Source organism: Streptomyces sp. GL_141, from assembly GCF_057834385.1.
Map to the genome: position 1 here is coordinate 1703007 of NZ_CM174402.1, position 115343 is coordinate 1818349.

97 protein-coding genes, 1 tRNA gene, 1 pseudogene and 1 riboswitch (2 of these 100 cut by a window edge) are annotated in these 115343 nt (G+C 73.0%); of the genes and pseudogenes, 54 read left to right on the forward strand and 45 right to left on the reverse strand.

The annotated features are described in order from the left end of the window. Positions 1-127: the start of a VMAP-C domain-containing protein gene (locus AC3IX6_RS07255; protein ID WP_489369415.1), read on the reverse strand. It extends 2078 nt beyond the left edge of the window; 127 of the gene's 2205 nt are visible here — the first part of the coding sequence; its start codon is at positions 125-127; its stop codon lies beyond the left edge, outside the window. Next, positions 124-1395: a hypothetical protein gene (locus tag AC3IX6_RS07260; protein ID WP_489369416.1), complete on the reverse strand. Its 1272-nt coding sequence runs from the start codon at positions 1393-1395 to the stop codon at positions 124-126. Before AC3IX6_RS07260 ends, AC3IX6_RS07255 begins: the two co-directional genes overlap by 4 nt. A 230-nt stretch (positions 1396-1625) precedes the next feature. On the opposite strand from AC3IX6_RS07260, the gene AC3IX6_RS07265 reads away from it, so the two are divergent. After that, complete coding sequence (locus tag AC3IX6_RS07265) at positions 1626-3953, forward strand: immune inhibitor A domain-containing protein (RefSeq protein WP_489369417.1); 2328 nt, start codon at positions 1626-1628, stop codon at positions 3951-3953. A gap of 117 nt (positions 3954-4070) precedes the next feature. On the opposite strand, the gene AC3IX6_RS07270 is transcribed toward AC3IX6_RS07265, so the two are convergent. The 4 genes from AC3IX6_RS07270 to AC3IX6_RS07285 form a co-directional block, all read right to left on the reverse strand. Further along, the gene (locus AC3IX6_RS07270) at positions 4071-5603 is read right to left on the reverse strand and encodes an FAD-dependent oxidoreductase (protein WP_489369418.1); all 1533 of its coding nucleotides are present in this window, start codon (positions 5601-5603) and stop codon (positions 4071-4073) included. 107 nt (positions 5604-5710) lie between these two features. After that, positions 5711-7312, reverse strand: coding sequence for an esterase/lipase family protein (locus AC3IX6_RS07275; protein WP_489369419.1), 1602 nt, complete (start codon positions 7310-7312; stop codon positions 5711-5713). 72 nt (positions 7313-7384) lie between these two features. After that, entirely contained in the window at positions 7385-8344 is a 960-nt protein-coding gene (locus AC3IX6_RS07280; RefSeq protein WP_489369420.1) for an oxidoreductase, read from the reverse strand. Between the two features lie 161 nt (positions 8345-8505). Next, positions 8506-8952 carry a hypothetical protein gene (locus AC3IX6_RS07285; RefSeq protein ID WP_489369421.1) on the reverse strand — a complete coding sequence of 149 codons (447 nt, stop codon included), beginning with the start codon at positions 8950-8952 and terminating at the stop codon, positions 8506-8508. A gap of 88 nt (positions 8953-9040) precedes the next feature. Between AC3IX6_RS07285 and AC3IX6_RS07290 the strand changes: the two genes are divergently transcribed. The 5 genes from AC3IX6_RS07290 (at position 9041) to AC3IX6_RS07310 (ending at position 13307) form a co-directional block, all read left to right on the forward strand. Next, positions 9041-9865: a hypothetical protein gene (locus tag AC3IX6_RS07290; protein WP_489369422.1), complete on the forward strand. Its 825-nt coding sequence runs from the start codon at positions 9041-9043 to the stop codon at positions 9863-9865. Between the two features lie 107 nt (positions 9866-9972). Next, on the forward strand, positions 9973-11289 hold the full coding sequence (cbiE, locus tag AC3IX6_RS07295) for a precorrin-6y C5,15-methyltransferase (decarboxylating) subunit CbiE (protein ID WP_489369423.1): 1317 nt from the start codon (positions 9973-9975) through the stop codon (positions 11287-11289). Next, positions 11286-12035, forward strand: a complete 750-nt coding sequence (cobM, locus tag AC3IX6_RS07300) for a precorrin-4 C(11)-methyltransferase (protein WP_489369424.1) — start codon at positions 11286-11288, stop codon at positions 12033-12035. The genes cbiE and cobM overlap by 4 nt, the downstream gene beginning before the upstream one ends. Next, positions 12025-12834, forward strand: a complete 810-nt coding sequence (locus tag AC3IX6_RS07305) for a cobalt-precorrin-6A reductase (RefSeq protein WP_489369425.1) — start codon at positions 12025-12027, stop codon at positions 12832-12834. The genes cobM and AC3IX6_RS07305 overlap by 11 nt, the downstream gene beginning before the upstream one ends. 116 nt (positions 12835-12950) lie before the next feature. Further along, a complete protein-coding gene (locus AC3IX6_RS07310; RefSeq protein ID WP_489369426.1) occupies positions 12951-13307 on the forward strand; it encodes a hypothetical protein in 357 nt (118 codons plus the stop codon). Positions 13308-13386: 79 nt separating this feature from the next. Here AC3IX6_RS07310 and AC3IX6_RS07315 read toward each other — a convergent pair whose 3' ends face one another. Genes AC3IX6_RS07315 through AC3IX6_RS07325 form a run of 3 tightly spaced genes read right to left on the reverse strand, consistent with a single transcriptional unit; the run spans position 13387 to position 16903 of the window. Beyond that, positions 13387-14874 (reverse strand): precorrin-2 C(20)-methyltransferase, encoded by a 1488-nt coding sequence (locus AC3IX6_RS07315; protein ID WP_489369427.1) that lies wholly within the window; start codon positions 14872-14874, stop codon positions 13387-13389. Beyond that, the gene (locus tag AC3IX6_RS07320; RefSeq protein WP_243338785.1) at positions 14871-15518 is read right to left on the reverse strand and encodes a precorrin-8X methylmutase; all 648 of its coding nucleotides are present in this window, start codon (positions 15516-15518) and stop codon (positions 14871-14873) included. The genes AC3IX6_RS07315 and AC3IX6_RS07320 overlap by 4 nt, the downstream gene beginning before the upstream one ends. Continuing rightward, positions 15515-16903, reverse strand: coding sequence for a cobalamin biosynthesis protein CobG (locus tag AC3IX6_RS07325; RefSeq protein WP_489369428.1), 1389 nt, complete (start codon positions 16901-16903; stop codon positions 15515-15517). Before AC3IX6_RS07325 ends, AC3IX6_RS07320 begins: the two co-directional genes overlap by 4 nt. Before the next feature lie 347 nt (positions 16904-17250). Beyond that, positions 17251-17354: riboswitch (cobalamin riboswitch) on the forward strand. A 53-nt stretch (positions 17355-17407) separates the two neighbouring features. Here AC3IX6_RS07325 and cobN point away from each other — a divergent pair. Beyond that, positions 17408-21025, forward strand: a complete 3618-nt coding sequence (gene cobN / locus AC3IX6_RS07330; RefSeq protein WP_489369429.1) for a cobaltochelatase subunit CobN — start codon at positions 17408-17410, stop codon at positions 21023-21025. Between the two features lie 30 nt (positions 21026-21055). Continuing rightward, on the forward strand, positions 21056-21529 hold the full coding sequence (locus AC3IX6_RS07335; protein ID WP_489369430.1) for a hemerythrin domain-containing protein: 474 nt from the start codon (positions 21056-21058) through the stop codon (positions 21527-21529). A gap of 18 nt (positions 21530-21547) precedes the next feature. On the opposite strand, the gene AC3IX6_RS07340 is transcribed toward AC3IX6_RS07335, so the two are convergent. After that, the gene (locus AC3IX6_RS07340) at positions 21548-21766 is read right to left on the reverse strand and encodes a hypothetical protein (RefSeq protein ID WP_327303778.1); all 219 of its coding nucleotides are present in this window, start codon (positions 21764-21766) and stop codon (positions 21548-21550) included. 221 nt (positions 21767-21987) lie between these two features. Between AC3IX6_RS07340 and aroD the strand changes: the two genes are divergently transcribed. Beyond that, entirely contained in the window at positions 21988-22725 is a 738-nt protein-coding gene (gene aroD / locus AC3IX6_RS07345; protein ID WP_489369431.1) for a type I 3-dehydroquinate dehydratase, read from the forward strand. A gap of 250 nt (positions 22726-22975) precedes the next feature. Further along, complete coding sequence (locus tag AC3IX6_RS07350; protein ID WP_489369432.1) at positions 22976-25195, forward strand: terpene synthase family protein; 2220 nt, start codon at positions 22976-22978, stop codon at positions 25193-25195. A gap of 87 nt (positions 25196-25282) precedes the next feature. On the opposite strand, the gene AC3IX6_RS07355 is transcribed toward AC3IX6_RS07350, so the two are convergent. The 7 genes from AC3IX6_RS07355 to AC3IX6_RS07385 form a co-directional block, all read right to left on the reverse strand. Then, positions 25283-26527, reverse strand: coding sequence for a GNAT family N-acetyltransferase (locus AC3IX6_RS07355; RefSeq protein ID WP_489369433.1), 1245 nt, complete (start codon positions 26525-26527; stop codon positions 25283-25285). A gap of 73 nt (positions 26528-26600) precedes the next feature. Further along, entirely contained in the window at positions 26601-27890 is a 1290-nt protein-coding gene (locus AC3IX6_RS07360; RefSeq protein WP_489369434.1) for a YncE family protein, read from the reverse strand. Between the two features lie 121 nt (positions 27891-28011). Continuing rightward, positions 28012-29175 (reverse strand): XdhC family protein, encoded by a 1164-nt coding sequence (locus AC3IX6_RS07365; RefSeq protein ID WP_489369435.1) that lies wholly within the window; start codon positions 29173-29175, stop codon positions 28012-28014. An 81-nt stretch (positions 29176-29256) separates the two neighbouring features. After that, positions 29257-30720, reverse strand: a complete 1464-nt coding sequence (locus tag AC3IX6_RS07370; RefSeq protein ID WP_489369436.1) for an NCS2 family permease — start codon at positions 30718-30720, stop codon at positions 29257-29259. Positions 30721-31092: 372 nt separating this feature from the next. Continuing rightward, positions 31093-33498, reverse strand: a complete 2406-nt coding sequence (locus AC3IX6_RS07375) for a xanthine dehydrogenase family protein molybdopterin-binding subunit (protein ID WP_385367680.1) — start codon at positions 33496-33498, stop codon at positions 31093-31095. A 2-nt stretch (positions 33499-33500) separates the two neighbouring features. Next, positions 33501-34109, reverse strand: a complete 609-nt coding sequence (locus AC3IX6_RS07380; protein ID WP_385367681.1) for a (2Fe-2S)-binding protein — start codon at positions 34107-34109, stop codon at positions 33501-33503. A gap of 2 nt (positions 34110-34111) precedes the next feature. Continuing rightward, on the reverse strand, positions 34112-35008 hold the full coding sequence (locus AC3IX6_RS07385) for an FAD binding domain-containing protein (RefSeq protein ID WP_250744166.1): 897 nt from the start codon (positions 35006-35008) through the stop codon (positions 34112-34114). A 254-nt stretch (positions 35009-35262) separates the two neighbouring features. On the opposite strand from AC3IX6_RS07385, the gene AC3IX6_RS07390 reads away from it, so the two are divergent. Together AC3IX6_RS07390 and AC3IX6_RS07395 are read left to right on the forward strand one after the other, a co-directional pair. Then, positions 35263-36942: a PucR family transcriptional regulator gene (locus AC3IX6_RS07390; protein WP_266885523.1), complete on the forward strand. Its 1680-nt coding sequence runs from the start codon at positions 35263-35265 to the stop codon at positions 36940-36942. A gap of 199 nt (positions 36943-37141) precedes the next feature. Then, positions 37142-37927, forward strand: a complete 786-nt coding sequence (locus AC3IX6_RS07395) for a hypothetical protein (protein WP_489369437.1) — start codon at positions 37142-37144, stop codon at positions 37925-37927. A 449-nt stretch (positions 37928-38376) separates the two neighbouring features. On the opposite strand, the gene AC3IX6_RS07400 is transcribed toward AC3IX6_RS07395, so the two are convergent. Continuing rightward, positions 38377-39051, reverse strand: a complete 675-nt coding sequence (locus tag AC3IX6_RS07400) for a GntR family transcriptional regulator (protein ID WP_489369438.1) — start codon at positions 39049-39051, stop codon at positions 38377-38379. Positions 39052-39163: 112 nt separating this feature from the next. On the opposite strand from AC3IX6_RS07400, the gene AC3IX6_RS07405 reads away from it, so the two are divergent. Further along, positions 39164-40060, forward strand: coding sequence for a (2Fe-2S)-binding protein (locus AC3IX6_RS07405; protein ID WP_489369439.1), 897 nt, complete (start codon positions 39164-39166; stop codon positions 40058-40060). Between the two features lie 15 nt (positions 40061-40075). Here AC3IX6_RS07405 and AC3IX6_RS07410 read toward each other — a convergent pair whose 3' ends face one another. Further along, complete coding sequence (locus tag AC3IX6_RS07410) at positions 40076-40465, reverse strand: VOC family protein (RefSeq protein ID WP_489369440.1); 390 nt, start codon at positions 40463-40465, stop codon at positions 40076-40078. A gap of 366 nt (positions 40466-40831) precedes the next feature. Between AC3IX6_RS07410 and AC3IX6_RS07415 the strand changes: the two genes are divergently transcribed. Further along, positions 40832-41917 carry a DUF2637 domain-containing protein gene (locus AC3IX6_RS07415; RefSeq protein WP_489369441.1) on the forward strand — a complete coding sequence of 362 codons (1086 nt, stop codon included), beginning with the start codon at positions 40832-40834 and terminating at the stop codon, positions 41915-41917. Between the two features lie 71 nt (positions 41918-41988). On the opposite strand, the gene AC3IX6_RS07420 is transcribed toward AC3IX6_RS07415, so the two are convergent. The 4 genes from AC3IX6_RS07420 to AC3IX6_RS07435 form a co-directional block, all read right to left on the reverse strand. Further along, positions 41989-42375, reverse strand: coding sequence for an ATP-binding protein (locus AC3IX6_RS07420; protein ID WP_489371362.1), 387 nt, complete (start codon positions 42373-42375; stop codon positions 41989-41991). Between the two features lie 209 nt (positions 42376-42584). After that, positions 42585-44327, reverse strand: coding sequence for a pyruvate dehydrogenase (locus AC3IX6_RS07425; RefSeq protein WP_489369442.1), 1743 nt, complete (start codon positions 44325-44327; stop codon positions 42585-42587). Between the two features lie 72 nt (positions 44328-44399). Next, entirely contained in the window at positions 44400-45284 is an 885-nt protein-coding gene (locus AC3IX6_RS07430) for a protein phosphatase 2C domain-containing protein (protein WP_489369443.1), read from the reverse strand. 1660 nt (positions 45285-46944) lie between these two features. Beyond that, the gene (locus AC3IX6_RS07435; RefSeq protein ID WP_489369444.1) at positions 46945-50745 is read right to left on the reverse strand and encodes a S8 family peptidase; all 3801 of its coding nucleotides are present in this window, start codon (positions 50743-50745) and stop codon (positions 46945-46947) included. A gap of 201 nt (positions 50746-50946) precedes the next feature. Here AC3IX6_RS07435 and AC3IX6_RS07440 point away from each other — a divergent pair, with 201 nt between their 5' ends. The 3 genes from AC3IX6_RS07440 (at position 50947) to AC3IX6_RS07450 (ending at position 52935) form a co-directional block, all read left to right on the forward strand. Then, positions 50947-51924 (forward strand): helix-turn-helix domain-containing protein, encoded by a 978-nt coding sequence (locus AC3IX6_RS07440; protein ID WP_489371363.1) that lies wholly within the window; start codon positions 50947-50949, stop codon positions 51922-51924. A gap of 24 nt (positions 51925-51948) precedes the next feature. Next, a complete protein-coding gene (locus AC3IX6_RS07445) occupies positions 51949-52440 on the forward strand; it encodes a DUF456 domain-containing protein (RefSeq protein WP_489369445.1) in 492 nt (163 codons plus the stop codon). Between the two features lie 99 nt (positions 52441-52539). Then, positions 52540-52935 (forward strand): PPOX class F420-dependent oxidoreductase, encoded by a 396-nt coding sequence (locus AC3IX6_RS07450; RefSeq protein WP_489369446.1) that lies wholly within the window; start codon positions 52540-52542, stop codon positions 52933-52935. Positions 52936-53133: 198 nt separating this feature from the next. Here the strand turns inward: AC3IX6_RS07450 and rsgA are convergent, their stop codons facing one another. Continuing rightward, entirely contained in the window at positions 53134-54282 is a 1149-nt protein-coding gene (gene rsgA, locus AC3IX6_RS07455) for a ribosome small subunit-dependent GTPase A (RefSeq protein ID WP_489369447.1), read from the reverse strand. 417 nt (positions 54283-54699) lie between these two features. On the opposite strand from rsgA, the gene AC3IX6_RS07460 reads away from it, so the two are divergent. After that, entirely contained in the window at positions 54700-55467 is a 768-nt protein-coding gene (locus tag AC3IX6_RS07460) for a TetR family transcriptional regulator (protein WP_489369448.1), read from the forward strand. 75 nt (positions 55468-55542) lie between these two features. Then, a complete protein-coding gene (locus tag AC3IX6_RS07465) occupies positions 55543-55944 on the forward strand; it encodes a VOC family protein (protein WP_489369449.1) in 402 nt (133 codons plus the stop codon). Here AC3IX6_RS07465 and AC3IX6_RS07470 read toward each other — a convergent pair. Together AC3IX6_RS07470 and AC3IX6_RS07475 are read right to left on the reverse strand one after the other, a co-directional pair. After that, on the reverse strand, positions 55875-56645 hold the full coding sequence (locus tag AC3IX6_RS07470) for a helix-turn-helix domain-containing protein (RefSeq protein WP_489369450.1): 771 nt from the start codon (positions 56643-56645) through the stop codon (positions 55875-55877). The two genes, AC3IX6_RS07465 and AC3IX6_RS07470, sit on opposite strands and share 70 nt — an antisense overlap. A gap of 117 nt (positions 56646-56762) precedes the next feature. Then, on the reverse strand, positions 56763-57887 hold the full coding sequence (locus AC3IX6_RS07475; RefSeq protein WP_489369451.1) for a YihY/virulence factor BrkB family protein: 1125 nt from the start codon (positions 57885-57887) through the stop codon (positions 56763-56765). Positions 57888-57904: 17 nt separating this feature from the next. Here AC3IX6_RS07475 and AC3IX6_RS07480 point away from each other — a divergent pair, with 17 nt between their 5' ends. From AC3IX6_RS07480 to AC3IX6_RS07545, 14 genes are all read left to right on the forward strand, one after another. Next, positions 57905-59560, forward strand: a complete 1656-nt coding sequence (locus AC3IX6_RS07480) for an acyl-CoA dehydrogenase family protein (protein ID WP_489369452.1) — start codon at positions 57905-57907, stop codon at positions 59558-59560. Positions 59561-59955: 395 nt separating this feature from the next. Next, entirely contained in the window at positions 59956-61221 is a 1266-nt protein-coding gene (locus AC3IX6_RS07485) for a helix-turn-helix domain-containing protein (RefSeq protein ID WP_489371364.1), read from the forward strand. Between the two features lie 5 nt (positions 61222-61226). After that, positions 61227-61790: a GNAT family N-acetyltransferase gene (locus AC3IX6_RS07490; RefSeq protein ID WP_250744144.1), complete on the forward strand. Its 564-nt coding sequence runs from the start codon at positions 61227-61229 to the stop codon at positions 61788-61790. Positions 61791-62063: 273 nt separating this feature from the next. Then, the gene (locus AC3IX6_RS07495; RefSeq protein ID WP_312847410.1) at positions 62064-62147 is read left to right on the forward strand and encodes a putative leader peptide; all 84 of its coding nucleotides are present in this window, start codon (positions 62064-62066) and stop codon (positions 62145-62147) included. Between the two features lie 208 nt (positions 62148-62355). Next, on the forward strand, positions 62356-64065 hold the full coding sequence (locus AC3IX6_RS07500; RefSeq protein WP_489369453.1) for a nitrite/sulfite reductase: 1710 nt from the start codon (positions 62356-62358) through the stop codon (positions 64063-64065). Then, complete coding sequence (locus AC3IX6_RS07505; protein ID WP_214956597.1) at positions 64062-64241, forward strand: DpnI domain-containing protein; 180 nt, start codon at positions 64062-64064, stop codon at positions 64239-64241. Before AC3IX6_RS07500 ends, AC3IX6_RS07505 begins: the two co-directional genes overlap by 4 nt. Then, the gene (locus AC3IX6_RS07510) at positions 64238-64936 is read left to right on the forward strand and encodes a phosphoadenylyl-sulfate reductase (RefSeq protein WP_489369454.1); all 699 of its coding nucleotides are present in this window, start codon (positions 64238-64240) and stop codon (positions 64934-64936) included. The genes AC3IX6_RS07505 and AC3IX6_RS07510 overlap by 4 nt, the downstream gene beginning before the upstream one ends. 77 nt (positions 64937-65013) lie before the next feature. After that, entirely contained in the window at positions 65014-65559 is a 546-nt protein-coding gene (cysC, locus tag AC3IX6_RS07515) for an adenylyl-sulfate kinase (RefSeq protein ID WP_215148038.1), read from the forward strand. Continuing rightward, a complete protein-coding gene (gene cysD, locus AC3IX6_RS07520) occupies positions 65556-66494 on the forward strand; it encodes a sulfate adenylyltransferase subunit CysD (protein WP_385384147.1) in 939 nt (312 codons plus the stop codon). Before cysC ends, cysD begins: the two co-directional genes overlap by 4 nt. Position 66495: 1 nt before the next feature. Then, positions 66496-67845, forward strand: coding sequence for a sulfate adenylyltransferase subunit 1 (locus AC3IX6_RS07525; RefSeq protein WP_489369455.1), 1350 nt, complete (start codon positions 66496-66498; stop codon positions 67843-67845). Between the two features lie 220 nt (positions 67846-68065). Beyond that, positions 68066-69184 (forward strand): ABC transporter substrate-binding protein, encoded by a 1119-nt coding sequence (locus AC3IX6_RS07530; RefSeq protein ID WP_489371365.1) that lies wholly within the window; start codon positions 68066-68068, stop codon positions 69182-69184. A gap of 75 nt (positions 69185-69259) precedes the next feature. Next, on the forward strand, positions 69260-70054 hold the full coding sequence (locus tag AC3IX6_RS07535; RefSeq protein WP_489369456.1) for an ABC transporter ATP-binding protein: 795 nt from the start codon (positions 69260-69262) through the stop codon (positions 70052-70054). After that, complete coding sequence (locus AC3IX6_RS07540; RefSeq protein WP_489369457.1) at positions 70041-70943, forward strand: ABC transporter permease; 903 nt, start codon at positions 70041-70043, stop codon at positions 70941-70943. Before AC3IX6_RS07535 ends, AC3IX6_RS07540 begins: the two co-directional genes overlap by 14 nt. Positions 70944-70948: 5 nt before the next feature. Beyond that, entirely contained in the window at positions 70949-71722 is a 774-nt protein-coding gene (locus AC3IX6_RS07545) for a sirohydrochlorin chelatase (RefSeq protein WP_489369458.1), read from the forward strand. A gap of 70 nt (positions 71723-71792) precedes the next feature. Here AC3IX6_RS07545 and AC3IX6_RS07550 read toward each other — a convergent pair whose 3' ends face one another. Continuing rightward, positions 71793-72797, reverse strand: coding sequence for a ketopantoate reductase family protein (locus AC3IX6_RS07550; protein WP_489369459.1), 1005 nt, complete (start codon positions 72795-72797; stop codon positions 71793-71795). A 45-nt stretch (positions 72798-72842) separates the two neighbouring features. On the opposite strand from AC3IX6_RS07550, the gene AC3IX6_RS07555 reads away from it, so the two are divergent. Beyond that, entirely contained in the window at positions 72843-73700 is an 858-nt protein-coding gene (locus AC3IX6_RS07555; protein ID WP_489369460.1) for an aldo/keto reductase, read from the forward strand. A gap of 42 nt (positions 73701-73742) precedes the next feature. Here AC3IX6_RS07555 and AC3IX6_RS07560 read toward each other — a convergent pair whose 3' ends face one another. From AC3IX6_RS07560 to mgt, 4 genes and pseudogenes are all read right to left on the reverse strand, one after another. Beyond that, positions 73743-74315: a DUF1697 domain-containing protein gene (locus AC3IX6_RS07560; RefSeq protein ID WP_489369461.1), complete on the reverse strand. Its 573-nt coding sequence runs from the start codon at positions 74313-74315 to the stop codon at positions 73743-73745. Positions 74316-74372: 57 nt separating this feature from the next. After that, the gene (locus tag AC3IX6_RS07565) at positions 74373-74960 is read right to left on the reverse strand and encodes a GNAT family N-acetyltransferase (protein ID WP_489369462.1); all 588 of its coding nucleotides are present in this window, start codon (positions 74958-74960) and stop codon (positions 74373-74375) included. Further along, positions 74957-75958, reverse strand: a complete 1002-nt coding sequence (locus AC3IX6_RS07570; protein WP_489369463.1) for a MerR family transcriptional regulator — start codon at positions 75956-75958, stop codon at positions 74957-74959. Before AC3IX6_RS07570 ends, AC3IX6_RS07565 begins: the two co-directional genes overlap by 4 nt. A 103-nt stretch (positions 75959-76061) precedes the next feature. Continuing rightward, positions 76062-77311 (reverse strand): annotated as a pseudogene (gene mgt, locus AC3IX6_RS07575) (macrolide-inactivating glycosyltransferase). Between the two features lie 139 nt (positions 77312-77450). On the opposite strand from mgt, the gene AC3IX6_RS07580 reads away from it, so the two are divergent. Then, positions 77451-78317: a phosphotransferase enzyme family protein gene (locus AC3IX6_RS07580; protein ID WP_489369464.1), complete on the forward strand. Its 867-nt coding sequence runs from the start codon at positions 77451-77453 to the stop codon at positions 78315-78317. Between the two features lie 80 nt (positions 78318-78397). Here AC3IX6_RS07580 and AC3IX6_RS07585 read toward each other — a convergent pair whose 3' ends face one another. Then, complete coding sequence (locus AC3IX6_RS07585) at positions 78398-79000, reverse strand: DUF2867 domain-containing protein (protein ID WP_489369465.1); 603 nt, start codon at positions 78998-79000, stop codon at positions 78398-78400. A 108-nt stretch (positions 79001-79108) separates the two neighbouring features. Here AC3IX6_RS07585 and AC3IX6_RS07590 point away from each other — a divergent pair, with 108 nt between their 5' ends. Continuing rightward, complete coding sequence (locus AC3IX6_RS07590; RefSeq protein WP_489369466.1) at positions 79109-79666, forward strand: TetR/AcrR family transcriptional regulator; 558 nt, start codon at positions 79109-79111, stop codon at positions 79664-79666. 37 nt (positions 79667-79703) lie between these two features. On the opposite strand, the gene AC3IX6_RS07595 is transcribed toward AC3IX6_RS07590, so the two are convergent. Both AC3IX6_RS07595 and AC3IX6_RS07600 read right to left on the reverse strand, forming a co-directional pair. Then, complete coding sequence (locus tag AC3IX6_RS07595) at positions 79704-80459, reverse strand: exonuclease domain-containing protein (protein ID WP_489369467.1); 756 nt, start codon at positions 80457-80459, stop codon at positions 79704-79706. 88 nt (positions 80460-80547) lie between these two features. Continuing rightward, positions 80548-81828 carry a DUF5919 domain-containing protein gene (locus AC3IX6_RS07600; protein ID WP_489369468.1) on the reverse strand — a complete coding sequence of 427 codons (1281 nt, stop codon included), beginning with the start codon at positions 81826-81828 and terminating at the stop codon, positions 80548-80550. Between the two features lie 321 nt (positions 81829-82149). Here AC3IX6_RS07600 and glgX point away from each other — a divergent pair, with 321 nt between their 5' ends. After that, complete coding sequence (glgX, locus tag AC3IX6_RS07605; RefSeq protein ID WP_489369469.1) at positions 82150-84264, forward strand: glycogen debranching protein GlgX; 2115 nt, start codon at positions 82150-82152, stop codon at positions 84262-84264. 32 nt (positions 84265-84296) lie between these two features. Here the strand turns inward: glgX and AC3IX6_RS07610 are convergent, their stop codons facing one another. Next, positions 84297-85580, reverse strand: coding sequence for an MFS transporter (locus tag AC3IX6_RS07610; RefSeq protein ID WP_489369470.1), 1284 nt, complete (start codon positions 85578-85580; stop codon positions 84297-84299). A gap of 82 nt (positions 85581-85662) precedes the next feature. Between AC3IX6_RS07610 and treY the strand changes: the two genes are divergently transcribed. The 3 genes from treY (at position 85663) to AC3IX6_RS07625 (ending at position 90630) form a co-directional block, all read left to right on the forward strand. Next, the gene (gene treY / locus AC3IX6_RS07615) at positions 85663-88020 is read left to right on the forward strand and encodes a malto-oligosyltrehalose synthase (protein WP_489369471.1); all 2358 of its coding nucleotides are present in this window, start codon (positions 85663-85665) and stop codon (positions 88018-88020) included. Positions 88021-88089: 69 nt separating this feature from the next. Beyond that, complete coding sequence (locus AC3IX6_RS07620; protein ID WP_489369472.1) at positions 88090-89217, forward strand: hypothetical protein; 1128 nt, start codon at positions 88090-88092, stop codon at positions 89215-89217. Between the two features lie 69 nt (positions 89218-89286). Next, a complete protein-coding gene (locus tag AC3IX6_RS07625) occupies positions 89287-90630 on the forward strand; it encodes a M14 family zinc carboxypeptidase (protein WP_489369473.1) in 1344 nt (447 codons plus the stop codon). Positions 90631-90670: 40 nt separating this feature from the next. Here the strand turns inward: AC3IX6_RS07625 and AC3IX6_RS07630 are convergent, their stop codons facing one another. Both AC3IX6_RS07630 and AC3IX6_RS07635 read right to left on the reverse strand, forming a co-directional pair. After that, complete coding sequence (locus AC3IX6_RS07630) at positions 90671-91147, reverse strand: GNAT family N-acetyltransferase (protein WP_489369474.1); 477 nt, start codon at positions 91145-91147, stop codon at positions 90671-90673. A 97-nt stretch (positions 91148-91244) separates the two neighbouring features. Then, the gene (locus tag AC3IX6_RS07635) at positions 91245-91808 is read right to left on the reverse strand and encodes an FHA domain-containing protein (RefSeq protein WP_489369475.1); all 564 of its coding nucleotides are present in this window, start codon (positions 91806-91808) and stop codon (positions 91245-91247) included. Positions 91809-91920: 112 nt separating this feature from the next. Here AC3IX6_RS07635 and treZ point away from each other — a divergent pair, with 112 nt between their 5' ends. Both treZ and AC3IX6_RS07645 read left to right on the forward strand, forming a co-directional pair. Continuing rightward, on the forward strand, positions 91921-93921 hold the full coding sequence (gene treZ, locus AC3IX6_RS07640; RefSeq protein WP_489369476.1) for a malto-oligosyltrehalose trehalohydrolase: 2001 nt from the start codon (positions 91921-91923) through the stop codon (positions 93919-93921). Positions 93922-93987: 66 nt separating this feature from the next. Then, on the forward strand, positions 93988-94773 hold the full coding sequence (locus tag AC3IX6_RS07645) for a class I SAM-dependent methyltransferase (protein ID WP_489369477.1): 786 nt from the start codon (positions 93988-93990) through the stop codon (positions 94771-94773). A gap of 34 nt (positions 94774-94807) precedes the next feature. Here the strand turns inward: AC3IX6_RS07645 and AC3IX6_RS07650 are convergent, their stop codons facing one another. Together AC3IX6_RS07650 and AC3IX6_RS07655 are read right to left on the reverse strand one after the other, a co-directional pair. Beyond that, positions 94808-95929: a M24 family metallopeptidase gene (locus AC3IX6_RS07650; RefSeq protein WP_489369478.1), complete on the reverse strand. Its 1122-nt coding sequence runs from the start codon at positions 95927-95929 to the stop codon at positions 94808-94810. 116 nt (positions 95930-96045) lie between these two features. Next, positions 96046-97203, reverse strand: a complete 1158-nt coding sequence (locus tag AC3IX6_RS07655) for a heparan-alpha-glucosaminide N-acetyltransferase domain-containing protein (RefSeq protein ID WP_489369479.1) — start codon at positions 97201-97203, stop codon at positions 96046-96048. Positions 97204-97344: 141 nt separating this feature from the next. Between AC3IX6_RS07655 and AC3IX6_RS07660 the strand changes: the two genes are divergently transcribed. The 3 genes from AC3IX6_RS07660 to AC3IX6_RS07670 all read left to right on the forward strand — a co-directional run bounded on the left by AC3IX6_RS07660 (position 97345) and on the right by AC3IX6_RS07670 (position 99642). After that, positions 97345-97417: transfer RNA gene (locus AC3IX6_RS07660), tRNA-His, on the forward strand. Between the two features lie 125 nt (positions 97418-97542). Then, positions 97543-98667 carry an alpha/beta hydrolase gene (locus AC3IX6_RS07665; protein ID WP_489369480.1) on the forward strand — a complete coding sequence of 375 codons (1125 nt, stop codon included), beginning with the start codon at positions 97543-97545 and terminating at the stop codon, positions 98665-98667. Between the two features lie 207 nt (positions 98668-98874). Further along, on the forward strand, positions 98875-99642 hold the full coding sequence (locus AC3IX6_RS07670) for a rhamnogalacturonan acetylesterase (protein WP_489369481.1): 768 nt from the start codon (positions 98875-98877) through the stop codon (positions 99640-99642). A gap of 1 nt (position 99643) precedes the next feature. Here the strand turns inward: AC3IX6_RS07670 and AC3IX6_RS07675 are convergent, their stop codons facing one another. Continuing rightward, positions 99644-100399, reverse strand: a complete 756-nt coding sequence (locus tag AC3IX6_RS07675; protein ID WP_489369482.1) for an alpha/beta fold hydrolase — start codon at positions 100397-100399, stop codon at positions 99644-99646. A gap of 72 nt (positions 100400-100471) precedes the next feature. On the opposite strand from AC3IX6_RS07675, the gene AC3IX6_RS07680 reads away from it, so the two are divergent. Beyond that, on the forward strand, positions 100472-101248 hold the full coding sequence (locus AC3IX6_RS07680) for a hypothetical protein (protein ID WP_489369483.1): 777 nt from the start codon (positions 100472-100474) through the stop codon (positions 101246-101248). Here the strand turns inward: AC3IX6_RS07680 and AC3IX6_RS07685 are convergent. Beyond that, positions 101235-103298, reverse strand: coding sequence for a phosphocholine-specific phospholipase C (locus AC3IX6_RS07685; RefSeq protein WP_489369484.1), 2064 nt, complete (start codon positions 103296-103298; stop codon positions 101235-101237). The two genes, AC3IX6_RS07680 and AC3IX6_RS07685, sit on opposite strands and share 14 nt — an antisense overlap. Before the next feature lie 303 nt (positions 103299-103601). Here AC3IX6_RS07685 and AC3IX6_RS07690 point away from each other — a divergent pair, with 303 nt between their 5' ends. From AC3IX6_RS07690 to AC3IX6_RS07725, 8 genes are all read left to right on the forward strand, one after another. Then, positions 103602-104639 (forward strand): 3-oxoacyl-ACP synthase III family protein, encoded by a 1038-nt coding sequence (locus AC3IX6_RS07690; protein ID WP_489369485.1) that lies wholly within the window; start codon positions 103602-103604, stop codon positions 104637-104639. Then, complete coding sequence (locus tag AC3IX6_RS07695) at positions 104636-105388, forward strand: glycosyltransferase family A protein (protein ID WP_489369486.1); 753 nt, start codon at positions 104636-104638, stop codon at positions 105386-105388. The genes AC3IX6_RS07690 and AC3IX6_RS07695 overlap by 4 nt, the downstream gene beginning before the upstream one ends. Then, positions 105388-106983 (forward strand): AMP-binding protein, encoded by a 1596-nt coding sequence (locus AC3IX6_RS07700; RefSeq protein ID WP_489369487.1) that lies wholly within the window; start codon positions 105388-105390, stop codon positions 106981-106983. Before AC3IX6_RS07695 ends, AC3IX6_RS07700 begins: the two co-directional genes overlap by 1 nt. After that, entirely contained in the window at positions 106980-108029 is a 1050-nt protein-coding gene (locus tag AC3IX6_RS07705; RefSeq protein ID WP_489369488.1) for a YhjD/YihY/BrkB family envelope integrity protein, read from the forward strand. The genes AC3IX6_RS07700 and AC3IX6_RS07705 overlap by 4 nt, the downstream gene beginning before the upstream one ends. Continuing rightward, entirely contained in the window at positions 108026-108790 is a 765-nt protein-coding gene (locus AC3IX6_RS07710; protein ID WP_489369489.1) for a glycosyltransferase family 2 protein, read from the forward strand. The genes AC3IX6_RS07705 and AC3IX6_RS07710 overlap by 4 nt, the downstream gene beginning before the upstream one ends. Further along, positions 108787-109986, forward strand: a complete 1200-nt coding sequence (locus AC3IX6_RS07715; RefSeq protein WP_489369490.1) for a cytochrome P450 — start codon at positions 108787-108789, stop codon at positions 109984-109986. Before AC3IX6_RS07710 ends, AC3IX6_RS07715 begins: the two co-directional genes overlap by 4 nt. After that, complete coding sequence (locus AC3IX6_RS07720; protein WP_489369491.1) at positions 109983-110909, forward strand: NAD-dependent epimerase/dehydratase family protein; 927 nt, start codon at positions 109983-109985, stop codon at positions 110907-110909. Before AC3IX6_RS07715 ends, AC3IX6_RS07720 begins: the two co-directional genes overlap by 4 nt. 481 nt (positions 110910-111390) lie before the next feature. Then, positions 111391-112140, forward strand: a complete 750-nt coding sequence (locus AC3IX6_RS07725; RefSeq protein WP_489369492.1) for an NHL repeat-containing protein — start codon at positions 111391-111393, stop codon at positions 112138-112140. Here the strand turns inward: AC3IX6_RS07725 and msrB are convergent. The 4 genes from msrB to AC3IX6_RS07745 form a co-directional block, all read right to left on the reverse strand. Then, positions 112115-112528: a peptide-methionine (R)-S-oxide reductase MsrB gene (msrB, locus tag AC3IX6_RS07730; RefSeq protein ID WP_489369493.1), complete on the reverse strand. Its 414-nt coding sequence runs from the start codon at positions 112526-112528 to the stop codon at positions 112115-112117. The two genes, AC3IX6_RS07725 and msrB, sit on opposite strands and share 26 nt — an antisense overlap. A gap of 36 nt (positions 112529-112564) precedes the next feature. Beyond that, positions 112565-113959 (reverse strand): UDP-N-acetylmuramate--L-alanine ligase, encoded by a 1395-nt coding sequence (gene murC / locus AC3IX6_RS07735; protein WP_489369494.1) that lies wholly within the window; start codon positions 113957-113959, stop codon positions 112565-112567. A gap of 97 nt (positions 113960-114056) precedes the next feature. Beyond that, the gene (locus AC3IX6_RS07740; RefSeq protein WP_489369495.1) at positions 114057-114524 is read right to left on the reverse strand and encodes an indole-3-glycerol phosphate synthase; all 468 of its coding nucleotides are present in this window, start codon (positions 114522-114524) and stop codon (positions 114057-114059) included. Positions 114525-114671: 147 nt separating this feature from the next. Then, positions 114672-115343: the 3' portion of a pyrimidine reductase family protein gene (locus tag AC3IX6_RS07745; RefSeq protein WP_489369496.1), read on the reverse strand. The gene runs 102 nt beyond the window's last position; 672 of the gene's 774 nt are visible here — the last part of the coding sequence; the start codon falls outside the window, past its right edge — the gene reads right to left on this strand; its stop codon occupies positions 114672-114674.

A 115343-nucleotide genomic window follows, 5' to 3' on the forward strand; every position in this document is an offset into this window, starting at 1 on the left:
AGCGCAGGGCGTCGCGGGCCGGGCCGCGCAGGTTCCAGTGGCGGCTGATCTCGTACTTCTCGACCCCGGCGACGAGCGCGAAGGTGCGCGGCCCCAGCTCGGAGGGCAGGGCGTCCAGGGGGTTCACCCGATCTCCGCTTCGGCCACCGCCCGTTCGATGTGTGCGTAGAGGGAGTCCTGTTTCCAGTAGGCGCTGTGGCAGGCCGGGAAGGGCTGGCGGCTGCCGATCTCCTGGTCGCTGACGCGCGGGTCGCCCGGGAAGACGGGCTCGGCGAGGTACGAGAGCACGTCCTGGCGGTCGTAGACGTTGAGCCAGCGCGGGAAGGCGTACGGGAGCTTGGTGCCCGGAACGATCCCGGCCAGGGCGCCGAGTTCGTAGAGGAAGGGGGCCTGCGAGCCGACGGTGACGAGCAGTTCGACCCCGGGCACCGGTTCGCCGCGGGCGGCCGCGAGGGCGAGGAGGTCCACCAGGGCGATGCCGCCGAGGCTGTGGCCGATGAGCACGGTCGGCCCGGGCTCGGCGGTGATCCGGTCGAGCAGGAAGGCGCGGAGGTCGGCGCCGCGGGCCTGGTAGCGCAGGATGTCGCCGAGGGCGGGGGTGGCCCCGACGGTGAGGGAGCCGCGCCAGGCGTTGAGCAGCGGCTGGGTGGTGACGCGCATCGCGAGCCGGCCGAGGACGGCGGCGGCGCGGGCGCCGGGCACTCGGGCGTCGCCGCCGAGGCGGGCGGTGATCAGCTCGACGAGGCGGTCGCGTTCGGTTCCGGTGCAGTCGGCCTCGGCTCCGGCCGAGGCGAGGGCGGCGGCGGTGACCGCGCGGGCCAGGGCCTTGGCCAGCTCCCGGGCCTGTGTTTCACCGGCTGCCCGGTCCCCCGCGCGGGCGGCCTCGGCGGAGCGGGAGACGCTCTCCAGGGCGGCGGGGAATCCGGCGGCGAGTCCGGTGCCGAGCAGCAGCGCGGCCTGTTCTCCGCCGTCGGCGACCCCACGGACCCCGGCGAGCAGCTCCAGCACGCGGTCGCCTGCGGACTGCACGCCGGGCATGGCGAAATAGTCCCCGCCAGGATCGTCGGGATCGCCGGGATCGCCATCGGACCGGCCGCCGGCTCCGGTGTCCCAGCCGGCTTCCGCCAGGACCCGCAGTTCACAGAGCGGGTCGGCGAGCAGCAGCCCCCACTCGGCGATCTCCTCCTCGTCCGGGCCGGGGACCGTACCGGGGGCGCTCAGTCCGGGCACCGAACGCCCGTCTGCGCTGAGGGTGGCCCCGTACCGCTCCCCCCAGAAGCAGGAGTCGACGCTCGCTCCGGGGAACCGGGCGGTCAGCCGGTCCCGGACCAGGGCGAAGAGCAGGTCGTGCCGCTCGCGCCGCACGCCCGTGCCGTGCACAAACAGAAATCGCATCGCGGTTCCGCCCCCTCGCACCGTCGTCCCCGCTCGGCACGATAGCGCCGCACGGCGAACGGGGCCCTCGGAACGTCGAGTTCGGAGGGGGCGGGGCGCCCGCCCGGGCGGGCTCGGGCAGGCACCCGCCGTTCCCCTGTCCCACACCTATCAATCACCTGTCACATGTGAAATATTACTCCCGCTCCGGCCAACCCGGCCGACCGGAACCTCTCGAAAGGTCAGCTACGTTGCGCAGACTCGCTGCGGTGGGTGCGGCGATATCACTCGCCCTCCTCGCCGCCCCCGCGCTCGCCGCCACCGCACCCCCGACCCCGGCGCCGGCGCCCGCCGGGCAGCAGCAGCCCGATCAGGCCGCCCCGCCGCCCGCACCCCTGGAGCTCCAGCGCCAGGCCCTGCGCCGCCAGGCCCTCGAAGAGGTGGCCGCGGGCCGCCCCGGCGGCCTGCGGGCCGGGGCCGACGGCAGGCTGCCGCGCCAGGCCAAGATCGGCAAGCGGTACGTCGAACTGGCCCAGGAGCGCAAGGACAAGGTCTTCGTGATCCTCGCCGAGTTCGGCGACCAGGTCGACAACACCACGGAGTTCGAGGGCAAGCCGCGCTTCGGCGGCACCCCGGGCCCGGCCCACAACACGATCGGCAAGCCGGCCGCGGACGACAACCACACCCTGTGGCGCAAGGACTTCGACCGGTCCTTCTACGAGAAGCAGTTCTTCTCCACCGACCCGCAGTCGGCTTCCCTGCGCGCCTACTACCGGCTCCAGTCATCCGGCCGGTACGACATGGACGGCATGGTGACCGACTGGGTCAAACTCCCCTGGAACGAAGCACGTTACGGCACCGACAACTGCTCCGAGTCCGGCCAGTGCCGGACCAACTGGGACATGATCCGGGACGCCACGGAGTCCTGGTACGCCTCCGAGCGCGCGAAGGGCCGTACGCCCGAGCAGATCAAGGCGCAGCTCGCCGAGTACGACGTGTGGGACCGCTACGACGCCGACCACGACGGCAACTTCGACGAGCCGGACGGCTACCTCGACCACCTCGTCGTCGTCCACGCGGGCAAGGACGGCACCTGGGGCGGCGGCACGCAGGGCAAGGACGCCGTGTGGGCACACCGCTGGTTCGCCTACTGGAACCAGGCCGGCAGCGCGGGCCCGGAGGGCAACAAGGCGGGCGGCACCCCGGTCGGCGACACCGGCATCTGGGCCGGGGACTACCTGACCGGCGGGGAGAACAGCGGCGCGGGCCTCTTCGCGCACGAGTTCGGCCACGATCTGGGCCTGCCGGACCTGTACAGCTCGGACGGGGACAACAGCGTCAACTTCTGGTCCCTGATGTCCTCGGCGTCCTACCTGGGCAGGGGCCGCAACTCCACCGGCGAGTTCCCGGGCGACCTCGACCCGTGGAGCAAGCTGCAGCTGGGCTGGCTCCGGTACACGGAGGCCGACGCGGGCCGCACGACGCGGGCGACGCTCGGGGTGTCCGGCTACAACACCGAGGACCCGCAGGCCATGCTGGTGCACCTGCCGCCGTCCGCGACCACGACCGAGCTGGTCGACCCGTACGAGGGCGCCAGCCAGTGGTGGAGCGGTACGGGTGACTTCATGGACAACACCCTGTCGCGCACCGTCGACCTCACGGGGCTCGCGGCCGGGACACCGGCCCGGCTGGACGCCCGCGTCTGGTACGACATCGAGCAGGACTTCGACTACCTGACGGTGGAGGCCTCCACGGACGGCGGAGCCGCCTGGACGGCACTGCCGGGCACGGTGGACGGCGCGCCGATCGGGACGAAGGGTGTCTCCGGCACCTCGGCCGGCTGGACGCAGCTCTCGGTCCCGCTGACCCAATTCGCGGGCACTTCCGTCCAGTTGAGACTGCGCGTCACCTCCGACAGCAACACCCACGGCAAGGGCGTCACCTTCGACGACATCCGCGTCACGGCGGGCGACGACGGCCGGGTGCTGCTGCGCGACGGGGCGGAGCAGGGCGCCAACGGCTGGACGGCGGTCAAGTGGTCCCGTACGGAGGGCCGTACGGGCAGCGAGCAGCACCCGCGGGCGTACTTCGTGGAGAACCGCCGCTACACCGGCTACGGCCGCCAGCTGCGGACCGGGCCGTACAACTTCGGCTTCACGGGCGACAAGGTGGAGTTCTACCCGTACCAGCAGGGCGTGCTGATCTGGCTCTGGGACACGGCGTACAGCGACAACACCACCAAGGCGCACCCCGGCGGCGGCATGCTGCTGCCCGTCGACTCCCGTCCGGATCCGCTGACCCACGCGGACGGCACGCTGCTCAACGCACGGGCGCAGACCTTCGACGCGCCCTTCTCGCTCGGGAGGAGCGACCGGATCGTCCTGCACAAGGCGGGCGTCCCGACCGTGATCCCGGCCCGGAGCGGCGTACCGGTCTTCGACGACCGCCACGGCACGTACTGGAACGCGGGGCTGCCGCAGCTCGGAGTCAAGGTGCCGGACACCGGGACCCGGCTCACGGTGGTGAAGGAGGCCGCGGGCGGGGCCCTGACGACGGTGCAGCTCAGCCCGTCGAAGTGACCCGCCGAAGGTGAACGGGGGGAGGGCCGGCGGACACCGCCGCTCAGTGGCGCACCAGACAGAACGGGTGCCCCGCCGGATCGGCGTGGCCCCGCCGGCCCTCCCCCGCCCCACCCCCTAAGCGCTGCTGCGTGCCTCCCGTTCCGCGGGCGGGCCGTGGTGCGGCGGGTAGGCGGTGGTTTCCGGGGTGTCCGGGAGCCGCGGCTTGGACAGGACGCGGACCATCGTGACGGGGTCCAGGAGGGTGCCCGGCGGGCGGGTCAGCGACAGCACCCCGAAGAAGCGGGCGGCGATCACCGGGTCGGAGTTGGCTCCCGCCATCACCCGGGCCATGTAGCGCTGCAGGATCCGCGTGGCCCGGTCCGGCGGGGGGCCTTCCGTGACCGCGTAGCGCATGTCCTCGCTGGTGGCGATCTGCCAGGGCACCGCGGCCACCGTGCTGGTCCGGCGCTGGATGCGGCGGGAGGCCGCGGCGATCCGCTCCGGGTCCAGGGTGCGGATCTCCTTGGCCAGGGCCTCCGCGGCGAGCGCGGCGACCGTCATCCCGTGCCCGTACACCGGGTTGAAGCGGCAGATGGCGTCGCCGAGGACCAGAAAGCCGGCCGGCCAGCGCTCCAGGCGTTCGTAATGCCGCCATTCGTTCGCCGTATTGCGGAAGGCGGTCGGCGCGGACAGCGGGACCGCGTCCCGGATGGCGTCGTACAGGGCCGGACTGCGCAGGCTCCGCGCGAACGGCAGGAACTCCTCCTCCCGCACGGGCGGGGCGTGTTCGCCGTTGCCGACGAGGGTCACCAGCCAGCGGTTCCCGTCCAGCGGCATCAGCACGCCGCCGCGCGGAAGGTCCGGCCGGCCCTGCACGTACACGCCCTGCCAGCTCCGGGACGGATCCTCCGGCATCTCGAAGTAGCGGCTGGAGTAGCCGAGATGGGAGTCGTAGCGGGTGACCGCCGGCGCCGCGTGGCCGATCTCCGTGAGCCAGGCGGGGGCCTTCGAGGTGCGGCCGGTCGCATCGACGACGAGGCGTGCGGCCAGCCGCTCACCGTCGCGCAGCCGCACACCGGTCACCGTGCGGCCGTCCGGCCCGGCCACGAGTCCGGCGGCCGTCGCACCGCCCCGGATCCGCACGCGGGGGTTGCGCAGGACCTCCGCGCGCACCGTCCGGTCGAGCAGTTCCCGGCTCGCGAGCAGGACCCTGGCCCCCGGCACCGGCCCGAACCAGTCGGCCGGGCTCAGCCAGAGGAAATCGCGCGGCGATTCGACGAGGACCGCCCCCGCGGCCAGCAGCTTGCCGGTGGTGCCCGGCAGCATCCGCTCGATCAGCTCCACGCCCCGCGCCCACAGGACGTGCGTGTGCCGGGACTGGGGTATTCCGGGCCTGAACACCGGCTCGCCGTGCGGTAGTTCGTCCCGTTCGAGCACGGTGACCCGGGAGAACCGCATCGCGAGCACCCGCGCGGCCAGCAGTCCGGCCATGCCCGCGCCGAGGACCACGGCATGGTCCCCGGCGCGGCCCTCGGCATGATCCCCGGCGTGGTTCTCGGCATGATCCCCGGCGTGGTTCTCGGCGTGCTCCCCGGCTCGGCCCTCGGCGTGCGGTCCGGCCTGCGGGCCGGTGGTACGTAGGTGGTTGTCCGTCGCGTCGTCGTCCATGCCGCCGAGTGTGACTGCCGACGGGGCGCCCTGGTCAGGGCCCGGACGGGGCGCCCGGAGGCTCGACGGGGGCGGACGGGCTCATACCGGGGCGCGCCCCCGCCGGGTCAGGGGCAGAGGGCGGTCCAGGTGACCTTCACGAGCCCTCCGTCGTCCCCGCGGAACTCGCTCGTACGGGTGCCCGGCCGGTCGGTGTACGGATCCCAGGCCACCGTGCCCCGGGCGACCAGGTCATCGGCCGAGGAGGCGTCGTAGTCCCAGAGGAAGACGCCGATCTCGAACGGGCCGGGGCCGTACGTGGCCCCCGAGCCGACGCGCTGGTAGAAGTACGGGTCCGGGTTGCTGCGGTTGCCCTGGTTGGGGAAGGTCGACGGGGCGGAGCCGGAGCGCGACCACACGGCGGTGCGCGCACCGTCGCCGGTCCGGACCGCGATGTCCCCGTAGAGCGCGGGGCGGGTCGTGCCGTCGTCGAAGTAGGTCAACTCCGCCTGGTCCACCCGGACCCGGCAGGCGGGAACGCCCTGCACCGGGGTGACGGTGTAGGTGACGGAGGCTACGCCGCCGTCCACACCGGCCATCTCGGCGGTGAACCGGCCGAAGCCGAGCGCCGGGTCCCAGTGGACGCGGCCGGCGGCCATCACGTCGTCGTTGTTCCCGGCGCTGTAGTCGGCGTCGGTGAGGTAGGCGGTGACGGTCGCCCGGCCGCTGAAGACCTGGCTCCGGGAGGAGTCGTCGAGTCCGAACCAGGGGTCGTGGTCGGGGAAGGCGGTGGCGCCGGACCGGTCGCGGCGCCAGAGGGAGCGGGCCGTCCCGTCGGTGGTCAGGGTGAGGCCGTCGTAGAGCTCGGGCCCGCTCTCGCCACCGGAGGTGAAACGGGCCGAGTCGACGGTGATCCGGAACGGCCCCGTCTTCAGCTCCACTTCGCTCACCGGGTCCTTGGAGAACTCGGCGACGATCTGCCGGCGCACCCAGTCGTTGCCGAGCAGCCCGTAGTGCGAGGGGCAGCCGCTGTCTCCCACCGGCAGGACGTGGTTCACGGCCCCCGCCAGCTCGGTGGAGCGCGGGGCGCGGCTGTCGCCGGGCGGGATCTGCTGGTCGCAGGTGGAGCTGATGGTGGTGTAGCGGGTGGCGCCCGGGGTTTCGTCGCCCGCGTTGAGGGAGTTCAGGAAGGGGCTGCCCGGGGTCATGTCCGCGAGCGAGGCCGCGTGGATGTCGCAGAAGGTCGCGAAGGGTCCGCAGGGTGCGGCGTCCCCCGCCCCGTGGTTGGGCCCGCCGAGCGAGATCCAGGCGCGGACCCGGGAACTCCCGCCGTCCTTCAGGTACTTGCGGGTCAGCAGCGAGCCCATGCTGTGAGCGACCACATCGACGGGCCGGCTGCCGAACCGCTCGGTGAGGAAAGCACCGAAACGGGCGGCGTTGGAGTCGTTGGTGGCGGCCCAGTCGTAGCCGAATTCGGCGAGGTCGCTGGAGAGCCACCCCTGGTCGTGCAGATGGTCCTCCAGCCCGTCGAGGGAGGCCGCGGTGTCCCCGAAACCGTGGACGAGCACGACCGGCGTACGCCGCTGCGCACGGGCGGCGTCCTCCGCGGAGTCCGCGGCCCGTGCCGTCGGGGCGGTGAGCAGGGTGGCGACGAGCGCCGCGGCGAGGGCCGCGGCCAGGGCGACGAGCATCGGGAACAACAGGGGCACGGGCAGGGCGGATCTGCGCATGGCTCTCCCAGGGGGATGCTTCCACTCGACAGCCTGAAGTGACTGGCGAGTAGCAAGTTAGCCCCCGGGGATTCAGCGCGAAAGAGACGCGTACGAGACTCCGGTGAGCTTTTCGGAGGCACCCCAGAGACGTTCGCCGGACTTGTCGTCCAGGGTCCATTTCGCCCGCCAGGAGCGGTGCGGTGCGCCCCGGATGCTGAACCGCGGCCCGATGAACTCGTCCGGCCGGACCCCGGGGGCGGTGGCCGCGTACAGGGTGGGCAGCGCGCCGGAGGCCGCGGGCTGGGCGATGACCCCGTTGCCGATGACGACGCCGAGGCCGTTGGCGGCGACCGCGAGCCGCGAGGTCAGCGTGGTGCCCGCCTGCGGGGCCGCGGCGACGTGCAGGTTCGTGGCGGAGTAGCCGGGGTGGGCGGCGGCCGCGACGATCCCGGATCCGGCGCTCGCGAGGCGCCGGGCGAGCTCGTGGGTGAAGAGCAGGTTCGCGGTCTTGGAACGGCCGTAGGCGATCCAACGCCGGTAGCTCCGCTCACCGTTGAGGTCCTCGTGGTCCACGTCTCCGAGGGCGTGGAAGCCGCTGGAGACATTGACGATCCGGGCGCCGGGCGGGGCGTCGCGGAGCCGGGGCAGCAGCAGGCCGGTGAGGGCGAAGTGCCCGAGGTGGTTGACCCCGAACTGCGTCTCGAACCCGTCGGCGGTCCGGCCGTACGGCAGCGCCATCACACCGGCGTTGTTGACGAGCAGATCAAGGGCGCCGTCCCGCCGCCGCCCGTACGCGGCCGCGAACTCCCGTACGGAGGCCAGATCGGCCAGGTCCAGTGCCATGAACTCCACGTCGGCGCCGGGCACTTCGCCCCGCAACGCGAGTTCGGCGGCCCGGCCCCGCGCCGCGCTCCGGCAGGCGAGCACCACCGCCGCGCCGCGGCGGGCGAGTTCCCTGGCGGCGGCGTAGCCGATCCCGCTGTTGCCCCCGGTGACTACGGCCGCCCGTCCGCTCTGATCCGGAATCCGGCTCGCCTTCCAGCCCGCCATGGCCACGCCTCCCCTCCCGGCGGCCCCACGGCCCACCGGCCCCCGCACCCTACTCCCGGCCTCCCGTCCACCCGGGCCGGGTCCGCCAAGAGCCGCCAGGTGCCGTCAGGCCGTCAGGCCGTCAGGTACCGCCGGGGGCCGCCGGGTAACGCCAGGAGCCGTCAGTGGCCGAGCACGAGGCCCGTGACCGCCAGCACGCCCGCCAGGAGGGATCCGAGGGCGAACAGCTTCGCTTGCCTCACGCCGCCCTCGCGATACCTGCGCTCCTTGCGGACGTTCGACATCGTCCCCATGACCACGATCTTCGTCTTCTGCGGGTGGTGGACCAGGGGGTAGGAGTCGCCGACCACGTGCGCGGGTCCGAAGTTCGCGCCCGCCCTGTGTACGGCGGACCGGCCGTCCGGGGTCCTGAACTCGTACGCGACGTGCGCGAAGCCGAGCTTGCCGAACGGCACCAGCTCCACCAGGCGGGCCTGCGTCTCGATGCCGGACTCGGCCAGTTCCTTCATCTCCTTCGCCGCACCCCCCTCCCCTTTCATGCCCATCAGCCCGAATATGCAGCCCGGCAGGGAGGCGAGCGCGAAGCAGACGAGCACGACAGTCACCATGCCCACAACCTACGACACCGGGAGGCCGCACTGAAACCCCCACAAACCCCCTTCACCATCAGGGTCTTGGCGCCTTACGATCACGCGCATGTCGATCACTTCGCCCCTACCCGTCCTCCGCGGCGACAAGGGCACCGAACTCCGTTGCGCGGGCGAGCAGCTCCTGCTGCGCCGCCCGGACGACGAGGTGCGCATCCCCCTCGCCGCGATCGCTCTGGTCCGGGCCGAACGGCGTGACGTGGCCGTCGAGTTGACGGCGCCGGCGGGAACCGAGCCGACCGCGTACCGGGTCGAGGGCGTCAGCGCGGTCGCCGCCACCGTCTTCGCGGACGCGGTGAACGCCACGCTGCCCGAGCGCGCCTCGGGTGAAGAGGCGCTCGACGGCGCCGCACTCGTCGTCACGCGCGGCTTCGGGAACGCCGACGAAGAGGAAGAAGAACGGGGGCCGGCCGGGCTCAGGCGGGCTGGGTTCGCCACCGCGGTCGCGGTCGCGCTGCTCGCCGCAGCCGTGGGGTTCGCCGGCGAGGACGCGGGCCGCGCGATCGCGACCCTGCTGCTCGGGGAAGTCGGCGTCGGGCTCGCCTTCTACGCCGCCCCCGTCATTCCGGATCTGTGGAGCCTGTGGTACTTGCCTCGCCACGGCATCACCGTGGAGGGGCGGCAGGTCTACCGGAACGGCGACACCACCAACGCGTACGTGGACACCGGCGGTGTGACCCGGTACGTCCGCGGCAACAACAGGGGCGGGCCCATCCGGGTCGCCTACCACCCGCGGAAGCCGGAGACCGCGGTCGTCTGCGTGGGGCCGGACGGCATGAGAAGCCGGCTGGGCGCCTTCTTGACCATCAGCGCCTCCGCTGCCCCCTTCCTCTACGGGACCTACCGCCTGGCCCTCCCCGCCTTGGGCGGCTGACGCACCCGAGCCGCCCCGCCCCGACCCCGGGGCCCGCCCGCCGGAGGCGCAGCGGGGGCCCAGTAGGCTGCGGGTCCACCCGCTTCCCGTACCCCGAGGTCCACCCAGTGAGCTCCGCACCGCCCCCCACACCCGTGTCGGTCGTCGGCCTCGGCGCCGACGGCTGGGACGGGCTCACCGCCCCCGCCCGGGCCGCGCTGGCCGGGGCCGAGGTGCTGATCGGCGGGCCCCGGCAGCTGGACCTGCTCCCGCCCGGGGAATGCGGCGGCGCCCGCGTGGCGTGGCCCAGCCCGCTGCGCCCGGCCGTGCCGAAGCTGATGGCCGAGCACGCGGGCCGCCGCATCGCGGTGCTGGCCAGCGGCGACCCGATGTTCTACGGGATCGGCCGCGCCCTGTCCGAGGAGCTCGGACCGGACGCCCTGCACGTCCTGCCGCACCCCTCCTCCGTGTCCTACGCCTGCGCCCGCCTCGGCTGGCCGGTGGAGGACACCGAGGTGGTCACGGTGGTCGGCCGTCCGGTGGCCCGGCTCGCGGCCGCGCTGTACGAGGGCCGCCGGGTGCTGGTGCTGAGCGCCGGAGCAGTGACCCCGAACGAGATCGCCGCTCTGCTTCGAGAGCGGGGCTTCGGCCCCAGCCGGATGCGCGTCCTGGAACAGCTCGGCTCGGAGCGCGAGGACACGTACGAGGGCCTCGCCCAGAGCTGGGAACACCCGCCCGGCGACCCTCTCAACGTCGTCGCCGTCGACTGCCGCCGCGACCCCCGCGCCGAGGCCCCGCGGCTCGGCTCGACCCCCGGCCTGCCCGACACCGCCTACGAGCACGACGGCCAGCTCACCAAGCGCCACGTCCGCGCCGCCACCCTGTGCGCCCTCGCCCCCGCCCCCGGCGAACTCCTGTGGGACATCGGCGGCGGCTCCGGCTCCATCGGCATCGAGTGGATGCGCACGCACCCCTCCTGCCGGGCGGTGACCGTGGAGCGGGTGACGGAGCGGGCCGCGCGGATCACCCGTAACGCGGCCGCGCTCGGCGTACCCGGCCTGCGCGTGGTCACCGGCTCCGCGCCCTGCGCGCTCGCCGGGCTGCCCTCCCCCGACGCCGTGTTCATCGGCGGCGGCCTGACCGCGCCGGGCCTGCTCGACGCGGCCTGGGAGGCGCTGGCCCCCGGCGGCCGGCTCGTGGTCAACACCGTCACCCTGGAGTCGGAGGCGGTCCTCGCCGACCGCTACCGCCGCCACGGCGGCGAACTGGTCAAGCTGGCCGTCGCGCACGCCGTACCGGTCGGCGGTTTCACGGGCTGGCGCCAGGCGATGCCCGTCACCCAGTGGACGGTCACCAAGCCGCACCCGTCCCACCCGCACCCCGCGCCCGACCAGACCGACCTGCCCGACCTGCCCGACCCCGAAATGGTGGATCAGACGACATGACCGTGTACTTCATCGGTGCGGGCCCCGGGGCCGCCGACCTGATCACGGTGCGCGGCGCCCGGACGCTGGCCGCCGCCCCCGTCTGCCTGTACGCGGGCAGCCTGGTCCCGCGCGAGCTGCTCGCCGAGTGCCCGCCGGACGCCCGTCTCATCGACACCGCGCAGCTGAACCTGGACGAGATCATCGCCGAGTGCGTACGCGCGCACGCGGCGGGCCAGGACGTGGCCCGGCTCCACTCCGGCGACCCGTCCGTCTTCAGCGCCGTCGCGGAGCAGATGCGGCGGCTCGACGCGGCCGGCATCCCGTACGAGGTCGTCCCCGGCGTCCCCGCCTTCGCCGCCGCGGCCGCCGCGCTGAAGCGGGAGCTGACCGTCCCCACCGTCGGCCAGACCGTGATCCTGACCCGGATCTCCCAGCAGGCCACGCCGATGCCGCCCGGCGAGGACCTCGCCACGCTGGGCCGCAGCGGGGCCCTGCTGGTGCTGCACCTGGCCACCCGCTACGTCGACCGGGTCGTCGACGAACTCCTGCCGCACTACGGGCCCGAGTGCCCGGCGGCGGTCGTCGCGATGGCCAGCCGGCCCGACGAACTGATCCTGCGCGGAACGCTGGCCGACATCGCCGCCCAGGTGAAGGAGGCCGGGCTGGTCCGCACGGCCGTCATCCTGGTGGGCCGCACCCTGGGCGCCGAGCAGTTCCGCGACAGTCACCTGTACTCCGCCGAGCGCGACCGGCATGCGTGTTGATCCGGGTGGCCGCGGCCCGCTTCCGCACGTCCTGATCCTCGGCGGAACCACCGAGGCCCGGCGCCTGGCGGAGTCGCTGACCGGCGCCTCAGACGCCCCCGGCACCCTCGACGCCTCCGCCGCCCCCGCCGCCCTGCGGGTCACCACCTCACTGGCCGGCCGGGTCGCCGATCCGGTGCTCCCGCCCGGCGAGACCCGGATCGGCGGCTTCGGCGGTCCGGACGGGCTGGCGGCCTGGATCGCCGCCCACGGGGTCACGCACCTGGTCGACGCCACGCACCCCTTCGCGGAGCGGATGAGCTTCAACGCGGCCGGGGCGGCCGCCCTTTCGGGCGTGCCGCTGCTCGCGCTGCGCCGCCCCGGCTGGTCCCCGGGCCCCGGGGACGACTGGCACTTCGCGGACTCCCTCACCGAGGCGGCCGCCCTGCTGCCGGGCCTCGGCACCCGGGTCTTCCTGACCACCGGCCGGATGGGCCTGCACAGCTTCGCGCACCTCACGGAGCCCTGGTTCCTGGTGCGTTCGGTGGATCCGCCGGCCGCGCCCGCGCCGCCGCGCCTCGAAGTCCTGCTCGCCCGCGGCCCGTTCACCCTCGCCGACGAGCGGGGGCTGCTGGCCCGCCACCGCATCGACCTCCTGGTCACCAAGGACAGCGGCGGCTCGGCCACCGCCCCCAAGCTCACTGCCGCCCGCGAGGCCGGTGTCCCGGTGCTCGTCGTCCGCCGCCCGCCGGTGCCGGAGGGCGTCCCGCAGACCGGCTCCGTGGACGAGGTGCGGACCTGGCTGTCCGGCCGAGCCTGAGGGGATGGGGCCCGCCACGCCGACGGATCGCGGAGGATCGATTCGCCGTTCGGAGCCCTCCTAGGGTCGTGCCCGCACCGCCCGACCCGCCCCCACGGAAAGGGATCCACTCCCTCATGAAGCTCCGCACCACCGCCGCAGCCGCCATGGCGGCCTTCGCCCTGATCCTGTCGCTGCCCGGTTCGGCCTCCGCCGCCGAAGGCTACTTCCACTACAAGTACGTCGACGCTTACGCGCAGGAGCAGCACGTGACCCTGCACGACCCGCACAGCGGCAAGTGCGTCAACCTCTACGCCGTCGGCGACGACGAGGTGCAGCCCGGCTACGGGCCGCACAACGACACGGACTCCGCCGTGGTCGTCTACACGGGAGCCAACTGCCAGGGCCCCGAGTGGAAGCTCCGCGCGCACGGCAACCCGGCGCGCGACGACCTCCTGGTCCGCTCCGTACGCTTCGCGGTCACCCCCGGCTAACGGCCGGAGCCCCTTGGAACCGGCCCCGCCGAGCACCTGCCCGGCGGGGCCGTCGGGCCCCAGTGGGGCTCGTACTGGATCAGCCGTACCGGCGCGGGGTCCAGGTCACACGCGACCCGTCGGGCCGCTCGGTCACCCGGGTCTGCGAGGAGCCGATCAGCAGGATCGTCCGCATGTCCACCTCGGACGGCTCCAGTTCGGCCAGCGTGACGATCCGTACCGACTGCTCCGGTCCGCCCACGTCGCGCGCGACGACCACCGGGGTCTGCGGTGCGCGCAGCTCCAGGAGCAGTTCGCGGGCCTGCGCCACCTGCCAGGTCCGGCTGCGCGAGCCCGGGTTGTACAGGGCCAGTACGAGATCCGCCGCGGCGGCCGCGCGCAGCCGCTCCGCGATGACCTCCCAGGGCTTGAGCCGGTCGGAGAGGGAGATGGTGGCGTAGTCGTGGCCGAGCGGGGCTCCGGCCGCGGCGGCCGCCGCGTTGGCGGCCGTGACCCCGGGCAGGACCCGTACGGGCACGTCCTCGTACCCGGGCTGCCCCGCGACCTCCAGGACGGCGGTGGCCATGGCGAAGACCCCGGGGTCGCCGCCGGAGACCACGGCCACCCGCTTGCCGCGCCGGGCGAGGTCGAGGGCGAACTCGGCGCGCTCCGACTCGACCTTGTTGTCCGAGCCGTGCCGGATCTGGCCCGGCTTGACCGGGACCCGGTCCAGGTACGTCGTGTACCCGACCAGCACCTCGGCGTCGGCCAGCACCCGCCGGGTCTCGGCGGTCAGCCACAGCGGTCCGGCCGGGCCGGTGCCGACCACGGCGACCTCGCCGGGACCGGACGGCACGCTGCCCGGGTTCCCGATCCGGCTGGGCAGCACGGCGACGGCGAAGTAGGGCACGGATTCGGGGTCGGTGTCCGCGAGGAGGCCCGTCCGCTCCCCCGCCATCGTCGCGCGCTCCACGTAGCGCGCCTCGGCGAGCCGGCCGCTGTTCTCCATGGCCCGCCGGATGGCGGGGAAGGTGCGGCCGAGCTTCATCACGACCGCCGAGTCGGTGGCGGCGAGGCGGGCCGTGAGCTCCTCCTCGGAGAGGGTGCCGGGCAGGATCGTCAGCACCTCCTCGCCCTCGACGAGCGGGGTCCCGAGCCGGGCGGCGGCGGCGCTCACCGAGGTCACCCCGGGGATCACCTCGGTCTCGTACCGGTCGGAGAGCCGCTTGTGCATGTGCATGTACGAGCTGTAGAAGAGCGGGTCGCCCTCCGCGAGCACGGCGACGGTCCGGCCGGCGTCCAGGTGGACGGCGAGCCGGGCGGCGGAGGCCTCGTAGAACTCCTCCATCGCGCCCTGGTAGCCGCCGGGGTGGTCGGTGGTCTCGGTGGTGACCGGGTAGACCAGCGGCTCCTCGATGTGGTCGTCGCGCAGGTGCTTCGCGGCGATGGAGCGGGCGATCGAGCGGCCGTGGCGGGCGGAGTGGTACGCGACCACGTCGGCCTGCGCGATCACCTCGACGGCGCGCAGCGTCATCAGCGAGGGGTCGCCGGGGCCGAGCCCCACTCCGTAAAGCCGTCCGGCGCTCATTCGGCCACGCTCGCGATGGCGTTGACGGCGGCCGCGGCCATGGCGCTGCCACCGCGCCGACCACGGACGATCAAGTGGTCGAGTGCCGAGGGGTGTTCGGCGAGGGCGTCCTTGGACTCGGCGGCGCCGATGAAGCCGACGGGGACCCCGATGACCGCGGCGGGGCGCGGGGCTCCCTCCTCGATCATCTCCAGCAGCCGGAAGAGCGCGGTCGGCGCGTTCCCGACCGCGATCACCGAACCTTCCAACAGGCCCCGGTCCCGCCAGACTTCGAGGGCGGCGGCGCTGCGCGTCGTGCCCATCTTCGCGGCGAGCTCCGGCACGGCCGGGTCGGACAGGGTGCAGATCACCTGGTTGTCGGCGGGCAGCCGCTTGCGGGTGACCCCGCTGGCGACCATCTGCACGTCGCACAGGATCGGCGCGCCGGCCTCCAGGGCGGCACGCGCCCGCAGGACGACCTCGGGCGAGTAGCCCAGGTCCCGGGTCAGGTCGGTCATCCCGCAGGCGTGAATCATGCGCACCGCGACCTGGGCGACCGAGGCGGGCAGCCCGGAAAGGTCCGCCTCGGCGCGGATCGTGGCAAAGGACTGGCGGTAGATCTCGGCGCCGTCCTTCTCGTACTCGAACACGGTGTACTCGCTCATTTCTTCACTGCGTCTTCGGACACTCGGGGTTGGCTGCGCGCGTCGGCGACGGCCTGGGCAAGTTCGTGGGACGGCACCGGGCGACCGTCGAGGCGGTACCCGCCGGGGGTGGCGACGAGGTCGATCCAGGCGGCGCCGCGCGGATGCCCGCACCGGCGCTCGCACCCGGACCAGTGCACGGGTGCGCCGCCGGGCCCGGTCGGCGCCGCACCGGCCGCACCGGCCGCACCGGCCGCGGCCACGACGGCCCGCGCGTCGGCGCGCACGTCGGACAGCGCCTTGGCGCAACCCGGCTGCCCGGTACAGGCGGTGACGGACTCCCAGGGGCCGTCGGGCGCGACGGACAGGCCGGCGGCCACGAGCTGCGCGTAGCCGTCGACGGGCCGCCGGGTGCTCGCGCGGGGCAGGACGATGCTCCGCCAGGGGGTGATCCGCAGCTCGCCGTCACCGGCGCTTCCGCCGCCGGTGCCGCTGCCGCCGTCGGCGTCCGTGGCTCCCCCTCCGCCGCCCGCGACCCGGACCAGTACCCGCCACTGCTCCGCGGTGAGCCGGCCGAGCGGGGGCAGGACGCACAGCGGCGTACGGTCACCGGTACCGGGGCCCCACGGCTTGGGCGGCGGGGCGTACGGCCAGGCCACCTCGGGAACGAGGTCCGCCGCGATGCCGGCCGCCCCGAGCCGTGCCGCGAACTCGACGGCCTCCAGGGCGTGTACGGCGGGCAGTTCGGACACCCGCCAGGCGCGGGTGCCGGCGGCGTCCGCGGAGTCGAGGAAGTACTCGGCCGCGAGCAGCGCCGCCCGGGGTGCGTCGGCGGGGTCCACCTCCACGGCGTCCCGGGCCGCGCCGAGCCGGACCAGCGCCCGGCCCCGCGGTGCGCCGAGCAGGGTGACATCGGGGTCGAGTGCGGCGACGTCCCCGCGCCCGTCGTCGATGGCGAACAGGAACCGTCCGGACAGGCCCGTCGCGCGGGTGCTCGCGCACAGCAGCCGGTCCAACTCCCCGACCCAGGGCGTCACATGGGGCCGCTCGGAGCCCAGGATCCCGGACAGCGGGGTCGCCACGACGTTCCGTACCCGCTCGTGGCCGGGGGCGGGCAGCAGTCCGGCCGCGTCCAGCAGCTCCGCCAGCCCCGCGCCGCAGCCTTCGGCGAGCCCGCGCAGCTGCACGTTCCCGCGCGAGGTGAGTTCCAGGTGCCCGTCCCCGAACCGGTCGGCGGCCAAGGCCAGCGCCGAGGCCTGCCGGGCGGTCAGCAGACCCCCGGGGATCCGGACCCGCGCCAGGTACCCGTCATCGGCGGCGTGCAGGCGCAGCGCGCCGGGGCAGGCGTCGCCGCGATCCCGTATGACGGGTTCGTCCCGCGCTGTGGCGGAGGGGGGCGTGGGCATGGCGGCGAGCATACCCACGATTCTGCGCCCACCCCCTGTGTCGATCACCACCCCGAACCAGCCACCCCGAACCGCACCCGATCCCACCCGACCCCCGCCCAATCCCACCCGGCCGGCGTTCGACACCCGACGCCCGCCCAATCCCACCCGGCCGGCGCTCGACACCCGACGCCCGCCCAATCCAGCCCCGCCGGCGTTTGAGGCGCGGGGCCCGGGGCAGAGCCCCGGCAGCGGCGCCGCACCCGACCGCACCGCCGGCACGGCACCGGCCCAACGCCCGGACCCGGCCCGAGACCCCCGCTCACCAGCCCCCTAAGATGAGTCCCAGGCGGCCAACAGGCCCGCCATCGCCGAGGACGGCGACATGGGAGGAAGCCCGGTGCGAATCCGGCGCGGTCCCGCCACTGTGAATCCGCGCGGCAGCGAGCCGCACCGGATGAGTCAGGAACTCCCGCCGTCCTCACTGCCCGGGGCGCGGAAACCCCGAGGAAGGCCTGCCGCCGCATGATCCTGCTGCTGTCGACGTCCGACACCGATCTGCTCAGCGCCCGCGCAGCGACCGCCGGGGACGCTCCCGTCCCGTACCGGTTCGCCAATCCCTCCCGCCTTCCCCTCGACGACCTCCCGGGTCTCCTCGACGGCGTCACCCTGGTCGTCGTACGCCTCCTCGGCGGCCTGCGCGCCTGGCAGGACGGCCTCGACCTGCTCCTGGCCCCCGGCCAGACCCGCCCGGTGGTCGTACTGACCGGCGAACAGGCCCCCGACGCACAGCTGATGGAAGCCTCGACCGTCCCGATCGGCATCGCTGCCGAGGCGCACGGCTACCTCGCCCACGGCGGCCCGGCCAACCTGGAGCAGCTCGCCCGCTTCCTCTCCGACACCGTGCTGCTCACCGGCCACGGTTTCGAGCCCCCGGCGGCCTCCCCCACGTGGGGCCCGCTGGAGCGCACCCCGCAGCGCACCGAAGGGCCCCGGATCGCGGTGCTCTACTACCGCGCGCACCAGATGAGCGGCAACACCGCCTTCGTGCACACGCTCTCCGAGGCGATCGAGGCCCACGGCGCCCAGGCGCTCCCCCTCTACGTCTCCTCCCTCCGCTCCCCGGAGCCGGAGCTCATCGAGCAGCTCGCGTCCGCCGACGCGATCGTGACCACGGTCCTCGCCGCGGGCGGCACGAAGCCCGCCACCGCCTCCGCGGGCGGTGACGACGAGTCCTGGGACGCCGGCGCCCTGGCCGCCCTCGGCGTGCCGATCCTGCAGGCCCTGTGCCTGACCGGTTCCCGGTCCGCCTGGGAGGAGAACGACGAGGGCCTGTCCCCCCTCGACGCCGCCACCCAGGTCGCCGTCCCGGAGTTCGACGGCCGCCTGATCACCGTCCCGTTCTCCTTCAAGGAGCTGGACGAGGACGGGCTGCCCGCCTACGTCGCCGACCCCGAGCGGGCCGCCCGCGTGGCCGGCATCGCCGTGCGGCACGCGCGCCTGCGCCACATCGAGCGCCGCGACAAGAAGATCGCCCTGGTCCTCTCCGCGTACCCCACCAAGCACTCCCGCATCGGCAACGCGGTCGGCCTGGACACCCCGGCCAGCGCCGTGGAGCTGCTGCGCACGCTCATCGCGGGCGGGTACGACTTCGGTCCCGTCGAGGACGTCCCGGGCCTGGTCTCCGGCGACGGCGACGAGCTGATCCGCGCCCTGATCGAGGCCGGCGGCCACGACCAGGACTGGCTCACCGAGGAGCAGCTCGCCCGCAACCCGGTCCGGATCCCGGCGGCCGACTACAAGCGCTGGTTCGCCGAGCTCCCGGCCGATCTGCGCGCGAGCGTGGAGCAGCACTGGGGCGAGGCCCCGGGCAACATGTTCGTGGACCGCTCCGCGAACCCCGAGGGCGACATCGTGCTGGCGGCCCTGCGCCGCGCCAACCTCCTCATCCTCATCCAGCCGCCGCGCGGCTTCGGTGAGAACCCGATCGCGATCTACCACGACCCGGACCTGCCGCCCTCGCACCACTACCTGGCCGCGTACCGCTGGATCCAGGCCCGGGCCGAGGACGGCGGTTTCGGCGCCGACGCGATGATCCACCTGGGCAAGCACGGCAACCTGGAGTGGCTGCCGGGCAAGAACGCCGGCCTCTCCGCGTCCTGCGCCCCCGACGCCGCGCTCGGCGACCTGCCCCTCATCTACCCGTTCCTGGTCAACGACCCGGGCGAGGGCACCCAGGCCAAGCGCCGGGTGCACGCCACCCTGGTCGACCACCTGGTGCCGCCGATGGCGCGCGCGGAGTCGTACGGCGACATCGCGCGCCTGGAGCAGCACCTCGACGAGTACGCCCAGATCTCCGCGATGGACCCGGCGAAGCTGCCGGCCATCCGCGCGCAGATCTGGACGCTGATCCAGGCCGCGAAGCTGGACCACGACCTGGGTCTGGAGCAGCGTCCCGACGACGACGGCTTCGACGACTTCCTGCTGCACGTCGACGGCTGGCTGTGCGAGATCAAGGACGCCCAGATCCGCGACGGTCTGCACGTCCTGGGCGGCGCCCCGACCGGCGACGCCCGCGTCAACCTGGTCCTCGCCATCCTGCGCGCCCGTCAGATCTGGGGCGGTACGACGGCCCTGCCGGGTCTGCGCGAAGCGCTCGGCCTCGACGAGTCCGCGGCCACCCGCACCACCGCCGACGAGGCGGAGGAGACGGCCCGCGCGCTGGTCCAGGCGATGGAGGACGCGAACTGGGCGCCGGAGGCGGTGGCTTCCGTGGCCGCCGGTCATTCGGCGGAGGTGGCGGCCGTACTGGACTTCGCGGCCCGCGAGGTCGTCCCGCGCCTGGCCGGCACCACCGACGAGATCACCCACGTGGTCAGCGCCCTGGACGGCGCGTTCGTCCCGGCGGGCCCCTCCGGTTCCCCGCTGCGCGGTCTGGTCAACGTGCTGCCGACCGGCCGCAACTTCTACTCGGTGGACCCGAAGGCCGTCCCCTCGCGCCTCGCGTGGGAGACCGGCCAGGCCCTGGCCGATTCCCTCCTGACCCGCTACCGCACGGACAACGGCGAATGGCCCGCCTCCGTCGGCCTGTCCCTGTGGGGCACGAGCGCGATGCGCACCTCGGGCGACGACGTGGCCGAGGCCATGGCGCTGCTCGGCGTCCGCCCGGTCTGGGACGAGGCCTCGCGCCGCGTCACCGGCCTGGAGCCGATCCCGCTCGCGGAGCTCGGCCGGCCGCGCATCGACGTGACCCTGCGCATCTCGGGCTTCTTCCGCGACGCGTTCCCGCACGTCATCGGCCTGCTGGACGACGCGGTGCGGCTGGCGGCCTCGCTGGAGGAGCCCGCGGAGGACAACTTCGTACGGGCCCACGCGCAGGCCGACCTGGCCGTGCACGGGGACGAGCGGCGGGCCACCACCCGCATCTTCGGCTCGCGCCCGGGCACGTACGGCGCGGGCATCCTGCAGCTGATCGACTCCCGCGACTGGCGCACCGACGCCGACCTCGCGGAGGTCTACACGGTGTGGGGCGGGTACGCGTACGGCCGGGGCCTCGAAGGGCGCGCGGCGCGCGAGGAGATGGAGACCGCCTACAAGCGGATCACGGTCGCGGCGAAGAACACCGACACCCGTGAGCACGACATCGCCGACTCCGACGACTACTTCCAGTACCACGGCGGCATGGTGGCCACCGTCCGCGCCCTGCGCGGCACGGCCCCCGAGGCGTACATCGGGGACTCGACCCGGCCCGAGACGGTCAAGACGCGCACGCTGGTCGAGGAGACCTCGCGGGTCTTCCGGGCCCGCGTCGTGAACCCGAAGTGGATCGAGGCGATGCGCCGCCACGGTTACAAGGGGGCCTTCGAGCTCGCCGCCACCGTCGACTACCTCTTCGGCTACGACGCCACGACCGGCGTGGTCGCCGACTGGATGTACGACAAGCTGACCGAGACGTACGTCCTGGACCCGGAGAACCGCGCCTTCCTGGAGGAGGCCAACCCCTGGGCCCTGCACGGGATCGCGGAGCGGCTGCTGGAGGCCGAGTCCCGCGGCATGTGGGAGAAGCCGGACCCGCAGGTGCTGGAGGCGCTGCGCCAGGTGTACCTGGACACGGAGGGCAACCTCGAAGGCGAAAGCGACTAACCGGGCACCGGCTGGATCAGACTGAGCCGCATGTGCCACTACTGCGGCTGCCGCGAGATCCCCCTGATCAAGGAGTTCATCGCCGAGCACGAGGCGGTGACGAACGCCGCGGGCGACGCGCTGCGCGCCCTGGACTCGGGGGACCTCCCGAGGGCACGGACCCTCGTCGCGGAGATGACGGCCGTCCTCCTCGCCCATTGGAAGGGCGAGGAGGACGGCCTGTTCGCCGTCATGGAGCGGGACCCGGAGTACGCCGCGTACATCGCGGCACTGGTCGGGGAGCACCGCGAGCTGGCGGCCTTCCTCGCCGGCGCCGACGTGGCGGACCCGGCGGACGCCGCGGCCCTGCGCCGTGCGGTGGAGGAGCTCCACCACCACATCGCGAAAGAGGAGGACGGCCTCTTTCCCGCTTCCCTCACCGCCCTGACGGGCGACGACTGGGACCTGTCCATCAAGGCCTGGCGCGCGGCCCATCCCGACGGGGACCTGAGGCCCGCCGGGTAGCCGGTGCGCCGGCCCCGCTTACTTGCTGGTCTGGTTCAGCGCGACCAGCGCCTGCGCCCAGCGCGCGTACTTCAGCTGGCCGAAGTCGGCGACGGTCTTCACGCCGAAGGCCTCCAGCAGCAGCTCGCCGTCCTTGTCGGTGACGCCCTTGAGCGCGGCCACCGGCGCCGCGAGCACCTCCGCGAGCGGCTTGTCGGCCCACGCCTTGTCCAGCACCTTGTCGAGGTCGATCGCCATGAGAGTCCCTTCGGAATTCCAAAGTATGAACTGATGTCACAAACCTAGAACAATCGGACAAGCATCCGGGGGTGCGACACCAGCGCCTTGGGGATCGCCGCCCGCCCGCCCGACCAAGGGGCGGGCGAGCCCCCTCACCCCGATGGATTCCACGTATAATCCGCCCCGTTCACCCTGCACTTCGCGTCGGATATCGGAATCGAAAAGGCTGTGACCAAGAAATGAATTCACTGCGGGCGCTTCTCGACGGCGGGATTCCGCTGGTGGCCGTCAGCTTCGACGACAGCGGAACCGAGCCGCGCGCCCACGCCGCGAAGAGCGCCGGCGTCGACGTGGCCGAACTGCGCGTCGACCGGTACGCGGCGACCGGAACGGACCACGTCCTGGCCCAGGTCGACGAGTTCAAGACGCTGCCGGTCCTGGCCACGATCCGGTCCGCCCGCGAAGGCGGCGAGTGGCAGGGCACCGAGGCGCAGCGGCTCGAACTGTTCCGTGCGCTCGCCCCTCGGGTCGACGCCGTGGACATCGAGCTTTCCTCCGGGGAAATCCTGTCCGAGGTGATCGAGGCCGCCCACCGGCACGACACGGTGGCGCTCGTCTCCTATCACAATTTCGAATTCACCCCGGCCACCGAGGAACTCCAGGCCGTCATCGACGACGCGAAGAGCGCCGGCGCCGACGTGGTCAAGGTGTCCACGATGGTGCGGTCCGAGGACGACGTACGACGGCTGGCCTCGCTCCTGCTGCGCGCCGGAGCCGAGGACACCCGGCTGATCGTCATCGCCATGGGCGAGGCCGGGGCGGTCTCGCGCGTCTTCTTCCCCGCCCTCGGGTCCCGGATCACGTACTCCTTCTTCGGTGCCAGCTCCGCCCCGGGCCAGCTCGACTTCCCCGAGACCTTCGGCCTGCTGCGCAAGTTCTACCCGGCGTTCGACGAGCGGAAGTCCGCCGGGGCCTGAGCCCCCGGCGGCCGGGGAGGGCGCCGGGGAGGCGGCGACCCTCCCCGGCCACCTCCTCGGCCACCTCCCCGGCTGCCTCCTCGACCACCCCTCCCGTCTCCCTACCGGTCACCGGCCCCATCCGCCACAGAACGACGCACACGTCACCTGATGAAGTGAACTCCCCCTTATCCCACCGGCACCCGGGGTAGGGCCCTGCTGATCTCGTGAGGGAACCGACGAGACAGTCAGATGAAAGGCCCACCCTGCCGTGACGCAGCCGTTTCAACTGCCGGATTTCTATGTGCCTTATCCGGCACGACTGAACCCCCACCTGGAGGACGCCAGGGTCCACACCAAGAAGTGGGCCCGCGACTTCGGGATGCTGGAAGGTTCCGGCGTCTGGGAGGAGCGCGACCTCGACTCGCACGACTACGCCCTGCTCTGCTCCTACACCCACCCCGACTGCGACAGCGAGGCGCTGTCCCTGGTCACCGACTGGTACGTGTGGGTGTTCTTCTTCGACGACCACTTCCTGGAGATGTTCAAACGCTCCCAGGACCGCGCGGGCGCCAAGGCCTACCTCGACCGGCTCGGCGCCTTCATGCCGATGGACCTGGCGGACGGGTTCCCCGAGGCCACCAACCCCGTCGAGGCCGGACTCGCCGACCTGTGGGCCCGTACCGTCCCGGCCATGTCGATGGACTGGCGGGAACGGTTCTCCCTGTCCACCAAGAACCTGCTCGACGAGTCGATGTGGGAACTCGCCAACATCAACATCGGCCGGGTCTCCAACCCCCTCGAATACATCGAGATGCGCCGCAAGGTCGGCGGCGCCCCCTGGTCCGCCGGGCTCATCGAATACGTCTCCGCGGAGGTTCCGGCCCGCGTCGCGCACTCCCGCCCCCTCGGCGTGCTGCGCGATTCCTTCTCGGACGCCGTGCACATCAGGAACGACATCTTCTCCTACCAGCGCGAGGTCTCCGAAGAGGGCGAACTCTCCAACGCCATCCTGGTGTTGGAGACCTTCCTCGGCTGCACCACCCAGGAGGCGGCCGAGGCCTCCAACGACCTCCTCACCTCCCGGCTCCAGCAGTTCGAGCAGACCGCCCTCGCCGAACTCCCCCAGCTCTTCGCGGACCACGCGATGAACCCGGCCGAGATCGCCGCCGTCCTCGCCTACGCCAAGGGCCTCCAGGACTGGCAGTCCGGCGGCCACGAGTGGCACATGGTCTCCAGTCGCTACATGAACAAGGAGGCCCGGGCCACCGCCCCGCTCACCCTGCCGTTCATGCCCTCGGGTCTCGGCACCACCGCCCTCGACCTCCGCTCCATCCTCGCCCCCCGCGCCCTGGACATGCGCCGGCGCTCCTTCACCCACGTCCCCTTCGAGCACACCGGCCCGTCGATCGTCCCCGACGTCTACATGCCGTTCCCGCTCACCCTCAGCCCCCACCACACCCGCGCCCGCGAGGAGTCCGTCGCCTGGGCGAGGCAGATGGGCCTGATCGATCCGCAGCCCGGCGACCCCGGCTCGGCGATCTGGAACGAGGAGAAGCTGCGCGGCTACGACTTCGCGCTCTGCTCCGCGGGCATCGACCCCGACGCCACCCCCGAGGCCCTGACCCTCAACGCCTGCTGGCTGACCTGGGGCACGTACGGGGACGACTACTACCCGGTGGTCTTCGCCCAGTCCAAGAACCTCTCCGCCGCCAAGGCCACCACCGCGCGGCTCGTCGCCATGATCCCGGTGGACCACGCCGAGCAGCCGGTGGCACTGACCGCGATGGAGCGGTCCCTCGGCGACCTGTGGGTGCGCACCAGCAAGGACATGACCCCCGAGGTCCGGGCCGAGTTCCGGGCCACCCTGGTGAGCATGCTGCAGAGCTGGCTGTGGGAGATGGAGAACCAGATCCAGAACCGCATCCCCGACCCGGTGGACTACGCGGAGATGCGCCGGCACACCTTCGGCTCGCACCTGACGATGTACCTGTGCCGGCTGGGCCAGGCGGGCCGGGGCATCCCCGACGACATCTACGCCTCGGGCACCATCCGCTCCCTGGAGAACGCGGCCGCCGACGCCGCGTGCCTGATGAACGACATCTTCTCGTACCAGAAGGAGGTGGAGGTCGAGGGCGAGGTGCACAACTACGTGCTCGTCACCCGCAACTTCTTCGACATCGGCTACGAGGAGGCGCTGCACATCTGCCACTCGCTGATGACCCAGCGCACCGAGGAGTTCGAGCACATCGTCGCGGACCAGCTGCCGCTGCTCTACGAGGACTGGAAGCTGGACGCCGGGGCCCGGGCCGGACTCGACGCGTACGTGGGCGAGTTGAAGGACTGGCTGGCCGGAATCCTGAACTGGCACGTGAAGACGGTCCGTTACCGCGAGGAGGACCTGCACCGCCTGGGCGACGGGATCTCCACCGGAGTCCTGAGCTCCGGCTTCGGCATGTCGGCGGCCCGGATCTCCCTGCCCGCCCGCTGAGCCGGGTCCGCGGCGCGGGGGCCGTCCTCCCCCGCCGCGGATCCTTCGCCATGGATCCCTCGCCGCGGATCCTCCGCCGCGGATCCTTCAGAACTCGTCCGCCGTGTGCGGCAGCAGCGCGGTGCGCAGTCCCGCGTCCAGTGCCGCCGCCGCGCCGGGGGTGTGCTCCACCACCAGTGCGGCCGCGGCCAGTTCGACGGCCCGGGTCCCGCCGAGGTAGCAGGCCGCGAGCTCCCGTACGTCCAGGGTCAGGTCCGCGGCCCGGCCCGCGGCGGGCTCGTACGCCGCCCCGTCCGGCCCGGCCGTCAGGAGGAACCGCCCCGCGTTCGCGGGCAGCCGTACGTCGGTCAGCTCCAGTACGAGTTCCACGGGCGCGGCCCACGACCGGGCGGTCAGGGCCGCCGCCACGTCGACCAGCCGCAGCCAGAGCGCCGGGAACGCGGCGGTGACCCGGACCTGGTCCCGGTCGGCGGCGAAGTGCAGCAGCGGGTCGTCGGCCGGCCGGCCCCATGCCGTGACCCGGCCCGTGAGGTCGAGGGAGGCCAGGCACTCCCACAGCGCGGCGGCGGCCTGCGGGGTGTCGGCCTCCAGCTCGTCGACCCGGACCAGGCCCGGGGTCCGCACGCCCCCGGTGTCGCCCTCGGGCTTCGTGCGGTAGAGGACGTAGCCCGCGATCGGCTCGCCGGGCTCCCCCAGGACGATGATCCGGGGCGGGCTGAGCTCCTCGTCCTCCTCGTCCTGCTCGGTGAGCCACTCCTCGGTCCAGCGCCGCTCGCCGCGGGTGGGCCGCCCGGCCCGGACCGCGCGGGCCGCCTCGTGGTACGGGCCCACGACGGCGACGGCTTCCTTGGGGTCCGCGGTGGCGACCAGTCGCAGCGGCCGCCGGTCCGCCTCGATGCGCAGGGCCAGCGGCCGGGTGGAGTCGATCTCGATGGTGGCGCCCTGGGTGGCGCTGCCGTAGCCGAAGCGCCCGTAGATGGCGGCTTCGGAGGCCCACAGGGCGGCGACGGGACTGCCCTGCGCCCCGGCCCGCCGGAGCATCTCCCCCATCAGGGCGGTCAGTACGCCGCGCCGGCGGTGGGTGGGGGCGACGGAGACGAAGGTGAGCCCGGGGCAGGGCAGGTCCGCCCCGGGCACCGAGAGCCGGAAGGCGTGCGCGGCCATGAATCCGACGATCGCCCCGCCGTCGTAGGCCCCGATCCGCAGGCAGTGGCGGAGCAGCTCGTGGTGCCGCTCGCGCCCCTCCTTCTCCGGGCGGTCGTGGAAGACCAGGTACGCGAGCTCCAGAGCGCGGTCGATGTCGGCCTCGGGCACCTCGCGGATCTCCACCATGATCCGGAGACTAATCGGTCATGGCGGACCAGTCACTTCATAAGGGCCGATTCTCGCCCCGTCCGGTGGCCGGTCAGCGCGCCGCGGGCCCCGTCCAGTCCGCCGGGACGTGCCCGAGGCGGATCCGCTGCGGGTGGTCTCCGACGGGTACGGACACCCGCTTCGCGCCGGTGGCGAAGTCGATGGCCGTGACCTGGTCGGCGCCGCTCTCGGAGATCACGCAGCCGGAGCCGTCGCCGTCGACCGTGGCCCAGTAGGGCTTGGCGGCGGGGACGAGGGGGCCTTGCTCCAGGGTGGCCCGGTCCACGACGGTCGCGTAGTCGTCCATGGTCCCGGCGACGCACAGTTTGGATCCGTCCGGGCTCATGGACATGCCGTGGTGGCGGGAGTCGTTGACCCAGGTGGTGCGGTCGGTGCTGGTGGCGGGGTTCTCGGGGAGCGTCTTGATCCGGGTGATCCGGTCGGCGGCCACGTCGTACTCGACGAAGCCGTTGAAGAAGGACACCTGGAAGTACAGCTTCGACTCGTCCGGGGCGAAGGACACGGGCCGCACCGCGTCGGACAGGTCGGAGCGCCCGAAGGCGTCGAGACGGGCCCGCATGTCGATCACCCGGACCGGGCGGAGGGTCTGCGCGTCGGCGACCGTGATCCTGCGGTCGCCCTTCGTCCAGTCCAGCCAGGGCGCGTCGAGGGCGGAGGTCACGTCACCGATGGAGCTGTTCCACAGGAAGCGGCCGTCCCGGGTGAAGGTGTTCTCGTGCGGTTTGTCGCCGGTGGCGAAGGAGCCGGCCTGGCGGCCGCTGGCGATGTCGAGGACGTGCACGGTGTTGGCGGTGGAGGCCGAGACCGCCACGCGGGTGCCGTCCGGGGAGACGGCCATGTGGTCGGCCCGGTAACCGGCCACGGGAAAGCGCCAGTTGATCCGGCCGGTGCGGACGTCGATGGAGACGACGTCGGCGAAGCTGGGACGGGAGGCGACGACGGCGGAACCGTCCGGGGTGGTGTACATGTCGTCCACGAACTGGTCGTGCCCCTCGCCGGCCGTGGCCCGGACTCCCAGGAAGTAGGCGAGTTTCACCGGGTTGAGGTAGATCTCCCGGAGCCGCTCCGCCTTGTCGGGGACCATGTCGATCCGGCCCACCTTGGCCAGGCTCCCGGTGGAGGCGAGGACGTCGGCGGTGCCCTCCCAGTTGTTGCCCACGAACAGGACCTCGCGCGGGCCCGGGCCGGCGGGCCCCGCGCCCGCCGGCAACCCGGCGCCCGCCGCGGGCCCGGGACCCGCCGCGAGGGCGGCCAGGGCCAGCGCGGCCACGGCCGCCAGAGCGGTCAGGACACGGCGGTTGCTCGATCGGCTGGCAGACATCCGGTCAACTCCGTTACGGGAAGACGCTGTTACCGGCCGGTAAGATAGACGGAACAACGAAAGGGCGCAACCCCCACGGGGGTTGCGCCCTTTGCGCACCGTGTTACAGCCCGTCAGCTCTTCAAGCTACGGAACCGATCCTGCTGATCACCGTGTTCGCGACGTCCGGGTGGATCGGGATGTGGGCGCCGGTCAGGGCCGCTCCGGTGCCGCCGCGCCGGTTGGCGACGATCTCGGCGGCGATGGACAGCGCGGTCTCCTCCGGGGAGCGGGCCCCGAGGTCCAGGCCGATCGGGGAGCGCAGCCGGGCCAGTTCGAGCTCGGTCACGCCGACCTCGCGGAGCCGCTTGTTGCGGTCCTCGTGGGTGCGGCGGGAGCCCATGGCGCCGACGTAGGCGACGGGAAGTTTGAGGGCCAGTTCGAGGAGCGGGACATCGAACTTGGCGTCGTGCGTGAGGACGCACAGGACCGTCCGGGCGTCGATCTCGCCGGCGGAGGACTGCTCCTCCAGGTAGCGGTGCGGCCAGTCGACCACGATCTCGTCCGCTTCGGGGAAACGCTTCTTCGTGGCGAACACGGGCCGGGCGTCGCACAGCGTCACCCGGTAGCCGAGGAACTTGCCGATCCGCACCAGGGCGGAGGCGAAGTCGATGGCCCCGAAGACGACCATCCGGGGCGGCGGGACGCTGGACTCGACCAGCACCTTGAGCGGCTCTCCGCAGAGGCGGCCGTCGGCGCCGATCTCCAGCACACCGGTCTTGCCGGCGTCGAGCATGGCCCGTGCCTCGTCGGCGATGGCACGGTCCAGCTCGGGGTGACCGCCGAAACCGCCCTCGTAGGAGCCTTCGCCCCGGACGAGTACGGCGCGGCCCATGAGCTCGGCCGGACCTTCGGCGATCCGGGCGACCGCCGCCGCCTCCCCGCGGGCGGCAGCGGCCAGCGAGGCCGCGAACACCTCCCGTGCGGGAGAGCCCACGGGGACCGGGGTCACCAGGATGTCGATGATTCCGCCGCAGGTCAGGCCGACGGCGAAGGCATCGTCATCGCTGTAGCCGAAGCGCTCCTGGACGGTCTCGCCGTCTTCGAGCGCCTGCTGGCACAGCTCGTACACCGCACCCTCCACGCATCCACCGGAGACCGAACCGATGGCCGTACCGTCACTGTCGACGGCGAGGGCCGCTCCGGGCTGCCTGGGTGCGCTCCCGCCGACCGCCACGACCGTGGCGACGGCGAAGTCACGTCCCTGCTCGACCCACCGGTTCAGTTCTTCGGCGATATCCAGCATGGGGCCTCCTCGGAGGGGTTCAGATTCCAGTATCGGATACGTGGAGGGTGCGGCTCTTGGTACGGATCAGGTCCGCCCGGCTCAGCTGACGCCGAGCCATCCCTCGATCGGGTGGAGCGCGAAGAAGACCAGGAAGATTCCGGTCAGCGCCCACATGAAGGCACCGATCTCGCGCGCCTTGCCCTGCGCCAGCTTGATGACGACGTAGGAGATGACACCGGCGGCGACGCCGGCCGTGATCGAGTACGTGAAGGGCATGATCACGACGGTCAGGAAGACCGGGATCGAGGTGGCGCTGTCGGCCCAGTCCACGTGGCGGGCGTTCTGCATCATCATCGCGCCGATGACCACCAGGGCCGCGGAGGCGACCTCACCCGGGACGATCTGCGTGATCGGGGTGAAGAAGAGGCAGAGCGCGAAGAACAGACCGGTGACGACGGAGGCGAGGCCTGTGCGGGCACCCTCACCGACGCCGGTGGCCGACTCGACGAACACGGTCTGGCCGGAGCCACCCGCGACGCCACCGATGGCGCCACCGGCACCGTCGATGAAGAGCGCCTTGGACAGGCCCGGCATGCGGCCCTGGTCGTCGGCGAGCTTGGCCTCGGTACCGACACCGATGATGGTGGCCATCGCGTCGAAGAAGCCGGCGAGCACGAGGGTGAAGACGATCATGCCGACCGTCATGACACCGACGTCGCCCCAGCCGCCGAAGGAGACGTCACCGAAGAGGGAGAAGTCCGGCATCGAGACCGCGGAGCCCGAGAGCACCGGCGGGCCGCTCTTCCAGGCCTTCGGGTCGATGTCCGCGACGGCGTTCAGGATGGCCGCGAGGACGGTGCCGCCGACGATGCCGATCAGGATCGCGCCGGGGATCTTGCGGGCCTGCAGGGCGAAGATGACGAGCAGGGTCACGCAGAAGAGCAGGACGGGCCAGCCGGCGAGCTCGCCGCCGTGACCGAGGGTGACGGGGGGACCGAATTCCGAGCCCTTGCCGACGAAGCCCGCGTTCACGAGGCCGATGAGGGCCACGAACAGGCCGATGCCCATGGTGATCGCGTGCTTGAGCGCGAGGGGGATCGCGTTCATGATCATCTCGCGGAGGCCGGTGACGACCAGGAGACAGATCACGACACCGTAGATCACACACATGCCCATGGCCTGGGGCCAGGTCATCGCGGGTGCGACCTGCGAGGCGAGCACGCCCGACACGGACAGACCGGCGGCGAGTGCCAGCGGCACCTTGCCGACGAAGCCCATGAGGAGCGTGGTGATGCAGGCGGCGAAGGCCGTCGCGGTGATCAGGGCCGCGGGGGCCATGGTGGTGCCCGCGACGTCCTTGCCCGAAAGGAGCAGGGGGTTCAGCAGGAGGATGTACGCCATCGCCATGAAGGTCGTGATACCGCCACGAACCTCGTTGCCGACGTTGGATCCGCGCTTGCTGATGTGAAAGTACCGGTCGAGCCAAGACAGGCCGGCGGGGGTCGGAGAGCCGTCTCCGGCCTCCTCCGCACTGGTCTTGGGCTCCACAGAGGACTGGGTCATGGTGCCTAACTCCCAAGGTTCAAAGGGGCACCCGCATAAAGATTGGAGACACGGGATTTGGGAAAACGCGTTTGGCTGCACGACCCGGGGTGACGGCCCGAGGCGACGCAAATGGTGCACTGCGTGTACTGCGGGTACTGCGAGGGTTCTGCGGTACGGCTGGTACTCCTGGTGTCACCTGGGGTAGGCGGTGCACCGGGGGGTACTACGGGGGGGTACTGCCGGTGAAAACTTGACCGCGAGCGGTGCGGTGCTGATGACTCCGGACTTCTGCGCTCCGGGCGGTGCGACTGGAAGTGTGACGTTCCCGTGCCACACCGCCCGGAAATCTGGGGGGGTCCGGGGGCCTCGCGGCCCCCGGACCAGGCCGTCCTAGAGAGTGCCGGTGAGCAGTTCCGGACGGATCGGCGTCTTGTTGATCTCCAGACCGGTCGCCGCCCGGATCGCCGCGATGACGGCCGGGGTGGACGAGAGGGTCGGGGCCTCGCCCATACCGCGCAGGCCGTACGGGGCCTTCGGGTCGGCGAGCTCCAGGACGTCGACCGGGATGGTCGGGGTGTCGAGGATGGTCGGGATCAGGTAGTCCGTGAAGGAGGGGTTGCGCACCTTCGCGGTCTTCGGGTCCACGATGATCTCTTCCATGATCGCGACACCCAGGCCCTGGGTGGTACCACCCTGGATCTGGCCGACCACGGAGAGCATGTTCAGGGCCTTGCCGACGTCCTGGGCGGTCGCCAGCTCGACGACCTTGACGAGGCCGAGCTCGGTGTCCACCTCGACGACCGCGCGGTGCGCGGCGAAGGTGTACTGGACGTGGCCGTTGCCCTGGCCGGTGACCAGGTCGAAGGGCTCGGTCGCGGCGTGGCGGAACTCGAGCTCGATGTCGATCGCGTCCTCGCCCTCCAGGATGTCGGCGAGGTCCGCGAGGACCTCTCCGCCGTCCGTGACGACCTTTCCGCCTTCGAGGAGCAGCTCGGCGGTCGCCCACGCGGGGTGGTACGAGCCGTTCTTGCGCCGGCCGATCTCCAGGACCGCCTCGCGGACGGCCTCACAGGTGTTCTTCACGGCGCCACCGGTCATGTACGTCTGCCGCGAGGCGGACGTGGAACCGGCGGAGCCGACCTGCGTGTCGGCCGGGTGGATGGTCACCTGCGTGACACCCAGCTCGGTACGGGCGATCTGCGCGTGGACGGTGATGCCGCCCTGGCCGACCTCCGCCATGGCCGTGTGGACCATCGCGACGGCCTCGCCGTTGATGACCTCGAGGGTCACGCGGGCGGTGGAGTAGTCGTCGAAGCCCTCGGAGAAGCCGACGTTCTTGATGCCGACCGCGTAGCCGACGCCGCGGACGACGCCTTCACCGTGGGTGGTGTTCGACAGACCACCGGGCAGCGCGCGGACGTCCGCGCTCTCGCCGGCGGACTCCCACTGGCGCTCCGGCGGCAGCGGACGGGCCTTGACCCGGCGCAGCAGCTCGGCGACGGGCGCCGGAGCGTCCACGACCTGGCCGGTGGGCATGATCGTGCCCTGCTCCATGGCGTTGAGCTGACGGAACTCGACCGGGTCCATGCCCAGCTTCGCCGCGAGCTTGTCCATCTGGGCCTCGTAGGCGAAGCAGGCCTGGACGGCGCCGAAGCCGCGCATCGCGCCACAGGGCGGGTTGTTCGTGTAGAGCGCGATCGCCTCGATGTCCACGTCCTCCAGGACGTACGGACCGACCGAGAGGGAGGAGGCGTTGCCCACGACCGCCGGGGAAGCGGACGCGTACGCGCCGCCGTCCAGGACGATCTTGCACTTCATGTGCGTGAGCTTGCCGTCCTTGGTGGCGCCGTGCTCGTAGTACAGCTTCGCCGGGTGACGGTGCACGTGGCCGAAGAAGGACTCGAAGCGGTTGTAGACGATCTTGACCGGCTTGTTCGTGGCCAGGGCCAGGAGGCAGGCGTGGATCTGCATCGAGATGTCTTCGCGGCCACCGAACGCGCCGCCGACGCCCGAGAGCGTCATGCGGACCTTCTCCGGCGGCAGGCCCAGGACCGGGGCGATCTGCTGGAGGTCCGAGTGCAGCCACTGGGTGGCGACGTACAGCTCGACACCGCCGTCCTCGGACGGCACGGCCAGGCCGGACTCCGGGCCGAGGAAGGCCTGGTCCTGCATGCCGAAGGTGTACTCGCCCTCGACGATGACGTCGGCGCGCTTGCGGGCCTCTTCCACGTTGCCGCGGATGATCGGCTGGCGGTGCACGATGTTCGGGTGCGGGACGTGACCGATGTGGTGGTCGTCACGGCCCTCGTGGATCAGCGGCGCGCCCTCGGCGAGGGCGGAGGCCTCGTCCGTGACGAGCGGCAGCTCACGGTAGTCGATCTTGATCTTGGCGGCCGCGCGGCGGGCGGTCTCCGGGTGGTCGGCGGCCACGAGGGCGACCGGCTCACCGTGGTGACGGACCCGGCCGTTGGCGAGAACCGGGGTGTCCTGGATCTCGAGGCCGTAGTTCTTCATCTCGGCCGGCAGGTCGTCGTACGTCAGCACCGAGTAGACACCCGGCATCGCCAGGGCCTCGGAGATGTCGATCGAGACGATCTCGGCGTGGGCCACGGTGCTGCGGAGCGTCTGGCCCCACAGCATGTCCTCGTGCCACATGTCCGAGGAGTACGCGAACTCACCGGTCACCTTGAGGGTGCCGTCCGGGCGCAGCGTGGACTCGCCGATGCCGCCCTTGTTGTGCTTCTGCGTGACGTTGGTCGGCGTACCCGCCGGGACCGTGCGCGTGTTCTGGGCCATGGTCAGACCGCCTCAGACTGACGGGCGGCCGCGAGGCGGACCGCGTCGAGGATCTTCTCGTAGCCCGTGCAGCGGCAGAGGTTGCCGGACAGGGACTCACGGATGTCCTGGTCGGACGGGGAGGGGTTCTCCTCCAGCAGCGCGTCCGCCTGGACCAGGAGGCCCGGGGTGCAGAAACCGCACTGGACGGCGCCGGCGTCGATGAACGCCTGCTGGATGGTGGAGAGCTCGACGCCCTCGCCGGTCTGGGAGTCGCCCGGCTTGGCCTGCCACTGCTTGGCCGCGTCCAGGGAGACGCCGCCCTTGCTGCCGCAGCCGCCGCCGGTGCCGCAGGCACCGCCGTGGCCGTGCTCGTCGCGCTGCTTGGCGAACTCCGCCAGGCCCTCGACGGTCACGACGTCGCGGCCCTCGACCTGACCGGCCGCGACCAGACAGGAACAGACCGGCACGCCGTCGAGACGGACGGTGCAGGAACCGCACTCGCCCTGCTCACAGGCGTTCTTCGAACCGGGCAGGCCCAGGCGCTCGCGCAGGACGTAGAGAAGGGACTCGCCCTCCCAGACGTCGTCGGCTTCCTGCGGACGGCCGTTGACAGTGAAATTGACGCGCATGATTACGCAGCCCCTTCAAGCGAGCGGCCGTTGTTCGAACCGCGGTACTGCTCCCACGTCCAGACGAGCTGGCGGCGAGCCATGATGCCGACCGCGTGGCGACGGTACTTCGCCGTGCCGCGGACGTCGTCGATCGGGTTGGCCGCGCCGGAGGCGAGGTCACCGAACTGCTTGGCGATCGACGGGGTGATGACCTTGCCGGACTCCCAGAAGCCACCCTCTTCGAGCGCGGCGTTGAGGAATTCCTCGGCGGCCTTCGCCCGGATCGGGGTCGGCGCGGCCGAACCGATACCGGTACGGACCGTGCGGGTCTCGGGGTGCAGCGCCAGGCCGAACGCGCAGACGGCGATGACCATCGCGTTGCGGGAGCCGACCTTGGAGTACTGCTGGGGGCCGTCCGCCTTCTTGACGTGGACGGTCTTGATGAGCTCGTCGGCGGCCAGCGCGTTGCGCTTGACGCCGGTGTAGAACTCGTCGATCGGGATCAGGCGGGATCCGCGTACGGACTCCACCTCGACCTCGGCACCCGCCGCGAGGAGCGCGGGGTGGGAGTCGCCGGCCGGCGAGGCGCAACCGAGGTTGCCGCCGACACCGCCGCGGTTACGGATCTGCGGGGACGCGACCGTGTGCGAGGCGAGCGCGAGTCCCGGAAGCTCCGTGCGGAGGTTCTCCATGATCTGCGTGTACGGGACGGAGGCGCCCAGACGTACCACGTCCTCGCCGACCTCCCACTCCCGCAGGAGACCGATGCGGTTCAGGTCCAGGAGGTACTCCGGCCGACGGTGGTCGAAGTTGATCTCGACCATCACATCGGTGCCACCCGCAATCGGCACAGCTGTGGGGAACTCGGCCTTAGCGGCGAGCGCCTCCTCCCAGCTGGCGGGGCGAAGGAAGTCCATGTGCGGCTCTCTTCTTCTTAATCGGGTCGTTCACTTCAAGCCAGGAGGCCGTTGGGCCCTCGACTGGTCGTTCACGTGCTGTTAACGCGGTGTGGACTCAGTACAGCGGCCATCCGTCCCTCGGGTGCAGTCACCGAAACCATGAAGGAGTTGGCTGGGGACCTCCCTCGTCTTGTAGATTCGTATGAAAGGCAGGATGCGACGACCTGCCCGATTTCCAACGGCAACATTCGAGACAGATCGGCGGCGACATCATGCGGCTGCGCGCACTGCTGGAAACCGAGGCGCTGGGGCTGCGGCTGCTGGGCGGCGAGGAAGAACTCGACCGGACGGTCCGCGGGGTCATGACGACCGACCTGAGGGATCCCAGCCGATACCTATCCGGAGGGGAACTGGTCCTCACTGGCCTGGCATGGAGACGAAATTCGGCCGACTCCGAGCCGTTCGTACGAATCCTCGCGAGCGCCGGCGTGGCCGGGCTCGCGGCCGGCGAGGCGGAGCTGGGTGACATTCCCGACGACCTCGTCACGGCGTGTCTGCGCAACCGTCTCCCGTTGTTCGCCGTAAACGAAGACGTTGCATTCGCCACCATCACCGAGTACGTGGTGCGGCAGGTGTCGGGAGAGCGCGCCGGGGACCTCGCGGCCGTCGTGGACCGCCATCGCCGGCTCATGACCTCCGGTCCGGCCGGTGGCGGACCCGATGTGGTGCTCGATCTGCTCACCACGGACCTCGATCTCCGGGCCTGGGTGCTCTCGCCCACGGGCCGGCAGATCGCCGGGGCGGGCGAGCCGCTGGCGCCGGGCATCTGCGCGGCACTGGCGAGCGAGCACCTCGCGGCGGTCCGGACGGGCCGCAGGGGCCCGCACCGGATCTCCCTCCAGGGTATTACCTACTCCCTCTTCCCGATCAGGGGACACGGGCGCGGCGCCGCAGGTCCGGCGGCCCGGGACGTCCGCGAGAGCGTGCTCTCCGACTGGCTGCTGGCCGTGGAGGCCGACGCCGGGGACTGGCCGGCCGAGCGGCTCGACCTGCTCCAGGGCGTCACCCAGCTGATCGCCGTCGAGCGGGACCGCCGCGACGCGGCCCGTACGGTGCGCCGCCGGCTGGCCCAGGAGGTCCTGGAGCTGGTCCAGACGGGCGCTCCGCCCGCCGAGATCGCCGCCCGCCTGCGGGTGGCCGCGCCGGTGCTCCTGCCCGGTCTGGGCACCGCCCCGCACTGGCAGGTCGTCGTGGCCCGGGTGGACTGGGACGGCGGTGACATCGCGGGCGGCCCCGTAGCCCAGTCGCTGCTGGAGGAAATCCTCGTAGACCCCTCCGTCTCCGGTCCCGAACCCTCGGACCGGATCGCCGTCGCGCACGCCGGGGACGAGGCGATCGCCCTCGTACCGCTGCCCGCGCCCGCCGGGGAGCCCGGCGAGGAGAAGGGCCCCGACACCGCCCTGCACGCGGAAACGCTGCTCGCGGCCGTACGGGACCCCCTGGCGGCCGGGCTCGCCGACGACGGCCGGCTCACCCTGGGCGTCAGCGCGGCCGTGTCCTCCGCCGAGGGCCTGCGCGGAGCCCTGGAAGAGGCCCGGCACGCCCGCCGGGTCGCTGCGGCCCGCCCGGGCCGGGTCTGCGCGGCCGGGCACCACGAGCTGGCCTCGCACGTCCTGCTGCTCCCGTTCGTCCCGGACGACGTCCGCCGCGCCTTCACGGCCCGGCTGCTGGACCCGCTGCGGGACTACGACCGCCGCCACCGGGCGGAGCTCATCCCCACCCTCGAAGCCTTCCTGGACTGCGACGGCTCGTGGACCCGCTGCGCGACGCGGCTGCACCTCCACGTCAACACGCTGAGGTACCGGGTCGGGCGAATCGAGCAGTTGACGGCGCGGGACCTTTCCCGGCTGGAGGACAAGCTCGACTTCTTCCTGGCACTGCGGATGAGCTGAGAAGATCCACCGCCTGACCGGCCGGGGGGCCGGTCGGGACCGAGTGGGGGCCGAGTCCGGGCCGGGCGGGGGCGGCTGATGATCCGTCCGGACTTTGTGAAAGAGTTCACCCGACCCCTTGGCCGAACCTGCCGATCCGTGCTCTCATTTCGCCCCAGGGCTCAACGACGTGCTGCTTGGTTGCTTTGGGGAGGGCAATGTGGCGGATACCGCCATGTCCAGTGCCGGAACTATCGGGGGAGACGACCCCCTCCAGCGGGCGATATGGCGGCTGCGCTCGCGCGGCTGTTGGACCGACGCGGCGGCCCTGCTGACGCCGCACCTGCACGATGCCGGAGCCGCCGTACAGCGGACCGGACTACTGGTCGAACGCTGCCTCTTCACCGGGCAGGGCTGGGCCGAGGCGGAAGACGCGCTGCGCGTCGCCGAAGCGGTCTCCCAGGACGACGACGACCGGGGCGCGGCCGCCTGCGAGCGCGGGCACCTGGCGTACGCGGCGACCGTACTGGGCGTGCGCGACCGGGCCGACGAGGCCCGCTCCGCCCTCGGCCGGGCGGCGGCACTGCTGTCCCCGGGCTCCCGCACCCGCCCCCTACTGGACTTCCGCCGGGGCCTGGTGGCCGAACACCTGGCGGACGCCCCCTCCTCCGCCCTGCCGGCGTACCGGCGGGCCCACGCGGGCGCCCTGACCCACGGCGACACCCTCCTCCTGTCCTTCACCTGGCGGCACCTGGCGGCGCTGGCCCTGCGGGACGGGGAGGTCGCCGAAGCCCGCAAGGGCTTCGCGGAATCCCTCCGCATCCGGGAGGACCTCGGCTTCCTGATCGGCACGGCCCCCGCCCTGGCGGCCCTGGCCGAAGCCGAACCCGAACCGGAAGCCACCCGCCTCCGCGCGGAGGCCCGCCGCCTCTTCCACCTCCTGGGCGGCATCCCCACCTGGCTGGCCGACCAACTCCACCCCACGCCCACGCCCACGCCTTCCTGACGCGCCGCTCGCGCGGTGCGGCCCTGGCGGGCCTCACCGGCATCGCGCCGCTGCGCCGGACTCCGTCCGGCGGTGGCCGGTCGGTGTGCCCGCCACCGCCGTCCCGGCGCCGGTGTGCGGCTACAGCCGGCTCGGCCCTGCGGGGCTGAGTCCCCGACCCGCCCTTCCACCGTTCCCCGGGCGCTGCCCGGACCCGCGCCTCAAACGCCGGCGAGGCTGGGGGACACCCCCGGCCCCGCCGGACGGGCCCCGGGCTCCGCCCGACCCCCTGGGGCTCCGCCCCAGACCCCGGTCCTCAAACGCCGGACGGCTGAAATGCTCCCCACCCCGGCCCCGGCGCCGACCCCCGCAGCCACCACGACACGACCCGCCACATACAGGCCGACGCCGGCCACAACCCAGCCCCGCCGGCGTTTGAGGCGAACCCCCGGCCCCGCCCGGGGAATGGGTCAGCGGGACGTGAAGTGGGTGCGGATCAGGGACTCCGCCTCCGCGAGGTTGCCCGTGGAGAGGGCCGCCAGGACCGCCACGTGCTCCGCCGCGTCCGCGACGAGGTCCGCCCGCCGGATGCGCCGGGGCCCCGGCAGGGGCCACTGGGAGCGCCGGTGGAGGTCCTCCGCCACGAGGAGGAGCTGCGCGTTGCCGGCCAGCGAAAGCACCGCCCGGTGAAACGCCCGGTCCGCATCCGCATACCGCGCCGAATCCCCCGCGGCGGCCGCCGCCTCCCCCTCCGCCGCCGCAGGCACCACCGCGGCCCAGTCCCCGGCCGGCACCGTACGGGCCAACCGCAGCATCACCGGAACTTCGAGCAGCGCCCTGACCTCGGCCAGCTCCGCCAGCTCCCCCGGGGTCCGGGTCAGGACCCGGAAGCCCCGGTTCGGGAGGCATTCGACGACCCCCTCCAGCGCCAGCTGCTGCATCGCCTCGCGCACGGGCGTCGCGGAGACCCCGAACCGCTCCCCCAGGGCCGGGCCCGAGTAGATCTCCCCCGGTGCCAGCTCACCCGCGAGCAGCGCCGCGCGCAGGGCGTCGAGGATCTGCCCGCGCACGGAGTGGCGCACCACTTTGCGGTCCTGCTGTGCCGGTACCCGGGCTCGGGCCGTATCGCGCACTCGGTCCTCCACGGGTTTCGACCTGCCCCGAAGAGTAACCCTCCTTCCCACACCCCACACAGATCAGGTAAGGTAAGGCTTACCTGTTAACGATCGTGTGACTCGGTGATTCGGTGGTTCGCGCATGACCGTCATGACCGTCAGGGCCGACGCTGCCGCCACGGCCGACACGCCCACCCAGGGCGGCGTCCGCCACGCCGGCTCTCCGGTGGCGGACGCCTACGCCCGGCTGACCGGGGCCTACGGCGGACTGCGCGTCACCGAGCTCGCCCCGCACGAACCCTCCCCTCGCGGTGTGGGGTGGGTCGGTGCGGACGAGCTCGCGGCGGGCGGCGACGCCCTGGAGACGTTCCTCGCGTGGGACGAAGCGCAGATACTCCGCGACTACGGGCGCCCGGGTCGCGCCGACGTGGTGGCGGGGTTCGGGCTGCACCGGTACGCGTGGGAGGCGTGCCTGCTGTTCACGGCTCCCTGGTTCCTGGACCGGCGCGTGCCGCTCCTGCCCCCGGAGGCCGTGTCCTTCCACCGGACCGACGGCCGGATGGCCGTCCGCGTCCACTCCTTCGCCTGCCTGCCGGACGACCCGGCGGCCGCGCTCCCCGGGGCCCGGGTCGTGCCCGACGAGGACGCGCTGCGCGCGGAGGTACGGGCTGCGGTGGCCCAGCACCTCGAACCGGTCATGGAGGGCTTCGGCCCGCGGACGCGGCGCGGACGGCGCGCCCTGTGGGGCATGGTCACCGACGACGTGGTCGAGAGCCTCTGGTACGTGGCCAACCTGCTCGGCGAAGCCGAGGAGCAGCGGGCGATGCGCGAGCTGGACACGCTCTTCCCGGGCTCGACCGCCCCGTACACCGGTGGCGCGGGCTTCCGCACCCTCGAAGCCCCTGGCGGCCGGCAGCTGCCCACCCGTGACCGGGCGAGCTGCTGCTTCTTCTACACGATCCGCCCCGACGACACCTGCGCCACCTGCCCCCGCACCTGCGACGCGGACCGGATCGCCCGCCTGACGGCGGACAGCTGAGAATCGGCCCGACGCCTACGGCGCCAACGTGCGCAGTACGCAGAACTCGTTGCCCTCGGGATCGGCCATGACCACCCAGCTCCGGTCCGGCCCCTGGCCCACGTCCGCCCTGGTGGCGCCGAGCCCGAGCAGCCTGGTCACCTCGTCCTCGGTACTGGCGTCGATGGGGCTGACGTCGAGGTGCAGCCGGTTCTTCACGGTCTTGCCCTCGGGCACCCGGACGAACACCAGGGTCGGCGGCATGTGACGGGCCCGGATGTCCTCGACGGTCGGCACCCAGGAGCCGATCTCGACCATGTCCTCGCGCTGCTCGATCACCTTGAAGTCCAGGACTTCGGACCAGAAGGCTGCGAGCCGCCCGGGATCGTGGCAGTCGACGGACAACTCGGTGAACCTGCTCGTCATGAATCTCCCGGACAGTGCGGACCCGCGGCATCGCCCATGGCGCCCACGGCATCCACGGCCACGGCGCTGACCGCGCCGACGGTCGGCCAGTGTCACCCACCCGGGCGTACGGCCGCCACCGAGTTTGCGCGGCGCCGCCTCCACGACCCCAACCCACCCGTCCGGCTGACGAGAATCGAACTCAACTCACCCAGTACGAGCGGACGTTCGATCCGCAACACCCTATCCGGCGGGCTCCGCCCCTCGTTGGCGTCCACTTGCCCCGAAACCCGCGTGTACGGCTCACCGGCTGCGCCACTATGGCGCCCGGAAAGCCGCACCGGCCACAAGCCGAACAGCCGCATACGCGAGGCAAGGGACAACCGCATGAGACTGACCGACATATCGCTGGACTGGCTGCTGCCCGGCAGCCTGCTGATCCTGGGCGTACTTGCGGCAGTGGCGGTACTGGCCCGGGGCAAGCGCGAAGGCGAGAAGGCAGGGGTGGCCGAGGACAGCTGGGAGCGCAGCGAGGAGCGGCGGCGGCGCAAGGAAGCCGTCTACGGGACCGCCTCCTACGTCCTGCTCTTCTGCTGCGCGGCGGTCGCCGCGGCGCTCTCCTTCCACGGGCTGGTCGGCTTCGGCCGGCAAAACCTCAACCTCTCCGGAGGCTGGGAGTACCTGGTCCCCTTCGGTCTCGACGGCGCCGCCATGTTCTGTTCGGTGCTCGCCGTCCGCGAGGCCAGCCACGGCGACGCGGCCCTCGGTTCGCGCATGCTGGTCTGGCTGTTCGCGGGAGCCGCCGCCTGGTTCAACTGGGTGCACGCCCCGCGCGGCCTCGGCCACGACGGGGCTCCGCAGTTCTTCTCCGGCATGTCGCTCTCGGCGGCCGTGCTCTTCGACCGCGCCCTGAAGCAGACCCGCCGGGCCGCACTGCGCGAACAGGGCCTGATCCCGCGGCCGTTGCCGCAGATCCGGATGGTTCGCTGGCTGCGGGCCCCCCGGGAGACCTTCGGTGCGTGGTCGCTGATGCTGCTGGAGGGGGTCCGCACGCTCGACGAGGCCGTGGACGAGGTGCGCGAGGACAAGAAGGAGAAGGAGAACGACCGACACCGCCGTCGGGAGCAACACCGCCTGGACCGGGCGCACATCAAGGCGCTCGGCCGGCAGAACCGGGCGTTCGGGCGCGTGGCCCGCGCCCGTCAGGTCGAGGTGCCGGGGCTGGCCCCCGGAGCGGGCTCCGCGCCGGTCGGCGCGGAGCCGGCCATAGCGGAAACCGGACAGCTGCCCCTACGGCGCCGGCCCTCCCTGCAGGCCGTGAGCGGAACCGAACCCCATCACACGGCTGATACGGCCATCTCGGCCACCGGCCCCCGGACGGTGGACCTCACCGCCGAGGACGATACGCAGACGCTCCCCCGACTCGACTCCCTGGAACGCAAACTGAAGGACCTGGAGCAGCAGTTCGGCTGATGCGGCCGATGCTGTCGATGTGACGGGGTCCGGGCCGTCCGGGATCCGCGTCGCGGGGTCCGCCCGATCACTCAGGCGGGCCCCGCTTCCTTCGCCCCGTCGAGCTCGAACCACACCACCTTGCCGCCGCCCAGCGCCAGCCCGAGCGCGTCCACGCCCCAGGCGTCGGCGAGCGACTGCACCAGCACCAGTCCCCTGCCGTGCGTACCGTCGTCGGCGGACGGTACGTGCGGCCGGGGCCGGCGGGCGGCGTAGTCGCGGACCTCCACCCGCAGCCGGTCGGCGGCGAGCGTCGCGGAGACCTCGGCGCCCTGATCGGTGTGCACGAGCGCGTTGGTGACCAGCTCGGTGATCAGCAGCTCGGCCACCTCCGCGGCCTCCGCTCGGCACCGATGGCGCATCAACTCCCTTAAATCCCTGCGGACTTCACCGACCGCTTTCAGATCGGCCCGCCGCACGCTCCGGGTGATTCCGGATGCGTGCACCGCCGTCCCCTCCTCGGCCGACGGTTCGCGCGGCACCGGCCGCCCTCTCCGCCACAACTTCCCGGCCTTCGCCCCCACCCGCACGGCGATGTACCTCCCGTATGCCCGCTGCCCCGACGGCCCGCCTGTCGAACAGGCCTACGGGATGCATGCCCCCCGGGGGAATCCGCACGCATCCAGGCTCAAGGGCGCGGCACGTTACGGAGGTTGGATCGCGCCATCTGGATCATCCGGCCCACCCCGCCGTCCAGCACGATCTTGCTGGCCGAAAGTGCGAATCCGGTCACCATTTCAGCGCTGATCTTCGGTGGAATGGACAGGGCGTTGGGGTCCGTGACCACGTCCACCAGAGCGGGCCCCTTGTGCTTGAAAGCATCCTTCAAAGCCGCTGTGAGCTGCTTGGGCTTCTCCACCCTGACCCCGTACGCGCCCGCCGCACGGGCGATCGCCGCGAAGTCGGGGTTCTTATTCGTCGTTCCGTACGAAGGAAGGCCGGAAACCAGCATCTCCAACTCGACCATGCCGAGGGATGAGTTGTTGAAGAGGACCACTTTGACGGGGAGGTCGTACTGCACCAGGGTGAGGAAATCTCCCATCAGCATGGAGAAACCACCGTCGCCCGACATCGACACCACTTGACGTCCGCGATCGGTGAACTGTGCGCCGATGGCCTGCGGAAGGGCGTTGGCCATGGAGCCGTGACTGAAGGATCCGATGATGCGGCGCTTTCTGTTCGGGGAAAGATAGCGCGCCGCCCATACGTTGCACATGCCTGTATCCACGGTGAACACAGCGTCTTCGTCGGCCAGTTCGTCGAGCACCGCGGCCACGTACTCAGGGTGGATGGGCGTGTGCTTCTCCACCTTGCGCGTGTACGCCTTCACCACTCCCTCCAGGGCGTCCGCGTGCTTCTTCAGCATCCGGTCGAGGAACCTGCGGTCCGTCTTGGCCTTCACCCGGGTGTTCAGCGCGCGCAGGGTCTCCCGTACGTCGCCCCAGACCGCTAGGTCCAGTTTGGTGCGGCGGCCGAGGTGTTCGGGCCGGATGTCCACCTGGACGATCTTGACGTCGTCGGGGAGGAAGGCGCTGTACGGGAAGTCCGTGCCGAGCAGGATCAGCAGATCGCACTCGTGGGTGGCCTCGTACGCCGCGCCGTAGCCGAGCAGCCCGCTCATGCCGACGTCGTACGGATTGTCGTACTGGATCCATTCCTTGCCGCGCAGGGCGTGCCCGACGGGGGCCTTGACCCGGCCGGCGAACTCCATGACCTCCGCGTGCGCACCGGCGGTGCCGCTGCCGCAGAAGAGGGTGACCCGGTCGGCCTCGTCGACGAGCCGGACCAGCTTGTCGATCTCGCCGTCGCCGGGCCGGACGGTCGGCCGCGCGGTCACGAGCGCCTGCTCGGTGCTCTGCTCCGGGGCGGGCAGGGAGGCGATGTCCCCGGGCAGCGACACCACGCCGACGCCGCCGCGCCCGATGGCGTGCTGGATGGCGCTCTGCAGCACGCGGGGCATCTGCCGGGGGCTGGAGATCAGCTCGCTGTAGTGGCTGCACTCGGTGAACAGCCGGTCGGGGTGGGTCTCCTGGAAGTAGCCGAGGCCGATCTCGGAGGAGGGGATGTGGGAGGCCAGCGCGAGGACCGGGGCCATGGAGCGGTGGGCATCGTAGAGCCCGTTGATCAGGTGGAGGTTGCCGGGTCCGCAGGAGCCGGCGCAGGCGGCGAGGGAGCCGGTGATCTGGGCCTCGGCGCCGGCCGCGAAGGCGGCGGTCTCCTCGTGGCGCACCTGGATCCACTCGATGCCGCCGGTGCGGCGGATCGCGTCGACGACGGGGTTGAGGCTGTCCCCGACGACTCCGTACATCCGGCGCACGCCGGCGCGCACGAGGATGTCGATGAACTGCTCCGCCACGTTCTGCTTGGCCATGGAGGGGGCGCCCTTCCCTTTTCCGGTTCGGCTCTGCCGCGTGCGCCTCCCATCCACGCACGATCCGCCCGGTTACGCCTCCCAGACCGCGGCGGCCGTCCGGTCGTCGGCGTACCCCTTGAGGCGCAGCTGGGTGTCCGCGAGGAAGGCGGCGAGGCCCGGCGGGGATGCGTCGGCCCAGCGGGCGGCGAGCTCGGCGGAGAGCGGCTCCTCCTCGCGCATCGGGTCCGCGAGGCCGCCGGAGCACAGGAGCAGGGTGTCCCCGGGCCGGGCCACGGAGGCCCGGAAGCGGAAGCGGAATCCGGCGGGCTCGGCGGGCGGGGCCGAGGGGGCCGACGGGGCGGGGGCCACCGGGGTGGGCGCGGGCTCCTCCAGGTCCCGCCACTGTCCGTCCCGGAGCCGGAACAGTCCGCCCGCGCCCGCGCCGAAGCAGACCCGGGTGCGGCAGCCGGGGTCGACCGGGAGCAGCACTCCGCGCAGGCCGGCCGTGTAACCGTCCTCCGGGAGCCCGAGCTCGGCGGCGCGGGCGCGCAGCTGCCCGTAGCCGCGGTCGGTGAGCCGCTGGAGCCCTGAGCGCAGGGCTTCGCGCCGGCCGTCCCGGATGTCCTGCGACAGCCGCTCCTGGCTGCGCCCGACGGCTCCGGCGACCGAGCGGCACACCTCGGCGGCGGCTTCGGCGGCCCCGGGCGCGGCCCGGTCCCCGCCGGCGAGCACGACCAGGACCAGCGCGTCGGGGCCGCTGCCGAAGCGGGCGGTGAGCAGGAAGTCCCGCCGGGCCTCGCCCCGGAACCGGGCGGAGTCCCCGCGCACGGAGGCCGCGCGCAGCGTGTAGCCGCCGTACTGGGCCCCCTCCAGCACGGTGTCCGGGGTCAGTGCGACGAGCCCGGCCGGGTCGGCGGCGGGCAGCGCGATGGGCTCCGCGGCGTAGGTGGGCGGCCGGTCCCCCAAATGCGCCACGACGGGCCGCGGCACCCCCAAAACCCCGACCCCACCCGCGACCCCGTCCCCGGAGCCCCCTCCTTGACCACGCCCCGCCGGGCCCCCGTGGCCCGGTCCCGTCCGGCCCTCCTGACCTGCCTCACCATCCGGCCCGCCGGACCCGGCCCCGCTTCCAGAGCCCGACCCGAAGCCGACATCGGCACCGCCCCCGGACACGGGAGCGGAACCCCAGCCCGCCCCGGAGCCGGGATGCGACCCCAGGGCAAAGCCGGTCTCAGGACCGGAAACGGATCCGGACCTGGGATCTGAGCCAGGACCCGACCCGGAGCCGAGGCCAGTGCCTGCCCCGGAGCCAAGGTCGGAACCAGTGCCGGACCCGGAGCCGAGGCCGGAACCAGTGCCGGACCTGGGGCCGGAGCCAAGGCCGGTGCCGGAGCCGGAACCGAGGCCGGTGCCGGAACCAGTGCCTGACCCGGGGCCGGTGCTGGGGCCGGTGCTGGGGCCGAGACCAGTGCCGGAGCCGAGGCCTGACCCGGTGCCGGCGCCGGGGCTTGAACTGGGGCTGGCACCCGGGCCGGAACTGGGGCCCAGGCCGGAACCGGAACTCGTTCCGAGGTCGGGTCCGAACCTGCGGTCTGCATCGGACCCGAAGCCAGACCCGGTCCCTAGACCGGAGCCGGGGCCGGAACCTGAAGCCGGGGCAGACGCGGAAGCGGAACCCGATCCTGGGGCCGAGCCCGGGGCCGAGCCGGGGCCCGGACCCGTCCACGGACCCCGACCGGCATCCGCGCCCGCACCCGATGTCGGGTCGGACACGTCCGGGCCCGGGTGCCCTGCTCCGGCGTACGGGCCGTCGGGGGCGCGTCCGACACCCGCCGGGTCCGGGGCCGGGGGCGCGGCCTCCGTGGTCGCATCGTCCCGTAGGCCCCAGCTCCAGTCGGACGGCTCCCCCGCCTCCTCGGCGGGCAGCGCGGGCGGCACGGCGACGCTCCCGAGCGCGTACCAGGTCTGGCCGCCCTCCCGGGGATCCCGCGGCGGCGGCAGCACCGAGCCGCCGTACGCCTCCTCCGGCCCCGACGTCCCCGCCTCCGGCCAGGAAGCACCCACGGGCGGCTCCGCCTCAGGCACCAACCCTCCAACGGCCGCGGGCGACTCCACCACGGGCCGGGGAGCAGGCCCCGCCGGCCCCGCTACCCCCTCGGGCACCGGGCCGCGATCAGCCACAGGCGGCTCCACCACCGGCCCGGGAGACACCACCGGCGGCTCCGCCTCCACCCCCGGCCCGCCAACGGCCACAGGCGGCTCCGCCACCGGCCAGGAATCAGGCACAGGCGGCTCCGCCACGGCACCGGGTGGAATCACCGGCTCCGGGTCCGGGTCGGCGGTGGGTTCCGTCAAGGGGGCCGGGGTTCTCCGGGGGTTGGGTACCGGTACCGGGTTCGGGGCGACCAGGACCGCCGCCGAGCGGAAGCGGTGTTCCAGGGTGTCCCGGGGGTCGGGTTCAGGTCCCCCGTCGGGGTCCTCGTAGAGCTTCTGCCACCAGTCATCCGCGCCCGCGTCCCGCTGACTCATGGCCCTCATTGTCGGGCTCCGGCGCAGCCGAAATCCGGCGAACGCAGGAAAAGGGGGGCCCATCGGACCGCCGTCCGATGGACCCCCCTGCTCTATGTCGTACGACTTACCGAATGTCGTACGCCCGCGCGACCATCTGGGTGACGGTGGCGCCGTTCTTGTCGGTCAGCTCGACCTTGAGCATGACCCGCTTGCCCGCGGCTCCGGCGTGGTCCACGGTCGCGGTCCACTGCCCGCCGCGCTCGCCGACCTTCGCCTCGGTCCAGCTGCCGCCCTCGTCGTACGAGTACGACAGCTTGGCCGACTTGAGCGCGCCCGGCGCGTAGCCCGCGTGCCCGCTGACCGAGAGGCCGATCTTCTGGCCGTTGGCCGCGGCCAGCGTCTTCATGCCGTCCAGCGGGGCGGAGATCCGCGGGAAGATGACCGGCAGCGCCTGCGAGTACTGCGTCGCGTCCAGCTTCGAGCGGAAGGTCCAGGTGGTCTGGATCGCGGAGGAGCGCTGCCAGGTACGGGCCGGCTGGCCGAACTTCTCCAGGTACTGGGTCAGTTCGTACGTGGCCTCGCGGTCCGGGACCTCGAAGGCACCGAACGGGTATCCGGTGTCGCCCAGCGACTCGCCGTCGACCTTGAGCGAGACGTTGCCGAGGTCGCCGAAGCCGCCCTGCTGGGCGTAGTGCCCGGTGTCGCCCCAGATGGCGGAGGCGAAGCCGATCAGGTTGCCCTGCCGCTCGGCGGCCAGCTGCTCCTTGCCCGCGGTGTCGCGCGGCGCCACCGGGCCGATGACCCCGTCGTACCAGTTCTCGGCGCGCTTCGAGCCCGCCTTGTACGTACGGTGCTGGTCGGTCATGAACTCGCCCCACGGGAAGCTGCTGGAGACCAGGTGGTCCCAGGCGGTGTCCCCGGCGGAGTAGTACTCGGTGCGCTTGCCCGGTACCGCGACGGTGTCGATGGAGCCGAAGTACACGGCGTTGCCGAGCGGGCGGTAGGCCCCGGTCACGTCGACGTAGTCGGCGGCGACGCCCATCGACTGGTAGGCCGATTCGACGGCGCCCAGGTCACGGTCGCGCACCCGGTAGGTACGGTCCCCGTGGACCTGGCCCTTCTCGATCTGGGCCAGGTTGTAGACGTACGGGCTCTTCGCGCTGCCCTTCCAGCTCAGTGTGACCGGGCCCTTGCCGAGCTTGGCCAGCAGGGCCTGACCCTCGGCCGATTCGACGGTCAGCACGGGGAGGGCGCCGCCCGCGTAGCCGGTGAAGGCCTGCCAGCGGCCGGGGGCCTCGCGGTAGACGAGGACGGCCTTGGCTCCGGCCGCCTTCGCGTTGCCGGCGATCTCGTACGCCGAGCCCTCGTCCGCCGTCTTGACCAGCACGATCGCGTTCTTGGCGGCGACGGCCGCGAGCTCCTCGGGCGTGCCCGAGCCCGCGTTGACGAGCGGGGCGCTGCCCGTGCCGTCGAGGTTGTCGCTGCCGGTGGAGGCGGTGAGCGGGTGCAGCACCGGGCCGCCGTCGGCCTTCAGCTCGGAGAGCAGCGGCGCGGCCGCCCGCCAGTAGCTGCCGAACTCGTAGTCGCCCTCCTTGGCCGTGCCGTCGACCGAGGCGTAGTAGCCGCGGATCGTGCGGCCGCCCATGGCGCTGCCGGCGTGGACCCACGCGTCGCCCCAGGAGCGGGAGAAGGCGAGGGTGGTGGCGCGTGCCTCGGCGGGCTTGTCGGTGGCGATGCTCAGCCTGGCCGCCTTGCGGGCGTCCAGCACGATCACCGTGTCCTTCTTGATCTCCGTCTGCGGACGGCCGAGGTAGGTGAGCGAGTCGTACATCCGGTCGCCCTCTCCGGCGTCGGGAGTACCGACGAAGGCGGAGAGGAAGTACGAGCCCGGGCGGACCCGGTAGACCTGGTCGGCGGCGCCCTCGTTGAAGCGGCGCTCACCGGTGGCGTCGTCGGTGCCGATCAGGTCCAGGGAGGACGGGCCCGCGGCCGGCTTGCCCGCGCGGTCGATGAGCTTGACGCGCACCGTCACCGTCTCCGGCTCCACGTAGAGGGAGAAGGGGGTGGAGACGTGCACGCCGTTCGCCGTGGCGACGACGCGGCCGGTGACGTCCCCGTACTGGGAGCGCTCCAGCTTCGCGGCGGGGTCCAGGGCGAGCGGCACCTTGACGGTGGCTCCGGCCGGGACGGTCACGGTGCGCTTGTCCAGGCGGGCGACCTGGCTGCGGACGGCGGAGCCGTCGTTGCCGGTGACCTTCTGCACGGAGAGGTTCAGCGTGACGGGCTTGGTCCCCGTGTTGGTGTACGGGACCTCGATGCCGGTGCGGTCGCTGCGGTCCTGCGGCCAGTTGAAGGTGCCGCCCTGGAGCGCCGGGGCGCCGGTGACGGTGGTGTCGACGGCGGCCTTGACGTCGAGCCGGCCACCGCCGGTCTCCCGTACGTCGCCCGGGACGGCGGTGTTGGCGGAGCCGACGAGCGCGGCCTTGATCTGCTGCGGGGTCCAGTCGGGGTGGCGCTGCTTGACGATGGCGGCGGCGCCCGCGACGTGCGGGGTGGCCATCGAGGTGCCGGACATGGACGTGTACGCGTACACCCCGCGGCCGCCCATGGCCGCGGCGGAGATCTGCACGCCGGGGGCGGCGATCTCGGGCTTGAGGGTGTGGTTCAGGCCGGCCGGGCCGCGGCTGGAGAAGGAGGCCGTCTTGTCGTCGCGGTCGACGGCGCCGACGGTCAGCACGCTGGGCGCGCAACCGGGCGAGGAGACGGTGTTGTTGCCGGGTCCGGAGTTGCCGGCGGCGATGACGAAGAGGGTGTTGCCGCTCTGGGCCAGCGCCTCGGTGGCCGCGGCCATCGGGTCGTCGCAGGAGAGCTGGGAGGGGTCGCCCAGGCTCATGGAGACGACGTCGGCCTTGCTGTCCACGGCCCACTGCATGCCCGCGATGATCCAGGAGTCCAGGCCGTAGCCGGAGTCGTTGAGGACCTTGCCGCTGAGCAGCTGGGCGCCGGGGGCGACGCCCTTCTTGGCGCCGGCGCTCGCGGCGCCGGAGCCGCCGACAGTGGAAATGGTGTGGGTGCCGTGGCCCTGGCGGTCCTCGGCGGTGTCCGAGTCGGTGAAGTTCTTGGCTTCGGCGACCCGGCCCTTGAGGTCGGGGTGTTCGAGGTCGGTGCCGGTGTCGAGGACGGCGACCTTGGTGCCCGTGCCGTCGAATCCGGCGGCCCACGCGGCGGTGGCGCCGACCTGCTGGGTGGAACGCTCCAGGTTCGCCTGGACCTTGCCGTCCAGCCACAGCTTCTTCAGCGGGGCGGAGGCGGCCGACCGGGCGCGCGCGTTGACGTGCGCGCCGGTGACGTCGGCCCAGAAGTCGGCGGCCTTCTCCTTGTCGGCGGCGAGGGCGACACCGCCGATGGAGCCGAGGACCAGCGACTGCTCGGCGCCGCGCGGAACGGGCGGGGCACTGCGCGCGAGGCTCGCGGAGCGCTCGTACACGGCGATCAGCGGGAGCTTCTTGGCGTGCGTGTCGTCGTAGCCCTGCCGGATCAGGCCGGTGACGTTGAAGAGTTCCTCGTCGACCTTGCCCGCGGCGAGGGCCGTGACCGCGCTCTCGGGGTAGACGTAGAGGTCCTTGCCCGCCTGGCGGGTCTGCACGATCGGCTGCGAGCCGTCGGCGCGGGGCATCGCGGTGGCGGCCGTACGGCCCTGCGCGTCGGTGGAGACCAGGATCCGGTCACCGGTGACCAGGGTCACCGTCACGGGCCCGGTGGGCTGCTTCGCGGCCTCCCGGCTCCCGGTGAGGGCCTTCCCTGCCGTGCCGGATCCTGCTCCGGACGCTCCGTCGCTCGGCTGTGCCGTGGACGGGCCCACGGCCGTGACGGCCAGGACGGCCGCGATGGCCGCTCCCAGTGCCGTACGCGATATCGGGCGCATCGCTCTCCCCAGATGAATTCCGGCCAACTACTGCATTGCACGGCGAAACCGCCGCGTAAATGGCTTCTGGCCAGCGGATGTTGGTGCTGCGGTGGCGCCACCTTGGCAGAGGGGCGGGGGGTGCGGCGATGATGTCGGCGGCGGGTTTGCGCCGTGGCCGCTTCCCGCCAGGAACGGCTCCGAGAAGGTTGGGTGGACAAGGTGCTGGGTGCGATAGGCCTCGACGAAGGACAGGAGTCCGCTTACCGCGCGCTGGTCGCGCTGGGGGCGGCGGAGATACCGGACCTCGCGCACCGGCTGACACTGCCGGTGCAGCAGACCGAACGGACCCTGCGCCACCTGGAGCGGCACGGGCTCGCCGCCCAGTCCTCCGCGCGCCCCGGCCGGTGGGTGGCGGCCCCGCCCGGGGTCGCCCTGGGGGCCCTGCTCACCCAGCAGCGGCACGAGCTGGAGCAGGCGGAACTGGCGGCGGCCCTGCTGGCGGAGGAGTACCGGGCGGAGGCCGCCGAGCCGGCCGTGCACGACCTGGTGGAGGTGGTGACGGGCGCGAGCGCGGTGGCCCACCGCTTCCACCAGCTCCAGCTCGGCGCGGTGGAGGAGGTGTGCGCGCTGGTCAGCGGCCGGCCGCAGGTGGTGACGGGCACGGACAACGAGGCGGAGGAACGGGCGGCCGTACGGGGCGTCGCGTACCGGGTGGTCATCGAACGGGAGGTGCTGACCCTGCCGACCGGGATCCGCGAGGCCTCCACGGCGCTGGCCCGCGGCGAGCACATCCGGGTGTCGGCCGCGGTGCCGACCAAACTCGTCATCGCGGACCGGACGCTCGCGATGGTCCCGCTGACGGCGCGCGGCGCGGAGCCGGCGGCGCTCGTCGTGCACGCGTCGGGGCTGCTGGAGTCCCTGATGGGCCTCTTCGAGGCGGTCTGGCGGGAGTCGCTCCCGCTGCGGCTGGGCTCCACCGGGGCGCCGGAGGAATTCGACGGCGGACCCGACGCCACGGACCTGGAGATCCTCACCCTCCTGCTGGCGGGGATGACGGACGCGAGCGTGGCGAAGCACCTGGAGCTGGGCCTGCGGACGGTGCAGCGGCGGGTCAAGGGCCTGATGGAACTGGCGGGGGTCACGACCCGGCTCCAGCTCGGCTGGCACGCGTACGAACGGGGCTGGGTGGCCCGGTAGCCCCAGGTCAGGCAGGCTGAGCAGATGGATCTGCCTCAGCTGCCCCAGTTGCTGCTGGTGGGGCTGGTGCTGGTGCTCGGATTGCTCGGGGTACTGGTCCCCGGCGCCCCCGGCACCCTCCTCGTCTGGGCCGGACTCCTGTGGTGGGCGCTGCACGAACGGTCGTCGGTGGCCTGGGGCCTGCTGGCGGGCGCGACGGCGCTGCTGCTGATCGTCCAGGTGGTGAAGTGGCAGCTGCCCCCGCGACGGCTCCGGGGGGTCGGCGTCACCCGCCGGATGGTGGTGTACGCGGGTGCGGGGGCGGTACTGGGCTTCGTGCTGATCCCGGTCGTCGGCACGGTCCCCGGCTTCGTGGGCGGCATCTACCTCTGCGAGCGGCGCCGCCTGGGCACCCACGGGGAGGCGTGGGCGTCGGTACGGGCGGTGATGCGGGCGGTGGGCACGAGCGTGCTGGTGGAGCTGTTCGCGTGCCTGCTGGTGGTGGGAGCCTGGGCAGGCACGGTCCTGTGGACCTAGCCACGCCGTCCCCGGCCCCGTCCACATCCCCGGCCCCGTCCTGCGGACTAGGGCTTCGGCCCGATGCGCCGCCCGGGCCCGGCTGGGATCGTCTCCCCCATGACGGAGACGACGGACAAGACGGAGTTCCAGGGTTTCAGTGAGGCCGAGCTGACCTACCTGCGTTCGCAGCACCTGGGCCGGCTCGCGACGGTGGACGCGGCCGGGCAGCCGCAGGCGAACCCGGTGGGGTTCTTCCCGCAGGACGACGGGACGATCCTGGTGGGCGGGCTGGCGATGGGCACGACGAAGAAGTGGCGCAACCTCACCAGGAACCCCCGGCTGTCCCTGGTCGTGGACGACCTGGTGAGCACGCGTCCCTGGACGGTGCGCGGGATCGAGATCCGCGGCCGGGCCACCCTGGAGGTGGGCCCGCACTCCCTGGGCCCCCACTTCAGCCCGGAGGTCATCCGGATCCACCCGGACCGCGCCCTGTCGTGGGGCCTGACGGGCTAGCCCGCTCCCCCGCGGGCCGGGGCCGCGTTCGGTGTGGCTGGATGTGGCCGCCGTCTGCCCGAACGTGCCGCCAACGTGCGGGCAATTTCAGCCCGTCCGGCGTTGAGGACCGGGGTTTGGGGCGGATCCCCAGGGCGGGTCCGGGCGGAGCCCGGGGAACGGGCCCCCGGGCCGCGTGCGGCCCGGGGGCGGGGGTCGTCAGGCTCGGCCCGTGCGCTTCGCGGAATAGTTCGCGCGGCCCTCCGCCGAGCGGAGCCTCCAGTCGCGCCTGATCTCCGCCCGGAGCCGCGCATCGGTCTTCGCGACGATCCGCTGGTTCTCCCGCAGCAGCTTGCGGTAGCTGTCCAGCCGCCGTTCGGCCAGCTCCCCGGAGTCCACCGCGGCCCGCACCCCGCACCCCGGCTCCGCCTCGTGCGCGCAGTCCTGGAAACGGCACCGCTCCGCGTACTCCTCGATCTCCGAGAAGACCTGCCCGACGCCCGCCTCCGCGTCGAAGAGCCCGACGCCCCGCAGCCCGGGGGTGTCGATCAGCACGCCGCCGCCCGGCAGCGCGAGCAGGTTCCGCGTCGTGGTGGTGTGGCGGCCCTTGCCGTCGACGTCACGCGTCTCCTGGACCTCCATCACCTCCGCCCCGAGCAGGGCGTTGGCCAGCGTGGACTTGCCCGCGCCGGAGATCCCGAGGAGCACGCTCGTACCGCCCCCGACCACCGCGGCGAGCACGTCCGTGCCCTCCCCGGTCACGGAGGACACCGTGAGGACCCCGACCCCGGGGGCCGCGGCCTCCACGTCCTGGACGAGGTGTCCGAGGGTGACCGGGTCCGGGACCAGATCCGCCTTGGTCAGGACCACGAGGGGCTGCGCCCCCGATTCCCAGGCGAGCGCGAGGAACCGCTCGATGCGGCCGAGGTCCAGCTCGACCGCCAGCGACACCGCGATGATCGCGTGGTCGACGTTCGCGGCGAGGATCTGTCCCTCGGACCGCTGGGAGGAGGTGGACCGCACGAAGGCGGTCCGGCGCGGCAGGTACGTCTTCACGTAGCGCGGATTGCCGTGCGCCTCCAGCACCGCCCAGTCACCGGTGCAGATGACCCGGAGCGGGTCGTGCGGGGTGACGAAGGCGGTGTCGGCGCGGACGATGCCGTGCGCCGTCATGACGTCGCACTGGCCGCGGTCGACCCGTACGACCCGGCCGGGCAGGAGGCCCTGGTCCGCGTACGGGGCGAACTCGGCCGCCCACGCTTCGTCCCAGCCGTAGGGGGCCAGGGCGTGCGGAAGCGATGGGGAGGACGAGGAAGAAGAGGTGAGAGAAGAGGTGAGGGAGGAAGCCGAGGAGGCGGAGAGAGACAAGGGAAACCCTTCACAGGGTGGCCCCGGCGGTGCGCGCCGCTGGCGCGAAAGAGGTGAGAGGTCAGCCGGAGACCACAGAAGTGACATTGATGGTCTTCTGAGTGCGGGCAACGCCCTGCGCCATGACAGTCATCAATGAACTCACCTCCGGGTCTGCATACGTACTGACGAGCGGTCCCGTACCGGTCTCGGCGGGAACGTCCCCACCGTAACAAGCACCCCCGGGACCGCGCCACTTCTTTTACGGGGAGTCCGAAGCCGGGTTTCGAACTTACCGCCGGTCAGGGCGGACCGGGGAAATCAGCGGTCAAGTCGGTTACAGAGATTAAGCTGTTCCGCATGGAGAGCAGCGGAACCGCAGATTCTGAGACGCTTTACGAGACACCCGCCGCCCCCGCTGCGCCGCGGAACGCCTTGATGGCCGAGACGGCTCCCGACACCCGGCGGCGGATCCTGCGGGTCTCCATGGAGTTGTTCGCCGTCCACGGCTTCCACGAGACCTCGCTGCGGGAGATCGCCGAACGGGTGGGCGTCTCCAAGCCGGCGGTGCTCTACCACTTCCCCGGCAAGGCCGACATCCTCGGCGCCCTCGTGGAGCCGATGCTCCGCGATCTGGCGGCCGCCCTGGCCCGCGCCGCGGCAGCCGGCGCGGGCGACGGACCCGCGGACCGGGCCCGGTGGGCCGCCATCGAGGGGGTGCTCGACGTCTGGCTGGAACACCGCCGGCTGCTCCGCCTGAACCTCCAGGACACGGCGCCGGCCGCCCCCGGCCCGGCCTTCGCCCGCCTGCGCGACGCCATGCTCCGGGCCAACTTCCTGGTCGCGGGGCCGAATCCCGGCTTCGCGGAGCGGGTGCGGGCCGCCCAGGCCGTCGCCATGCTCTCCGACCCGGTGGTGCTCTTCGCCGACGCCCCCGTCCCGGCCCTGCGCGAGGCCGTGCTGGACGGCGTACGCCGCCTGCTCGACGGCCCGCGGGAGCCGCGGGGAACGCACGGGCCCGACGCCCCCGCCCGGCCCGTGCCGGGGGGCCGGCGCGGGCGGCCCGCCGCCATGAGCCCGGCCATGATCGAGGCCGCCCGCCGGATGCACGCGGCGGGCAGCGGGGCCACCGCGATCGCCGCCGCGCTCGGCGTCTCCCGGGCCACGGTCTACCGGCACCTCCCCCAGGAGGAGGACACCGAGTGACCGGCCGGCCGCCCGCCACCGCCGGTGTCCGATTCGTTCAAGACCGGCCCGGCCGGGCGTGCCTAGGGTGAGTTCATGACTCCCCGACTCGACATGATCGGCATCATCGTCTCCGACATGGCCGCATCGCTCGCCTTCTACCGCCGCCTCGGCATCGACGTGCCCGCCGGGGCCGAAACCCAGCCGCACGTCGAAGCCGTCCTGCCGGGCGGGCAGCGGATCGGCTGGGACACGGAGGAGGTCATCCGCTCCTTCGACCCGTCCTGGACCCGCCCCACGAGCGACGGCCGGGTGGGGCTGGCGTTCCTGTGCGACTCCCCCGCCGAGGTGGACTCGCTGTACGCGGAGCTGACGGAGGCCGGGCACACGGGCCACCTGAAGCCCTGGGACGCCTTCTGGGGGCAGCGCTACGCCGTCGTCCTGGACCCGGACGGCTCCGGCATCTCCCTCTTCGCACCGGCGGAGCCCGCCGCGTAGGCCCCCGGCGTGGTCCCGGCCAGGGCCCGCGCCTCGCGGGTGTAGTGGGCCTGGTCGGCGTATCCGGACGCCGCCGCCACCGCCGCCTGCGGCAGCCCGCGCCGGGTCAGCGCGAGGGCCCGCTGGAGGCGCAGGATCCGGCCCAGGGTCCGGGGCCCGTAGCCGAAGGCATCGAGCGAGCGGCGGTGCAGTTGCCGCTCCCCCAGGCCGACCGCCCCCGCGACGGCGGCCACTCCCTGCCCGGCCCGCAGCCGGGCCGCGACCTCCGCGACGAGCGGGTCGGGGGGCCCGCCGTCGGCCGTGCGGAGCCGTGCCAGCTCCTCCAGTCCCGCGCGGGGATCCCCGTACGAGGCCACGCGCGCGGTGAGGCGCCGCACCTCGGCGGCGGGCCACAGGTCGGCCAGCTCGACCCGCCGGTCGCGCAGCAGCCGGGCCGGTACGCCGAGCAGCGCGGGCGCCGTGCCGGGGGCGAGCCTGATCCCGGCGAAGCCGGAGCCCGGGACTTCTCCGGCGGGGTGCGGGGCGGTGTCGGGTCCGGCCACCAGGAGCCGGCCGTCCACCCACAGCAGGTCCATGCACCCGTCGGGCAGCACGATGCCGGAGCCGGCCCCGCCGGCCCGCCAGAGCACCGCTCCGGCGACCGTCCGGGACGGCCGTTCCTCGTACCCCGAACCGGGCACGGAGTCCGCGGGATCCGCCACGGACACCAGGCTACGGCGACGGCCGGCGGCGGGCAGCAGCCACGGGCAGCAGCGGCAGGCACCGGGCAGCGGCCATGGGCAGCGGCAGCGGCCGCGGTCGGCGCCGGGCAGCGGCCGTCAGTGCTTGCGCAGGCGGGAGTGGTAGTCCTCGGGCGGCAGGAACTTCGACCAGCGCTCGGGGAACTCCGAGGGCATGCCCCCGTCCTCGTCGCCCTCGTCGTCCTCCGACTCCCCCTCGGCCAGGGCCCGCCAGGCGGCCGCCCGGGCGACGAGCTGGGCGGCCTCCGCCTCGCGGACCCGCTCGTTCGCCTCGCGCGCCGCCGCGGTGGCCACGGAGGGCCAGACCCGGTCGATGGCTGCGTTGACGGCGGCCCCGACGAGGACGGCGAAGGCCGAGATGCCGATCCACAGGAGGATCGCCACGGGGGCGGCCAGCGATCCGTAGATGGTCGGGCCCTCCACCGTGTTGGTGAGGTAGATCCGCAGCAGGAACGAGCCGAGCACCCACATGGCGAGGGCGACCAGCGCGCCGGGCACGTCCTCGATCCAGGGCGAGCGGACCGGGACGGAGACGTGGTAGAGCGTGGTCAGGAAGGCGATGGAGAGCAGCGTGACCACGGGCCAGTACAGGACCGCGATCACTTCCGTGCTCCAGGGCACCAGCCGCACCACCGCGTCCGGGCCGACCACCATCAGCGGCAGCACGATGGCGCCGATCAGCAGGGCGGCGATGTAGAGGACGAAGGCGAGCAGCCGGGTCTTGACGATGCCGCGGTGTCCGTCGAGGCCGTACATGACGGTGATGGTGTCGATGAAGACGTTGACGGCGCGCGAGCCCGACCAGAGGGCGAAGGCGAATCCGAGGGAGATGAGGTCGGGGCGGCCCCGGCCGGTGACGTCGTCGAGCATCGGTTTGGCGATGTCGTTGACGCCCCGGTCGGAGAGCACGGTGCCCACCGCGCGCAGGATGTTCTCCTCGATGCTGGCGACGGTCGTACCGCCCGACCAGCCGTCCACGTACCCGAGGAGGCCCAGCAGGCCCAGGAAGAGCGGGGGCAGCGAGAGCAGGGTGAAGAAGGCGGCCTCGGCGGCGAGTCCGAGGATCCGGTACTCGATGCACGAGTTCACGGTGTCTTTGAGCAGCAGCCACGCCATCTTGCGCTTGGAGACGTTGCGGTAGAGGGCGCGGGCCCGGTGGAGGCGTCCCGGAATCCGCTCAGGTGTTTCTTTCGCGTGCTGCACGTCCTTACGGTATCGGCATGGCAGCCACCACCCACACAGTCAGCAATCAGGCCCCGCCGCTCGTGGGCCACGACGTATACGGCAGCGACCGGGTCCTGAGCGAGGGGGTCGAGCGGCACCTCGCGGACGCCGCGCCCGAACTCGCCGCGGAGGTAAGGGAAGAGCTCACGGATCTGGGGCGTGCGGCCGGGTCCCGGCAGGCCCAGGACTGGGGGACGCAGGCGAACGAGAACCCGCCGAAGCTGCGGACGCACGACCGGTACGGCAACCGGATCGACGAGGTGGAGTTCCATCCCTCGTGGCACCGGCTTCTCGGGCACGCCGTGGGCGCCGGGCTCACCGACGCGTGGGGGCGGCCGGCGGGTCATCTGCGGCGGGCGGCCGGGTTCTTCGTGTGGTCGCAGGCTGAGGCGGGGCACGGCTGCCCGGTCTCGATGACGCACGCGGCGGTACCGGCGCTGCGGACCGATCCGGAGCTGGCCGCCGAATGGGAGCCGCGGCTGACCTCGCACGTGTACGAGGAGGGGCTGCGGCCGGCCGGGCGGAAGGCCGGGGTGCTCTTCGGGATGGGCATGACGGAGAAGCAGGGCGGCAGCGACGTCCGGGCGAACACGACGGCGGCGGTGCCGCTGGACGCCTCGGGCGAGTACCTGCTGACGGGGCACAAGTGGTTCTGCTCGGCGCCGATGTGCGACGGGTTCCTCGTCCTGGCGCAGGCGCCGGGCGGGCTGACCTGCTTCCTGGTGCCTCGGGTGCTGCCGGACGGGACGCGGAACGTCTTCGCGATCCAGCGGCTGAAGGACAAGCTGGGCAACCGGTCGAACGCGTCGAGCGAGGTGGAGTTCGACGGGACGTGGGCGCGGCGGGTGGGCGAGGAGGGCCGGGGGGTGCGGACCATCATCGAGATGGTCGCGGCGACCCGGCTGGACTGCGTGATCGGTTCGGCCTCGCTGATGCGGCAGGCGCTGACGCAGGCCGCTCACCATGCGGAGCACCGCTCTGCTTTCGGAGCACCGCTCATCGATCAGCCGCTGATGCGCAACGTGCTCGCCGACCTCGCCCTGGAGTCGGAGGCCGCCACCACCCTCACGCTCCGCCTCGCGGCCGCGTACGACGCCGTCCAGAGCTCGGGCAACGAGCAGGAGCGGGCCTTCCTGCGCATCGCGGTGCCCGCCGCGAAGTACTGGGTGACCAAGCGCTGTACGCCGATGGTCGCGGAGGCCCTGGAGTGTCTGGGCGGAAACGGCTACGTCGAGGAGTCCGGGATGCCCCGGCTGCTGCGCGAGTCCCCGCTGAACTCCATCTGGGAGGGATCGGGCAACGTCCAGGCCCTCGACGTGCTGCGCGCCCTCCAGCGCGAGCCGCAGGCGCTGAACGCCTTCCTCCAGGAGGTCGGCCTGGCGCGCGGCGCCGACCACCGGCTTGATTCGGCCATCAAGAACCTGCTGACCGAGCTCGCGGACCTGGAGGGCATCGAGGCCCGGGCCCGGCGGGTGGTGGAGCGGATGGCCTTGGTCCTGCAAGGATCCCTGCTGGTGCGCTGGGCCCCGCCGGAGGTGGCCGACGCCTTCTGCGCCTCGCGCCTGGGCGGGGACTGGGGCGCGGCCTTCGGCACGCTGCCGCACAGTCTGGATCTGGGATCCGTGGTGGAACGGGCCCGGATCGCGGGCTAGCGGAGGGCCCCAACCCTCCGGAAGCAGGCTCATGCGGAGGGCCCCAACCCTCCGAAAAGCACTGTGGTGCGGGATCCGGGCCCGTTGACCTGGATCAGGGATGGCGCCGCGCCGACTCGGCACCACCCCTGATCCGAGAAGCCCCGAGGAAGGAGCTGTCACGTCGCTCGGCGACGTGCGCACAGTTTCGATCGGGCGACCGGGACTTGGCGAGAGTTGCAAGACGTTGCAACCTTTGACTCGGAACCGTCCTTCGGACGTACCGGTCCGCGCCGGGAAGCGGCGCGCACCGGACGGCCCGGCCGGGCGGCAACCGTCGTACGCATGTTCGGCACGGGGAGGTTCCGGTGGTCCACACCACAGGCAGCGCGGTCGGTGCGGCACGCATCTCGGCCATGGACGCGCGGGAGGCCGCGCGTCTGCTCAAGGGGGTGCGGGCGGCCGCGCTCGCCGGGGACCGTCCGCCGGCGGCGCCGCGCCCGGAGATCGCGGAGTCCTGGCGCCGGATGATGGCGGGCGGGGTCCACCCGGACCGCGACAGCCGCTCGCGGATGCTGTCGGCCGCCGAGACCGAGGAGCGGCGCCAGACCTCTCCGCTACGGGAACTGCTGCCCGTCCTGCGCGAAGGACTGCTGCCCTCGCTGGACGAGGCCCTGCACATCATGGTCGTCGCCGACGCCGACGGGCGGCTCCTGTGGCGGGAGGGCCACTCCTCGATCCTGCGCAACGCGGACCGGCTCGGCTTCGGCGTGGGCGCCCACTGGGACGAGGCCGTGGTCGGCACCAACGGGGTCGGCACCGCCCTGGTGACCCGCAGACCGGTCCAGGTGTTCTCGGCGGAGCACTTCGTCTCCAGCCACCACGACTGGACCTGCGCCGGAGCCCCCGTACGGGACCCCCGCGACGGCTCGCTGCTCGGAGTCCTCGACGTCAGCGGGCCGCTGGCCACCATGCACCCGGCGACCCTGGCGTGGGTGAGCTCGGTGGCCCGCCTCGCGGAGCGGGAGCTGCGCGTACGCCACCTGGAGTCGCTGGAACGGCTGCGGACGGTGGCGGCCCCGCTGCTGGCCCGGATGCCGGGGCGGGCGCTGGCGGTGGACGCCAACGGGTGGACCGCGGCCGTCACGGGGCTCGCCCCGACGGAGCGGATCCCGCTGCCCAAGACCTTCGGACCGGGCCGGGTCTGGGTGCCGCAGCTCGGCGACTGCCTGGTGGAGCCGCTGCCGGGCGGCTGGCTGGTGAACGTCACGGAGGCCCGTACCGGCGCCGGGGCGGCGGCCCGCGTCGTCCTCGACCTCAGCCGGCCCGGAGCGTGGCGGGCCACCGTCTACGGGGCTTCGGGGAGCTGGTCGCAGGAGCTGAGCCCGCGCCACGCGGAGCTGCTGTTCCTGCTGGCGGAGTCCCCCCGGGGGCGGTCGGCGGCGGAGCTGGCGCAGGAGCTGTTCGGGGATCCGACGCGCACGGTGACGATCCGCGCGGAGATCTCCCGGGTGCGCCGCAACCTCGGCGGGGTGCTGGCCCACCGCCCGTACCGCTTCGCGCACGACGTGGAGGTGGAGCTGATCCGCCCGGCGAACCCGGCCGCGCTGCTGCCGCACTCCACCGCGCCGGCGGTGATCAGCGCCCGGCTGGGCCTGGCGGGGACCGGCGTGATTCCCTGACGTCCATGAGCACGAGCACACTGACCACCTGGTCCCTGGAAATGACCGCGCCGTCCGACCTCGTCGCGGCGGCGGTCCCGGGCCCGGAGATCCGGATCGTCCGCTCGGAGGTCCCGTCCCCCGAGTTCAGCCGGTTCCTCTACGCCTCGGTGGGCGGCGACATCCACTGGACGGACCGGCTGTCGCTGACCCGCGCGCAGTGGGTGGAGCAGCTGGACCGTCCGGGCGTGGAGACGTGGGTGGCGTACGACCGGGGCACCCCGGCGGGGTACGTGGAACTCGACCCGCAGCCCGACGGTGTGGTGGAGATCATGTACTTCGGTCTCCTCCCCGAATTCCGGGGGCGGCGCATCGGCGGCCACCTGCTGACCGTGGGCATCGAGCGGGCCTGGTCCCTGGCCGAGCGCTGGCCGGAGCTGGCCCCGACGCGGCGCGTCTGGCTGCACACGTGCAGCGACGACGGCCCGACCGCCATGGCGAACTACCTCCGGCGCGGCTTCAAGGTCTTCAAGGAGGAGACGGAGGAGAAGGCCGTCGCCCCCACCCCCGGCCCCTGGCCGGGCGCGTAGCCGCTCCGCGGCGAGGGGGGGGCGGGGCCCTGCGGGGTTTGCCCCCTCCCCGCCCTTCCACCATCCCCCAGACTCCGTCCGGGGGACCCCCAGCCGGGCTCCGCCCGGACCCGCGCCTCACACGCCGGCGAGGCTGGATACGCCCTGGGACCACCGGGCCCAAAGGGGCTGGTGAGGTGACCCCCGTCACCGGGATCTTGCGATGCGAGACGAGTTCGTCCGGATTGTGGACAGTAGTGGACTCCTCCAATCGCCCCATGCCACGCTTCCGCCATGAACGGAGCTGGAATTGCCTTGGTGAGTCGGCGGCACGTCGACCTCGGCCGCATGTCCAGCGCCATCTGTCCGGCGCGCTGACGCACAGCACCGCCGCGACAGCGCCCCGCACCGACGTCGCCGCGGAAGCGAACACACCGCACGCCGTCAGCCACCACCGCAGTCCCCTGTAGGCCGGTCGTCGCCCCAAAAAGGCGGCGAAACAGCCACATCCGCTCCACGCGCGCCAGGGGTCACGCCGCCGCTCCCCCTGCCCCTGCCTCGAGCCGCCCAAGAAGGACGTACCGCCATGGCCGCCACCCCCGATACGACCGCAGCCGCCGCACCCGCCGCCGCCGCGCGCCGCAAGACCGGCCGTCACCGCGGTGAGGGCCAGTGGGCCGTCGGACACCACACGCCCCTCAACGGCAACGAACAGTTCAAGAAGGACGACGACGGTCTCAATGTGCGGGCGCGCATCGAGAACATCTACTCCAAGGCGGGCTTCGACTCGATCGACCCCAACGACCTGCGCGGCCGTATGCGCTGGTGGGGCCTCTACACCCAGCGCAAGCCCGGGATCGACGGCGGCAAGACCGCGATCCTGGAGCCGGAGGAGCTGGACGACAAGTACTTCATGCTGCGCGTCCGCATCGACGGCGGCCGGCTGACCACCGAGCAGCTGCGCGTCATCGGTGAGATCTCCGAGGAGTTCGCCCGCGGCACCGCCGACCTCACGGACCGGCAGAACGTGCAGTACCACTGGATCCGCATCGAGGACGTCCCGGAGATCTGGCGCCGTCTGGAGGCCGTCGGCCTCTCGACCACCGAGGCCTGCGGTGACACCCCCCGTGTGATCCTCGGCTCGCCCGTCGCCGGCATCGCGCTGGACGAGATCATCGACGGCACCCCCGCCATCGACGAGATCTACGCCCGCATCGTGGGCAACCCCGCCTTCTCGAACCTGCCCCGCAAGTTCAAGTCCGCGATCTCCGGCTCGCCGCTGCTCGACGTGGCGCACGAGATCAACGACATCGCCTTCGTGGGCGTGAACCACCCCGAGCACGGCCCCGGCTTCGACGTCTGGGTCGGCGGCGGTCTCTCCACCAACCCGAAGCTGGGTGTGCGCCTGGGCACCTGGGTCTCGCTCGACGAGGTCCCGGACATCTACGAGGGCGTCATCTCGATCTTCCGCGACTACGGCTACCGCCGGCTGCGCACCCGCGCCCGCCTGAAGTTCCTCGTCGCCGACTGGGGCCCGGCCAAGTTCCGCCAGGTCCTGGAGGACGAGTACCTCAAGCGCAAGCTGACCGACGGCCCCGCGCCGGAGCAGCCCAGCGGCCAGTGGCGCGACCACGTCGGCGTGCACCAGCAGCAGGACGGCAAGTTCTACGTCGGCTTCGCGCCCCGCGTGGGCCGTGTCGACGGCGCCACCCTGACGAAGATCGCCGCCGTCGCCGAGCAGCACGGCTCCGGCCGGCTGCGCACCACCGCCGAGCAGAAGATGATCGTGCTCGACATCGAGGCGGGCCAGGTCGACTCGGTCGTCGCGGCCCTGGAGGCGCTCGACCTGCGGGTCAACCCGTCCCCGTTCCGCCGCGGCACGATGGCCTGCACCGGCATCGAGTTCTGCAAGCTGGCCATCGTCGAGACGAAGGCGCGCGGCGCCTCGCTGATCGACGAACTGGAGCGCCGCCTGCCGGAGTTCGCCGAGCCGCTCACCATCAACATCAACGGCTGCCCGAACGCCTGCGCCCGTATCCAGGTGGCGGACATCGGTCTCAAGGGCCAGCTGGTCCTGGACGACGAGGGCAACCAGGTCGAGGGCTACCAGGTCCACCTGGGCGGCGCCCTCGGGCTGGAGGCCGGATTCGGCCGCAAGGTCCGCGGGCTCAAGGTCACCTCGGCCGGTCTGCCGGATTACGTCGAGCGGGTCGTCTCGCGCTTCGAGGAGCAGCGCGAGGACGGCGAGCGCTTCGCCGCCTGGGTCGGCCGTGCCAAGGACGAGGACCTGTCGTGAGCGAGCGCGCCGCACCGTTCTACTGCCCGTACTGCGGCGACGAGGACCTGTTCCCGAACGAGACGGGTCACGGCGCCTGGGAATGCAGGGCCTGCAATCGAGCCTTCCAGCTGAAGTACCTCGGGCTGCTGGCCCGGGGTGTTCAGTCCAATGACGCTGGAGGGGACGAGATATGACCACGATTCAGGACGCGAGTCTCAAAACCCTGGCCGAGCAGGCGGGCCGGGACCTGGAAGACGCCTCCCCGCTGGAGATCCTCACCTGGGCGGCCGAGACCTTCGGCAAGAAGTTCGCCGTGACCTCCTCCATGGAGGACGCGGTCGTCGCCCACCTCGCCTCCCGCGCCTTCCCCGGCGTGGACGTGGTCTTCCTCGACACGGGCTACCACTTCGAGGAGACCATCGGCACCCGTGACGCGGTCGAGGCCGTGATGGACGTCAACGTCATCACGCTCACCCCGCGTCAGAGCGTCGCCGAGCAGGACGCCGAGTACGGTCCCAAGCTGCACGACCGCGATCCCGACCTGTGCTGCGCGCTGCGCAAGGTCAAGCCGCTCGAAGAGGGCCTGACCGCGTACGACGCCTGGGCCACGGGCCTGCGCCGCGACGAGTCCCCGACCCGGGCGAACACCCCGGTGGTCGGCTGGGACGAGAAGCGGCGGAAGGTCAAGGTCTCGCCGATCGCCCGCTGGACCCAGGACGACGTGGACGCGTACGTCCTGGAGCACGGTGTGCTCACCAACCCGCTGCTGATGGACGGTTACGCCTCCGTCGGCTGCGCCCCCTGCACCCGCCGGGTGGCGGAGGGCGAGGACGCCCGCGCCGGCCGCTGGGCCGGGCGCGGCAAGACCGAGTGCGGGCTGCACGGCTGATGACCACCACGAGCACGGCCACCGGCACGGACACCGGCAAGACCAACGCACGTACAGAACCGACGGAGACGAACCAGATGAGCGTGAGCGACCAGGGCGCCACCGTGTGGCTGACCGGGCTGCCGAGCGCGGGCAAGACCACCATCGCCTACGCGCTGGCCGAGCGGCTGCGCGCCGAGGGCCACCGCGTGGAGGTCCTCGACGGCGACGAGATCCGCGAGTTCCTCTCCGCCGGCCTCGGCTTCAGCCGTGAGGACCGGCACACCAACGTGCAGCGGATCGGCTTCGTCGCCGAACTCCTCGCGTCCAACGGCGTCAAGGCGCTCGTCCCGGTGATCGCGCCGTTCGCGGACAGCCGTGAGGCCGTCCGCAAGCGGCACGCCGCCGAGGGCACGAGCTACCTCGAAGTGCACGTGGCCACTCCGGTGGAGGTGTGCTCCGAGCGTGACGTGAAGGGCCTGTACGCCAAGCAGGCGGCGGGCGAGATCTCCGGTCTGACCGGGGTCGACGACCCGTACGAGGCACCGGAGTCCCCGGACCTCCGTATCGAGTCGCACACGCAGTCCGTACAGGAGTCCGCTTCGGCCCTGCACGCGCTGCTCACCGAGAGGGGTCTGGCATGACCGCCACCGTCGCACACGTCCACGAAGGGACGGACGCGCCCTACGCGCTGTCGCACCTCGACGCCCTCGAATCGGAGGCCGTGCACATCTTCCGCGAGGTGGCGGGCGAGTTCGAGAAGCCGGTGATCCTGTTCTCCGGCGGCAAGGACTCCATCGTCATGCTGCACCTGGCGCTGAAGGCGTTCGCGCCGGCGCCGGTGCCGTTCACCCTGCTCCACGTGGACACCGGCCACAACTTCCCCGAGGTCCTGGAGTACCGCGACCGCGCGGTCGCCAAGCACGGACTGCGCCTGCACGTGGCCTCCGTCCAGGAGTACATCGACGCCGGCAAGCTCCGCGAGCGTCCCGACGGCGTCCGCAACCCGCTGCAGACCGTCCCCCTCACGGAGGCGATCCAGCAGCTGAAGTTCGACGCGGTCTTCGGTGGCGGCCGTCGCGACGAGGAGAAGGCCCGCGCCAAGGAGCGCGTCTTCTCCCTGCGCGACGAGTTCTCCCAGTGGGACCCGCGCCGCCAGCGCCCCGAGCTGTGGCAGCTCTACAACGGCCGCCACGCCCCGGGCGAGCACGTGCGCGTGTTCCCGCTGTCCAACTGGACCGAGCTGGACGTGTGGCAGTACATCGCCCGCGAGAAGATCGAACTGCCGGAGATCTACTTCGCCCACGAGCGCGAGGTCTTCCAGCGCAACGGCATGTGGCTGACCGCCGGCGAATGGGGCGGCGCGAAGGACGGCGAGACCACCGAGACCCGCCTGATCCGCTACCGCACCGTCGGTGACATGTCCTGCACCGGTGCCGTCGATTCCGACGCCACCACGCTGGACGCCGTGATCACCGAAATCGCCGCCTCCCGGCTCACCGAGCGGGGTGCGACCCGCGCCGACGACAAGCTGTCCGAGGCCGCGATGGAAGACCGCAAGCGCGAAGGGTACTTCTAAAATGACCTCCACCACCGAGCAGTTCGCCGACCTGTCGGCGACCACGCTGCTGCGCTTCGCGACCGCGGGCTCCGTCGACGACGGCAAGTCCACCCTGGTCGGCCGTCTCCTGCACGACTCCAAGTCGGTCCTCACCGACCAGCTGGAAGCCGTGGAGCGGGTATCGGCCAGCCGCGGTCAGGACACCCCCGACCTGGCGCTGCTCACCGACGGCCTGCGGGCCGAGCGCGAGCAGGGCATCACCATCGACGTGGCCTACCGCTACTTCGCGACCGCCCGGCGCCGGTTCATCCTCGCCGACACCCCCGGGCACGTGCAGTACACCCGGAACATGGTCACCGGCGCCTCCACCGCCGACCTGGCCGTGGTGCTGGTCGACGCCCGCAACGGCGTGATCGAGCAGACCCGCCGGCACGCCGCCGTCGCGGCCCTCCTCCGGGTCCCGCACGTGGTCCTCGCCGTCAACAAGATGGACCTCGTGGGCTACGAGGAGGCGGTCTTCGCGCGGATCGCCGAGGAGTTCACCGCGTACGCCACGGGCCTGGGCGTCCCGGAGATCACCGCGATCCCGATCTCCGCGCTGGCCGGCGACAACGTGGTGGAGCCTTCCGCGAACATGGACTGGTACGGCGGCCCCACGGTGCTGGAGCACCTGGAGACCGTCCCGGTCAGCCACGACCTCACCGCCTGCCCGGCGCGTTTCCCGGTGCAGTACGTGATCCGTCCGCAGACCGCCGAGCACCCGGACTACCGGGGCTACGCGGGCCAGATCGCCTCCGGCGTGCTGCGGGTCGGCGAGGCCGTCACCGTCCTGCCGTCGGGCCGCACCTCGGTCATCGAGGGCATCGACGCGCTCGGCGAGAGCGTCGACATCGCGTGGGCCCCGCAGTCGGTGACCCTGCGCCTCAAGGACGACATCGACATCTCGCGCGGCGACCTGATCGCGCCGTCGTCGAGCTCCCCCGCCACCACGCAGGACGTCGTGGCGACGGTCTGCCACGTGGCGGACCAGCCCCTCGCCGTGGGCGCCCGGGTGCTGATCAAGCACACCACGCGCACGGTGAAGGCGATCGTCAAGGAGATCCCCTCGCGGCTGACCCTGGACGACCTGTCCCAGCACCCGAACCCCGGGCAGCTGGTGGCCAATGACATCGGCCGGGTCGTCGTCCGTACCGCCGAGCCGCTCGCGCTCGACTCGTACGCCGACTCGCGCCGCACCGGGTCCTTCCTGCTGATCGACCCGGCGGACGGCACGACCCTGGCGGCCGGCATGGTGGGCGAATCCTTCGTCTCGACCGCCGGGCCCGATAAGGGCGCAGTTCAGGCTGATGAGGAAGGGTGGGACTTCTGATCATGCTTGCCGATATTTTCTCCACCTTCGCGAAGGAGGGCGGCCGCGTAGGCAGCGGCTCCCTCGGCAGCGGCCAGGGAGGGGTGGGGCGATGTGCGTGATGACGTACGCGCACCGCATGCGCGCCCACACCCCCCACGAGCCGTACCTGCCCTTGTTCAGCAAACGAAGACGTGCGTCGTGACACGACGCTACGAGAGGAAGCCCTCCCGTGCCTGCCATCGGTACCCCGCGTAAGACCCTGCGCCGCAGCATCGTCGCCGCTGCCGCCCTCCCGCTCCTGATCGGCGCGCTCGCCTCGTGCGGCTACGGCTCCGAGGCCAAGAAGGACGACGCTCCGAAGGCGAACGTCGCGGACACCTCCGCCAAGAAGCTGTCGGCTTCCGAGGTCCGCATCGGCTACTTCCCGAACCTGACGCACGCCACCGCGCTGGTGGGCCTCCAGGAAGGCCTGATCGCCAAGGAGCTCGGCTCCACCACGATCAAGCCGCAGTCCTTCAACGCCGGCCCGTCCGAGATCGAAGCCCTCAACGGTGGCTCTCTCGACATCGGCTTCATCGGCCCCTCGCCGTCGATCAACGCCTACGTGAAGTCCAAGGGCTCCAACCTGCGGATCATCTCCGGCTCCGCCTCGGGCGGCGTGAAGCTGGTCGTGAACCCGGAGAAGATCAAGACCCTGGACGACCTCAAGGGCAAGAAGATCGCCACCCCGCAGAAGGGGAACACGCAGGACGTCGCGTTCCTCAACTGGATCGCCGAAAAGGGCTGGACGGTCGACCCGGAGTCCGGCAAGGGTGACGTCTCCGTCGTCCGCACGGACAACAAGGTCACCCCGGACGCCTTCAAGCAGGGCTCGATCGACGGCGCCTGGGTGCCGGAGCCCACGGCCTCCAAGCTCGTCGCCGACGGCGGCAAGGTCCTCCTCGACGAGACCGCCCTGTGGCCCGACAAGAAGTTCGTGATCACGAACATCATCGTGTCGCAGAAGTTCCTCACGGAGCACCCGGACGTCGTCGAGGCCGTGCTCACGGGCACGGTGAAGACCAACGAGTGGATCAACGCGAACCAGGAGAAGGCGAAGGCCTCCGCGAACGCGAAGCTCGCGGCGGAGGGCGGCAAGCCGCTCGACGCGGCGGTCATCGACCCGGCGTGGCCGAGCATCCTGATCACCGACGACCCGCTGGCGGCGACGCTGAAGACGCAGTCGGAGTGGGCGGTCAAGGCCAAGCTCATCGAGCAGCCCGACCTGAACGGCATCTACGACCTGAAGCTCCTGAACAAGGTGCTCAAGGCCGCCGGCAAGCCCGAGGTCTCCGACGCCGGTCTCGGCGCCAAGTAGCCCCTCCGGCAACCCCCTTCAGAACCCTTCAGTAACCCCTTCAGTACCCGTCCCGAATCCCAGGAGGTGACGACCATGGCCACCATGCTTGCCAAGGCTGCCGAGGGCACCGTAGCGGAGCAGACGCACGCCGCTCGGATCGAGCACGTCTCGAAGTCCTTCTCCGGCCCGGCCGGATCGCAGCTCGTCCTGGACGACATCAGCCTCGATGTCGCTCCCGGCGAGTTCGTCACCATCCTGGGTGCCTCGGGCTGTGGAAAGTCCACGCTGCTCAACCTGGTCGCCGGACTGGACAAGCCGTCCGCGGGGTCGATCGAGACCCCCGGCGGCCGTCCGGCCCTGATGTTCCAGGAGCACGCCCTCTTCCCGTGGCTCACCGCGGGCAAGAACATCGAACTCGCCCTGCGCCTGCGCGGGGTGCCCAAGGCCGACCGCAAGCCGGAGGCCGAGCGGCTGCTGGAGCTGGTCCGGCTCTCCGGCTCGTACGGCAAGCGGGTCCACGAGCTGTCCGGCGGCATGCGCCAGCGCGTGGCCCTGGCCCGGGCGCTCGCCCAGGACAGCCAGCTGCTGCTGATGGACGAGCCGTTCGCGGCGCTCGACGCCATCACCCGTGACGTGCTGCACGGCGAGCTCACCCGCATCTGGGAAGAGACGAACCTGTCCGTCCTGTTCGTCACGCACAACGTCCGCGAGGCCGTACGGCTCGCGCAGCGTGTGGTCCTGCTCTCCTCGCGCCCCGGCCGGGTCGCGAAGGAGTGGACCGTGGGCATCCCGCAGCCGCGCCGCATCGAGGACGCGGACGTCGCGGAACTGTCCCTTGAGATCACTGAACACCTGCGTGGGGAGATCCGCCGCCATGGCCAGCACTGACACCACCGCCGAGGTCCAGCCCAAGGCCAAGACGGACGACCTCGCCGGACTCGAAGCGGGTCTCGACGCGCTCGACGCCGTCCAGACCCACCGCACCCCGGTCCGCGAGGTCCTGGTCAAGAAGGTCCTGCCGCCGGCCATCGCCGTCGGCCTGGTCCTCCTCGTCTGGCAGATCCTCGTCGCGGCGAAGATCACCGACGAGACGAAGCTCCCCGCCCTGTCCTCCGTCTGGGACAGCCTGTCCGACATGTGGATGAAGGGCACCCTGCTCGAGGTCATCTGGACCAGCGTGTCGCGCGGTCTGCTCGGCTTCCTGCTGGCCCTGGCCATCGGCACCCCGCTCGGTCTGCTCGTCGCCCGGGTGAAGTTCGTCCGCGCCGCGATCGGCCCGATCCTGCAGGGCCTGCAGTCGCTGCCCTCGGTCGCCTGGGTGCCCCCGGCGGTGCTCTGGTTCGGGCTCAACGACGCGATGATGTACACCGTCATCCTGCTCGGCGCCGTCCCGTCGATCGCCAACGGCCTCGTCTCCGGCATCGACCAGATCCCGCCGCTGTTCCTGCGGGCCGGCCGCACCCTGGGCGCCACCGGCCTGCGCGGCGCCTGGCACGTGGTCATGCCGGCCGCGCTGCCCGGGTACCTGGCCGGCCTCAAGCAGGGCTGGGCCTTCTCCTGGCGCTCCCTGATGGCCGCCGAGATCATCGCCAGCTCCCCCGACCTGGGCCTGGGCCTGGGCCAGCTCCTCGAAAACGGCCGCAACAACATCGACCTGCCCGGCGTGTTCCTCGCGATCATCCTGATCCTGGTCGTCGGCATCGCGATCGACCTGCTGATCTTCAGCCCGGTCGAGCGGTGGGTGCTGCGCACCCGCGGCCTGCTGGTCAAGAGCTGATCACCGTGTCGGCGCACTCCACGCACGGCCCCGCCCTGCTCGTCATCGCCCACGGCAGCCGCGACCCGCGGCACGCGGCGACCGTGCACGCCCTCACCCGGCGGGTACGGGCGCTGCGGCCGGGGCTGCGGGTGGAAACGGCCTTCCTGGACTTCGACACCCCGACCGTCGACCAGGCGGTGGCCTCGCTCTACCTGTCGGGCGTACGCGACATCGTGGCGCTCCCGCTCCTCCTGACGCGGGCGTTCCACGCGAAGTCCGACATCCCGGCGGTGCTCGCCGGAGCCACGTCCCACCTGCCGGACCTCTCGGTCCGGATCGCGGATGTACTGGGCCCCTCCCCGCTGCTGCTGGCGACCCTCGAACGCCGCCTCCGGGAAGCCGGCCTCACCCCGGCGGACCGCGCCACCACCGGTGTGGTGCTCGCGTCCGCCGGTTCCTCCGACCCGGAGGCGATCGCAGTGATCGCTGAAATCGCGCGGGAGTGGCGGCACACCGGTTGGTGCGCCGTGCGGCCTGCGTTCGCCTCCGCCGTTCTCCCCCGGACGGAGGACGCCGTACGCGCACTGCGCGCGGAGGGCGTCCGCCGGATCGCGGTGGCCCCCTACGTCATCGCCCCCGGCCGGCTCCCCGACCGCATCGCGGCGGGCGCCGAAGCCGCGGGCGCCGACGTGGTCTCGGCCGTCCTGGGCCCCTCCCCGGAACTGGCCCGCCTGCTGCTCCAGAGGTTCGACGCGGCCCTCCGAACCCCGTCCCGCATCCCGGCCCTGGCGGCCTGACCCGCCTGCTGCGCTCTCCCGCTGCGCGGGGCCGTCCCGTCCCCTACCCGCGCAGCGGCACACCCGCGGCTCAGCCCCGCGCCGCGGCCTCGTCGGCCAGGGCCGTCAGGTCCTCGACGGACATCGCCCCGGGCGGCAAGCCCTCCCGCGCAAAGATGTTCGCCGCGTGCCGCAGCGTGTCGTTGACCGGCGTGGCCACCCCGTGCAGCCGCCCCAGCAGCACGATCTCCCCGTTGAGATAGTCCGCCTCCACGGACCCCGTCCCCCGCGCCAGGCTCTGCCAGGACGACCCGCCCCGCACCACTCCGGCCGGCGCGTCCACCTTGCCGTCGCGGGCGGCCGCCTGCTCGGCGTCCGAGGCCCAGTCGATGCCCGCGGCGGCGAAGGCCGCCTTCGCCTCACGCACGGCCCGCAGCAGCAGCGCCGCCTTCGCGGGCTCCGGCTCGGGGCCGGTCGTCGCCTGGACCGCGTTGCCCAGGTTGCCCAGCAGCTTCGCGTACTTCCACCGCATCACGTCCTCGACGACCGGCGCCCCGAACCCGGCCTTCTCCAGGTCGCCCGCGATCCGCCGGACGGGCCCGTCGGCTCCCCCGGCTGCCTTGCCGAGGTGCAGGATCCCGGTCAGCGGAGCGCACAGCGCGGAGACCACACCCGGCTCCAGGAAGGTCGCCGGCAGCCACACGCAGACCCCGTACACGCGCGCGAAGCGCCGTAGGGCGAGGCGTTCGCTCTCCACGCCGTTCTGCGCGCACAGCACCGGCAGCCGCTGGGCCGCCGTACCGCCGCCCGCGACCTCCGCGTCGGCCCACGCGTCGAGCGCGGCCGCCGCGTCCTGGGTCTTCACGGTCAGCAACAGCACGTCGTCGGGGCGCAGTTCACCCAGCTCGGCCGGGCCCGTGACGACGGGCAGCCGGTGCACCCGCTCCCCGTCCGCCGTGGTGAGCCGCAGCCCGTTCGTCCGCAGGGCCTCCGCGTGGGGGCCGCGCGCGACGAGGACGACCTCACTGCCGGACTCCGCGAGCCGTCCGCCGATGGTCGCGCCGATCGCTCCGGCGCCGATGATGATGTAACGCATGCCCACGAGCCTGGCACATCCGCGGGCCTGGGTTACGGTCGGGCCATGTCTGTTGACGTGGATGAGACGTTCGCCCTCGGCGGGGACCTGCCCGTACGCCGCCTCGGACTCGGCACCGGCGGCCTGGTCGGCGCGGGCTACTGGGGCCCGCGCGCGGAGCGCCCCGCATCGGTCGCGCTGCTGCGCACCGCCGTCGCCCGCGGGGTCACCCTGATCGACACCGCCGACAACTACGGACCCCACCTGGCCGAGGAACTGGTCGCCGAGGCCCTGCACCCGTACGGGGAGCGGCTGGTGGTCTCCACCAAGGGCGGGGTGGTGCGCACCGGCCCCGACCAGTGGCACGCGGCGGGCCGCCCGGAGGACCTCCGCACCATGTGCGAGGCGAGCCTGCGCAGGCTCCGGCTGGAGCGGATCGACCTGTACCAGCTGCACCGCTTCGACCCGGCCGTCCCGCCCGCGGAGCAGCTGGGCACGCTGGCCGAGCTCCGGGCGGAGGGCAAGATCCGCCACATCGGGCTGAACACGGTGACGGCGGACCAGCTCCGGGAGGCCCTGTCCCTGGTTCCGGTGGCCTCGGTCCAGAACCCGTACAACCTCCTGGACCGCTCCTCGGCGGAGCTCCTCGCCCTGTGCGAGGAGCGCGGCATCGCCTTCCTCCCGTACTACCCGCTGGGCAGCGGCGCCCTGACCCGGGAGAGCGCCGCCGCGCTGACGGCGGTCGCCGCCGAACACGGTGCGTCCACCGGCCAGATCGCCCTGGCCTGGCTCCTGCGGCACTCCCCGGTCCTCTGCCCCACCACGGGCACGGGCTCCCCGGACCACCTCGCGGAGAACCTGGACGCGGCCACGGTCCACCTGACCCCGCACGAGATGACCCTGCTGAACGGGCTGGCGGACTAGGGCCGTTCAACAGGGGCGCGGTGCCGCGGCCCGGCCCCGGGGTCAGTTCCGCGTGAGTTCGACCAGCTTGGCGACGGTGTTCCAGTTGCGGGTGGTGACGTCCAGGCCCTTGACCACGGCCGGCTTCGCGAGGGCCTCGGCGAGTGTGGAGCGGCCCAGGCCGTTCGGGGCGTAGAGGTAGATGACGCGGTCGCCGACGCGGTACTCCTCCGGGAGGTGCGCGGGGGCGTCGATCGAGGCGAAGCGGGACTCGGCGGGCTGCTCGGAGCAGAAGGTGGCGTGGAGCTGTTTGCCCTCGAGGTCGGCGGCCGGGAAGGGGCAGGCGTCGGCCACGGCGCGCAGGTAGGCGCCGTCGACCACCAGGCAGGGGACGCGGAAACCGAAGTGGGCTTCGATGGCGGCCTCCAGCTCGCGGGCGAGGACGGCCGGGGCCTGCCCGCTCGCACTGGCGAAGACGGCGTTGCCGCTCTGCAGGTAGGTCTGCACGTCCTCGTGGCCCAGGCCGTCCAGGACCTGGCGCAGCTCGGCCATCGGGACCTTCTTGTTCCCGCCGACGTTGATGCCCCGGAGCAGCGCCGCGTACGTGATCTTGGCCGTCTTGGTCGTCTTGGTCATGTCTGCACGATAGGGCTCACCCCTGACAGCGCATCCGGCATCGGCGGGGGAAGGGGGTCAGCCGGTTGCGCGGCGTAGGTGCAGGTGCCCGTCGAGCGGGTAGGCGGGCGGAGCCGACGGCAGGATCCTGTCGAACGGGTAGCCGCTCTTCTCGGCGACCCGGCAGGATGCCGCGTTGTCCACCTGATGGAGGAGTGCGAGGCATTCCAGACCGTCGGCCCGGAAGGCCTCGAAGGCCCAGGCGGTGAGGGTGTCCAGAGCGCGCGGGGCCACGCCCCGCCCACGGGCCCGCGCCGCCGTCCAGTAGCCGACCTCGGCGGAGGCATTGCCCGGTCCGGCTCCCTTCAGCACCACGTGGCCCACCACCTGCGGCGGCACCGCGTCGAGGGCGGTCCCGGACGCCTCGGGCGTCTCCTCCAGGACGGCGAAGCCGAAGCGCGTACCCGATGCCCAGTCCCGCTCCCGATCCCGCACCCACCGCAGTCCCTCGTCCGCACGCTCCACGGGAGGGCTCGCCCAACGCCGCAGGTCCGGGTCCCGGTACGCCTCGACCAGCGCGGCGACGTCTTCCGTGCACCAGGGGCGAAGGACGAGAGCGGGAGCAGCCGGCGTCGCGGGCGCACGAAGGGTGACGGGAGCGTTCATGATCGGATCGTACGCAGCGGCGTCTCGGCCTGTTTCCGAGCGCGCAGTGCGTGGATGGACCAGTCGAGGACCGGGTGGAGGCTCTCCGGACGGGGCCAGCCGTTGATCACCGCGAGCAGGGAGAAGTACCGCTCCCTGCGCGGGTCGTCGATGCGTTCCAGCCGGGCCAGGAGCTGCTCGCGGGACGCGGCGGGGTCCCGGGAGTCGAGGAGATGTGCGGTGCGGGCCGTCAGGGCCGCAACGATCGCATCCGCCCGGGGTGAGGCCGGGTCGACGCCGGCCGCCACGGCCGGGGCGACCCCGTCGCGGACGATCGCGGCCAAGTCGTCCTGCGAGCGCGGTGGAACGTCGGGGAGGCGTCCGGCGGCCTGGTCCTCGACCAGGTGCCGCACATGAGCGCGGAACTCCGGGTCCTCGGCCAGTTCGGCCAGTTCCACCCACGCGTGGATCTGTTCCGCATCGGGGTCGTCCGGCAGGTGCGGAGTCATGGAGCGCATGACCCCTGCGAACGCGGAGTCGGTTCCCACGCCGCCGAAGGCCGTGTCGAGGAACTCGCCGACCAGCCGTTGGCGTTCCGCTTCGGAGAGGTTCGCCAGCCTGTGCATCAGATTCGTCTCCTCGGGGTCGGCTCCACGCTGCGCCACGGCGGTCAACACCGCGCGCCGCAGCCGCAGGATCCGTATCTGCACGTCCAGCGCCTCCGCCTGCGCCGCGGCGACTTCCGGCAGCGCGAGTTCCCGGTCCATGACCTTCCGGATGGCGGCGAGGTCCAGTCCCAGGTCGCGCAGGGTCCGGACGAGGTCCATGCGTGCGAGGGCGCCGTCGTCGTAGAGGCGGTAGCCGGCCGGGCTCCGGTGGGTGGGCGGTACGAGCCCGCAGTCGGAGTAGAAGCGGACGGTCTTGACCGTGGTGCCGGTTCGCCGGGCCAGCTCGCCGATCGAGTGGAGCGCGTGGAGCGCGTGGAGCGCGTGGAGCGCGTGGAGCGCGTGGCCGTTCATCTGCCCATCTTCGGGTCTCCCCCTGCCGGAGACTCAAGCCCCTGCGGGGTCCCCGCGCTCGCGGCCGGGACCCCGCTGTTCCACCGGGCGGGACGGCGGCCCGTCACCGTCCGTCGGGCAGTTCGGCCTCGATCAGGTCGGCCGCCTGGCGGGTGCCGCCCTCCGTCGCCATGTCGCGGCGGATCCGGTCCGCGCGGGCGGCCACCTCCGGGTCGCCGACCAGGGCGAGGACGGCCTCGCGCAGGGTCGCGGCGTCGGCCTCGGCCATCGGGACGTGCCGGGCGACGCCCAGGGCGGCCAGCATGTCGGCGTTGCCGAACTGGTCGACGGCCTGCGGGACCGCGACCATCGGGGTGCCGGTGGCCAGTCCCTCCTGGCAGCCTCCCGTGCCCGCGTGGGTGATGAAGGCGGCGGCCTGGCCCAGGATGTCCAGTTGGGGAACCCAGCGGTGGACTTCGACGTTGGCGGGGATCTCGCCGATCTCGGCCTCGTCGGTGAACTTGCCGATCTGGAGCACCACGTGCCAGTCGGGCAGGTCCCCGAAAGCCTCCGCGCAGGCCCGGTAGAAGGCCGGCTGCTTGGTGAAGGTGGATCCGAAGGAGACCAGGAGGACCTTCTTCCCCTCGGCGCCGGCGGGACGCGTCCAGGTGCCCTGGGTGGCGCTGCGGTCGCCCTGGCAGGCGCCGACGAAGGTGTACACGGCTTCGTCGACCCGGTCGGCGTTCGGCTGCAGGGCGCGCGGCATGAGGACGACGCTGCGGCGGGGGCGGCCGACGAACCGGTCGCTGTCCTCGTCGATGCCGTTCTCGTCGAGCCAGGCCCGGAACCGGGCGTAGTACGCCTTCCCGCGCTCGGAGGCGCGCAGTTCGGCGAACATCGGCTCGGCGACCTCCTCCTCGTAGCCGGTCCAGGCGACCAGGGTCGGGGAGAGGGAGACCGCGGGGACGCCCCAGCGGTGGGCGAGGACGATCGCCGGGTAGGCGGTGATGTCGTGGAGGACGAGGTCCGGCTCGTCGCCCTCGAAGGCGGACGCCAGCTGCGGGAGGGCCTGGACGGCGTCGGCGAGGAAGGGCTCGATGTTGTCGATGAGCTCGGTGCCCCACGCGTCGGGGTCCTCGTCGGTGGGGAGGGTGGAGTTCCAGATCACCGGGGTGGCGCCGGTCTCGGCGATCCTGTCCGCGTACGCGGCGGGGACGGCGTAGCTGACGCGGTGGCCGCGGGCGACCAGTTCGCGGATCACTTCGATGCTCGGGTTCACGTGGCCGGCGGCGGCGATGGAGAACATGGCGATGTGGGCGGGCTTCGCGGTCATGGTCATGAGGAGACCATAACGAGACGAGACGTCTCGTGCAACCTCTTCGGGAAGTCCGCAGGCGCGAGGGAAGAGCCGGGACGCGCGGGCCGGGTGCGAAACTTGTCCGGTCATGAGCACCCGGGTACGCCCGGTGCCGCCCGGGACACCCGGGGAATCGGACGGGACTGCGGAGACGGCATGGACGAGGCACGGGCCCGGGAGGCCCTGACGGCGGCGGGCCTGGCACGGGCAGGGTCGCCCGCTCCCCGGCTGCTGGCCCTCGGCGAGAACGCCGTCTTCGCGCTCGACGGCGGCCTGGTCGCCAAGGTCGGCCGGGAGGCGGCGCTGCTGCCGCGCGCCGAGCTGGAGCTCGAGGTGGCGGGCTGGCTCGCGGAGTCCGGGGTCCCCGCGGTCCGCGCGGCCGAACCGGAGCCGCGACTGGTGGACGGGCACCCGGTGACGCTGTGGCACCGGCTCCCCGACGCGGTCCGCCCGGCCGGCCCGGAGGACCTCGCGGCGCTGCTGCGGCAGATCCACGCCCTGCCGGCGCCCCCCTTCGCCCTGCCCCCGCGCGACCTGCTGGGCGGGGTGGAGCGCTGGCTCCGACTGGCGGGCGGGGCGATCGATCCGGCGGACGCCGCGTACCTGCGGGCCCGCCGCGACGGGTACGCCGCCCAGGTCGCCGCCCTCACCCCGCACCTCGCGCCGGGCCCGATCCACGGCGACGCGCTGCCCCGCAACGTCCACGTGGGCCCGGCCGGGCCGGTGCTCGTCGACCTGGAGACGGTCTCCGCCGACCTGCGCGAGCACGACCTGGTGGTGATGGCGCTCTCCCGCGACCGGTACGGCCTGCCCGGCGCGGCGTACGGGGAGTTCACGGCGGCGTACGGCTGGGACGTGCGCGACTGGGAGGGCTGCGCGGTCCTGCGCGGCGCCCGCGAAACGGCCAGCTGCGCCTGGGTCTCCCAGCACGCCCCGGCCAACCCCAAGGCCCTGGCGGAGTTCCGCCGCCGGGTGGCCTCCCTGCGCGAGGGCGACCCGGAGATCCGCTGGCACCCGTTCTAGGGCCTGTCGTCACACTGCGGGCTCCACGCCGTCCACCGCGATCGGCGGCCGGACCGCTGCCCCCGCCGCCCTCGTGGGGGTCAGGCCGCCGCGCCGGAGCCCGTACGGCCCTGCCACGCACGTCCGATGCCGCGCAGCATCGCCGGGTACACCCCGAGGTGGCGGAAGGGCTTGATGCCCACCATGTAGACGGCTCCGAGGAGCCCGTTCGGCTTGACCAGGACGGCCATCTGGCCGTGGTAGCCGCCGGCTCCGTCCGCGTCCGGGACCCAGCCGATGTGCAGGATCCCGTGCACGGTCCGGTTGGCCGTCTCCGCCGCCCATTCGTCATGGGTCTGGTAGACGGAAGTGAACGGGAACGTGCTGAGGTCCGGTCCGCCGGGCCCCTCGGCGAGGTCCGCGGGCAGCCTCTCCCGTAGCGCCGGGATCCTGCCGCCGACGCCGTCGGCCGGCTTGTCCCAGCCGAACAGTGCCCCGAGCTTCCAGCGGATCGCGAAGAGCGCGCGCCCCACAGCGGAGTCGACCATGCTCCCGTTTCCGGACGCGAACTGCTCCACGAGCCGTGCGAGGTCGTCCGGGCCGCCCGGCGTGGGGAGCTCCCACACGTCCTCGACCCGGAAGTCGCCGGCGATCTCGTGGATCCGCCAGGCGCGGCCGGTGTGCGCGGTGCTGGGAAGTCTCATGAGCGAGCCCCGATCTATACGATGCCGTATAGAAAAGACTACACCGATCTATACGGCACCGTATAGATCGGGTCGACGGATCGAATGCACGTCAGGGGAGGCGACACCGTGGGCGCGACCCGCACGCCACGTCGCAACTGGATCGAGGAAGGGCTGCGCGCCCTCGCCGCCGGAGGCCCGGAAGCCGTCCGGATCGAACCGCTCGCGCAGGCGCTCGGCGTGAGCAAGGGCGGCTTCTACGGGTACTTCGGCAACCGGGACGCCCTGCTCGCCGAGATGCTCGACACGTGGGAGCGCGAGGCCGCCGAGGCCGTGATCGAACAGGTCGAGGGCGCGGGCGGAGACCCCCGGGCCCGGCTGAAGCGGCTGTTCGCGATCGCCGGCGCCGCCGACACCCCGGCGCGGGGCGTCGCGACCGACCTCGCGATCCGCGACTGGGCGCGGCGCGACGAGTCCGTCGCGGAGCGGCTCCGGCGCGTCGACAACCGCCGCATGGACTACCTGCGTTCGCTGTTCGGCGCGTTCTGTCCCGACGAGACCGACGTCGAGGTCCGCTGCATGATCGTCTACTCGCTGCGGATCGGCAATTTCCTCATCGCCGCCGACCACGGCCCCCGGAGCCGCTCCGAGGTCATGGAGCACACCCGGGACTGGCTGCTGCGCTAGCGGAAGCGCGAGCCCCAGCCCGCCCCCTAGCCCGCCGTCAGATCCGGTACGGCACCACGGGCCAGGCCCGCTCGACTATCGCCTCGGGGTCCGAGGTGCGCCGCAGGTAGCTCTGCAGCGAGGCCGCCTGCTCTGCCGCCGCGCGGACCTGGAGCTCGTGCAGGTCCGCCAGGGCGACCGTCCCTATCGCCGCGTGCACGGCCCCCATCCGCTGTGCGGCGCGGGCCGCCGCCAGCGCGTCCGCGCCCGCGTCGTGGGCGGCTTCCAGGCTCACCCCGTAGTGCTCGCAGAGGGCCTGGAGGGTCCGCCGGCCCTTGCGGTAGCGGTCCGCGTGCTTGTCCAGGACCAGGGGGTCGATGACGGGCGGCGCGCTCGCCTTGGGCCAGCGCTCGCCCAGCGGACGGATCCCGTGGCGGCGGCACTCGCGGTCCAGCAGGGTCAGGTCGTACCGCGCGTTCATCACCACCAGCGGGGTTCCCGAGCTCAGCGCCTCCACGAGCGTCCGGGTGATCTCCTCGATCGCCGGGGCCGCGGCCATCCCCCGCGAGCGGGCGTGGTCCGTGGAGATGCCGTGGATGGCCGAGGCCTGCTCGGGAATGGGCACGCCCGGGTCGACCAGCCAGGTCCGCTCCCGCGTCACCTGCCCGTCCGGCCCGACCGTGACGACGGCCGCCGTCACGATCCGGTCGGACTCCGTGTCGGTGCCCGTGGTCTCCAGGTCGAAGGCCACCATCGGCCCGCCGTGCCAGTCCCCCATCCGGTCCCCCGCCCAGTCCCCCGTCCGGTCCCCCATCACGTGCCCCCCGTACCCGTCCCGCTACGTCAACGGCTTTCAGCCTGACACGGGCCACTGACAACCCCGGAGCCGGGTCCGCCCCCGCTCACGACACCGGCCGGGAGTCCTGCCAGATCGACTCGAATTCTTCCCGGTAGGTCGGGAACAGCCCGTGCTCCTGATCGGGCCGCACCTGGGAGGCCCGCCCGCCGCCCCGCAGGACCAGGACCGGCGCCTCCATGCCCCGGGCCCGGCGCAGGTACGACTGGACCACCGCGATGCCCGAGGACTCGCCCTCCACCAGGTACGCGGTGAAGCGCGGGGTCTCGTCGAAGACGTGGATCTCGAAGCGCGAGGGGTCGCGCAGGCCCGCCCGCACCCGCCGCACGTGCAGGATGTTCATCTCCACCGAGCGGCTCAGCTCGCCCTTGCGCAGGCCGAGCTCCCGCTCGCGCCGCTTGACCGCGCTGCTCGCCGGGTTCAGGAACAGCAGCCGCACCCGGCAGCCGGCTTCCGCGAGGCGTACGAGTCTTCGGCCCGAGAAGTTCTGGACCAGCAGGTTGAGCCCGATGCCGATGGCGTCGAGCCGCCGCGCGCCGCCGAAGAGGTCCTCCGCCGGGAGCTGGCGCTGCAGCCGTACCCGGTCCGGGTGGACGGAGATGACGTCCGCGTACCGGTCGCCGACCAGGTCCTCGACGGCGTCGATGGGCAGCCGGTCCGCCGCCGGCGAGCCCGCGCCGCCGCCCAGCACCTCCAGCAGTCGCGCCGACGCCCGCTCGGCCTGTTCCAGGACCGCCCGGGACAGGGCCCGGTTGCGCGAGACGACGTTGCGCGTGACCTCCAGCTCGTCCAGCGCCTGCTCGATCTCGCGCCGGTCGTCGAAGTACGGCTCGAAGCAGGGCCAGTGCTGGACCATCAGTTCGCGCAGCTGGGGCAGGGTGAGGAAGCTCAGCACGTTGTCGTCGGCGGAGTCCAGCAGGTAGCCCTTGCGGCGGCTGACCTCGCGCACGGCGACCGCGCGCTGCACCCACTCCTGGCCGGCGGGGCCCGCAGCGGCCACCACCCAGTCGTCCCCGCCGTGCACGGGCTCGTAGACGGGCCGGAGCACGGCCCCGACCACGGAGCGCAGCCGCTGTTCGATCAGGTTCAGCCAGATGTACGCACGGCCGGCGCGCTGGGCCCGGGTCCGGACCTCGCTCCAGGCGTCCACGCCCCAGTCCAGCTCGGCACCGGCTCCCGCCTGCGCCTTCCCGGTCCCGCCTGCTTCCGGCGGGGCCAGCGACACGGCCCCGGCGGGAATCCCGCCGGCCGCTCCGCCCGCGGCGTCCGCCGGGCCGCCCTCGTGACCACCGTCACCAGGGGGCAGCTCCAGACCTCCCGAGCTCACCCGTGCACCGCCTCCTGCGTCTGGACGCCCGTCTCCAGTGATCACGGAAGGGTACTCCGCGCGTGCGGCACCCTGCAGCCCGATGCGGGCCCCAGCGGCCCGACGCGGGCTCATGGTCCGCACCCGGTCCGTCCGTTGGCCCATTATCCGCTCTGCCGACGATCGGATATGCCCATGGTCCGCCGAACCTCTTATCAGCTCTCCGGGTCACCCGGTAGGACCCTCCCAAGTCCCCACGCGAAAGCCCTCTTTCGGGGAAGATCTGGCAGTGACGTGGTCCACGCCGGATCAGCCCGACACAGAGGGGAAGAGTCGTTTTCTATGCAGGTCTGGCCGGGACAGGCGTATCCGCTCGGTGCCACGTACGACGGCGCCGGCACCAATTTCGCGGTCTATTCGGAGGCCGCCCGACGCATCGAACTGTGCCTGCTGCACGACGACGGTTCGGAGACCGCGATCGAACTGCGCGAGACCGACGCGTTCGTCCGGCACGCCTACCTGCCGGGCATCATGCCCGGTCAGCGCTACGGCTTCCGGGTGCACGGGCCGTACGAGCCCGAGCGCGGCCGGCGCTGCAACGCGGCGAAGCTGCTCCTGGACCCGTACGCGCGGGCCGTCGCGGGGAGCGTGGACTGGGGCGAGGAGGTGTACGGCTACCACTTCGGCCGTCCCGACTCCCGCAACGATCTGGACTCCGCGCCCAAGAGCATGAGTTCGGTCGTGGTCAACCCGTACTTCGACTGGGCCAACGACCGGCCGCCGCGCCACGAGTACCACCACACCGTGCTCTACGAGGCCCACGTGAAGGGCCTGACCATGCGTCACCCGGACCTCCCCGAGGAGCTGCGCGGCACCTACGGGGCCCTCGCGCACCCCGCGGTCATCGGGCACCTGACCAAGCTCGGGGTGACGGCGCTGGAGCTGATGCCGGTCCACCAGTTCGTCAACGACCACCGCCTCGTGGACGACGGGCTCAGCAACTACTGGGGCTACAACACCATCGGCTTCTTCGCCCCGCACAACGGCTACGCCTCGGGCGACCGCGGCCAGCAGGTGCTGGAGTTCAAGTCGGCGGTACGGGCCCTGCACGAGGCCGGCATCGAGGTGATCCTCGACGTGGTCTACAACCACACAGCCGAGGGCAACCACCTGGGCCCGACGCTGTCCTTCCGGGGGCTCGACAACGCCTCGTACTACCGGCTCGCGGACGATCCCCGGCACTACATGGACACCACGGGCACCGGGAACTCGCTGCTCATGCGCTCCCCGCACGTGCTCCAGCTGATCATGGACTCGCTGCGCTACTGGGTCACCGAGATGCACGTGGACGGCTTCCGCTTCGACCTGGCGGCCACGCTGGCCCGCCAGTTCCACGAGGTGGACCGGCTGTCCTCGTTCTTCGACCTGGTCCAGCAGGATCCGGTGGTCAGCCAGGTCAAGCTGATCGCGGAGCCGTGGGACCTGGGCGAAGGCGGCTACCAGGTGGGCAACTTCCCGCCGCTGTGGACCGAGTGGAACGGCAAGTACCGGGACACCGTACGGGACCTGTGGCGCGGGCAGCCGCGAACGCTCGCGGAGTTCGCGGGCCGGCTGACCGGCTCCTCCGACCTCTACCAGGACGACGGCCGGCGGCCGCTGGCCTCGATCAACTTCGCCACCTGCCACGACGGTTTCACCCTGAACGACCTGGTCTCGTACAACGAGAAGCACAACGAGGCCAATCGCGAGGGCAATCGGGACGGCGAGACCCACAACCGCTCCTGGAACTGCGGGGTGGAGGGGCCGACGGAGGATCCGGAGATCGGGGAGCTGCGCGAGCGTCAGATGCGCAACTTCATCGCCACGCTGATGCTGTCGCAGGGCGTGCCGATGATCAGTCACGGCGACGAGTTCGCCCGCACCCAGGGCGGCAACAACAACGCCTACTGCCAGGACAACGAGCTGGCGTGGGTGGACTGGCCGGAGCCCGGCAAACCGGCGCCCGCCCTGCTGGAGTTCACCCGGCGGATGGTGTGGCTGCGGCGGGAGCACCCGGTGTTCCGGCGGCGCCGCTTCTTCCACGGCCGGCCGGTGGAGGGGACGCACGACGAGCTCTCGGACATCGCCTGGTTCACCCCGCACGGCGAGGAGATGCGGGCCCGCGACTGGCAGGCGCAGCACGCGCGGGCGCTGGCGGTGTTCCTGAACGGGGAGGCCATCTCGGAGCCGGGCACCCGCGGGGAGCGGATCACCGACGACTCGTTCCTGCTGATGTTCAACGCGGGGGCCGAAGCACAGGACTTCACGGTCCCGGCCGGGCACGGAGCCCAGTGGCGCCTGGTCGTGGACACGGCGCGGCCGGAAATGCTGGCACCCGGTACCGGGCCGCAGTACGCGGCCGGGGACCGGGTGACACTGACAGGACGGTGTCTGGTGGTGCTTCAGCGCCCGGCGTAGGCGCTGATTCGGCGCCCGGCACGGGCACCGCTTCAGTGCCCGGCGTAGGCGGCGCCCTCCAGGAAGGCGTCCGGACGGGCGCCGCCTCCGGCCACCACCGGGGCGTGCGTCCGGGCCGACGGCACCCGGGTGACCAGGGCCAGGACCAGACACAGGGCGGCCGCCCCCACGGCCACCGCGAAGGCCGCGGAGGGCCCGTACCACTCGGCGAGCCGCCCGGAGACGGCGAGCGAGGCGGCCTGGCCGGCGACGAGCGAGCTGGCGGCGAAGGCCATCGCCTCGGCGAGCCGGGAGGGGCTCACCGCGCGCTCGGTGATGGCGAAGGCGGTGATCAGGTGCGGGGCGTAGGCGGCTCCGAGCACGGTGACGACCACGTACAGCGGCCACAGGGTCTGCGTGAAGAGCAGCGGTACGGAGAGCACGAGCGCGGCGGCCGTGGCCCAGCGCCAGCGCAGCCGCAGGCCGAAGCGGGCGGGCAGCGCGCCGAGCGAGAGGCCGACGGCGGCGCTGACGACGCCCATGGCCGCGTACACGATGCCGGCCTGGCCGGGGACGCCCAACTGTGCGGTAAGGGCGGCGATTCCGGCCTGGCAGGATCCGAACATGGCGCCCTGCAGGGCGAGGGAGCCCCGTACGGCGAAGACCACGCGCGGCGGGCGGACCCGGGTGCGCTCCTTCTCCCGGCGGACTCCCGCGGGCACTCCGGCCGTGACGGCGGCGGTCGGGTGCAGTGCGTAGAGGCTGCCGAAGACGGCGACGAGGGCGGCCGCGCCGCCGAGGGCGACGGCCGGGTGCAGGGCGAGGGTGGCCAGGCCCACGAGGGCGGGCCCGAAGACGAAGGAGACCTCGTCCAGGGTGCCTTCGAGGGAGTGGATGGCGCCCACGACGCCCTCGTCGGACTTGGCGCGGTGCGCCAGGGCCACCGAGCGGGTACGGGCGAGCGGCCCGATCAGCGGGACGGAGGCCCCGGTGACGAAGCCGATCGCGGCGAGCGGGACGGTGGCGAGGTCGGCGAGCGCCCCGGTCACCAGGGCGGCGGTCGCCACCGCGTTGACGGCCGCGGCCGTCAGGACGACGGAACGCTGCCCGTGGCGGTCGGCGAGCCGGCCCAGGACGGGCCCGAAGACCACCTGGCCGGCGGAGAGGGTGCCGCCGACTATGCCGGCGGTGGCGAGGGAGCCGCTGGTCTCGGCGACCAGGAGGACGCTGCCGAACTGCGACATCGCGACGGGCAGTCGGGCGAAGAAGGAAATGAGCGGGAGTAGGGGCCCGGTCAGGGCAATGACTTTTCGATAGGTGTTGACGGTTCCAAACACTTGAGCAACGTTAACCCGGCGCAGTCACCCGGATGCATTGGGTAATGGCACGGAATCCCGCATCCTGGGTACGTACGTTCTCATGAGCCTGCCCCCGCGCACCGGTCGCCCGAGTCCCGAGTTCAACCGGCCGGAATCCGATGGACCACCGGCCGTCACCCCGGCGTCGACCTACCGCCTCCAGCTGCGCCCCGAGTTCACCTTCGGGCATGCGCGGGCCGTCGTACCGTACCTCGCCTCGCTCGGGGTGTCGCACCTGCACCTGTCCCCCGTGCTGGAGGCCGTGCCCGGTTCCTCGCACGGGTACGACGTCACCGACCACACCCAGGTCAGGGTGGAACTGGGCGGGGAGGACGGGCTGCGGGCCCTGGCCGCCGAGGCCCGTGCGCACGGGCTCGCACTGGTGCTCGACATCGTGCCGAACCACATGGCTCTGCCGGCGCCGCTCCGCCTCAACCGGCCCTTGTGGGAGGTGGCCCGGCAGGGTCCCGGCTCGCCGTACGCGCGCTGGTTCGACATCGACTGGGAGGCGGGCGGGGGACAGCTGCTGCTGCCCGTGCTCGCGGAGCCGCTGGACCCGGGGGCCGTGGAGGTCTCGGTCGGGCCGGGGTCCGCCCCGGGGCAGGACGACCGGGCCGTACTGCGGATCGGGGAGCTGGAGTTCCCGCTCCGGGAGGGCACGGCCGGGCTGGAGCCCGCGGCCCTGCTCGCCGCCCAGTGGTACCGGCCCGCGTGCTGGCGGGAGGCCAGGACGGGGCTCAACTACCGTCGCTTCTTCACCATTTCGGAGCTGATCGGGGTGCGCGTCGAGGACCCCGAGGTCTTCGCCGTCACGCACGCCAAGGTGCTGGAACTGGTCCGGGACGGGGTCGCCGAAGGGCTGCGGATCGACCACGTGGACGGCCTGGCCGACCCCGCCGGATACCTGCGGCGGCTGCGGGACGCCGCGGGCGCGGACTGCTGGGTGGTGGTCGAGAAGATCCTGGCCCGCGAGGAGCGGCTGGCTCCCGGCTGGCCGGTGGCCGGGACCACCGGGTACGACGCGCTGTACCGGGTGGACGGGGTGCTGACCGACCCGGCCGGGGCCGCGCGGCTCGACGCCCGGTTCCGCGGGGCGACCGGGCAGCCCCGGTGGGAGCGGACCGCCGCGGCGGGCGCCCGGGAGGTCCTGACCGGGGACCTGGCCGCCGAGCTGGCCGCGCTGGAGCGACTGGCGGGGAAGGAACTAGCCTCCGCCGTCCGGGAGTTGCTCATCGCCTACCCCGTCTACCGGCCCTACCCCGGCGATCCGGACCTCGCGCCCGAGGCCCTGGAGCGGGCCGCCGCGGAGGCCGGCGCGGCCCCGGTGGCGGGCGTACGCGAACTCCTGCTGCGGGACCCGGCCTTCGCGGCCCGCTTCGCCCAGACCTCGGCGGCCCTGCGCGCCAAGTCCCTGGAGGACAGGGCGTTCTACCGCTACGCCCCGCTGCTGTCGGCCACGGAGGTGGGCGGGGATCCCGGGGCTCCGGCGGTCACGGTGGCGGAGTTCCACGCGTACTGCACCGAGCAGGCGCGGCTGTGGCCCGGCTCCGGGACCGTGCTGACCACGCACGACACGAAGCGCAGCGCGGACGTCCGGGCCCGGATCTCGGTGCTCTCACAGGACCCCGATTCCGTACCGGCGCCTGCCGGGGCGGATCCCCAACTCGCCTGGGTGGCCTGGCAGACGGCGTTCGGGCTCGGGGCCGACGGCGCCGCCCCGGAGCGCGCCGACCGGCTCTCCCAGGCCCTGCTGAAGGCCGTCCGCGAAGCCGCCCTGCACACCACGTGGACCGAGCAGGACCCCGCGTACGAGGCCACGGTCCCGGGGTACGTCCCGGCCGCCGCACCGGAGCCGTCCGGGCCCCTGGCGGCCGCGGCCCGCGCCAACCTGCTCGGCGCGGCGCTGCTGCACCTGGCCATGCCCGGGGTCCCGGAGGTCTACCAGGGCGCGGAGACGGAGTACCGGGCCCTGGTCGACCCCGACAACCGGCGGCCCGCCGTCTTCCCCCGGGAGGCCCTGGCCCGGCTGGACGCGGGCGCCGCGCCCTCCGGCACGGCCGAGGAGAAGCTCGCCCTCACCGCCGCCCTGCTGCGGCTGCGCCGGAGCCGGCCCGGGCTGTTCGCCGGCTACGCGCCGCTGCCCGCCCGGGGCCCGGCGGCGGAGCACTGCGTGGCCTTCGCCCGCTCGGCCGGGCTGGTGGCGGTGGCCACCCGGCTGTCGCACCGACTGGCCGGGGCCGGCGGCTGGCGCGACACGACCCTGCCGCTGCCTCCGGGCCGGTGGCGGCGGCAGGCGTTCCCCGGGCCCGCGGAGGGCGGGCACGAAGCCCCGTACGAGGGCGAGGCGCCGCTCGCCGCACTCCTCGGCGGAGCCTGGCCGGTGGCGGTCCTGCTCAGGGAGGACGCGGACCCGGTGTGACCAGCAGAAACGCCCCTCCTTCCCGTACAACCTCCGGGGCCGGTCGGCGGTCGAACCCCCGTACAGTCAATGACATGTGACACGGGGGCGAAGAGCCTGGAGAGCGCGCTGCCGACCGCCTACATCCACAAGGACGAAGACAACCGGTTCATCGTCATCACCAGTCCGCAGTACGCCCACATCCCGCACCCCACACCGGTCCGCGTCGAGGTGCGCCGGGCGGGCACCGACAAGGTCGTCGCCGTGGTCGACCGGCTCACCTTGGACGTCGACAACGGCGGCACCTCCGAGTTGGGGGACGACACCTGGTGGCACCGGGGCGACGACCAGTCGCTCGTCCTCGACGAGATGGGGGACCACGAACTCGACGTGTACGCCAAGTACCGCGACGGCAAGGAACTGGTCCGCCGCAACGCCGGACGGTCCACCTACGCGGTCGACGCCCGGTTCGAGGCGAGCTCCGGTCGGACCGAGTTCTCCCTGGACGACCTGGGCACCCGGGTCACCGGCACGGTCACCGCGGTCCACCCGCGCAGGGGCGTACGCCTGCCACTGGCCGGAGCGAAGGTCCGCGTCTCGCTCGGGGACGGCACGGTGAAGCTGGTCTCCACCACCAAGTACGGCAAGCTCACCATCAGCGGCAAGGTCGCCGTCGACGGCATCACCAGCCAGCAGGCGCCCATCGAGATCCAGTACCAGACGGCCCGCGGCGACTGGGAAACCCGCCACTCCCTCGTGGTGCCCTACGACAAGACGTTCACCGTGACGGTCAGCCAGGGTTCCCGGTATGCCACCCGGTGGCGGGTGCACACTCCGGGCACCAGCAACATCGGCCCCAGCACCGGCACCCGGGTGATCCACCAGACGCGCACGTGGACGGAGTTCACCAGTGTCAGCGCCGCACCGCGCCCCGTGGCGAAGGGACAGCAGCTGACCGTCTCCGGAGTTCTGCGGACCTACGACCCCGCCAAGGGGTACGCGGTCCATCCCGGCCAGAAGGTCCGCTACTACTTCCGGCCCGACGGCTCCACCGTGACACAGGAGATGGGCACCTCCGTCTCCCTGGCCGACGGAGCCTTCAGCAAGACGTTCACCGCACAGACCAGCGGCTACTGGTGGATCCGCTTCGTCGATGCCGACGCCACCCATCTCGCCACCGGCTACTACCCGCTGGGCCACGTCAACGTCACGGGCTGACCCGGCGCCGATCGGCGAACTTCCCGGTCACAGCACTAGGGCACGCGCAGGGCGGGAATGGGACCGTCTGTGACCCTCATCCGTGACATGTGCTACCCCACCCCCCACGAACTGGCCCTGGCCGCACGCGCCCTGGCCGATGAACACCCGGCCCTGGCCCGGCTGCGCCAGATCGGCGCGTCCCGGGCCGGGGAACCCCTGTGGCTGCTCTCCGTGGGCGCCACAGACTCCGCCCACACCGTGCTCGTCGTCGCCGGGGCCCACGCCAACGAGCCCGTGGGCGGTGCGACCGCCCTCTCGCTCGCGCGCCGGCTCATCCACGAAGCCACGGGCACCGGCGACGCCGAGGCCGAGGCCGAGGCCGACAGCGCGGCAACACGCACCGCCGCCGGGGCGGCCCTCGCCCCCGCCGCCACCTCCGCCGGAACGGCCTGGCACTTCCTGCTCTGCGCCGACCCCGACGGCGCCGCCCTGCACCGCACCCCCCGCCCGTACTCCCTGCTCGACTACCACCGGAACTTCTTCCGGCCACCCGGCCCCGAACAGCCGGAGTGGGCGCCGTCTTTACTGCCCCCGGACCGTCTGCCGCCTGAAACCCTCGCCCTGACCCGGCTCATCGACGAGCTCCGCCCCGCCCTCCAGGTCTCCCTGCACGGCACCGACCTCGGCGGCTCCTGGGTACAGCTGACCCGGGACATACCCGGCCTCGCCGAGCCCTTCGGCAAATCGGCCGCCGAGCTGCACATTCCGGTCGAGACCAGCGCTTCCGACGCCTCCGGCTGGCCCTCGCCGGGGGCGGGGATCTTCGTGATGCCCGAGCCCGGGGCCACGGCCGAGGGGCCCTTCCACCCCGAGGACACCCGGCTCAGCACCTGGTACCACGCCCACCGCCACTCCGGCACCACCGCGATCGTCGAAGTCCCCATGTGGGCCTCGGACCTGGTGGACGATCCGGCCCCGCACCCCGACCCCCGCGCCGCCCTGCGCATCCTGGCCGGCCGGCTCACCGCCGACGCCGCACGGGTGGCGGCCCTGCGGGAGGGCGCGGGCGGCGGTACGGATCCGGGTGCCGCGGCCCTGCTGCGCGCGGTCGACTGGACGCTCGCGCTGATCCCCCGGATCACCGCCGAGTGGACGGGCCCCGCAGCTCCCGCCGAGGCGACGGCCGCGTACATCGGGAGCATCGACGCCTTCGGCCGGCGGCTCTCGCTGCGCGCCGCGGCGATGCTCCTCCGGGTGCTGCGCGCCCAGGGGCAGCCGGCGGCGCCGGCCGTGGACCGGCTCGTCACGGGGTGGTGCGAGGAGTTCGCGGACCGCTTCCAGGCGCGCTGGGTCCCGGTGGCCACGCAGGTGGAGCACCAGTCCCGGGTCGTCCTCGCGGCCTACGACCGCCTCGTGGCGGCGGGCCGGTAGGCGAGCGGGCGATCAGATCGGCGGGGGTGGAGGGCGCGGGCTACTCCACCGGCAGGGCGTACCGGAGCTTCGGCTTGCCGGTGGCCCCGAGCCGGTCGTAGAAGCGGATCGCGCCCTCGTTCCAGTCGGGCGTCTGCCACTCGACGTGGCCGAGGCCCAGCTCGCGGGCCAGCGCGGCCACCCCGTCCATCAGGGCGGCCCCGAGACCGTGCCCCCGGGCCTCCTCTGCCAGGTAGAGGCAGTCCATGTGGAGGTAGTCGCGGGCCTCCCAGAAGGAGAACTCGGCCGAGCAGGCGGCGTACCCGGCGACCTCGCCCTCCGGGGTCCCGGCCAGCAGCACCCACAGCCGGGACCCGTCGGCGAACAGCTGCGCGCCGAGCCGCTCGGCGAGACCGGCCGGGCGGGGCTCGGACCGCTCGTACACCATGTGCTCGCGCATGAGCTCGAGCAGCCGGGGCAGGTCCCCGGGGCGCGCGGGCCGTACGACGGGGGCGGGGACGGCAGACATGTGTTCCATGGGTGTCATCCTCCGCGCGGCCCGCGTCCGCCCGCCCACCGGGGCCCGCACCTCCGGACCCGCGCCCGGGCCCGCGCCCGGAACCGCGGCCGCGGGCTCAGCCGCCCGAGAGCCTGAAGGTCATCCGGCCGAAGCCGATCTGGTCCCCGTCCCGCACCACGGCCGAGCCCGTGACCCGGCGCCCGTTCACCGTGGTCCCGTTCGTCGAGCCGAGGTCCCGCACCACCCAGACCCCGTCCCGGACGCTCAGTTCCGCATGGGCGCGCGAGACCGTCTCATGGCTCAGGCGCAGCCCGTTGCCCGGGTCGCGGCCGATGCGCAGCGGTCCGGCGCTCGGGTGCGGGAGGAGCAGCGCGGGCAGCTTCTCCGCGGCCCAGGCCCGCCGTACGCCCACCGACACGGCCGAGACCCGTCCCACCCAGCCGAACAGCCGGCGGGTCCACGGGCTCTCCCCGGCCTCGCGGCCCTCCAGGTCCGCGGTGAGCACGGCGAGGTCCTCGGAACGGCGGGCGACGAGGGCGAGTTCCATGCGGCGCAGGAAGGTGTCGTGCGACAGCTTGCCGACGGCGGCGCCCTCCCTGAGCTGGCCCAGGGCGCGGTCGCGCTCGGCATCGGAAAGCCGCGGGGCGGGGAAGGCGGGGAACTCGAAACTCGACGTCACCAGGTGATTGTCGGCCTGTCGGGGGCAGAGTGTCCAGAACTCCCGCGACGAGCCGGGGATGATGGCCCGGACACGCAGGTAGGGGTACCGCCGCCAGACGAGGGGACCGTCCGTGCAGTTCGAGGTGTGGGCACCGCTGACAGACCGGGTCGCACTGCGGCTCGACGGGGCCGCGTACGCGATGGCGCCCGATCCGGAGCGCGCCGGCTGGTGGGTCGTGGAGGCCCCGGCCGCCGACGGTTCCCGGTACGGGTTCCAGCTGGGCGGCGCCCCGGAGGCTCCCGCGCCCGGGGACGATCCGCCCGAACCGGTCCACACCGGGGACGACCCGCGCGACCCGGTGCACCCCGGGCACGATCCGAGTGGCCCGTTCCACCCCGAGGACGACCCGCGCGACCCGGTCCACCCCGGGCACCCGGAGCACCTCGGACACCACGGGCACCAGACGGGCCCGGCGGCCGCCGGCCCGGCGGCCGTCCCCGCAGGACACGTAGGGCCCGCGGGACATGTTGGCCACGTGCATCCCGTACGGCCGGACCCGCGCGGGCGGCGCCTGCCGGACGGCCCCGACGGCCCCTCGGCCGTGGTCGACTTCGCCTCCCTCGCCCCCGCCGAGCCGGCCCCCTCCCCCCGGGTGCCGCTCCAGGACGCCGTCCTGTACGAGCTGCACGTCGGCACCTTCACCCCCGAGGGCACCTTCGATTCGGCCGCCGCACGCCTCGGTCACCTCACCGCCCTCGGCGTCACCCACGTCGAGCTGATGCCCGTCTGCCCCTTCCCCGGGCGGAACGGCTGGGGGTACGACGGGGTCGCCCCCTGGGCGGTGCACGAGCCGTACGGGGGTCCGGCCGGGCTGGTCCGGTTCGTGGAGGCCGCGCACGCCGCCGGGCTCGGCGTGGTGCTCGACGTGGTCCACAACCACTTCGGCCCCTCCGGCAACCACCTCCCCGTCTTCGGCCCGTACTTCACCGAGACCCACCACACCCCCTGGGGCGCGGCGGTGAACCTGGACGCGCCCGGCTCCGACGAGGTGCGCGCGTACTTCCTGGGCAGCGCGCTGGCCTGGCTGCGCGACTACCGGATCGACGGGCTGCGGCTGGACGCGGTGCACGCGCTCGCCGACGGGCGGGCGCTGACCTTCCTGGAGGAGCTGTCCGCGGCGGTGGACGAACTGGCCGCCGAGACCGGCCGGCCGCTGTTCCTGATCGCGGAGTCCGACCGCTGCGATCCGCGCACCACGAACCCGCGTTCCGCCGGGGGCCTGGGCCTGCACGCTCAGTGGAACGACGATTTCCACCACGCCCTGCACTGCACGCTGACCGGTGAGTCCCAGGCGTACTACGCGGACTTCGCCGAGGCACCGCTCGGGGCGCTGGCCAAGACCATGACCCGGGCCTTCTTCCACGACGGGACCTGGTCCTCCTTCCGGGGCCGCCACCACGGCCGTGCGGTGGACCGCGGCCGCACCCCGGCGCACCGCTTCCTCGGCTACTCCCAGACCCACGACCAGATCGGCAACCGCGCGCTGGGCGACCGGCTCGCGGCCTCCCTGTCCCCCGGGCTGCTGGCGTGCGCGGCGACGGTGGTGCTGACCGGGCCGTTCGTGCCGATGCTGTTCATGGGCGAGGAGTGGGGCGCCGGCACTCCGTGGCAGTACTTCACCGACCATCCCGACGAGGAGCTCGCCGAGGCCGTACGGGCGGGCCGGCGGCGGGAGTTCGCGGAGCACGGCTGGAAGGCGGAGGAGATCCCCGACCCCCAGGACCCGGCGACCCGCGACCGCTCCTGCCTGGACTGGGCCGAGCCGGGCCGGGAGTCCCACGCCCGCCTGCTGGACTGGTACCGCGCCCTGATCGCGCTCCGCCGGACCCACTCCGACCTGCGCGATCCCGATCTGGCGGCGCTGCGGATCGCCCATGACGAGGAGCGCCGCTGGCTGACGTTCCGCCGGGGCGACGTCCGCGTGGTGGTGAACCTCTCCGGGGAGCCGGTCACCGTCGCGCTCGGCCGCAACGGGGTCCGGGTGCTGGCCGCCTGGCTGCCCGTCGAGCATCCGGACGCCGACGGGCGGGTGCACGTACCGGCGGAGTCGGCGGTGGTGCTGGGGCCTTAGGGCGCACGCCCCGGGGCCCGTAAACCCGGTCGCGGGAGTGCCGGGCCGTCTGATGGGATCGAGCCCATGAAGATCGAATCCGACGAGGAATCCGCAGGCGCCGAGGGGCAGTCGGGCACGGCCAAGTACGACCGGATCGGGGTGGGTTACCGGCAGATCCGGCGGCCCGATCCCCGGCTGGCCTCGCTGATCGCGGGCGCGCTGGGGGACGCCCGCACGGTGGTCAACGTCGGCGCGGGCGCCGGTTCGTACGAGCCGCAGGACCGCGAGGTGACGGCCGTGGACCCGTCCCGGGTGATGCTCGACCAGCACCCGGGGACCCGCAAGGTGAAGGCCGGAGCGGAACAACTGCCCTTCGAGGACGGGGCGTTCGACGCGGCGATGGCCGTGATGACCGTCCATCACTGGCCGGACCCGGCGCGCGGGCTGGCGGAGTTGCGGCGGGTGTCCCGGCGCCAGGCCGTCTTCACCTGGGATCCGGAGCACAGCACGGAGCTGTGGTTCTTCGAGGAGTACCTGCCGGAGATCGGGGAGCGGGAGCGCTCCACCTTCGTCCCGCTGTCCGTGGTGACCGGGGCGCTGGAGGCGCACACCGTACTGCCCTTCCCCGTCCCGCACGATTTCACCGACGGGTTCCGGGCCGCCTTCTGGCGCCGGCCCGAGTCCTACCTCGACCCGGCCGTACGCGCCGCCAGCTCCACCTTCGCCGGCCTGCCGGCCGCCGTAGTGGAGCCGGCCGTCGCCCGGCTGCGCGAGGACCTGCGCTCGGGGGCCTGGCAGCGGCGCCACGCCGACCTGCTGGAGCGGGAGAGCGTCGACTACGGCTACCGCCTGGTCCTCGCCGGGTCCTGAGCCCCGGCGAGGTGGCGGCCTCCCGCTGCCGCGCCTACTGCACGATCGCCAGCTCGCGTGAGGCGTTGTTGAAGCTGCGGCAGCCGTTCTCGGTGACCGTGATGATGTCCTCGATCCGGACCCCGAACCGCCCCGGGAGGTAGATCCCCGGCTCCACGGAGAAGCACATGCCGGGGACGAGGGGCTGTTCCTCCCCTTCCACCATGTACGGCGGCTCGTGCGTGGTGACTCCGATGCCGTGGCCCGTGCGGTGGATGAACTGCTCGCCGTAGCCGAATTCGGTGATCACCGCGCGGGCCGCCCGGTCCACGTCCTGGCAGGCGGCGCCCGGCCGGGCCGCCGCCACGCCTGCCAACTGGGCCTCGCGGACGATGTCGTGGACGCGCTGCTCCTCTTCCGTGGGCTCGCCGACGTGGACGGTACGGGAGATGTCGGAGCCGTACCCGTGCTTGAGGCCGCCGAAGTCGAGGACCACCATGTCCCCGTCCCGGATGACCCGGTCACCGGCCTCGTGGTGCGGGTTGGCGCCGTTCGGGCCGGAGCCGACGACGGTGAAGTCCACCTGGGAGTGGCCGTGCACGCGCAGCAGCGCGTCCAGGTCGGCGGCGACGTCGCTCTCCCGGCGCCCGGCGAAGGGGACGTGGAGGATCTGCGCGTACGCGGCGTCGGCCGCCTCGCCGGCCGCCGCGAGCCGGGCCAGCTCGCGCTCGTCCTTGACCGCGCGCAGCATCGGCAGCGCATCGGTCAGCGAGGCGTACGAGGTGTTCGGCAACTCCCTTTGCAGGCCCAGCAGGTGCAGGGCCCAGGTGTTGTCGCTGACTCCGAAGCGGCCGGTCACGTCCAGCAGCGGCGAGGTCACGGCGTACGGGTTCTTCCCGTCGGCCCAGTCCCGCAGGGTCAGCGCTCCCGCTCCGGGGGACTTCGCCGCGTCGGGGGCTTCCAGGGCGGGGACGACGAGGACGGGGTCCTGCCCGGCGGCGAGGACGAGCAGGGTCATCCGCTCGGTGTCGACGGGCCGGTACCCGGTGAGGTGGGCCAGGTCGGGCCCGGGGGCGACCAGCAGGCCGGCCAGCCCCGCATCGGCGGCGGCCTGCGCGGCGGCGGCCATCCGGGCGGCGTAGTCGGCGGCCGTGAAGGGATCGGAGTCATGGTCCATGCCCCCGATCCTCCCGCGCCCCACCCCCAGGCGGCAGGGGGCCGCGCCGGTCACCCGGCTCCGTCCCCCGCACTGCCGCTAGGCGGAGGGACGGCCCCGCAGGGCTTCGCTTCGGGTCATGTCGGGGTCACCGCCCGCAGCGCCCACTCCAGGGGACCGCGCCGCAGCTCCGTGCCGCGCAGGAAGTGGCCCCAGGCGAGGCAGCCGATCACCGCGGCGGCCGAGAACCCGGCCAGCGCCTCCCACCCGGTCCAGCCGCGCAGGAACACCGCCAGTGCGAGGGCGTGCGCCACGTACACCGTCAGGGCCATCGCCCCGACGGCGGCGAGCGGTCGCAGCAGTCGCGTCGCCGCCCGGCCCGCGCGGTGCGCGGCCAGCGCGAGGAGGCCTATGAGGGCCGCCCCGACGCCGGAGTTGCCGAGGGTCTCCAGCGGGGTCTGGCTGTACGGGCCGGCCACCAGCAGCCAGTCCCAGGAGGTGCTGGGGACGGCGCCGAACTGCTCCCCGAGCACGGCCGCGACCGGGTCGGGCTCCGCCGCCGCCCAGGGGTGCTCCCGGGCGACGGCCTCCAGCAGCGGCCCGCGCCGCCCGCCGGGTCCCAGCGCGAGCCAGGAGGCGCCGTAGCCCGCGACGGCGGCCGCGGTCCCGAGGCCGGTCAGCAGCCACAGCGACCGCGCGCTCCGCAGGTCGGCGAGGCGGCCGAGGGCCATGCCCGCCAGGATGTACGGGAAGTAGGTGAGCAGCGGGTACGCGCCGGAGAGGAGCAGCTCCCGCAGCATCCCGCCGGCCCCCGCCCAGCTCGCCAGGTCGGCGGGGACGGGGGTGGCACCGCGCCCTCCGGTGCGCAGCCCGAGGGGCGGGCCCAGGAGGTAGGAGAGGACCGGGCCCAGCACCACCGAGGCGCCCGCGACGGCCGCCAGGGTGCGGGTGCGCAGCCGGGTGAAGGGTTCGGCGGCCAGGAAGTAGACGGCGTAGAAGGCCAGGATCACGAGGATGCCGGGCGAGAGCGCGGCCAGGCACAGGCCGAGTGCTCCGAGGATCGCGCAGCGGGTCAGGGTGGCCCGCAGGGGCGGCGGTCCGGCGGCGCGGGAGCGGGCGAGCGCGAGGGAGAAGCCGGCGATGAGCGTGAAGACGGCGGGGGCCCGGCCGTCGGCGGCGACGAGCAGCCAGCCGGGGCCCTCGGGCGCGGGCGGCGGGCCGACGTGTACGGCAAACATGCCGAGGACGGCGATGCCTCGGGCGGCGTCCAGGCCGGTCAGTCGGTTTGGTCCCATACGGGTAGGGATGGCGATCCGGGGCGCGGGGTTGCCTGCGGGGGCGGCGGGAGGGGCCGCCGGAAAAGGCGTCGCGGGACCACCCCGCTGATCAGCTATGCTGTGCTTGCACATCGAACGGGTGGTCCGCCGCCCTTCGTGGTGGGTGTAGCTCAGTTGGTAGAGCACCTGGTTGTGGTCCAGGTGGCCGCGGGTTCAAGTCCCGTCACTCACCCTGTTGATCCCGTGGGGGTTACGAGTTTTCCTCGTAGCCCCCACGGGTTTTTTCGTTCCCCCGGGGGGCGTGGCGCGTCGCGGCCGGCCGGGCCCGCGTGCCGGAGTCCTGGCAGGATCAACCGCATGAAAAGCGACATCGGGGGCACCCCGGCGCTGCTCCTCGCCGCCCTCGTGGCGGCCGCGGTGTTCGGGGCCGCGGTGTGGCTGTGGCCCCGGCTCGCGGGGGCCGGGGTCCGGCCGGTGCTGGGGCGGGTCGGGCTCCAGCTCGCGATCACCCTGACGACCGGGTCGGCGCTGCTGCTCGCGGTGAACTCCTCGTACGGCTTCTACGGCTCCTGGCGCGACCTGCTCTCCCTGCGCCGCGAGGACCCGGTGGCGGCGGGCGCGGACGCCTCGGTGCGGGCGGCGCTGCTGGTGCGGGGGACCCACTCCTGGCGGCACGCGGGCACCGACGACCCCGCGGTGATCGGCCGGATCGAGGCGGTGACCGTGCGCGGGGCCCGCAGCGGGCTGTCGGGGCAGGGGTACGTGTACCTGCCGCCGCAGTACGCGGGGGCGTCCGCCGGGCGGCGGGCGGAGTTCCCGGTGGTGCTGGCGCTGAGCGGGTTCCCGAGTACGCCGGGGGTGCTGGTCGACCGGCTGCGGTATCCGCAGCACGCGCTGGAGGCGGTGCGGGCGGGGCGGATGCGGCCGGCGGTGCTGGTCCTGATGACTCCGACGGTGGCGCCGCCCAGGGACACGCAGTGCGTGGACGTGCCGGGCGGGCCGCGGGCGGAGACCTTCTTCGCGCGGGACCTGAGGGCGGCGGTGTCCTCGTACTACGGCCTCACGCCGGACGCCCGGGGGTGGGGCGCGATGGGCAATTCGGTGGGCGGCTACTGCGCCCTGAAGCTGGCCCTGCGCGCCCCGGACGCGTACCGGGCCGCGGCCGCACTGTCGGCCCCGTACGCGGCGGCGCGGGACGCGGACACCGGTGACCTGTTCGGCGGCGACGCGGGCCGCCGGCAGGAGAACGACCTGCTGTGGCGGTTGCGGAGCCTGCCGCAGCCGCCGGTGTCCCTGCTGGTGGCGAGCAGCCGCAGGGGCGAGCACCAGTACCCGGCGACGCTGGATTTCATCGACGCGGTACGGTCACCCGCACGGGTCTCCTCGATCGTGCTCGCGCGCGGCGGCCACAACTACGAGACCTGGGCGCGCGAGGTGCCGCCGGCTCTGGAGTGGCTGGTGGGGCGGTTGAGTCCACCCTGAAGGCACCGCCAGAGGCCCCGCCCGGGCTCCGCTCAGACCCCGCTGAGGCCCCGGCCTGCGGACATGTAGCCTGAGACGGATTCCGATGAACGGGTTCAGGAATCGGGTGCCGGATGAGATCGTCCGGGTGGGGGGACAGGCCCCGCCTGCCGGGTCATCGTCGGGGCACGGAGTCTCGGCACGTTCTGATGGGAAGTACACGAAAGCATGACGAGAATCTTCCTCGCGGGCGACTCCAGCGTGACGAGCCGGCAGGCCAGCATGGCCCCGATGGTGGGCTGGGGCCAGACCCTGCAGCTGTTCGTGCAGGGCGCCGAGGTGATCAACTGCGCGCGCGCCGGAGCGAGCACCCGCAGTTTCCTGGAGCGCGGGCGGCTCGCCTGGATCCTGGAGAACGCCGTTCCCGGCGACCTCATGCTCATTTCCTTCGGTCTCATCGACATGAAGCCCGGTGACGGCCGCTTCACCGAGCCGTTCAAGGAGTACCAGGGCTTCCTGCGCCAGTACGTCAACGCGGCGCGCGACCGGGGCATGCACGCGGTCCTCATCACCAGCCACGAGCGCCGCGTCTTCGACAAGTACGGCAACATGCGCCGGCCCCTGGGCCAGTACCCCGCCGCCATGCGCGAGGTCGCGGCGCAGCTCGCGGTGCCGCTCATCGACCTGAACGAGTGGAGCGTCGCCTGGTGGCGGCACGCCGGCCCCGACGGGACCAAGGCGCTCTTCCTCTACCTGGAACCGGGCGAGCACCCCAACTACCCCAAGGGCGTGGCGGACAACACCCACCTGCGCGCCCACGGCGGCGTGGAGTGCTCCCGGTTCATCGCGGCGGAGATGCAGGCCCGCGGGCTGCTGCCGCCCACGCACTTCCGCAACCTCCAGGCCCAGTTCGATCCGGAGCAGGCCGTCGAGTTCCTCCCCGACGACGTCTTCGACCAGCAGACCAAGGAGCGGGTCGCGGAAGTCCGGCGCTGACCTACCCGCGCAGGAAGGCCTCCACCTCGGTGGCGAGGGCCACCGGGGTCTCGTGCGGCGGGTAGTGGCCGGCGCCGGGCAGCGGCTGGACGCGGCAGTTCGGGTACCAGACCTGCCAGGTGGCCCGCATGAAGTCGGCGGTGAGCGCGAGGTCGTACTCGCCGACGAGGGCCAGCACGGGGACGGTGGAGCCCTTCACGGCGGCGGACAGGTCCAGCGGCTGCCAGCTCGCCAGGTACCCGGCGAAGGCCTCCGGCCGGGACACGGCGAGCGAGTGCGCGACCATCCGCTCCAGCCAGTACGGGCTCGCGCGGCGGCCGGTGACGATGTCGAGGATGGCGCGGCGGTTCTCCTCGCTGCCCGCGGCCCCGTAGAAGAGGTCGTGGGTGGCGTCGTCCATCTCGTAGGGGGCGGCGGGGACCGGGTTGATGCCGATCAGCTTCTCGACGCGCTCGGGGGCGCGCACGAGGACCTGCTGCATGGCCTTGCCGCCCATGGAGTGGCCGAGGAGGGAGAAGGTGTCCCAGCCGAGCTCGTCGGCGAGCGCGAGGACGTCGTCGGCGATCTCGGGGAGCGTGTAGCGGCCGGGGACGTCCCGGCGGTCGCCGTAGCCGCGGTAGTCGAGGAAGGCGTACGAGAACTCCCGCGGGTCCAGGTAGTCCAGTACGGAGCCCCAGTTCGCGGACGTGCCGAACCAGTCGTGCAGCACGATGACGCGGACGGGGCCGGTGCCGGTCCTGCGGTGGGCGATGGCCATGCGTTCTCCCTCGGTGACGGGGCGGAAAGAATTGCCGCCGTACGTTCTGCCCACCGCGCCTACCATCACACCGTGAAGACCCCACCTTCCGTCCCCGTCGAACGCATCCGGGTCCGCGACGGGAAGAGCGCGGACGGCCACCCGTACCACCCGGCGCGGTACGAGATCACCGACCCGGCCGAGGTCGCGGAGGTCCTTGCCGTGTGGCCCGCCGAGCGGGTGACCGAGCCGGACTCCGGGGGAACGGCGGAGGCGGACCCGGAGATCGACTACTTCATCTGCATGTGCATGGAGCACGAACCCGACCCGTTCGACGCCACGGACGACCCGGCGATCCGGCACGCACCGCCCGCCCGGCCGGAGCCGCTCGCCCGGCTGCTCGACGCCGGCGCCCCGGACGGCATCCCGGCCCGGCACCGGGCCCGCTGGGCGGCCGCCGCGCCCGGGGCGCTGCGCGGCTACGCCGAGGCCATGGCCCGGGGCGAGGATCCGCCGCGCCCGGCACGGATCCCGCTGGCCGCCGCCTTCTCCTGGCAGGGGGCCGTACGCGAGGACCCCACCGACGCGGCCTCGCTCCTGGCGGAACTGGCCCCTCCGCGACTGCTCGTGAGGGCCTCCACCGAGGACCTGGCGTGGGCGGTACGGGAGACCGACCGCGGCGGGCTCGACGCGGCCGTGCGGTTCTTCGCGAGCGAGGAGTTCACCACCCGGCACCCCAAGCGGCGCCGGGTCCCGGACACCGCCCGGGACCTGCTGCTGCGGCACGCCCGCAGCCACCGTCCCCGCGACCTCCCGGTCCTGGAACGGCGGCTGCTGCGCATGCCGGACGACCGCGTCAGACGGTCTTGATCGCCGGGTCCGAGACTCCGGCCGCGCCCGTTTCCACGTGGCCGGCGAAGCGGCGCAGGAAGGTGGCGTCCGCGTCGGAGACGACGTTCACGTCGTACCAGCGGGCCGTCCCGGACAGCACCACGGTGTGCGCGACGGTGCCGCCCGCCGCGACGCGCACGACCTGGGCCGCGCCGCCGTAGGCGTTGGTGACGGTCAGGTTGACGGCCGCCGTGCCCCCGTTGGTCAGGGACAGCACCAGGTTGCCGGTGGCCTTGTCGTGGCGGGCCGTGGCCTCGGGGCCGGCCTTCTTCGCCGGGCCCTTCCAGGTGCGCAGGAAGCCGTTCGGGCCCCAGACCGTGAGGTTGACCTGGTTGCCGGTGGAGCTGCTCGTGCTCCAGGTGTCCGACAGGGTCTTGCCCGCCTCGACCGTGTAGGGCCAGGGGCCGTCCGTACGGTTGCCCGAGGTGCTGTGGAAGTGGGCGCCGAGGGAGGGACCCGAGGAGAAGGTCAGGGTGAACTTGCCCGTGGAGACCGTGGCCTTGCCGTCCACGTACGGGGCGTAGCCCAGTGCGCGGGTCGGCTTGGCGCCCGCCTCTTGCTTGGGCAGGGTGCCCGTCGCCGGCGGGGCCGGGTTGTAGGACGCGTGGCGGTTCTTGTCCGGCGGTACGTACGCGGCCGTGGAGGGCAGGGCGGCGGGCGCGGCGTCGGCCTGGGTGAAGTCGAAGGCCGAGGTCAGGTCGCCGCAGACGGCGCGGCGCCACGGGGAGATGTTGGGCTCCTGCACGCCGAAGCGCTTCTCCATGAAGCGGATCACCGAGGTGTGGTCGAAGGTCTCGGAGCAGACGTAGCCGCCCTTGCTCCACGGGGAGACCACGATCATCGGGACGCGCGGGCCGAGCCCGTACGGGCCGGCGGCGTAGCCGGAGACTCCCCCGGTGTACAGGTCGCCGGTGACGCTCGCCGTGGACAGGCCCCAGGCGGAGGACGCGGGCGGGTACGGCGGGACGACGTGGTCGAAGAAGCCGTCGTTCTCGTCGTAGGTGATGAAGAGGGCCGTCTTCGCCCATACGTCGGGGTTGGCCGTGAGCGAGTCCAGGACCTGCGAGATGTACCAGGCGCCGAAGTTCGTCGGCCAGTTGGAGTGCTCACTGAAGGCTTCGGGGGCGGCGATCCAGGAGACCTGCGGGAGGGTGCCGTTCACGACGTCCGCACGCAGTTTGTCGAAGTAGGTGCCGCCCGCCTTGACGTTGGTGCCCGTACGGGCCTTCTCGTAGAGGGCGCTGCCGGGCTGGGCGTTGCGGTAAGTGTTGAAGTACAGGAGCGAGTTGTCGCCGTAGTTGCCGCGGAAGGCGTCGTTGATCCAGCCCCAGGATCCGGCGGCGTTCAGGCCGTCGCCGATGTCCTGGTAGACCTTCCAGGAGACTCCGGCCGTCTCCAGGCGCTCGGGGTAGGTCTTCCAGCCGTAGCCGGCTTCCTGGTTGCCGAGGACCGGGCCGCCGCCCACGCCGTCGTTGCCCGTGTAACCCGTCCACATGTAGTAGCGGTTGGGGTCGGTGGCGCCGATGAAGGAGCAGTGGTAGGCGTCGCACACCGTGAAGGCGTCGGCGAGCGCGTAGTGGAACGGGATGTCGTTCCGGGTCATGTACGCCATGGTCGTGGCCGTCTTGGCCGGGACCCACTTGTCGTACTTGCCGTTGTTGTACGCCTGGTGGCCGCCGGCCCAGTCGTGGTTCAGCCCCGTCAGGAACTGCATGCCGAGGTCGTTGATCTGCGGGTTGAAGGGCAGGATGTCCTTCGTGCCGTTGGACTGGTGGAAGACGGACTTGCCGTTGTCCTGGATGACCGGCCTCGGGTCCCCGAACCCGCGGACCCCCTTCATCGCACCGAAGTAGTGGTCGAAGGAACGGTTCTCCTGCATGAGGACGACGATGTGCTCGATGTCCTGGATGGTGCCGGTACTGCCCTGGGCCGAAATCGCGGCGGCCCGCGCGATGCTCTCGTTCAGCATCGTGACGGCGGCGGCGCCACCGGCGATCTGCAGGAACCTGCGCCGATTCAATTCAGTCATGGAGAACGACCTCTGCGGGTGAGACGGGTGCGGGGGGATGTCGATGGGCGCCCCAAGAACAGCGGCCCCGGGGTACCGGTCGGCATTGCTTGAATGACTGTGGGCCGTACACCTGGAGAACGGAATACCTCGTCAGGCGGTTCATGCCCCACGCGCCCCTTCCCTTCGCGGCCGCCGTCCGGGTGCGGCGGGCCGGCCTGATCGGCGAGACGCTCCCGAGGCTCCCGGGTACTCACCCGGCCGGCGGGCGGGATGAGCATCCGTACTCAGGACCGGGACCGGACGGCGCGTCATGGTGAGGACATGCCGAATCAGCCGTCCCAGCCCTCCGTACCGCGCCCGCGGCTCCGCGCCGGGATCACCGCCGTCGCCGGCATCCTGCCCGGGGACGTCCTCTCCTCCGACCGGCTCCAGCGAGAGATCGCCGACCGGGCCGGGATCAAACTGCCGCCCCGGCTGCTGACCCAGGCCACCGGGATCCGTACCCGCCGGATCGCGGGCGACGGGGTGTACGCCTCCACGCTCGCCGTGGGTGCGGCCCGCCGGGTCCTGGACACCGCCGGGCTCGGGCCCGCCGACATCGACCTGCTGCTCTTCGCCTCCGCCTCCCGCGACGTCGCCGAACCCGCCACCGCGCACATCGTGCAGGCCGAACTCGGCACCAAGGCCCACGCCCTGGACGTCACCAACGCCTGCAACAGCTTCGTCAACGGCATCGACCTCGCCCGCGCCATGATCCTCGCCGGCCGGGCCCGGCGGGCCCTGGTGGTCACCGGGGAGACCCCCAGCCGGGCCGTGCGGACGGCGCCCGCCGACTTCGCCGAGTTCCGCGCCGGCTTCGCCGGCTACACCTTCGGCGACGCGGGGGCCGCCGTGATCGTGGAGCCGGTGGAGCGCGGCGGGATCCTCGACGTGGACACCGAGACCCACTCCGAGCACTGGGAGGTCGGGGGCATCCCGGGCGGCGGTTCGCGCCACCCGCGCGGGGACGCGTACACGTACTTCCGCGGCGACGGGCACGAACTGCGCGGGGTCTTCGAGAAGGTGGGCACCGCCGTCATCGACCGGACCCTGCACCGCACGGGCATGGGCTGGGACGACTTCTCGAAGGTACTGGTGCACCAGGTGACCGTCCCCTACCTGGAGCGGTTCGCCGAGCTGACCGGGGTGCCGGCCGGGAAGCTGGTGGTGACCGTGCCCGAGCTCGGCAACATCGCGAGCGCGACGATCGGCGTGCAACTGGACCGAATATTCGATGAACTGGAGCCCGGAGAACGGGTGTTGTTCGTCGGACTCGGTGGCGGGATCAGCATCATGACGATGGTCTGGGAGAAGTCGTGAGTGCGGCCGGAAAGCTGTGGGTGGTGGTGCCCGCGCACGAGGAGGAGGCCCGGATCTCCGGGACCCTTTCCGCGCTCGCCCGCCAACGGGACCGGGATTTCACCCTGTTGGTCGTGGACAACGCCTCGGCCGACCGGACGGCCGCCGTGGCGCGGGAGTTCGCGGCGGGCGCCCCCTTCGCCGTGGAGGTCATCGAGGAACCGGAGAAGGGCGTCGGCTCCGCCGTGGACACCGGTTTCCGGTACGCGATCGGGCGCGGCGCGACCCTGCTCGCCCGCACCGACGCCGACTGCCTGCCCCACCCGGGGTGGACGGGCGCGGCGCGGGCGGCCCTGATCCGGGACCCCGGGCTGGTGTGCGGGCGGATCGTGGCCCGGCGCGACGAGCACGGGCCGCTGGGGCGGGCCGGGTTCGGGCTCCTCGTACGCCTCGCCGGGCTCTTCGGCCGGCTGCGGCCCGAGCACGCGCGGCGCCGCGGCTACCGCGCCCCGTACCGGATGCACGCCGGGAACAACATGGCCATCACCGCCGAGCTGTACCTGGCCGTCGGCGGGATGCCCCGGCGCCCCTCCCCCACCGACCGGCTCTTCCTCAACGCGGTGCGCCGCCACACCGACCGGATCACGCGCTGCCGGGCGATGGTCGTGGAGAACTCCACGCGCCGGCTGCGTGCCTACGGGATCGCCGGCACGGCCCGCTGGTACCTCGGCCGCGGCAGCGGCCCGCACGGAACGGACGACCCCCGCTGATGCTGGACCGCCTCGACCACGCGCTGCGCGCCCGCCCCGAGCGGCCCGCCGTGCTGACCGCCACCCGTACGGGAGCCACCCGGACCGCCGCCACGCGCGGGGAACTCGCCGAGCTGGCCGATGCGTTCGCCGCCGCGCTGTACGCACGCGGGCTGCGCGCCGGGGACACCGTCGGGGTCGCCGTACGCCCCGGGCCGCGCGCGCTCGCCGTCCTGCTCGCGCTGTGGCGGCTCGGTCTGCGCGGGGCCGTCCTCGACCCCGGAGCCGGACCCGACGTGCTGCGCGCCCGGCTGGCTTCGGCGCGGCCCGCGCTGGTGCTGGCCGACGCCGCCGCGCAGGCGGTGGCCGGATGGGCGCGGCCGCTGGCCCGGCGGGCGGCCGGGCTGGAGCTGCCGGAACTGGCCGGGCTGGGCGCACCGGTGGCCACGGTCGGGCGGCGGCTGCCGGGGTGCGCGCCCGCGCTGGACCGGCATGCGGCGCGCGGCGGGGTTCCGCCGCGGTGCGCGGGCGACGGGGACGCCGACGCCGTCATCGTGTTCACCTCCGGGACCACCGCGCGGCCCCGAGCGGTGGTGCACACCCGGGCGAGTCTGGCCGCCGGGATGGAGACGGTGTCGGCGCTGTTCTCCGGCGACCCCGGGGAGGCTTCCACCGCGGCCGGCGAGCCCGTGCTCGGCGGCACCTTCTTCGTGCTCGTCCCCGCCCTCGTGCGCGGCGCCCCCGTGGCCCTCCCGGCGCGTTCGCCCCGGGTGCTGGCCCGCCAGCTGGCCCGGCTGGCGCCCCGGGACACCTACCTCACGCCGCCGCAGCTGCGGGACGCGCTGCGGGCAGGGGCCCGCTTCCGGGGCCGGGTGTGGACCGGCTCGGCTCCGGCGAGCGCGGAACTGCTGGGTCGCGTGAGGGAGTCGGGGGCCGACGAGGCCTGGGGGGTGTACGCGCTCACCGAGCTGTTCCCGGCCGCCGCGGTGGAATCCCGGGAGAAGGCCGCGTACGCGGGCCCCGGCGACCTGGTCGGCGCCCCGCTGCCCGGGGTGCGCGCCGCCTCCGACGCGGACGGACAGCTGCTGCTGACCGGCCCCGGGGCCCGGCACCGCTACCTCGGCGAGGACCCCGATCCGTGGGTGCGTACGGGCGACCGGGCGCGCCTGGACGGCACGGGCCGGATCGTGCTGGAGGGCAGGGCCAAGGACATGGTGCTGCGCCGGGCCGAGAACATCTACCCGGGCCTGTACGAACCGGCCCTGCACGTGCCCGGGGTGGAACTGGCGCTGCTCGTGGGGGTACCGGTACCCGCGGACGCGGGCGACCGGCACCGCGACGGCAGCGACTACGGCGACGAGCGGCTCGTCGCCGTGGTCCAGCCCTGCCACGGGGCCGCCGAGCCCGCGCTGCGGTCCGCACTGGCGGGCCCGCTGCGCCGCATGGGCACGGCCGCGCCCGACGCCCTGCTGTTCGCGCGGATCCCGCTGTCGGGACGCTCCCGCAAACCGGACCGCGCGGCAACGGCCGCCCTGGCGGCCCACCGGCTGAGCTCCGGGTCCGCGGGGAACGGCGCGCCGGCCGAGGCCTCCCGCGCGCGGCGGGCCGCCCCGTGACGGCCGCACCGGCGTGGCGGGCCCGCGCCCGCGCCGTCGGGCAGCGGGTCGCGGCAGCCGCCCGGCCCCGCCACGGGACGGAGCCGCGCACCCCGCCGCCCGCCACCACCCCGTGGCGGGCCCGCGCCGCGGCCTTCAGGCAGCGGGTCACGCCGCCGGTCATGACACCGGTCGCGGCGCGGCTCGGCGCGCGGGTCATCGCACCGGTCGCGGCACGGCTCCTCGCGCGGGTGAAGACACCGGTCCCGGCGCGGCTCCTCGCGCGGGTGAAGACACCGGTCGCGGCACGGCTCAGCGCGCGGGTCATGGCCTCCCACCGCCGCTACACCCGCGCGAACGGCGACGCGCTCGCGGGTTCGCTCACGTACGCCCTGCTCGTCGGGACGGCCCCGGCGGTGCTGCTGGCCGGTTCGCTGGCCGGCCGGGCCGGGGCGGGCGCGGACGGGGTCCGGCGGGTCGTGGACGGGCTGGCCGCGGCCCTGCTGCCCGCCGCCGCGGCTCCGGCGGCCGGGCGGCTGCCCACCGCGGCCCCGCACTGGCGGCCGCTGCTGGTCCTCGCCCTCGGCTGGTCGGTGGTGCGGACGACGCGGGCGCTGCGGACCGGCATCCGGGCCGTGTGCGGGCAGAACGCGGGCAGCGGGAACCCCGTGCGCGACGCGGCCCGGGACCTCGCGGGCGCGGCCGTGCTGTGCCTCGCGGGCGGCGCCGTCGCCGCGGTGGTGGCGGCGGGCGGTCCGGCCCTGACCGTCCCCGCGCTGTGGGCGCTGTTCTGGGCCGTCCTGTGGCTCGCCCCGCACCGGGCCCCCGGCAGGCCCCGGCCGGCGGCCATCGCGGGTCCGGCGCTCGCGGCGGCGCTGGCCTGCCGGCTGCTCGCCCTCGCCGCGGACCCCTATCTCGCCGCGACCGCCGAACTGCACGACGCCCTCTACCGCCGGGCGGGGCCGCTGATCGGCCTCCTCGTCTGGGGCAGTCTGTGCGCCCGCGCGCTGCTCCGCGCGGCCTCCTGGGCCGCCACCGCCAACCCGCCGGAAGGAGCGAGGAGTTGACGAAGCCGAACCTGTGGGTGGTCGTGCCCGCGTACAACGAGGCGGCGGCCATCGGGACCGCCCTGGCCGCGCTCGCCGCCCAGCACGACACCGGATTCGCGCTCGTGGTCGTGGACAACGCCTCCACCGACCGGACGGCACAAGCCGTACGGGACTTCGCGCGCGCGGCGCCCTTCCGCGTCGAGCTGGCCCGGGAGGAGCTGCCCGGCGCCGGGACCGCCGCCGACACGGGCTTCCGGTACGCCATCGCCGCCGGCGCCACCCACCTGCTGCGCACCGACGCCGACTGCCTGCCCGCCCCGGACTGGACAGCCGTCGCGAAGGCGGAGTTCGGGCGGGGCGCCGAGATGCTGTGCGGCCGCAGCGTGCCGCGCCGTGACGAGGGGCCCGGCCTCCTCGAAGCCCGGCTGCTGCCGGCGCTGATCCGGCTCACCTCGCTCTACGGCCGCTACCGCCCGTCCCACCGGCACCCGCGCTACCGCGCCCCGTACGTCCTGTGCCACGGCCACAACCTCGGCATCACCGCGGCCCTCTACCTGCGCTGCGGCGGCGCCCTGCGGGTGCCGCTGCACGAACGGTCCGAGGACGTGGACCTGCTGAACCGGGCCCGCGAGCACAGCGACCGGATCGTCCGCGCGGAGCACCTGGTGGTGCAGAACAGCTTGCGCAGGCTGCGCAGTTGGGGGCCGCGCCGCACCCTGCTCTGGTACTGGGACCGGCGCTACCGGCCCGCCGACACCGCGGAGGCACACGTCCGATGACCACCGACCCGACGATCCGCACCCTGCCCGACACACAGCCGGGCGCGAAGCTTGGCACGCAGCCGGGCACGGAGCCGGGCGCGAAGGCCCGCACCCCGGCCGGCACCAAGGCCCGCCGCCGGGACCGCCGGGTCTACCTGCGCTCCCACCCGCTCCTGTTCGCGCTGCTCGCCGCCACCCGCGGGCGGCCCGTGCGCCGGCTCGGGCGCGGCACCCTGCTCGTTCACGGCGCCGCGGCCTACCGGGAGGCGCTGACCCGGCTGCCGCTGGACCGCGCCGCGCCCGGCACCACCGGCGGCGCGGCCCGGGCCGCCCGGGTGGAGGACGTGCTCTTCGACCAGGAGGGCACCGGCCACCGGGCCGGCCGCCGGGAGCTCGCCGAGCTGCTCGGCGCGGCCGGGACCCGGGAACTGCGCGCGGTGTGGCACCCGTTGCTCCTGCGGCGGCTCGCGCCGCTGCCGCTCGGGGGCACGGTGGACCTGGTCCCGCTGGCCCGGGAACTGGCCGGCTCGGTGGTGTACGCGCTGCTGCGCCCCGACTCCGCAGCCGACGCCTGCGCCTCCCCCCTCGCCCTCGCGGAGGCCGCCGCCGGGGCCGCGGCCGCCTCCGTGCGCAGCCACCTCCCCGGACCGCCCCGCCCGGGCGCCGGTGCGGCGGCGATCCGCGCCGCCGAGCGGCTGCGCGGGCTCCTGGGGCCGGGGGCGGACGCCCGGGCCGCCATGCTGGCGGTCGCGGCCGTCAACACCACCGTCGCGGCGCTGCCCCGGGCCGTGGCCTGGTGCGCGGACGCCGGGTTGTGGGACCAGGCGGCGGACCCGGCCCTGTGTCCCGCCCTGGCGGACGAACTCCTGCGCGTGACGGCGGCCTCCCCCCTCCTCCCCCGGGTGGCCGCGGCCGAAGGCTCGGTGGGGGGCTGCCCGGTCCGGGCCGGGGACCGGCTGCTCCTGGTGGCCCGGCACGCGGCCGGTGGCCACCTGCGGGACCCCGACGGGCGCCGCCCCGCCGAGCCGGGCGTCGCCCGCCTGGTCTTCGGCTCCGGGCCGCACGCCTGCCCCGGAGCCCGCCTGGCCCGGGAGCAACTGGCCGGCGTCCTGGCGGCGCTGGCTCCGCACCGGCCGGTCGTGACCCGGGCCCGGGTGGACCGCCGGGCCGCTCTGCCCGGCTGGCGTTCGCTGGTCGTACGGGCGGCGGCATGAGCTCCCGCAGGCCGTCCGGCGCGGCCGGGATCCGGATCGCCGTCACGGGCGCGAGCGGCTTCTGCGGCGGGCACGTCGCCCGCGCCGCGGCGGCGGCCGGGGCCCGGGTGGTGTGCGTCGGCCGCAGGCCCGGTCCGCTCGGGGAACACCGCTTCTGGGACGCGTCCCTCGGGGAGCCGGACCTCTCGGGCACGGACCTCGTCGTGCACTGCGCGGCGGCGGTCGGCGATCCGGCGCCGGGCTCCCCCGCCGAGGCGGTCATGCACGCGGTCAACGTGACCGGCACCGAACGGCTGCTGCGCGCGGCGGGCGGCCGCCCGGTGGTCTGGGTCGGCAGCGCCAGCGTCTACGACCCCCGCCGGGACCGCACGCTCGTCCGCGAGGACCACCCGCGCACGGGACACCTGAACGCCTACGGCCGCACGAAGGCCGCCGGCGAGTCCCTGGCGCTGGCCGCGGGCGCGGTGGTGCTGCGCCCGCGCGCCGTGTACGGACCCGGCGACACCCAGCTCCTGCCCCGGCTGCTCTCCCGGGTCCGCGCCGGGACCCTGTTCCTGCCGGGCCCGGACGTCCCGCTCAGCCTGACGGCGGTGGAGAACCTGGCCGCGGCCTGCCTGGCGGCTCCCGACTGGCCGCAAGGCGCGTACAACATCGCCGACGCCCCCCCCTACCGGCGTGACGCGGCGATCCTCGACGTCCTGCGCGCCCACCGGGTCCGCGCCCGTGTACGCCACCTCCCGGCGGCCCTGGCCCGGGCCGCGGCGAGGATCTCGGAATCCCTGTCCTCCGGCGAACCGGCCCTCAGCCGCTACGCGGTGGACCAGCTCGCCCACCCGGTGGTCCTGGACCTGACCCGGGCCCGCGCCCAGGGCTGGACCCCGACCCGCACCCTGCCGGACCACCTCGCCACCCTGCGGGGGTGAACCGCGGGAAGAAGACGGCGCCAGGGGAAGGATCCGAGCACGCTCCCGGAGGACTCGTCGACAGGCAGGAATCCCTGCTGCTCCTCCGCATGCCTCGCGCGGACCCTCCGTTCGGGTCACTACGGCGGTGGCGGCAACTGAGGAGCCTGAAAGCGGGAACCGATTGCGATGGTCCGTGATCCGCATACCAGAGGAGAACGCCGTGCAGCGGTCAATGCCGAGGGTTGTTTCAGCAGCCGCAGCATCCGTGGTGATGTTGTCGGTCGTGACCCTGACCGGGTCGGCCGCCTTCAGCAAGACCACTGATGCCGCCGGAAGCAGAAGGCCTGCCGCACGCGAGCCCGTTGCCCTCACCGGATCCGGGCGAGTGACAGGGCACGTCTACTGGAGCAGCTTCACGAGCGGAACGATCGGTCGCGCAGACTTGAACGGGCTGAACGCCACTCAAAGTCTGGTCGCAGGCGCCTCGAATCCCGCCGGGATGGCAGCCGGCGCTTCCGCCCTCTACTGGACCAACAACGGCGCCGACACAATCGGGCGAGCAGGACTCGACGGGCAGGACGTCGACCAGGGCTTCATCACGGGGATCCCGGGCCCACGGGGCGTGGCGGTCGACAGGCACCACATCTACTGGACCAGCGGCGGCCTCAACTCGATCGGCCGGGCAGGGACCGACGGTCAAGGCGCCGACCAGAACTTCATCGGCGGGACCACGAGCCCCTTCGGAGTGGCGGTCGATGCCCACCACGTCTACTGGGCCAACGCCGGATCCAACACGATCGGCCGGGCAGACATCGATGCCCGGGACGTCGACCAGAACTTCATCACGGGGGTCACGGCCCCGCGCGGCGTGGCGGTCGACGCGCACCACGTCTACTGGGCCAACGCCGGATCCAACACGATCGGCCGGGCAGACATCAATGGACGGAACATCGACCAGAACTTCATTGTCGGCGCCTCCGGGCCCGCCAACGTGGCGGTCGACACCCACCACATCTACTGGGCCAACGCCGGATCCAACACGATCGGCCGGGCAGACATCAATGGACGGGACGTCGACCAGAACTTCATCACGGGGGTCACGGCCCCGCGCGGCGTGGCGGTCGGCTCAGGCAGGGGCCACTGTCCGGGGACCGGTCGCAAGCCCGCGGCGCCGGCTCCCGGACCGGCTCGGGTCCGGGAGCCGGTCCGGGGAACCGGTCCGGTCAGCCCTCGGTGCCCGCGGGGGTGAGCCGCAGGGAGATGCTGTTGATGCAGTAGCGCTGGTCCGTGGGGGTCGGGTAGCCCTCGCCCTCGAAGACGTGGCCCAGGTGGGAGCCGCACTTCGCGCACACGACCTCGGTGCGGACCATGCCGTGGGCGACGTCCGCCTTCAGTTCGACCGCGTCGGAGTCCTTCGGGTCGTAGAAGGACGGCCAGCCGCAGTGCGACTCGAACTTCTCCGTGGAGCGGAACAGTTCGGAGCCGCAGCCGCGACAGCTGTAGACGCCCTCCGTCTTGGTGTCCGTGTACTCACCCCGGAAGGCGGGCTCGGTCCCGGCGAGGCGCAGTACCTGGTACTCGGACGGGGTCAGCTCCGCCTGCCACTGCTCGTCCGTCTTCTCTACCTCGTACGACATGACTGATCTCCCGTTCTCCCGCTCTTCCCAGAGCCGTCAGTTCGACAGACGGGCCAGGATGGCCGGCCCCAGGTCCGTGACATCGCCCGCACCCATGGTGAGAACGAGATCGCCGGGCTTGGCCATTCCCGCGATGACGTCGGCGACGGCTTCCTTGGAGTGCTCGGGGGTGACGTCGGCCCCGGCGGCGCGGGCGGCGTCGATGATGATCTCGCTGGTGATCCCGGGGATCGGGTCCTCGCGGGCCGGGTAGATGTCGAGGACGACCGAGGCGTCGGCGAGGGCGAGGGCCTGGCCCATCTCCTTGCCGAGTTCCTGGGTGCGGGAGAAGAGGTGCGGCTGGAAGACGACCAGGATGCGCGAGTCCCCGGCGGCGCCGCGGATGGCCTCCAGGTCGGCGGTCATCTCGGTGGGGTGGTGCGCGTAGGAGTCGATGACCTGGACCCCGGCGGCCTCGCCCTTGAGCTGGAGGCGGCGCTTGACCCCGGTGTACTTGCCGAGGGCGGAGGCCAGGTTGTGCGCCGGGATGCCGAGCGCGACACCGGCGGCGAGGGCCGCGACGGCGTTGTGCGCGTAGTGGCGGCCGGGCACCGACACGGTGAAGGTGAGCATCCGGCCGTCGACGACGACCGTGACCTCGCTGGTCAGCCCGCGCGGGGTGATCTTCGTGATGCGGACGTCGGCCTCGGGCTCCTCGCCGTACGTGACCACCTTCAGCCCGTCGTTGCCGCGGACCCGGCCGGCGATCTCGGCCGCGCCCGCCTGGCCGTGGGCGATGACCAGGGTGCCGCCCTCGGGGATCTTGCCGACGAAGGTCTCGAAGGACTCGTAGATCTCGTCCATCGACGCGTAGTTCGCGTGGTGGTCGAGTTCGGCGTTGAGGATGATCGCGACCTGGGGCGTGTACTTGTGGAAGCTGCGGTCGCTCTCGTCGGCCTCGGCCACGAAGATGTCGCCCTCGCCGTGGTGGGCGTTGGAGCCGGGGGCGTCCAGGTCGCCGCCGATGGCGTACGAGGGGTCCAGACCCAGCGCCGAGAGGGAGACGGCCAGCATCGAGGTGGTGGTGGTCTTGCCGTGGGTGCCGGCGACGGCGATCGGCCGCAGTCCGTCCATCAGCCCGGCCAGGGCGTCGGAGCGGTGCACGACGGGGATGCCGAGCTCGGCGGCGCGGGCCAGCTCCGGGTTGTCGGCGCGGATGGCGCTGGAGACGACCACGCAGGTGGCGTCGTCGGCGAGGTGACCGGCGGCGTGCCCGATGTGAACCGTGGCGCCGTGGGCGCGCAGCGCCTGGGCGGTCTCGGAGTCACGGGCGTCGCTGCCGGCCACCTTGGCGCCGCGCTGGGCCAGGATCTTCGCGATGCCGGACATGCCGGCGCCGCCGATGCCGATGAAGTGGGGCCGTTCCATGGCGGTCGGCAGGCCGGGCTTCATTCAGGTAGCTCCAGGATCGAGTGCGTACGTACGGCAGCCGGATGTGCGGATACGGGGTTCCGTGGATACGCTGCTCCGCGGTCCGGCCGCCTCCACCCTATTCCTTGTGGGCGAAGAGCTTGAGCACCGGAACGCCGACCTTGTGGCGCGCCCGCGAGGCCCAGTCGCGGTGGAAGAACTCCTCCACGTAGTGCGGGGCGGTCAGCACGATCACCTCGTCGGCGTTGGTCTCGGCCACCACCGCCTTCAGCTTGTCGAGCGGGTGGTCTTCGACGATCTGCCCGACGGCCTTGGCGCCCTTGGCCCGCAGCGACGCGAGGGAATGCTCGATCGCCAGTTCGGCCGGGCCGCGGGCGGCGTCGCCTTCCGGTTCGTCGCCCTCGCGCATGGCCTCGGGAAGCTCACCGAGCGCTACGTCGTCGATGGCGCGCAGCAGCCGGTCCCGGTCGCCGCGGGGCTGCATGAGGACGATGAAGGAGACCGGCTCGTCTCCGTGGAGGGTCGTGACGAAGTCCACGTCGACGGGGGTCAGCGGCTGCTCGATCATCAATACGCTCGTGAACACGGACGCCCTCTCCTTCGTGGGCCGAGACCGGCCGGCCGGCCCCTGCGGAAACCATCCTGCCCCGCTGTCGCACGGGGCCTGCGCGGTTATACCTGCCCACTACTGTGCCCAGCGGAAGCTAAGCGGAACGACAAATTCCGCCTCTCTTCAGATCCGACGGTAACGCGTGAAGAGAAACCCGGCCTCTTCCAGCAGGCAGGCCGGTGCGAGCCGGTGCGGAACCGTGACGGACGGCCCCCCGGAGATCCGCTGGGCGTCACCCGCCGTGAGCATCGGCGAGATCGTCAGGCACAGCTCGTCCAGCGCGCCCGCGGCCACGAACTGACCCAGCAGCCGGGGCCCGCCCTCGGTGAGCTGGCGGCGCAGCCCGCGGTCCGCGAGTTCCCGTACGGCCCGGGCCGGGTCCACGCCCGCCCCGTCGCCGGCCACCACCACCCGCGCCCCGGCCTTGGCGGCCTCGGCGACCCGGTCGGCGGGGGCGGCGGCGCCCGTGAGCACCAGGGTGGGCACCAGCGGGGAGGCGAACAGCGGCAGCGAGAAGTCCAGGTCCAGGCCCGCGGAGACCACGGCGATGACCGCGGCGGGCCCCTGCCCCGCGGCGGCCCGGCGGGCGGCGAAGGCCTCCCGGGCCCGCGCGGGGCGGTAGCCCTCCTGGCGAACCGTTTCCGCACCGACGACCACGACATCGGCCAGGGCCCGCAGGGTGCCGAAGATCCGCATGTCGGTCTCGTTGGAGATGGGCTGGGAACGCCCGTCGTGCTGGGCCGCGCCGTCCAGCGTGGAGACCATGTTGGCCCGCAGCCAATGGCTGTCCGGGCC

Bases quoted from the DNA above. Each gene is read 5' to 3' on its own strand.
- AC3IX6_RS07340 (WP_327303778.1), bottom strand. From the start codon at position 21,766: ATGGCGATCGACCTCGACAAGGTGCTGGACAAGGCGTGGGCCGACAAG.
- AC3IX6_RS07495 (WP_312847410.1), top strand. From the start codon at position 62,064: ATGAACGGAGCTGGAATTGCCTTGGTGAGTCGGCGGCACGTCGACCTC.
- AC3IX6_RS07370 (WP_489369436.1), bottom strand. From the start codon at position 30,720: ATGACCCAGTCCTCTGTGGAGCCCAAGACCAGTGCGGAGGAGGCCGGA.
- AC3IX6_RS07290 (WP_489369422.1), top strand. From the start codon at position 9,041: ATGTCGATCACTTCGCCCCTACCCGTCCTCCGCGGCGACAAGGGCACC.
- AC3IX6_RS07390 (WP_266885523.1), top strand. From the start codon at position 35,263: ATGCGGCTGCGCGCACTGCTGGAAACCGAGGCGCTGGGGCTGCGGCTG.
- AC3IX6_RS07450 (WP_489369446.1), top strand. From the start codon at position 52,540: ATGACGGAGACGACGGACAAGACGGAGTTCCAGGGTTTCAGTGAGGCC.
- treY (WP_489369471.1), top strand. From the start codon at position 85,663: ATGAGCCTGCCCCCGCGCACCGGTCGCCCGAGTCCCGAGTTCAACCGG.
- AC3IX6_RS07585 (WP_489369465.1), bottom strand. From the start codon at position 79,000: ATGAGACTTCCCAGCACCGCGCACACCGGCCGCGCCTGGCGGATCCAC.
- AC3IX6_RS07685 (WP_489369484.1), bottom strand. From the start codon at position 103,298: ATGACTGAATTGAATCGGCGCAGGTTCCTGCAGATCGCCGGTGGCGCC.
- cobN (WP_489369429.1), top strand. From the start codon at position 17,408: ATGATCCTGCTGCTGTCGACGTCCGACACCGATCTGCTCAGCGCCCGC.
- AC3IX6_RS07550 (WP_489369459.1), bottom strand. From the start codon at position 72,797: ATGCGTTACATCATCATCGGCGCCGGAGCGATCGGCGCGACCATCGGC.
- cobM (WP_489369424.1), top strand. From the start codon at position 11,286: ATGACCGTGTACTTCATCGGTGCGGGCCCCGGGGCCGCCGACCTGATC.
- AC3IX6_RS07355 (WP_489369433.1), bottom strand. From the start codon at position 26,527: ATGGTGGAGATCCGCGAGGTGCCCGAGGCCGACATCGACCGCGCTCTG.
- AC3IX6_RS07570 (WP_489369463.1), bottom strand. From the start codon at position 75,958: ATGAACGGCCACGCGCTCCACGCGCTCCACGCGCTCCACGCGCTCCAC.
- AC3IX6_RS07360 (WP_489369434.1), bottom strand. From the start codon at position 27,890: ATGTCTGCCAGCCGATCGAGCAACCGCCGTGTCCTGACCGCTCTGGCG.
- AC3IX6_RS07500 (WP_489369453.1), top strand. From the start codon at position 62,356: ATGGCCGCCACCCCCGATACGACCGCAGCCGCCGCACCCGCCGCCGCC.
- AC3IX6_RS07260 (WP_489369416.1), bottom strand. From the start codon at position 1,395: ATGCGATTTCTGTTTGTGCACGGCACGGGCGTGCGGCGCGAGCGGCAC.
- AC3IX6_RS07380 (WP_385367681.1), bottom strand. From the start codon at position 34,109: ATGCGCGTCAATTTCACTGTCAACGGCCGTCCGCAGGAAGCCGACGAC.
- AC3IX6_RS07620 (WP_489369472.1), top strand. From the start codon at position 88,090: ATGACATGTGACACGGGGGCGAAGAGCCTGGAGAGCGCGCTGCCGACC.
- AC3IX6_RS07425 (WP_489369442.1), bottom strand. From the start codon at position 44,327: ATGGCCAAGCAGAACGTGGCGGAGCAGTTCATCGACATCCTCGTGCGC.
- AC3IX6_RS07490 (WP_250744144.1), top strand. From the start codon at position 61,227: ATGAGCACGAGCACACTGACCACCTGGTCCCTGGAAATGACCGCGCCG.
- AC3IX6_RS07405 (WP_489369439.1), top strand. From the start codon at position 39,164: ATGACCGTCATGACCGTCAGGGCCGACGCTGCCGCCACGGCCGACACG.
- AC3IX6_RS07725 (WP_489369492.1), top strand. From the start codon at position 111,391: ATGGCAGCCGGCGCTTCCGCCCTCTACTGGACCAACAACGGCGCCGAC.
- AC3IX6_RS07445 (WP_489369445.1), top strand. From the start codon at position 51,949: ATGGATCTGCCTCAGCTGCCCCAGTTGCTGCTGGTGGGGCTGGTGCTG.
- AC3IX6_RS07510 (WP_489369454.1), top strand. From the start codon at position 64,238: ATGACCACGATTCAGGACGCGAGTCTCAAAACCCTGGCCGAGCAGGCG.
- AC3IX6_RS07675 (WP_489369482.1), bottom strand. From the start codon at position 100,399: ATGGCCATCGCCCACCGCAGGACCGGCACCGGCCCCGTCCGCGTCATC.
- AC3IX6_RS07655 (WP_489369479.1), bottom strand. From the start codon at position 97,203: ATGGGACCAAACCGACTGACCGGCCTGGACGCCGCCCGAGGCATCGCC.
- AC3IX6_RS07690 (WP_489369485.1), top strand. From the start codon at position 103,602: ATGCCGAATCAGCCGTCCCAGCCCTCCGTACCGCGCCCGCGGCTCCGC.
- AC3IX6_RS07320 (WP_243338785.1), bottom strand. From the start codon at position 15,518: ATGAGCGAGTACACCGTGTTCGAGTACGAGAAGGACGGCGCCGAGATC.
- AC3IX6_RS07465 (WP_489369449.1), top strand. From the start codon at position 55,543: ATGACTCCCCGACTCGACATGATCGGCATCATCGTCTCCGACATGGCC.
- msrB (WP_489369493.1), bottom strand. From the start codon at position 112,528: ATGTCGTACGAGGTAGAGAAGACGGACGAGCAGTGGCAGGCGGAGCTG.
- AC3IX6_RS07480 (WP_489369452.1), top strand. From the start codon at position 57,905: ATGGCAGCCACCACCCACACAGTCAGCAATCAGGCCCCGCCGCTCGTG.
- AC3IX6_RS07595 (WP_489369467.1), bottom strand. From the start codon at position 80,459: ATGGGGGACCGGACGGGGGACTGGGCGGGGGACCGGATGGGGGACTGG.
- AC3IX6_RS07645 (WP_489369477.1), top strand. From the start codon at position 93,988: ATGAAGATCGAATCCGACGAGGAATCCGCAGGCGCCGAGGGGCAGTCG.
- AC3IX6_RS07385 (WP_250744166.1), bottom strand. From the start codon at position 35,008: ATGGACTTCCTTCGCCCCGCCAGCTGGGAGGAGGCGCTCGCCGCTAAG.
- AC3IX6_RS07630 (WP_489369474.1), bottom strand. From the start codon at position 91,147: ATGGAACACATGTCTGCCGTCCCCGCCCCCGTCGTACGGCCCGCGCGC.
- AC3IX6_RS07485 (WP_489371364.1), top strand. From the start codon at position 59,956: ATGGACGCGCGGGAGGCCGCGCGTCTGCTCAAGGGGGTGCGGGCGGCC.
- aroD (WP_489369431.1), top strand. From the start codon at position 21,988: ATGAATTCACTGCGGGCGCTTCTCGACGGCGGGATTCCGCTGGTGGCC.
- AC3IX6_RS07650 (WP_489369478.1), bottom strand. From the start codon at position 95,929: ATGGACCATGACTCCGATCCCTTCACGGCCGCCGACTACGCCGCCCGG.
- AC3IX6_RS07365 (WP_489369435.1), bottom strand. From the start codon at position 29,175: ATGCTGGATATCGCCGAAGAACTGAACCGGTGGGTCGAGCAGGGACGT.
- AC3IX6_RS07335 (WP_489369430.1), top strand. From the start codon at position 21,056: ATGTGCCACTACTGCGGCTGCCGCGAGATCCCCCTGATCAAGGAGTTC.
- AC3IX6_RS07715 (WP_489369490.1), top strand. From the start codon at position 108,787: ATGACCACCGACCCGACGATCCGCACCCTGCCCGACACACAGCCGGGC.
- murC (WP_489369494.1), bottom strand. From the start codon at position 113,959: ATGAAGCCCGGCCTGCCGACCGCCATGGAACGGCCCCACTTCATCGGC.
- AC3IX6_RS07375 (WP_385367680.1), bottom strand. From the start codon at position 33,498: ATGGCCCAGAACACGCGCACGGTCCCGGCGGGTACGCCGACCAACGTC.
- AC3IX6_RS07560 (WP_489369461.1), bottom strand. From the start codon at position 74,315: ATGACCAAGACGACCAAGACGGCCAAGATCACGTACGCGGCGCTGCTC.
- AC3IX6_RS07280 (WP_489369420.1), bottom strand. From the start codon at position 8,344: ATGGCGGGCTGGAAGGCGAGCCGGATTCCGGATCAGAGCGGACGGGCG.
- AC3IX6_RS07310 (WP_489369426.1), top strand. From the start codon at position 12,951: ATGAAGCTCCGCACCACCGCCGCAGCCGCCATGGCGGCCTTCGCCCTG.
- cysC (WP_215148038.1), top strand. From the start codon at position 65,014: ATGAGCGTGAGCGACCAGGGCGCCACCGTGTGGCTGACCGGGCTGCCG.
- glgX (WP_489369469.1), top strand. From the start codon at position 82,150: ATGCAGGTCTGGCCGGGACAGGCGTATCCGCTCGGTGCCACGTACGAC.
- AC3IX6_RS07415 (WP_489369441.1), top strand. From the start codon at position 40,832: ATGAGACTGACCGACATATCGCTGGACTGGCTGCTGCCCGGCAGCCTG.
- AC3IX6_RS07325 (WP_489369428.1), bottom strand. From the start codon at position 16,903: ATGCCCACGCCCCCCTCCGCCACAGCGCGGGACGAACCCGTCATACGG.
- AC3IX6_RS07720 (WP_489369491.1), top strand. From the start codon at position 109,983: ATGAGCTCCCGCAGGCCGTCCGGCGCGGCCGGGATCCGGATCGCCGTC.
- AC3IX6_RS07700 (WP_489369487.1), top strand. From the start codon at position 105,388: ATGCTGGACCGCCTCGACCACGCGCTGCGCGCCCGCCCCGAGCGGCCC.
- AC3IX6_RS07460 (WP_489369448.1), top strand. From the start codon at position 54,700: ATGGCCGAGACGGCTCCCGACACCCGGCGGCGGATCCTGCGGGTCTCC.
- AC3IX6_RS07565 (WP_489369462.1), bottom strand. From the start codon at position 74,960: ATGAACGCTCCCGTCACCCTTCGTGCGCCCGCGACGCCGGCTGCTCCC.
- cysD (WP_385384147.1), top strand. From the start codon at position 65,556: ATGACCGCCACCGTCGCACACGTCCACGAAGGGACGGACGCGCCCTAC.
- AC3IX6_RS07435 (WP_489369444.1), bottom strand. From the start codon at position 50,745: ATGCGCCCGATATCGCGTACGGCACTGGGAGCGGCCATCGCGGCCGTC.
- AC3IX6_RS07540 (WP_489369457.1), top strand. From the start codon at position 70,041: ATGGCCAGCACTGACACCACCGCCGAGGTCCAGCCCAAGGCCAAGACG.
- AC3IX6_RS07555 (WP_489369460.1), top strand. From the start codon at position 72,843: ATGTCTGTTGACGTGGATGAGACGTTCGCCCTCGGCGGGGACCTGCCC.
- AC3IX6_RS07410 (WP_489369440.1), bottom strand. From the start codon at position 40,465: ATGACGAGCAGGTTCACCGAGTTGTCCGTCGACTGCCACGATCCCGGG.
- AC3IX6_RS07665 (WP_489369480.1), top strand. From the start codon at position 97,543: ATGAAAAGCGACATCGGGGGCACCCCGGCGCTGCTCCTCGCCGCCCTC.
- AC3IX6_RS07305 (WP_489369425.1), top strand. From the start codon at position 12,025: ATGCGTGTTGATCCGGGTGGCCGCGGCCCGCTTCCGCACGTCCTGATC.
- AC3IX6_RS07580 (WP_489369464.1), top strand. From the start codon at position 77,451: ATGGACGAGGCACGGGCCCGGGAGGCCCTGACGGCGGCGGGCCTGGCA.
- AC3IX6_RS07525 (WP_489369455.1), top strand. From the start codon at position 66,496: ATGACCTCCACCACCGAGCAGTTCGCCGACCTGTCGGCGACCACGCTG.
- AC3IX6_RS07270 (WP_489369418.1), bottom strand. From the start codon at position 5,603: ATGGACGACGACGCGACGGACAACCACCTACGTACCACCGGCCCGCAG.
- AC3IX6_RS07275 (WP_489369419.1), bottom strand. From the start codon at position 7,312: ATGCGCAGATCCGCCCTGCCCGTGCCCCTGTTGTTCCCGATGCTCGTC.
- AC3IX6_RS07670 (WP_489369481.1), top strand. From the start codon at position 98,875: ATGACGAGAATCTTCCTCGCGGGCGACTCCAGCGTGACGAGCCGGCAG.
- AC3IX6_RS07285 (WP_489369421.1), bottom strand. From the start codon at position 8,952: ATGGTGACTGTCGTGCTCGTCTGCTTCGCGCTCGCCTCCCTGCCGGGC.
- AC3IX6_RS07315 (WP_489369427.1), bottom strand. From the start codon at position 14,874: ATGAGCGCCGGACGGCTTTACGGAGTGGGGCTCGGCCCCGGCGACCCC.
- AC3IX6_RS07535 (WP_489369456.1), top strand. From the start codon at position 69,260: ATGGCCACCATGCTTGCCAAGGCTGCCGAGGGCACCGTAGCGGAGCAG.